This window comes from Enterococcus lactis (assembly GCF_015751045.1).
GTDB classification, from domain to species: Bacteria; Bacillota; Bacilli; order Lactobacillales; family Enterococcaceae; genus Enterococcus_B; species Enterococcus_B lactis.
Genome location: NZ_BNJW01000004.1, coordinates 1 through 115343, shown reverse-complemented (window position 1 = coordinate 115343; position 115343 = coordinate 1). Strand labels below are relative to the sequence as shown.

Annotated in this window: 120 protein-coding genes and 3 pseudogenes (1 of these 123 running past the window's edge); 108 read left to right on the top strand and 15 right to left on the bottom strand. The window is 39.4% G+C overall.

Annotated features, from left to right (window positions below):
- Positions 1-67, top strand: the final stretch of a protein-coding gene (locus tag KFO35_RS14110; protein ID WP_002315497.1) for a site-specific integrase. Its footprint begins 458 nt before the window's first position; the window shows 67 of its 525 coding nt (coding positions 459-525); the start codon falls outside the window, past its left edge; its stop codon occupies positions 65-67.
- Between the two features lie 251 nt (positions 68-318).
- Here the strand turns inward: KFO35_RS14110 and guaA are convergent, their stop codons facing one another.
- Both guaA and coaA read right to left on the bottom strand, forming a co-directional pair.
- Complete coding sequence (gene guaA / locus KFO35_RS03460; RefSeq protein ID WP_002298578.1) at positions 319-1884, bottom strand: glutamine-hydrolyzing GMP synthase; 1566 nt, start codon at positions 1882-1884, stop codon at positions 319-321.
- Between the two features lie 58 nt (positions 1885-1942).
- On the bottom strand, positions 1943-2866 hold the full coding sequence (coaA, locus tag KFO35_RS03455; RefSeq protein ID WP_002288627.1) for a type I pantothenate kinase: 924 nt from the start codon (positions 2864-2866) through the stop codon (positions 1943-1945).
- Positions 2867-3061: 195 nt separating this feature from the next.
- Here coaA and KFO35_RS03450 point away from each other — a divergent pair, with 195 nt between their 5' ends.
- From KFO35_RS03450 to deoD, 12 genes are all read left to right on the top strand, one after another.
- Positions 3062-3667, top strand: coding sequence for a class I SAM-dependent methyltransferase (locus KFO35_RS03450; protein ID WP_002309852.1), 606 nt, complete (start codon positions 3062-3064; stop codon positions 3665-3667).
- 308 nt (positions 3668-3975) lie between these two features.
- Positions 3976-4992 carry a LacI family DNA-binding transcriptional regulator gene (locus tag KFO35_RS03445; protein ID WP_002291103.1) on the top strand — a complete coding sequence of 339 codons (1017 nt, stop codon included), beginning with the start codon at positions 3976-3978 and terminating at the stop codon, positions 4990-4992.
- A 140-nt stretch (positions 4993-5132) separates the two neighbouring features.
- Positions 5133-6434: a pyrimidine-nucleoside phosphorylase gene (locus tag KFO35_RS03440; protein WP_002315498.1), complete on the top strand. Its 1302-nt coding sequence runs from the start codon at positions 5133-5135 to the stop codon at positions 6432-6434.
- A 46-nt stretch (positions 6435-6480) separates the two neighbouring features.
- Positions 6481-7143, top strand: coding sequence for a deoxyribose-phosphate aldolase (deoC, locus tag KFO35_RS03435; RefSeq protein WP_002291107.1), 663 nt, complete (start codon positions 6481-6483; stop codon positions 7141-7143).
- An 18-nt stretch (positions 7144-7161) separates the two neighbouring features.
- Positions 7162-7560, top strand: a complete 399-nt coding sequence (locus tag KFO35_RS03430; RefSeq protein ID WP_002291109.1) for a cytidine deaminase — start codon at positions 7162-7164, stop codon at positions 7558-7560.
- A 65-nt stretch (positions 7561-7625) separates the two neighbouring features.
- Complete coding sequence (locus tag KFO35_RS03425; RefSeq protein WP_002315500.1) at positions 7626-8708, top strand: BMP family lipoprotein; 1083 nt, start codon at positions 7626-7628, stop codon at positions 8706-8708.
- A gap of 211 nt (positions 8709-8919) precedes the next feature.
- A complete protein-coding gene (locus tag KFO35_RS03420) occupies positions 8920-10482 on the top strand; it encodes an ABC transporter ATP-binding protein (protein WP_002291113.1) in 1563 nt (520 codons plus the stop codon).
- Positions 10475-11608: an ABC transporter permease gene (locus KFO35_RS03415; protein WP_002291115.1), complete on the top strand. Its 1134-nt coding sequence runs from the start codon at positions 10475-10477 to the stop codon at positions 11606-11608. Before KFO35_RS03420 ends, KFO35_RS03415 begins: the two co-directional genes overlap by 8 nt.
- Complete coding sequence (locus tag KFO35_RS03410) at positions 11608-12564, top strand: ABC transporter permease (protein ID WP_002309847.1); 957 nt, start codon at positions 11608-11610, stop codon at positions 12562-12564. Before KFO35_RS03415 ends, KFO35_RS03410 begins: the two co-directional genes overlap by 1 nt.
- A gap of 98 nt (positions 12565-12662) precedes the next feature.
- Positions 12663-13829, top strand: a complete 1167-nt coding sequence (deoB, locus tag KFO35_RS03405) for a phosphopentomutase (RefSeq protein WP_002291118.1) — start codon at positions 12663-12665, stop codon at positions 13827-13829.
- Between the two features lie 24 nt (positions 13830-13853).
- Complete coding sequence (locus KFO35_RS03400; RefSeq protein WP_002315501.1) at positions 13854-14672, top strand: purine-nucleoside phosphorylase; 819 nt, start codon at positions 13854-13856, stop codon at positions 14670-14672.
- Positions 14673-14688: 16 nt separating this feature from the next.
- Complete coding sequence (gene deoD / locus KFO35_RS03395) at positions 14689-15396, top strand: purine-nucleoside phosphorylase (RefSeq protein ID WP_002291121.1); 708 nt, start codon at positions 14689-14691, stop codon at positions 15394-15396.
- 405 nt (positions 15397-15801) lie between these two features.
- Here deoD and KFO35_RS03390 read toward each other — a convergent pair whose 3' ends face one another.
- The 4 genes from KFO35_RS03390 to rpiA all read right to left on the bottom strand — a co-directional run bounded on the left by KFO35_RS03390 (position 15802) and on the right by rpiA (position 19477).
- A complete protein-coding gene (locus KFO35_RS03390; protein ID WP_025477285.1) occupies positions 15802-16668 on the bottom strand; it encodes a carbohydrate binding domain-containing protein in 867 nt (288 codons plus the stop codon).
- 554 nt (positions 16669-17222) lie between these two features.
- Positions 17223-17909, bottom strand: coding sequence for a 2,3-diphosphoglycerate-dependent phosphoglycerate mutase (gpmA, locus tag KFO35_RS03385; RefSeq protein WP_002294321.1), 687 nt, complete (start codon positions 17907-17909; stop codon positions 17223-17225).
- 170 nt (positions 17910-18079) lie between these two features.
- The gene (locus tag KFO35_RS03380) at positions 18080-18661 is read right to left on the bottom strand and encodes a recombinase family protein (RefSeq protein ID WP_002315503.1); all 582 of its coding nucleotides are present in this window, start codon (positions 18659-18661) and stop codon (positions 18080-18082) included.
- Between the two features lie 132 nt (positions 18662-18793).
- Positions 18794-19477, bottom strand: coding sequence for a ribose-5-phosphate isomerase RpiA (gene rpiA / locus KFO35_RS03375; RefSeq protein WP_002309842.1), 684 nt, complete (start codon positions 19475-19477; stop codon positions 18794-18796).
- 318 nt (positions 19478-19795) lie between these two features.
- Here rpiA and rpsL point away from each other — a divergent pair, with 318 nt between their 5' ends.
- The 37 genes from rpsL (at position 19796) to truA (ending at position 42496) form a co-directional block, all read left to right on the top strand.
- Positions 19796-20209, top strand: coding sequence for a 30S ribosomal protein S12 (rpsL, locus tag KFO35_RS03370; RefSeq protein ID WP_002294318.1), 414 nt, complete (start codon positions 19796-19798; stop codon positions 20207-20209).
- An 83-nt stretch (positions 20210-20292) separates the two neighbouring features.
- On the top strand, positions 20293-20763 hold the full coding sequence (rpsG, locus tag KFO35_RS03365) for a 30S ribosomal protein S7 (protein WP_002290440.1): 471 nt from the start codon (positions 20293-20295) through the stop codon (positions 20761-20763).
- Positions 20764-20856: 93 nt separating this feature from the next.
- Positions 20857-22944 carry an elongation factor G gene (fusA, locus tag KFO35_RS03360; protein WP_002309841.1) on the top strand — a complete coding sequence of 696 codons (2088 nt, stop codon included), beginning with the start codon at positions 20857-20859 and terminating at the stop codon, positions 22942-22944.
- Between the two features lie 171 nt (positions 22945-23115).
- Positions 23116-24303, top strand: coding sequence for an elongation factor Tu (gene tuf, locus KFO35_RS03355; protein WP_002290442.1), 1188 nt, complete (start codon positions 23116-23118; stop codon positions 24301-24303).
- A gap of 403 nt (positions 24304-24706) precedes the next feature.
- A complete protein-coding gene (gene rpsJ / locus KFO35_RS03350) occupies positions 24707-25015 on the top strand; it encodes a 30S ribosomal protein S10 (protein WP_002290443.1) in 309 nt (102 codons plus the stop codon).
- A 30-nt stretch (positions 25016-25045) separates the two neighbouring features.
- Complete coding sequence (gene rplC / locus KFO35_RS03345; RefSeq protein ID WP_002290445.1) at positions 25046-25675, top strand: 50S ribosomal protein L3; 630 nt, start codon at positions 25046-25048, stop codon at positions 25673-25675.
- Between the two features lie 27 nt (positions 25676-25702).
- Positions 25703-26326, top strand: coding sequence for a 50S ribosomal protein L4 (rplD, locus tag KFO35_RS03340; protein ID WP_002290446.1), 624 nt, complete (start codon positions 25703-25705; stop codon positions 26324-26326).
- Positions 26326-26616, top strand: a complete 291-nt coding sequence (gene rplW, locus KFO35_RS03335; RefSeq protein WP_002290449.1) for a 50S ribosomal protein L23 — start codon at positions 26326-26328, stop codon at positions 26614-26616. Before rplD ends, rplW begins: the two co-directional genes overlap by 1 nt.
- A gap of 38 nt (positions 26617-26654) precedes the next feature.
- Positions 26655-27488 carry a 50S ribosomal protein L2 gene (gene rplB, locus KFO35_RS03330; RefSeq protein WP_002290451.1) on the top strand — a complete coding sequence of 278 codons (834 nt, stop codon included), beginning with the start codon at positions 26655-26657 and terminating at the stop codon, positions 27486-27488.
- A gap of 42 nt (positions 27489-27530) precedes the next feature.
- Positions 27531-27809, top strand: coding sequence for a 30S ribosomal protein S19 (gene rpsS, locus KFO35_RS03325; RefSeq protein ID WP_002288655.1), 279 nt, complete (start codon positions 27531-27533; stop codon positions 27807-27809).
- Between the two features lie 22 nt (positions 27810-27831).
- Positions 27832-28179 (top strand): 50S ribosomal protein L22, encoded by a 348-nt coding sequence (gene rplV, locus KFO35_RS03320; RefSeq protein ID WP_002290452.1) that lies wholly within the window; start codon positions 27832-27834, stop codon positions 28177-28179.
- Positions 28180-28192: 13 nt separating this feature from the next.
- Positions 28193-28849: a 30S ribosomal protein S3 gene (gene rpsC / locus KFO35_RS03315; protein ID WP_002288659.1), complete on the top strand. Its 657-nt coding sequence runs from the start codon at positions 28193-28195 to the stop codon at positions 28847-28849.
- A gap of 2 nt (positions 28850-28851) precedes the next feature.
- Positions 28852-29286 (top strand): 50S ribosomal protein L16, encoded by a 435-nt coding sequence (gene rplP, locus KFO35_RS03310; protein ID WP_002288661.1) that lies wholly within the window; start codon positions 28852-28854, stop codon positions 29284-29286.
- A complete protein-coding gene (gene rpmC, locus KFO35_RS03305; protein WP_002288664.1) occupies positions 29276-29464 on the top strand; it encodes a 50S ribosomal protein L29 in 189 nt (62 codons plus the stop codon). The genes rplP and rpmC overlap by 11 nt, the downstream gene beginning before the upstream one ends.
- Positions 29465-29488: 24 nt before the next feature.
- Positions 29489-29755: a 30S ribosomal protein S17 gene (gene rpsQ / locus KFO35_RS03300; RefSeq protein WP_002288668.1), complete on the top strand. Its 267-nt coding sequence runs from the start codon at positions 29489-29491 to the stop codon at positions 29753-29755.
- A gap of 57 nt (positions 29756-29812) precedes the next feature.
- Complete coding sequence (gene rplN, locus KFO35_RS03295) at positions 29813-30181, top strand: 50S ribosomal protein L14 (RefSeq protein ID WP_002288669.1); 369 nt, start codon at positions 29813-29815, stop codon at positions 30179-30181.
- 36 nt (positions 30182-30217) lie between these two features.
- Positions 30218-30526, top strand: a complete 309-nt coding sequence (gene rplX, locus KFO35_RS03290; RefSeq protein WP_002288670.1) for a 50S ribosomal protein L24 — start codon at positions 30218-30220, stop codon at positions 30524-30526.
- Positions 30527-30553: 27 nt separating this feature from the next.
- A complete protein-coding gene (gene rplE / locus KFO35_RS03285) occupies positions 30554-31093 on the top strand; it encodes a 50S ribosomal protein L5 (protein ID WP_002288671.1) in 540 nt (179 codons plus the stop codon).
- A gap of 18 nt (positions 31094-31111) precedes the next feature.
- On the top strand, positions 31112-31297 hold the full coding sequence (locus KFO35_RS03280; RefSeq protein ID WP_002288673.1) for a type Z 30S ribosomal protein S14: 186 nt from the start codon (positions 31112-31114) through the stop codon (positions 31295-31297).
- Positions 31298-31332: 35 nt separating this feature from the next.
- Positions 31333-31731: a 30S ribosomal protein S8 gene (gene rpsH / locus KFO35_RS03275; RefSeq protein WP_002288675.1), complete on the top strand. Its 399-nt coding sequence runs from the start codon at positions 31333-31335 to the stop codon at positions 31729-31731.
- 31 nt (positions 31732-31762) lie between these two features.
- Positions 31763-32299 carry a 50S ribosomal protein L6 gene (rplF, locus tag KFO35_RS03270; RefSeq protein WP_002309839.1) on the top strand — a complete coding sequence of 179 codons (537 nt, stop codon included), beginning with the start codon at positions 31763-31765 and terminating at the stop codon, positions 32297-32299.
- A 160-nt stretch (positions 32300-32459) separates the two neighbouring features.
- Entirely contained in the window at positions 32460-32816 is a 357-nt protein-coding gene (rplR, locus tag KFO35_RS03265; RefSeq protein ID WP_002288679.1) for a 50S ribosomal protein L18, read from the top strand.
- A 20-nt stretch (positions 32817-32836) separates the two neighbouring features.
- Positions 32837-33337, top strand: a complete 501-nt coding sequence (gene rpsE, locus KFO35_RS03260) for a 30S ribosomal protein S5 (RefSeq protein WP_002288681.1) — start codon at positions 32837-32839, stop codon at positions 33335-33337.
- A gap of 14 nt (positions 33338-33351) precedes the next feature.
- The gene (gene rpmD / locus KFO35_RS03255) at positions 33352-33531 is read left to right on the top strand and encodes a 50S ribosomal protein L30 (protein WP_002290455.1); all 180 of its coding nucleotides are present in this window, start codon (positions 33352-33354) and stop codon (positions 33529-33531) included.
- Between the two features lie 43 nt (positions 33532-33574).
- Positions 33575-34015, top strand: a complete 441-nt coding sequence (rplO, locus tag KFO35_RS03250; RefSeq protein ID WP_002288687.1) for a 50S ribosomal protein L15 — start codon at positions 33575-33577, stop codon at positions 34013-34015.
- On the top strand, positions 34015-35310 hold the full coding sequence (gene secY / locus KFO35_RS03245; protein WP_002288688.1) for a preprotein translocase subunit SecY: 1296 nt from the start codon (positions 34015-34017) through the stop codon (positions 35308-35310). Before rplO ends, secY begins: the two co-directional genes overlap by 1 nt.
- A 61-nt stretch (positions 35311-35371) precedes the next feature.
- A complete protein-coding gene (locus KFO35_RS03240) occupies positions 35372-36019 on the top strand; it encodes an adenylate kinase (protein WP_002288690.1) in 648 nt (215 codons plus the stop codon).
- Between the two features lie 190 nt (positions 36020-36209).
- On the top strand, positions 36210-36428 hold the full coding sequence (infA, locus tag KFO35_RS03235; protein ID WP_002288695.1) for a translation initiation factor IF-1: 219 nt from the start codon (positions 36210-36212) through the stop codon (positions 36426-36428).
- A 32-nt stretch (positions 36429-36460) separates the two neighbouring features.
- A complete protein-coding gene (gene rpmJ, locus KFO35_RS03230) occupies positions 36461-36577 on the top strand; it encodes a 50S ribosomal protein L36 (protein ID WP_002288710.1) in 117 nt (38 codons plus the stop codon).
- 17 nt (positions 36578-36594) lie between these two features.
- Positions 36595-36960 carry a 30S ribosomal protein S13 gene (rpsM, locus tag KFO35_RS03225; RefSeq protein WP_002288713.1) on the top strand — a complete coding sequence of 122 codons (366 nt, stop codon included), beginning with the start codon at positions 36595-36597 and terminating at the stop codon, positions 36958-36960.
- Positions 36961-36987: 27 nt separating this feature from the next.
- Positions 36988-37377 carry a 30S ribosomal protein S11 gene (gene rpsK / locus KFO35_RS03220; protein WP_002288714.1) on the top strand — a complete coding sequence of 130 codons (390 nt, stop codon included), beginning with the start codon at positions 36988-36990 and terminating at the stop codon, positions 37375-37377.
- A gap of 79 nt (positions 37378-37456) precedes the next feature.
- Positions 37457-38395: a DNA-directed RNA polymerase subunit alpha gene (locus KFO35_RS03215; RefSeq protein ID WP_002288715.1), complete on the top strand. Its 939-nt coding sequence runs from the start codon at positions 37457-37459 to the stop codon at positions 38393-38395.
- Positions 38396-38422: 27 nt separating this feature from the next.
- On the top strand, positions 38423-38803 hold the full coding sequence (gene rplQ, locus KFO35_RS03210; RefSeq protein WP_002288716.1) for a 50S ribosomal protein L17: 381 nt from the start codon (positions 38423-38425) through the stop codon (positions 38801-38803).
- Between the two features lie 271 nt (positions 38804-39074).
- A complete protein-coding gene (locus KFO35_RS03205; RefSeq protein WP_002290456.1) occupies positions 39075-39914 on the top strand; it encodes an energy-coupling factor ABC transporter ATP-binding protein in 840 nt (279 codons plus the stop codon).
- Positions 39890-40759, top strand: coding sequence for an energy-coupling factor ABC transporter ATP-binding protein (locus KFO35_RS03200; protein WP_002315504.1), 870 nt, complete (start codon positions 39890-39892; stop codon positions 40757-40759). The genes KFO35_RS03205 and KFO35_RS03200 overlap by 25 nt, the downstream gene beginning before the upstream one ends.
- Positions 40749-41546: an energy-coupling factor transporter transmembrane component T family protein gene (locus KFO35_RS03195; RefSeq protein ID WP_002315505.1), complete on the top strand. Its 798-nt coding sequence runs from the start codon at positions 40749-40751 to the stop codon at positions 41544-41546. The genes KFO35_RS03200 and KFO35_RS03195 overlap by 11 nt, the downstream gene beginning before the upstream one ends.
- Before the next feature lie 203 nt (positions 41547-41749).
- Entirely contained in the window at positions 41750-42496 is a 747-nt protein-coding gene (gene truA / locus KFO35_RS03190; protein ID WP_002315506.1) for a tRNA pseudouridine(38-40) synthase TruA, read from the top strand.
- A 454-nt stretch (positions 42497-42950) separates the two neighbouring features.
- Here truA and KFO35_RS03185 read toward each other — a convergent pair whose 3' ends face one another.
- Together KFO35_RS03185 and rpmB are read right to left on the bottom strand one after the other, a co-directional pair.
- Positions 42951-45620, bottom strand: a complete 2670-nt coding sequence (locus tag KFO35_RS03185; RefSeq protein WP_002315507.1) for a YfhO family protein — start codon at positions 45618-45620, stop codon at positions 42951-42953.
- Positions 45621-45858: 238 nt separating this feature from the next.
- Positions 45859-46047 carry a 50S ribosomal protein L28 gene (gene rpmB / locus KFO35_RS03180; protein WP_002290463.1) on the bottom strand — a complete coding sequence of 63 codons (189 nt, stop codon included), beginning with the start codon at positions 46045-46047 and terminating at the stop codon, positions 45859-45861.
- Between the two features lie 269 nt (positions 46048-46316).
- Between rpmB and KFO35_RS03175 the strand changes: the two genes are divergently transcribed.
- The 17 genes from KFO35_RS03175 to gshAB all read left to right on the top strand — a co-directional run bounded on the left by KFO35_RS03175 (position 46317) and on the right by gshAB (position 70126).
- Positions 46317-46679 carry an Asp23/Gls24 family envelope stress response protein gene (locus KFO35_RS03175; protein ID WP_002290464.1) on the top strand — a complete coding sequence of 121 codons (363 nt, stop codon included), beginning with the start codon at positions 46317-46319 and terminating at the stop codon, positions 46677-46679.
- Between the two features lie 51 nt (positions 46680-46730).
- The gene (fakA, locus tag KFO35_RS03170) at positions 46731-48413 is read left to right on the top strand and encodes a DAK2 domain-containing protein (RefSeq protein ID WP_002290465.1); all 1683 of its coding nucleotides are present in this window, start codon (positions 46731-46733) and stop codon (positions 48411-48413) included.
- Between the two features lie 117 nt (positions 48414-48530).
- A complete protein-coding gene (recG, locus tag KFO35_RS03165) occupies positions 48531-50567 on the top strand; it encodes an ATP-dependent DNA helicase RecG (protein ID WP_002315509.1) in 2037 nt (678 codons plus the stop codon).
- A 48-nt stretch (positions 50568-50615) separates the two neighbouring features.
- On the top strand, positions 50616-51617 hold the full coding sequence (plsX, locus tag KFO35_RS03160) for a phosphate acyltransferase PlsX (RefSeq protein ID WP_002315510.1): 1002 nt from the start codon (positions 50616-50618) through the stop codon (positions 51615-51617).
- A gap of 120 nt (positions 51618-51737) precedes the next feature.
- Positions 51738-51980, top strand: a complete 243-nt coding sequence (acpP, locus tag KFO35_RS03155; RefSeq protein WP_002294295.1) for an acyl carrier protein — start codon at positions 51738-51740, stop codon at positions 51978-51980.
- Positions 51981-52247: 267 nt separating this feature from the next.
- On the top strand, positions 52248-53252 hold the full coding sequence (locus KFO35_RS03150; protein WP_002309832.1) for an ABC transporter ATP-binding protein: 1005 nt from the start codon (positions 52248-52250) through the stop codon (positions 53250-53252).
- Positions 53253-54197, top strand: coding sequence for an ABC transporter ATP-binding protein (locus KFO35_RS03145; protein ID WP_002315511.1), 945 nt, complete (start codon positions 53253-53255; stop codon positions 54195-54197).
- Positions 54197-55159, top strand: coding sequence for an oligopeptide ABC transporter permease (gene opp4B, locus KFO35_RS03140; protein WP_002290474.1), 963 nt, complete (start codon positions 54197-54199; stop codon positions 55157-55159). Before KFO35_RS03145 ends, opp4B begins: the two co-directional genes overlap by 1 nt.
- Positions 55160-55185: 26 nt before the next feature.
- Positions 55186-56100, top strand: a complete 915-nt coding sequence (locus tag KFO35_RS03135; protein ID WP_156271936.1) for an ABC transporter permease — start codon at positions 55186-55188, stop codon at positions 56098-56100.
- A 26-nt stretch (positions 56101-56126) separates the two neighbouring features.
- Entirely contained in the window at positions 56127-57908 is a 1782-nt protein-coding gene (locus KFO35_RS03130; RefSeq protein ID WP_002315512.1) for an oligopeptide ABC transporter substrate-binding protein, read from the top strand.
- Positions 57909-58418: 510 nt separating this feature from the next.
- Positions 58419-60401: a DUF1430 domain-containing protein gene (locus KFO35_RS03125; protein WP_156271934.1), complete on the top strand. Its 1983-nt coding sequence runs from the start codon at positions 58419-58421 to the stop codon at positions 60399-60401.
- Positions 60394-61014: an ABC transporter ATP-binding protein gene (locus tag KFO35_RS03120; protein WP_002315514.1), complete on the top strand. Its 621-nt coding sequence runs from the start codon at positions 60394-60396 to the stop codon at positions 61012-61014. Before KFO35_RS03125 ends, KFO35_RS03120 begins: the two co-directional genes overlap by 8 nt.
- Positions 61015-61556: 542 nt before the next feature.
- Positions 61557-62243 (top strand): ribonuclease III, encoded by a 687-nt coding sequence (gene rnc / locus KFO35_RS03115; protein ID WP_002287896.1) that lies wholly within the window; start codon positions 61557-61559, stop codon positions 62241-62243.
- 19 nt (positions 62244-62262) lie between these two features.
- On the top strand, positions 62263-65844 hold the full coding sequence (smc, locus tag KFO35_RS03110) for a chromosome segregation protein SMC (RefSeq protein WP_156271932.1): 3582 nt from the start codon (positions 62263-62265) through the stop codon (positions 65842-65844).
- Between the two features lie 8 nt (positions 65845-65852).
- On the top strand, positions 65853-66662 hold the full coding sequence (locus KFO35_RS03105; protein ID WP_002287898.1) for a Cof-type HAD-IIB family hydrolase: 810 nt from the start codon (positions 65853-65855) through the stop codon (positions 66660-66662).
- 11 nt (positions 66663-66673) lie between these two features.
- Entirely contained in the window at positions 66674-67672 is a 999-nt protein-coding gene (gene ftsY, locus KFO35_RS03100) for a signal recognition particle-docking protein FtsY (protein ID WP_002287900.1), read from the top strand.
- 186 nt (positions 67673-67858) lie between these two features.
- Positions 67859-70126, top strand: a complete 2268-nt coding sequence (gene gshAB / locus KFO35_RS03095) for a bifunctional glutamate--cysteine ligase GshA/glutathione synthetase GshB (RefSeq protein ID WP_002315516.1) — start codon at positions 67859-67861, stop codon at positions 70124-70126.
- Between the two features lie 87 nt (positions 70127-70213).
- Here gshAB and KFO35_RS03090 read toward each other — a convergent pair whose 3' ends face one another.
- Positions 70214-70666, bottom strand: coding sequence for a YueI family protein (locus KFO35_RS03090; protein ID WP_002315517.1), 453 nt, complete (start codon positions 70664-70666; stop codon positions 70214-70216).
- 149 nt (positions 70667-70815) lie between these two features.
- Here KFO35_RS03090 and KFO35_RS03085 point away from each other — a divergent pair, with 149 nt between their 5' ends.
- The 4 genes from KFO35_RS03085 to KFO35_RS03070 are packed head-to-tail and all read left to right on the top strand — an operon-like array spanning position 70816 to position 74440.
- Positions 70816-71766 (top strand): ABC transporter permease, encoded by a 951-nt coding sequence (locus KFO35_RS03085; RefSeq protein ID WP_002315518.1) that lies wholly within the window; start codon positions 70816-70818, stop codon positions 71764-71766.
- Complete coding sequence (locus tag KFO35_RS03080; protein WP_070703935.1) at positions 71759-72715, top strand: iron chelate uptake ABC transporter family permease subunit; 957 nt, start codon at positions 71759-71761, stop codon at positions 72713-72715. Before KFO35_RS03085 ends, KFO35_RS03080 begins: the two co-directional genes overlap by 8 nt.
- Entirely contained in the window at positions 72712-73467 is a 756-nt protein-coding gene (locus KFO35_RS03075; protein WP_156271930.1) for an iron ABC transporter ATP-binding protein, read from the top strand. The genes KFO35_RS03080 and KFO35_RS03075 overlap by 4 nt, the downstream gene beginning before the upstream one ends.
- A 22-nt stretch (positions 73468-73489) precedes the next feature.
- Positions 73490-74440: a siderophore ABC transporter substrate-binding protein gene (locus KFO35_RS03070; RefSeq protein WP_002315521.1), complete on the top strand. Its 951-nt coding sequence runs from the start codon at positions 73490-73492 to the stop codon at positions 74438-74440.
- A 139-nt stretch (positions 74441-74579) separates the two neighbouring features.
- Here the strand turns inward: KFO35_RS03070 and KFO35_RS03065 are convergent, their stop codons facing one another.
- Positions 74580-74876, bottom strand: coding sequence for a hypothetical protein (locus KFO35_RS03065; RefSeq protein ID WP_002315522.1), 297 nt, complete (start codon positions 74874-74876; stop codon positions 74580-74582).
- 229 nt (positions 74877-75105) lie between these two features.
- Here KFO35_RS03065 and KFO35_RS03060 point away from each other — a divergent pair, with 229 nt between their 5' ends.
- The 3 genes from KFO35_RS03060 to KFO35_RS03050 all read left to right on the top strand — a co-directional run bounded on the left by KFO35_RS03060 (position 75106) and on the right by KFO35_RS03050 (position 77016).
- Positions 75106-75687 (top strand): GNAT family N-acetyltransferase, encoded by a 582-nt coding sequence (locus KFO35_RS03060; protein ID WP_002315523.1) that lies wholly within the window; start codon positions 75106-75108, stop codon positions 75685-75687.
- Positions 75688-75750: 63 nt separating this feature from the next.
- The gene (locus KFO35_RS03055) at positions 75751-76107 is read left to right on the top strand and encodes an iron-sulfur cluster biosynthesis family protein (protein WP_002315524.1); all 357 of its coding nucleotides are present in this window, start codon (positions 75751-75753) and stop codon (positions 76105-76107) included.
- Positions 76108-76116: 9 nt separating this feature from the next.
- The gene (locus KFO35_RS03050) at positions 76117-77016 is read left to right on the top strand and encodes a metallophosphoesterase (RefSeq protein ID WP_002315525.1); all 900 of its coding nucleotides are present in this window, start codon (positions 76117-76119) and stop codon (positions 77014-77016) included.
- Between the two features lie 152 nt (positions 77017-77168).
- On the opposite strand, the gene KFO35_RS03045 is transcribed toward KFO35_RS03050, so the two are convergent.
- Positions 77169-77954, bottom strand: a complete 786-nt coding sequence (locus KFO35_RS03045) for a DeoR/GlpR family DNA-binding transcription regulator (protein ID WP_002315526.1) — start codon at positions 77952-77954, stop codon at positions 77169-77171.
- A 172-nt stretch (positions 77955-78126) separates the two neighbouring features.
- On the opposite strand from KFO35_RS03045, the gene KFO35_RS03040 reads away from it, so the two are divergent.
- The 12 genes and pseudogenes from KFO35_RS03040 (at position 78127) to KFO35_RS02990 (ending at position 90771) form a co-directional block, all read left to right on the top strand.
- On the top strand, positions 78127-78438 hold the full coding sequence (locus KFO35_RS03040; protein WP_002315527.1) for a PTS sugar transporter subunit IIA: 312 nt from the start codon (positions 78127-78129) through the stop codon (positions 78436-78438).
- Between the two features lie 15 nt (positions 78439-78453).
- Positions 78454-80115: a lactose-specific PTS transporter subunit EIIC gene (locus KFO35_RS03035; protein ID WP_002315528.1), complete on the top strand. Its 1662-nt coding sequence runs from the start codon at positions 78454-78456 to the stop codon at positions 80113-80115.
- Between the two features lie 11 nt (positions 80116-80126).
- On the top strand, positions 80127-81530 hold the full coding sequence (lacG, locus tag KFO35_RS03030; RefSeq protein ID WP_070703939.1) for a 6-phospho-beta-galactosidase: 1404 nt from the start codon (positions 80127-80129) through the stop codon (positions 81528-81530).
- Positions 81531-81547: 17 nt separating this feature from the next.
- Positions 81548-81976: a galactose-6-phosphate isomerase subunit LacA gene (gene lacA / locus KFO35_RS03025; protein WP_002315530.1), complete on the top strand. Its 429-nt coding sequence runs from the start codon at positions 81548-81550 to the stop codon at positions 81974-81976.
- Positions 81977-81989: 13 nt separating this feature from the next.
- Entirely contained in the window at positions 81990-82520 is a 531-nt protein-coding gene (gene lacB / locus KFO35_RS03020; protein WP_002315531.1) for a galactose-6-phosphate isomerase subunit LacB, read from the top strand.
- Positions 82517-83443 (top strand): tagatose-6-phosphate kinase, encoded by a 927-nt coding sequence (gene lacC / locus KFO35_RS03015; protein ID WP_002315532.1) that lies wholly within the window; start codon positions 82517-82519, stop codon positions 83441-83443. The genes lacB and lacC overlap by 4 nt, the downstream gene beginning before the upstream one ends.
- A gap of 12 nt (positions 83444-83455) precedes the next feature.
- A complete protein-coding gene (lacD, locus tag KFO35_RS03010) occupies positions 83456-84427 on the top strand; it encodes a tagatose-bisphosphate aldolase (RefSeq protein WP_156271928.1) in 972 nt (323 codons plus the stop codon).
- A gap of 540 nt (positions 84428-84967) precedes the next feature.
- Positions 84968-85693, top strand: coding sequence for a WxL domain-containing protein (locus tag KFO35_RS03005; protein WP_025477286.1), 726 nt, complete (start codon positions 84968-84970; stop codon positions 85691-85693).
- A gap of 146 nt (positions 85694-85839) precedes the next feature.
- Positions 85840-87867, top strand: coding sequence for a lectin-like domain-containing protein (locus KFO35_RS03000; RefSeq protein ID WP_025477287.1), 2028 nt, complete (start codon positions 85840-85842; stop codon positions 87865-87867).
- A 120-nt stretch (positions 87868-87987) separates the two neighbouring features.
- A complete protein-coding gene (locus tag KFO35_RS02995) occupies positions 87988-89085 on the top strand; it encodes a WxLIP family cell surface protein (RefSeq protein ID WP_156271926.1) in 1098 nt (365 codons plus the stop codon).
- Between the two features lie 387 nt (positions 89086-89472).
- A pseudogene (locus tag KFO35_RS14375) lies at positions 89473-89733 on the top strand (helix-turn-helix domain-containing protein); the annotation flags it as partial.
- 123 nt (positions 89734-89856) lie between these two features.
- Positions 89857-90771, top strand: a complete 915-nt coding sequence (locus KFO35_RS02990) for a hypothetical protein (protein ID WP_231401907.1) — start codon at positions 89857-89859, stop codon at positions 90769-90771.
- A 91-nt stretch (positions 90772-90862) separates the two neighbouring features.
- Here KFO35_RS02990 and KFO35_RS02985 read toward each other — a convergent pair whose 3' ends face one another.
- Positions 90863-91597, bottom strand: coding sequence for an MIP/aquaporin family protein (locus tag KFO35_RS02985; RefSeq protein WP_002290500.1), 735 nt, complete (start codon positions 91595-91597; stop codon positions 90863-90865).
- A gap of 325 nt (positions 91598-91922) precedes the next feature.
- Between KFO35_RS02985 and KFO35_RS02980 the strand changes: the two genes are divergently transcribed.
- The 6 genes and pseudogenes from KFO35_RS02980 to KFO35_RS02955 all read left to right on the top strand — a co-directional run bounded on the left by KFO35_RS02980 (position 91923) and on the right by KFO35_RS02955 (position 96455).
- Entirely contained in the window at positions 91923-92333 is a 411-nt protein-coding gene (locus KFO35_RS02980) for a CidA/LrgA family protein (protein WP_002315538.1), read from the top strand.
- Positions 92326-93027, top strand: coding sequence for an LrgB family protein (locus KFO35_RS02975; RefSeq protein WP_002315539.1), 702 nt, complete (start codon positions 92326-92328; stop codon positions 93025-93027). Before KFO35_RS02980 ends, KFO35_RS02975 begins: the two co-directional genes overlap by 8 nt.
- A pseudogene (locus KFO35_RS02970) lies at positions 93027-94613 on the top strand (helix-turn-helix domain-containing protein). Before KFO35_RS02975 ends, KFO35_RS02970 begins: the two are co-directional and overlap by 1 nt.
- Positions 94614-94632: 19 nt before the next feature.
- Positions 94633-94854, top strand: coding sequence for a DUF2829 domain-containing protein (locus tag KFO35_RS02965; protein WP_002290506.1), 222 nt, complete (start codon positions 94633-94635; stop codon positions 94852-94854).
- Positions 94851-95612 (top strand): 3-oxoacyl-ACP reductase, encoded by a 762-nt coding sequence (locus tag KFO35_RS02960; RefSeq protein WP_156271922.1) that lies wholly within the window; start codon positions 94851-94853, stop codon positions 95610-95612. Before KFO35_RS02965 ends, KFO35_RS02960 begins: the two co-directional genes overlap by 4 nt.
- A 333-nt stretch (positions 95613-95945) precedes the next feature.
- Positions 95946-96455, top strand: a complete 510-nt coding sequence (locus tag KFO35_RS02955) for a QueT transporter family protein (RefSeq protein ID WP_156271920.1) — start codon at positions 95946-95948, stop codon at positions 96453-96455.
- A 74-nt stretch (positions 96456-96529) separates the two neighbouring features.
- Here KFO35_RS02955 and KFO35_RS02950 read toward each other — a convergent pair whose 3' ends face one another.
- On the bottom strand, positions 96530-97069 hold the full coding sequence (locus KFO35_RS02950) for a biotin transporter BioY (protein ID WP_002315542.1): 540 nt from the start codon (positions 97067-97069) through the stop codon (positions 96530-96532).
- A gap of 138 nt (positions 97070-97207) precedes the next feature.
- Complete coding sequence (gene rpsD, locus KFO35_RS02945; RefSeq protein ID WP_002294265.1) at positions 97208-97819, bottom strand: 30S ribosomal protein S4; 612 nt, start codon at positions 97817-97819, stop codon at positions 97208-97210.
- Positions 97820-98080: 261 nt separating this feature from the next.
- Between rpsD and KFO35_RS02940 the strand changes: the two genes are divergently transcribed.
- From KFO35_RS02940 to KFO35_RS02905, 8 genes are all read left to right on the top strand, one after another.
- Positions 98081-98932, top strand: a complete 852-nt coding sequence (locus KFO35_RS02940) for a formate/nitrite transporter family protein (RefSeq protein ID WP_174128728.1) — start codon at positions 98081-98083, stop codon at positions 98930-98932.
- A gap of 28 nt (positions 98933-98960) precedes the next feature.
- Positions 98961-99596 carry a DNA alkylation repair protein gene (locus tag KFO35_RS02935; protein ID WP_002290514.1) on the top strand — a complete coding sequence of 212 codons (636 nt, stop codon included), beginning with the start codon at positions 98961-98963 and terminating at the stop codon, positions 99594-99596.
- 19 nt (positions 99597-99615) lie between these two features.
- The gene (locus tag KFO35_RS02930) at positions 99616-100389 is read left to right on the top strand and encodes a Cof-type HAD-IIB family hydrolase (protein ID WP_002315544.1); all 774 of its coding nucleotides are present in this window, start codon (positions 99616-99618) and stop codon (positions 100387-100389) included.
- Positions 100390-100799: 410 nt separating this feature from the next.
- A complete protein-coding gene (locus tag KFO35_RS02925; RefSeq protein ID WP_002290518.1) occupies positions 100800-101597 on the top strand; it encodes a TIGR00282 family metallophosphoesterase in 798 nt (265 codons plus the stop codon).
- The gene (locus tag KFO35_RS02920) at positions 101572-101988 is read left to right on the top strand and encodes a YlbF family regulator (RefSeq protein ID WP_016628824.1); all 417 of its coding nucleotides are present in this window, start codon (positions 101572-101574) and stop codon (positions 101986-101988) included. The genes KFO35_RS02925 and KFO35_RS02920 overlap by 26 nt, the downstream gene beginning before the upstream one ends.
- Positions 101972-104617: a DNA mismatch repair protein MutS gene (gene mutS / locus KFO35_RS02915; RefSeq protein WP_002315545.1), complete on the top strand. Its 2646-nt coding sequence runs from the start codon at positions 101972-101974 to the stop codon at positions 104615-104617. The genes KFO35_RS02920 and mutS overlap by 17 nt, the downstream gene beginning before the upstream one ends.
- Before the next feature lie 17 nt (positions 104618-104634).
- A complete protein-coding gene (gene mutL, locus KFO35_RS02910) occupies positions 104635-106743 on the top strand; it encodes a DNA mismatch repair endonuclease MutL (RefSeq protein ID WP_002315546.1) in 2109 nt (702 codons plus the stop codon).
- Positions 106744-106763: 20 nt separating this feature from the next.
- On the top strand, positions 106764-107324 hold the full coding sequence (locus KFO35_RS02905) for a Maf family protein (RefSeq protein ID WP_002290524.1): 561 nt from the start codon (positions 106764-106766) through the stop codon (positions 107322-107324).
- Positions 107325-107407: 83 nt separating this feature from the next.
- Here KFO35_RS02905 and treP read toward each other — a convergent pair whose 3' ends face one another.
- Positions 107408-109396, bottom strand: coding sequence for a PTS system trehalose-specific EIIBC component (gene treP, locus KFO35_RS02900; RefSeq protein WP_002290525.1), 1989 nt, complete (start codon positions 109394-109396; stop codon positions 107408-107410).
- Between the two features lie 222 nt (positions 109397-109618).
- Between treP and treR the strand changes: the two genes are divergently transcribed.
- The 8 genes and pseudogenes from treR to KFO35_RS02860 all read left to right on the top strand — a co-directional run.
- Positions 109619-110332, top strand: a complete 714-nt coding sequence (gene treR / locus KFO35_RS02895; protein WP_002290526.1) for a trehalose operon repressor — start codon at positions 109619-109621, stop codon at positions 110330-110332.
- A 76-nt stretch (positions 110333-110408) separates the two neighbouring features.
- Positions 110409-110855 (top strand): peptide-methionine (R)-S-oxide reductase MsrB, encoded by a 447-nt coding sequence (gene msrB, locus KFO35_RS02890; protein ID WP_002309788.1) that lies wholly within the window; start codon positions 110409-110411, stop codon positions 110853-110855.
- Positions 110856-111023: 168 nt separating this feature from the next.
- Positions 111024-111626, top strand: coding sequence for a Holliday junction branch migration protein RuvA (gene ruvA, locus KFO35_RS02885; protein WP_002290528.1), 603 nt, complete (start codon positions 111024-111026; stop codon positions 111624-111626).
- 12 nt (positions 111627-111638) lie between these two features.
- Complete coding sequence (gene ruvB / locus KFO35_RS02880; protein WP_002290529.1) at positions 111639-112640, top strand: Holliday junction branch migration DNA helicase RuvB; 1002 nt, start codon at positions 111639-111641, stop codon at positions 112638-112640.
- Positions 112641-112668: 28 nt separating this feature from the next.
- Positions 112669-113247 carry a TetR/AcrR family transcriptional regulator gene (locus KFO35_RS02875; protein WP_002290530.1) on the top strand — a complete coding sequence of 193 codons (579 nt, stop codon included), beginning with the start codon at positions 112669-112671 and terminating at the stop codon, positions 113245-113247.
- Between the two features lie 52 nt (positions 113248-113299).
- Positions 113300-113782, top strand: coding sequence for a low molecular weight protein-tyrosine-phosphatase (locus KFO35_RS02870; RefSeq protein WP_002290531.1), 483 nt, complete (start codon positions 113300-113302; stop codon positions 113780-113782).
- Positions 113783-113898: 116 nt separating this feature from the next.
- Positions 113899-114273 (top strand): hypothetical protein, encoded by a 375-nt coding sequence (locus KFO35_RS02865; RefSeq protein WP_002315548.1) that lies wholly within the window; start codon positions 113899-113901, stop codon positions 114271-114273.
- Between the two features lie 697 nt (positions 114274-114970).
- A pseudogene (locus KFO35_RS02860) lies at positions 114971-115343 on the top strand (hypothetical protein); the annotation flags it as partial.

Sequence of the window (115343 nt, the reverse complement as noted above, 5' to 3'; positions counted from 1 at the left end):
AGACATAGTCATGCTTCTTTGCTTATATCACAGCGAAAGGATGCACTTCGAATTAAGGAGAGACTAGGGCATGCTGATGTACAAACGACTTTAGGAACTTATGGTCATTTGTATCCCAATTCATTGAGAGAGATAGCGAATGATTTGACTGGATCTATCCAAATTAATTTTTCTAAAAGCAATCTGACACCTGAAACTAAGAATCAATTTACGACAGATAAAAAAAGGAACAACGAACACAAGTGTGACCAAAATGTGACCACCCCAAAAGAAACACGCTAGAAATCCTATAACATAGGCTTTCTAGCGTGTTGTTTCTTATTCCCACTCCACTGTTGCTGGTGGTTTAGAAGTGATGTCATACACAATACGGTTGACATGGGCTACTTCGTTTACGATACGTACAGAGATTTTTTGCAAGACTTCCCATGGGATACGGGCAAAGTCAGCTGTCATTCCGTCGATTGAAGTCACCGCACGGATACCGACTGTGTAGTCGTAAGTACGTCCGTCACCCATAACACCGACAGAGCGGATTCCTGGAAGAACAGTGAAATATTGCCAGATATCACGGTCAAGTCCAGCAGCTGCGATTTCTTCGCGCAAGATAGCATCAGATTCGCGTACGATTTCTAGCTTGTCTTCAGTGATTTCGCCAAGAACACGAATACCAAGACCAGGGCCAGGGAATGGCTGACGCCAAACGATTGAATCAGGCATGCCTAATTGAGTACCTAATTCACGGACTTCGTCTTTGAATAGTGTGTTTAATGGTTCGATCAATTCAAATTGCATATCTTCTGGCAGTCCACCTACATTATGGTGAGATTTGATCGTTTGTGCTGTTTCTGTACCAGATTCGATAACGTCAGTATACAACGTTCCTTGTGCTAAGAAAGAGACGCCTTCTTCACCAGCAAGTTTTGTTGCTTCGTCATCAAAAACATATACGAATTCATTCCCAATGATTTTACGTTTTTGTTCTGGGTCAGATACACCTTTCAACTTGTCTAAGAAGCGATCTCTTGCATCGACTTTGATGATGTTCAAGCCGAATTTTCCGCCTAGACTTTCCATTACTTGTTCCGCTTCGCCTTTGCGTAGCAGACCATGGTCAACGAAGATAGATGTCAATTGGTCACCAATCGCTTTTTGTAAAAGAACCCCAACGACACTAGAATCAACGCCGCCTGAGAGACCAAGCAAGACTTTTTTGTCACCAACTTGTTCACGGATTTTTTCTACTTGCATATCGATAAAGTTATCCATTGTCCAGTTACCTTCACAGTGGCAAACATCAAAGGCAAAGTGGCGCAACAATTCGATTCCGTATTCGGAATGACGTACTTCTGCATGGAATTGGATACCATAAAAATTACGTGTTGTGTCTTGGATAGAAGCAATCGGACAATCTTTGCTTGTTCCGACTGTTTCAAAGCCTTCAGGAACTTTAGTTACCAAGTCACCATGGCTCATCCATACTGTTTGTTGTTTTGGTGTTTCTTTAAACAAGACAGCTTGATCGCTTGTTACTTCTAACAAGGCTTTCCCATATTCGCGGTTTTTAGCAGGCTCTACGGAACCGCCAAGTTTGTATGTGATCAATTGCATACCATAGCAAATCCCTAATACAGGAATACCTAAATTGAAGATCTCAGGATCGATCCCAAATGCATTCTCATCATATACACTGTTTGGTCCGCCAGAAAGAATGATTCCCTTTGGATTCATCGCTTTTACTTCTTCTGCAGTAATGCGGTGGCTCAATAATTCGGAAAAGACTCCAAGATCACGAATACGTCTTGTGATCAATTGGTTATACTGACTACCGTAGTCTAATACGATAATCTTTTCAACGTTCGTCATATCGGCAACGTTTGTCAAATTTATTACCCCTATCCCTTTAAATTTTATCTCAAAATAGTCAAACTATTTTAAAATGCTAATATTTTCGCATGAAAATCGAATCGATAATATGATTTTCAGTTTTATGGAGAATTATATCGGCTCTTCCTCGTGTAGGCAAGATATATTCCTGTAAATTTTTCAAATTCACATTTTTCCATACATCTTTTGCCATTTTAAAGGCTTCTTCACGATCTCCGATAGCAAAACGATAATAATAATTCTCTGGATTTTGGAAAGCCGTATCCAGTAACGCGCCAAAACGATCCAAATACCATTTTTCGATCAGCACGGGATCGGCATCGACATAGACAGAAAAATCAAAAAAGTCGCTGACGTAGATTTGCTGATTCGCAGGTAATTGAAGCGTATTAATCCCCTCAACGATCAAGATATCAGGTTGCTGGATCAGCTCGTACTTATCCGGAATGATATCATATACATCATGTGAGTAAACAGGTACTTTTATCTCTTCCTGACCAGATTTTACACGATTCAAGAAGTCGATCAGCATCTCCATATCATAACTTTCAGGAAATCCTTTGCGATCCATGATTCCACGCTCTTTTAATATACGATTTGGATAAAGAAATCCATCAGTCGTGATCAGCTGAACATTTCTTCGTTTGAAGGTACGAGACAAAATCGTCTGCAGCAGTCTGGCTGTGGTACTTTTTCCAACGGCTACGCTTCCGGCAATCCCGATGATAAAAGGCGGTACTTCTACATATTTATGAAGAAATAAACCTTTACTCAAGAACAAAGATTCGAATTCTTTCATATATAGATATATCAGATGAGCAAGAGGTACATAGATATCTCGAACATCCTGCATGGAAATGCGGTCATTCAAACTTTTGATATTATCTAGTTCATCTTGTGTCAAAGGTGCTTGCCCATTACGATAAAATTCTCGCCATTCTTCTCTTGCCACACGGTAGTAGTTCATTGGATCATTCATATTAGCCTCCTGCGTTCTCCCATCAATGGAACTATTTTAACACAAAATAAACACAAACCCCACTACTTAAGAGAGATTGCCAATCTTTTTGTACAATCTTTATAATAGAAAGAAAAGGAGTTTTATTCTTGACTTGCGTACGGATACATAAAAGGATAGACTGTTGACATGAAAGAAACGAGAAGGATGGAAGACATGACAAATCATTACTATTCTGAACGCCCAGATACGGCGCACGATTTTGAACAATGGGCTTTTGAGTTAAAAGGCAGAACCTTTCAATTTGTAACTGATTCTGGTGTATTTTCACGTGAAACAGTGGATTATGGTTCACGTGTCCTGATTGATGCTTTTGATTGGGAAGAGTTACCTGATGAAGGAAAGATCTTAGATGTGGGATGCGGGTATGGACCGATTGGGCTAGCTTTGGCATTTGCGACACAACGGTTTGTTGAAATGGTCGACATTAATGAGCGAGCAGTGAGTCTAGCGCAAGGAAACGCAAAGCGTAACCAAATCGAACAAGTGGACATCCATCAATCGAATATCTATGAAGTACTTCATGAAGAAACCTATGCAGCTATCGTCAGCAATCCGCCAATCCGTGCTGGAAAAAAAGTCGTACATGAAATCTTGACAGGCGCATATCCTCGGTTGAAGCAGGGCGGTACACTGACAATTGTGATCCAGAAGAAACAAGGAGCGCCGAGTGCGCAAAAGAAGATGGAAGAAACATTTGGCAATGCAGAAATCGTCACAAAAGATAAAGGATATTATATCATCAAAAGTGTGAAAGAATAACTAGCTGAAAAATAATAGAGCGACGAAAAAGTGGAACTGGGCGTGCATGTAAGGGTACGTATCAGTTCTTTTTTTGTTGAGAAGTTTTTAAAAACAAAGAACTATTTTTTTCTTCAAAAAGAAATAGTAGGAACAGAGTCGTTGTTTTTTACGATAAAATAAATAAGATACAGAACTTGTATAGAACGCTGCTAAGTTGGTAGATAAAGGAGATTTTTATCAAAAAACATACTTTCTTTTTTTCTCTATTCTTTTCTTGGGGGTTTTGGTACACTGATAGGGAATTTAGATAGAAGGGAGCCACTAGGGTGAAGCTGACCATCAGAGATATTGCAGAAATGGCAGGGGTATCAGTAACAACTGTCTCACAGATTTTGAATAACAAAGGAAGCCGATTTAGTGATAAGACAAGAAAAAAAGTGTTGTCGATCGTGAATGAACATCATTATAAACCCGATTATTTCGCTTCAAATGTGATTAATCGACATTCAAAGACCATCGGAATGATCGTCCCTGATGTCACTGATTTCTTCTTCTCCAAACTGATTGAAGGTGTAGAGAGCTATTTGAATCCTTTGGGCTATGTGATCATGTTATGCAATTCTCGTCATAGCCAAGAAAATGAGATTAAGTATTTACAAGAGCTTTCCCACCGCTCAGTAGATGGAATCTTGCTGGCAACACCAAATATTTTACCTGAGAAATACGCATTAGACAGCGGATTTTATCAAAAAATGCCGATTATTTTAATCGATCGCGGATTGAATCGTCGGGATAACGGACGGCTTATCGTAAAGGAATATGAGGGAGCCTATCAAGCCGTTTCACTATTTATTGAAAGCGGCCATACGAAGATCGGCATGCTGAAGGAAACCACTGGATATTATCAATTAGAAGAACGTTTCAACGGATATCGTCATGCGCTGAAAGATCATGGCCTGCCTTTTAATGGGAAATTTGTTGAACATGGAGAGTTGACTGTCCAAGGTGGCTATACTGCATCAAAAAAACTACTCAAACATAAAGATATCACGGCTATTTTTTGCGGGAATGATGCCATGGCGATCGGCTGCTATCAGGCGATAGATGAATTGGGCAAAAAAATCCCAGAAGATATCTCTGTCATAGGATTCGATGGATTAAAACTGTCAGAATACATGATTCCGCAATTGACGACAGTGCAGCAACCAAGTTTTGATATTGGATTTTATGCTGCACGTTTCCTGATCGATACGATCGAATTTCCTCAAAGAAAAGTTCCGAACAAAGTGTTCGAAACAAAATTAATTATTCGTGAGAGCGTAAAAGTATTGACAAAGGGCTAACTCGGCGGTATATTGCTTATGTAAGCATTTACAAAGGCGAGTTGGTGCTTTTTTTATTTTTAGTAAACCAGTTTACTAAAGTGGTTTACCTTTCCTAAAAATAATGTATAATACCGAATGAAGACAAGGAGGATCAGGCAATGCGAATGGTGGATCTGATTGAAAAAAAGAGGGATGGAAACGAGCTGTCGAAAGAGGAAATCGAGTACATCGTCACGAACTATACGAATGGAAAGATTCCAGATTATCAAGTCAGTGCATTATTGATGGCAATTTTTTATCAAGACATGACAAATGAAGAAATCACGAACTTAACATTGGCGATTGCTAATTCTGGTGATGTCATCAATTTGAGTTCTCTTGAAGGAATAAAGGTAGATAAGCATTCGACAGGTGGCGTTGGTGACACGACCACATTGATTTTAGCCCCCCTAGTAGCTAGTGTCGGAGTGACAGTGGCTAAAATGTCTGGACGCGGTCTAGGTTACACAGGTGGCACATTAGACAAGCTAGAAGCAATTCCCGGATTTCAGATCGAGCTTTCGGATGAAGCATTCGTGCGCATTGTTAATGAAAGCAAAGTAGCAGTAATCGGTCAATCAGGAAACTTGGCACCGGCGGACAAAAAATTGTACGCTTTGCGTGACGTCACAGCGACCGTTGATTCTCTTCCGCTGATTGCCAGTTCGATTATGAGTAAAAAGATCGCGGCAGGAGCAGATGCAATCGTTTTGGATGTGACCACTGGAGACGGTGCTTTCATGAAGAATATCGAAGATGCAAGACGTCTGGCAAAAACCATGACAAGCATTGGCAAACTAGCGAACCGAGAAACAGTGGCGGTAATCTCGGATATGTCAGAACCTCTTGGCGAAGCAATCGGAAATAGTCTAGAAGTTGTCGAGGCAATCGAAACATTACAAGGAAATGGTCCAGAAGATCTAGTAGAAATGTGCTACGCCTTAGGAAGCCAAATGGTTGTCCTTGCTGGCAAAGCTAAAACAATCGATGAAGCAAGAACGTTGCTTCAAGAAGCTCTGGAATCAGGTAAAGCGTTAGCAAAATTCAAAGAAATGATCCAAAATCAAGGGGGAGACCCAACGATCGTGGAACAACCAGAACGAATTTTGACTGCACAGTACACAATGGAGCTTCCTGCTAAACAAAGCGGAGTCGTGTCAAAAATCGTGGCAAACGAATTAGGAATTGCTGCAATGATGCTAGGTGCTGGGCGTAAAACCAAAGAAGACGATATTGATCACGCCGTTGGATTGAAACTGCATAAAAAAATCGGGGACACTGTGACAAAGGGCGAGTCATTATTGACAATCTATAGTAATGATAAAGAAATCTCTTCGGTTGTTGAATTATTATATAAAAATATTGAAATTGGCGAGTCAGCAATGAAGCCAACATTGATTCATGACATTATCACAGAATAAAAGGAAAAAAGCGGATTTTACCGTTTGAAAGAAAAGGGGAAAAGAAATGGAACTAAACCGAATGATCGACCATACTATTTTGAAAGCAGACGCATCTAAAGAAGCTGTGATGCAAATTATCGAAGAAGCGAAAAAATATCATTTTTACTCTGTCTGCATCAATCCAGCATGGGTTGCGCTAGCAAAAGAACAATTACAAGGCGAACCAGTAGCCGTATGTACAGTGATCGGGTTTCCTTTAGGAGCAAACACATCCGAGACAAAAGCATTTGAAACGACAGATGCCATCAATAACGGTGCAGATGAAGTCGATATGGTCATCAATATCGGTGCGTTGAAATCAAAAGATGATCAAAAAGTTCAAAAAGATATCGAAGCAGTTGTTGAAGCAGCAAAAGATCGTGCACTTGTCAAAGTGATCATCGAAACATCTTTATTAGATAGAGAAGAAATCATCCGAGCATGCGAATTAGCAAAAGCTGCAGGCGCTGATTTTGTCAAAACATCAACTGGTTTCTCAACGGGTGGTGCAAAGGTAGAGGATGTCCGCTTGATGCGTGAAACGGTAGGACCTGAAATGGGCGTCAAAGCTTCTGGCGGTATCCATAACGAAGAAGAAGCAATGGCAATGATCGAAGCGGGTGCTACAAGAATCGGAACAAGCGCAGGAGTAGCAATCGTATCTGGTTCAACTGGCGAAGGCTATTAATTTTCAAAGGAGAAACTCATGGCAGAACTCAAACAAGAATGGATCAACACAGCTATTGAAGCGTTAGATAAAGCATACGTTCCTTATTCCCATTTTCCGGTAGGTGCTTGTCTCGTAACAGAATCAGGCAAGATTTATCAAGGTATCAACATCGAGAATGCATCATTTGGATTAACGAATTGTGCCGAGCGCACAGCTTTCTTCAAAGCTGTATCAGAAGGAGAAAGATCGTTTACCCATTTAGTCGTAGCAGGGCACACCCCTGATCCTATTTCTCCATGTGGTGCATGTCGGCAAGTAATGGCAGAGTTCTGCGCCCCTGATATGCCGGTTACGCTAGTGGGAGACAATGGTGTGACGAAGGCAACGACCGTTCGAGAACTACTGCCTTATGCATTTACTGAAAAAGATCTATAACTCATGTTCATTCAGTCAGCTGACTGTTGAAAAATAAAACAATTATTTTAGGAGGCTTTACAGAAATGAAAAAAGCAAAATTATTTGGTTTAGGTGCTGTCGCACTAGCAGCAGGGTTATTTTTAGGTGCATGCGGCAACAACGGCTCTACTGATTCATCCGGTGGCAAAAGCTCATCAGACACAACAACTGCAGCATTGATCACAGATACAGGTGGGGTAGACGACCGTTCATTCAACCAGTCAGCTTGGGAAGGATTACAAAAATGGGGGAAAGATCAAGGTCTTTCACGAGGCAATGATGGCTTCCAATACTTCCAATCTTCAAACGAATCAGATTATATCCCAAATATCGACCAAGCATTGAATGCTGGATTCAAAACGATTTTTGGTATTGGTTATAAACTAAAACCAGCGATCCAAGAACAAGCAACAAACAATACAGGTACGAACTTCGTTATCATCGATGATGTGATTGACGGATTAGATAACGTTGTATCTGCAACATTCAAAGACAACGAAGCTTCTTATCTTGCAGGGATTGCAGCAGCTTACACGACTGAAACAAACGTAGTCGGCTTTATCGGCGGCGTAAAAGGTGAAGTAATCGATCGTTTTGATGCTGGATTCAAAGCCGGTGTTGATGCAGGTGCGAAAGAACTAGGAAAAGAAATCAAAGTATTGAACCAATATGCTGGTGACTTCTCTGCTCCAGATAAAGGACGTTCAATTGCTCAAGGTATGTATGCACAAAATGCAGATATCATCTTCCATGCTTCAGGTGGTACAGGTAACGGTGTATTCCAAGAAGCAAAATCATTGAACGAATCAGGCGACAAAAAAGTTTGGGTTATCGGTGTTGACCGCGATCAAGCAGACGAAGGCGAATACACATTGAACGGCGAAAAGAAAAACTTCACATTGACATCTACACTGAAAGCAGTTGGAACAGTAGTAGAAGATTTGGCACAAAAATCAGCTGACGGTAAATTCCCTGGTGGTGAACACACTGTTTATGGATTGAAAGAAGACGGTGTTGGTCTAACAGAAGGACAACTTTCTGATGAAGCGAAAAAAGCAGTGGATGAAGCAAAAGAAAAAATCATTTCAGGTGACGTAAAAGTTCCAGAAACTCCTGAAGAAAACTAAAACCATTTCTATAGCCTTGTTAGACACATGTTTGACAAGGCTATGGTTTGATTAGAACAAGAATTGTTCATTTATCCAAGCTGCCTTGAGACAGTTTGGATAAGGGAACAACTCCCTGAAGTAATGTTTGTTTCAAAAGAAGAACGCTCACTAAGCGTGAATCTTAGTCAATCGTTGCCCTAGATAGAAATCGTTAGGATGTGAAAAAAAGGTGGTTCAAGAAAATATTGTCATAGAAATGCAGAATATTACCAAAGAATTTGGAACATTCAAGGCAAATGACAACATCAATTTACAAGTAAAGGCAGGAGAGATTCATGCGTTGCTTGGAGAAAACGGTGCTGGCAAATCTACATTGATGAACGTGCTTTCCGGATTATTAGAGCCGACATCAGGGAAAATTTTGATGCGTGGGAAAGAAGTACAGATCACAAGCCCGACAAAAGCCAATCAATTAGGGATTGGGATGGTCCATCAGCACTTTATGCTTGTTGATGCCTTTACTGTAACAGAAAACATCGTGTTGGGAAGCGAACCTAGTCGTGCAGGGATGCTTGACCATAAAAAAGCGCGAAAAGAGATCCAAAAAGTTTCTGAACAATATGGATTATCAGTCAACCCGGATGCTTATGTTCGTGATATTTCAGTTGGGATGGAACAACGGGTAGAAATTTTAAAAACACTTTACCGAGGAGCAGATGTACTGATTTTTGATGAGCCGACAGCTGTATTGACCCCTCAGGAAATTGATGAATTAATCGTGATCATGAAGGAATTAGTCAAAGAAGGCAAGTCAATCATTTTGATTACGCATAAGTTAGATGAAATCAAAGCAGTAGCTGACCGTTGTACAGTTATCCGCCGTGGAAAAGGAATCGGTACAGTCAACGTTAAAGACGTTACCTCACAGCAATTAGCTGATATGATGGTCGGAAGAACGGTTTCATTCAAAACGATGAAAAAAGAAGCGAAGCCTCAAGAAGTCGTTTTGTCTATTGAAAATCTAGTGGTGAAAGAAAATCGTGGATTAGAAGCCGTGAAAAACCTGAACTTAGAGGTTCGTGCTGGCGAAGTACTTGGTATCGCTGGAATCGATGGAAACGGGCAGTCGGAGTTGATCCAAGCTTTGACCGGTTTGCGAAAGGCAGAAAGCGGACATATCAAGCTAAAAGGGGAAGACATCACCAATAAAAAACCTCGAAAGATCACTGAACATGGTGTAGGACATGTGCCAGAAGACCGTCATAAATACGGGTTGGTCCTAGATATGACATTGTCTGAAAACATTGCACTGCAAACGTATCATCAAAAACCTTACAGTAAAAACGGTATGCTGAATTATTCAGTGATAAATGAACATGCCAGAGAATTGATCGAAGAATATGATGTTCGAACAACGAATGAACTTGTCCCTGCAAAAGCTTTATCAGGCGGAAATCAGCAAAAAGCAATCATCGCTCGGGAAGTCGACCGAGATCCTGATCTGTTGATCGTTGCAAATCCAACTCGTGGACTGGATGTAGGTGCGATCGAATTTATTCATAAACGTCTGATCGAACAAAGGGACAAATACAAAGCAGTGTTATTGATTAGTTTCGAATTAGAAGAAATTTTAAATGTTTCGGATCGTATTGCTGTTATCCATGAAGGAGAAATCGTCGGGATCGTTGATCCGAAAGAAACATCTGAAAATGAATTAGGTCTATTGATGGCGGGCTATACCTTAGAAGAAGCACGAAAAGAGTTAGAAAAGGGGGCTGGCGCACATGAATGATCGCAGCGAGAAATTCCGTAATTTATTAGTGCCTGTACTTTCAGTTGTTTTAGGATTGATCTTAGGCGCGATATTGATGGCTGCTTTCGGTTTTCAGCCCATCCAAGGTTATTCTTCTATGTTAGATGCAGCTCTTGGTTCGCAAAGAGGAATCGGTGAAACATTAAGGCAAGCAACGCCGTTGATTTTTACAGCATTAGGGTTTTCTGTAGCTAACTCAGCTGGGTTCTTCAATATCGGGCTTTCTGGACAAGCGCTTTGCGGATGGATCGTCAGTGTCTGGGTGGCACTTGCTTTTCCAGATCTTCCAAAAGTTGTTTTGCTTCCATTGTGTGTGATCCTAGGTGCCTTAGCAGGTGCGATGGCAGCGGCTGTTCCTGGGTTGCTACGAGCATTCTTTGGAACAAGTGAAGTGATCGTAACGATCATGATGAACTATATCTTATTATACGTAAGCACATTTGCTTTACATGAAGTGATGCCTGAAAGCTACCGATCAAGTTTGGACTCTTCCAATATGATCAGTCAAAATGCATCGTTGCGGTTACCTTGGTTAACACAAGCTTTTGGCGGCTCTCGCGTAAACTCAGGTTTGTTTTTAGCAATCATCGCGCTTATTTTCGTTTGGCTATTGATGAAGAAAACGACTTTAGGATTTGAGATCCGTTCCGTTGGTTTGAATCCTTTTGCTTCTGAGTATGCAGGGATGAGCAGTAAACGTACGATCGTTTTGTCGATGGTCATTTCTGGCGCTTTGGCAGGGCTTGGCGGTGTGGTTGAAGGATTAGGAACGTATCAAAACTTCTTCGTTCAAACGACCTCGCTATCTATTGGATTTGACGGAATGGCTGTCTCCTTACTTGGATCTGGATCAGCAATCGGTATTCTTTTATCAGCGATTTTGTTCAGTATTTTGAAGATCGGCGGACTTGGCATGCAGACAGGAGCTGGTGTTCCGTTTGAGATCGTCAATGTATCGATTGCTCTGATTATCTTCTTTGTTGGGATCAATTTCTTGATTCGTTTCGTCATGGCTAAGTTCTTCCAAGGAAAAAAACAAGAAGAAATCGTTGCGACAATCGAAGCGAAGCCAACGAATCAAAACCATGAAGGAGGCGAACTATAATGTCGACTATCGAATTAATTGCCTTGATTCTTACTTCAACACTGGTTTATTCAACACCGTTAATTCTAACATCACTAGGCGGAACGTTTTCTGAACGCAGCGGGATCGTAAACGTAGGGTTAGAGGGAATCATGGTCATGGGTGCTTTTAGTTCCATCGTTTTCAACTTGACGATGAGCCCCTCACTTGGTTCCATGACGCCATGGATCGCTATTTTAGTGGGTGGCGTCGTAGGTATCCTATTTTCTTTGATCCACGCAGTAGCAACAGTCAGCTTGCGTGCTGACCATATCATCAGCGGTACAGTGATCAATCTGATGGCACCAGCTTTAGGTGTTTTCTTGATCAAAGCATGGTATGGGAAAGGTCAAACAGATAACATCACGCAGAATCTGGGATATTTCTCTTTCCCAGGTTTAGCAGATATTCCGGTCATTGGACCAATTTTCTTCAAAAATACATTCTTGCCTGCTTATTGTGCAATTTTGATTGCTGTCATTGCTTGGGTGATCATCTTCAAGACGAAATTCGGCTTACGCCTCCGTTCAGTTGGTGAGAACCCTCAAGCTGCCGATACATTAGGTATCAATGTATATGCTATGCGTTATTCAGGCGTGCTGATTTCAGGCTTGTTAGGCGGTATGGGCGGTGCTGTTTTTGCTCAGTCGATTTCCGGTAACTTTTCAGCTGGGACGATCGTCGGACAAGGGTTCATCTCCATGGCTGCTATGATTTTTGGTAAATGGAATCCTTTAGGCGCAATGGGTGCCTCACTGTTCTTTGGTTTTGCACAAAGCTTGAGTATCATCGGTGCGCAATTACCAGTTATTTCTTCGATTCCACCAGTATTGCTGCAAATTGCTCCATATTTGCTGACAATCATTGTGTTGGTTGTTTTCTTAGGGAAAGCTTCTGGACCAAAAGCAAACGGGAAGAACTATATCAAATCAAAATAATCTTTTAGCGAATAAAAAGGGTGGGTTACGGGAAGTGTTTTTCGTCTCGCCCTTTTTGTTTTAAAGGTAATAAAAATAAAAAGAAAGAAGGAATAATCATGTTTAAACGCGTACATCTGATCGTCATGGATTCAGTAGGAATTGGAGAAGCACCAGATGCCGAGAAGTTCGGTGACGTTGGTTCTGATACATTAGGACACATTGCAAAAGAAGCAGGATTGAACATTCCGCATTTAGAGCAGCTTGGTTTGGGAACGATTCGTCCTCTTGAAGGTGTGGAATCAGTGAAAGATCATCAAGGCTATGCGACGAAATTAGAAGAAGTTTCTGTAGGGAAAGATACGATGACAGGCCATTGGGAAATCATGGGATTGAATATCAAGACGCCGTTTCGTGTGTTTCCGAACGGATTCCCTGATGATCTGATCAAACAAATCGAAGAGTTTTCTGGCCGTAAAGTCGTATGCAACAAACCATATAGCGGAACGGCTGTTATTGACGATTACGGTGAACACCAAATGAAAACAGGAGATTTAATCGTATATACTTCTGCTGATCCTGTCCTTCAGATCGCGGCACATGAAGAAATCATTCCTTTAGAAGAACTATACCGGGTTTGCCAATTCGTTCGTGATATAACAAAAGATGACCCGTACATGATTGGTCGAATCATTGCACGTCCATATGTGGGAGAACCAGGAGACTTCACACGAACAAGCAATCGTCATGATTATGCGTTGGATCCATTCGGACACACGGTCCTCGATTCTTTGAAAGAAGCAGGAAAAGACGTGATTGCTGTAGGAAAGATCAACGATATTTTCAATGGACAAGGAATCACTGAATCTGTCCGCACGAAAAGTAATATGGATGGCGTCGACCAGTTGCTGAACGTTATGAAAAAAGAGTTTACAGGTATCAGCTTTACCAATTTAGTAGATTTTGATGCATTATACGGTCATCGCCGGGATGTAGTCGGTTATGCGCATGCGATTGAAGAATTTGACTTGCGGATCCCAGAACTGCTTGAAGCCATGGAAGAAGACGACTTGCTAATGATTACAGCCGATCACGGAAACGATCCGACATTTACTGGTACCGATCATACGCGAGAATATGTACCGTTATTGGTCTACAGTAAAAAAATGAAAGAACAAGGGGCGTTGCCTCAAGGGTATTATTCTGATATCTCCGCAACGATTGCTGAGAACTTTAGTGTTTCTTCGACTGAAAATGGCGAAAGCTTCTTAAAATTATTAAAATAATCTTTTTAAAATAGGAGAAAGCAAATGACCAAGTTAAGCGAGATGTTACAAGAAACGACCCAGTTTATCCTTGATAAAGGAGTAAAAGAAATTGATTTTGGTTTGATCCTAGGTTCAGGATTAGGTGAATTAGCAGATGAAATCGAAGATGCTGTAATGATTTCTTATGATGAGATCCCGTTCTTTCCTGTTTCGACAGTAGTTGGACATGCAGGACGGCTGGTTTACGGATCTCTAGCAGGCAAAAAAGTGTTAGCCATGCAAGGAAGATTCCACTACTATGAAGGTCATTCCATGCAAACAGTGACCTATCCAGTACGTGTGATGGCCGGACTAGGTGCCCATTCAGTCATTGTGACCAACGCATGTGGCGGTGTCAATGAATCCTTCGTACCAGGAGATTTGATGCTGATTACCGATCACATCAATTTTACTGGTGAAAATCCTTTGATTGGCCCGAATGAAGATGAAATGGGTCCTAGATTCCCAGATATGAGTCAAGCTTATACGCCTGACTATCAAGCAACAGCAAAAGCAGCTGCAGAAAAACTAGGTTTGGATCTTAAAGAAGGCGTATATATGGGCTATTCTGGCCCAACTTATGAAACGCCTGCTGAGATTCGGATGTCTCGGACAATAGGAGCCGATGCAGTAGGGATGTCGACTGTTCCAGAAGTCATCGTAGCAGCTCACAGCGGATTAAAAGTGTTAGGAATCTCTTGTATTACCAACTTAGCAGCAGGCATGCAGGCGAATCTGAGCCATGAAGAAGTTGTAGAAACAACTCAGAGAGTCAAACAATCTTTTAAAGCATTGGTTAAAGAAATATTGACATTATTGTAATAGGAGGAGCAATAAAATGAGTGTGCATATCGAAGCGAAAGAAGGCGAGATCGCCGATAAGATTTTACTTCCGGGAGACCCTTTGCGAGCTAAATATATTGCGGAGACTTTTTTAGAAGAACCAGTTTGTTACAATCAGGTCCGCGGTATGCTAGGCTTTACCGGCAAATATAAAGGCGAACGTATTTCTGTTCAAGGAACAGGGATGGGGATGCCATCAGCCACTATCTATGCCCATGAATTGATCCAGTCATATGGCGTAAAGAAATTGATCCGAGTAGGTACATGCGGGGCATTGTCAAAAGATGTCCATGTTCGTGATTTGGTACTAGCGCAAGGCGCAGCAACCAGCTCTTCGATGATCGAAAAAAATTTCCAAGCCTTTCATTTTCCGCCAATCAGTGATTTCAATCTATTACTGAAAGCATATGAGATAGCTAAAGAAAAGGGCTATACGGTTCACGTAGGAAATGTCCTTTCGGAAGATTCTTTCTACAAAGATGATTTGACAGAGACATTCCAATTAGCTGAACTTGGCGTCTTAGGAGTGGAAATGGAAGCAGCGGCTCTTTATTACTTAGGCGCGAAATACCATGTGCAGACATTAAGTTTGATGACCGTTAGCGACCATTTGATTACTGGGGAAGAAACAACAGCTGCAGAACGTCAATCGACATTCAATGAAATGATCGAAGTAGGATTGGAAACGGCGATTCAAGGGTAAAGTAATAGCTAAATAGCAAGAAAGTGTGACTGCCTAAACTTCTATTAATAGAAATTTGGCAGTCACATTTTTTTGCAGAAACTGTCTCACATAACCTGAAATCAATGACAACCGTTGCTTCAGTTACTTCGAGAGTCCTCCTAAAGTCAACCTAAAGTCAACCTAAAGTCAACCATTTGAATCTCTAAAATGTGAATCGACATTCCTTTTAAATTGCAGACGAATGGCACAATCTTAATCAAATAAAAAAGAACAGAAAGAAGCGAGTTACGCTCTTTCTGTTCCGAACTAGGCCACCAACAGGATGTGACAAATGAGTCATCTTCTGTTGGTGGTTTCGTCTAAATGAATACCTTAATCATTCAATTGCTCATGTGATGATGTTTGAAGAATGAAAAATTCAACTTAAATCAAGTCTGCATCAATAATAAGTGTTTCGAATAATACAGCGTGCTCAAGTGAGGAGCTTGATCCAGGACGTCCTGGTAGGCGATATACTTCTACTCGCTGTCCTGCTTTTCCAGGAATTTCGTGACGTACTTGAATATTACCATCAACTATTCTTGGAATGCTATAGTATGCTGTGCCGTCAAATGTTTCAAAACGATATCTTCCATCAATGTAAACGACCCATCTGTCTTGATTATTGTGAAAAAGTTCAGGTGTCAATGTTAAATAAGCAAATGCTCGAGAGCCTTCTCGCCCTACAGACAACATGTTTGTTTCTGTTACGCCTGTTTCCACTTGGATATTGTCATATTTCGCCCAACCATTCCATGTAGAAGCAAATCGTATAAGGTATGTATTTTCATCGTCTGGAGTCGTAAAAGTAAGTTTGCCACGTTCCCAGTTCTCATTATTATGTTCACTGCTCTCTAATACATCAAAACCGACATCATGATTCATGATCCCTAATTCAACACGTCCTGGTGCTGATTCGCTTGCTGCAACATCATAACTAAATGTATACGTGGTACTTGGTTTTAATGTCACGTATTGATGAACATTTTCACCATTTCTTGCTAAAGCAAAGTTATTTCCATTAACGGTTTGAAGTATGGGATTATTTGGCTCTTGGCCACTAGTGATCCAATGATCAAACCCGTCATTAAAGTCACCATTATGGATATACAATTGTTGCTCAATGGCCTGTTTACTTGTACTAACGAAGTCAGTTGTTGATAGATTTGTTGCGAATGTCGAAACGGATCCTCCTAAACTTAAAAATACCATACCTGCTGCCATCACTGTTTTTAAATTACTTTTGATCATCTTGTCTCTCCTCACTCTATATTTTTATTTTTTGATTTTGTTTGTAAGATGCAGCCGTGTAGTCTGTCTGTATCTCACAAATTAATCATAACCGAGAAAATAGCGGTCGTGTAAACACTTTTTTCTATATAACATTCATCATTAGAAAAAAATGATAAAATAAATAGTTTTATGAGGTTGACTTTTATCTAAACTTCATTTATTAGCAACATAAGAAAAGATGGAGAGTTGTGGTGATAGCTCATACAAATGAAAACTTCCTCTTAGAAACAGGATAAAAGAATGAAATTTAAATAAGTTTCTACAAAAAATGTTCGCTCCACATCTGAATGATTGTCAGACATTCTTTTTTCTCTCAATGCTACGCCTTCTCTCTTCATTTTTTGTTTATTCAAACAGTACTTACTATTATAATCATATAGTTATTATGTAAATTGATGTCATTCGCATTAGATAGCCAAGACTACCGTCTTCCAATATCTAAAAAAACAGCCCCTTCATCTCTTACAATAATAGGAGGTGAGAGGGCTGTCTTATTTACAATAGAGTATCTATTATAGGTAGTATTTTTTAGCCACTGTTAAGTCATCATTTAATTCATAAACAAGTGGTTGACCTGTTGGGATTTCAAGATCCATGATGTCTTCGTCAGAGATACCTTCGATATGTTTAGCTAGAGCGCGTAATGAGTTACCGTGTGCAGCTACTAAAACAGTTTTGTTGTCTAGTAATGCTGGAGCAATTTCATCTTGCCAGAATGGCAAAGCACGTTCTAATGTCACTTTCAAGTTTTCGCCACCAGGAATATCGCGTTTGTCTAACATTGCGTAACGACGGTCGTTTGCTGCAGAACCTTCGTCAGTTTCTTCCATTAATGGAGGAAGAGTATCGTAAGAACGACGCCAGATGTGTACTTGTTCGTCGCCGTATTTTTCAGCTGTTTCTTTTTTGTTCAAACCTTGTAATTTACCATAGTGACGTTCGTTCAAGCGCCATGATTTGATTTGTGGTACCCAAAGTTGATCAGAATATTCTAAGATCAAGTTACATGTTTTGATTGCACGAGTTAAAACAGAAGTATAGGCAACATCAAATTCGATTCCAGCTTCTTTGATTTTGCGTCCGCCTTCTTTTGCTTCTTCGATTCCTTCTGGTGCTAGGTTTACATCAGCCCAACCAGTAAATTGGTTCAATGCATTCCATTCACTAAGACCGTGACGAGAAAAAACTAATTTTGGCATGTTTAGCTCTCCTTTAAGATAGGTTTATATTTCTGAAAATTTCAGTTCTGTTTTATTGTACAATTTTTTGGAAGAGATTTCCATCGAAAAATTGGATAAGATTCTATGAGAAAACGAGTAGAGAAGATAAAAAAACGAACAGCTGCGAAAGCACTGTTCGTTTTTAGGCATTAGATGCATAATTGCTCGATTTCTTTTTCAGGCAAATTGATATATTTATAACATGTTCCAACTGAAACACCGCATTTTGAAGAAATAAATTGGATTGTTTCTTTTTTTTCATAATAGAGACGTCGGATTTTTTTGATCGTTTTTGCATCGATTTTTGGTCTTCCGCCGATTTTTCCTTTTTTACGAGCTTCATCTAATCCAACTAATGTACGTTCTTTGATCAATGCGCACTCCATGTTTGCCAGGTTTTCCATCAATTGGAAATAGATTTTCCCCATTTCGCGCGTATCGATTCCCTCATCAATGCTAACCAAGTGCAGCCCGCGGTCTTTGAATAATTGCGTAAGTTCTGTTAATTGCCGTGTAGATTTGCCCAATCGATGAAGTTGGCAGACGACTAGTGCATCGCCTTGCTGCATGTCAGCAATCACTGACTCCAAATGAACAGCAGTAGCATCGTTTTGTTCCACTTCATATGTCTCATGGAAAATTTCTTGACAACCAAAGTCAGATAATTGTTCAACCTGAGTTGTTAAATCAACATCATTTATGGTTGTGCGTGCATAACCAATAATTTTCATGGTGATTCCTTTCTAGCAGTGATTTTCTAACTGGATATAACAGTAAAAATGTAGCATAAAGTACGTCAAAAAGATAGTTTTTTCGCAAATTTTCCGCTGTCTTTTTTTATTGGATGATCAAGCAATTTTTCTTTATTTATGGCGGATGGCATCAAGAATCTCAACACCTTTTTCTGAGCCAACAACAACTTTTGAAACCATATTTAGGAAAAGTCCATGTTCGACTACCCCAACAAGTTCATCTAAATAGGTAGCTAAGCTTTCTGGTTGTTCAATAACTTCTAGATGCAGATCAATGATATAATGACCACCATCTGTAGTTAGGACTTCGCCGTTTTCGTCTGTACGCAAAACAGGTTGGAATCCTTTTTCGTCAAAAATATGAAGTAGCTGTTGGGAGCCATAAGGGATGACTTCAACTGGGAGTGGGAACTTCCCAAGTTTATGGACTAATTTAGAAGAATCAACGATCCAAATCGTTTCTTTTGAGTACGTAGCGACTATTTTCTCGAAAAGCAAAGCAGCACCGCCGCCTTTTATCCCTTGAAAATCAGCACTGATTTCATCAGCACCATCTATCGTCAGATCGACTACTGGGACTTCATCGATACTCTTTAGCGGTATTCCTAATTTTTCCGCTTGTTCTTTTGTCGCATTTGAAGTAGTGACTCCTGTGATACGTAATCCTTCTTCACGCATACGGCGACCAATCTCTTCTACCATATAATAGGCGGTTGAACCGGTCCCGAGACCAACGATCATCCCGTCCTTTACGAATTTCGCGGCTTCAATGCCAGCTAATTGTTTTAAATTCATCTTTGCATCCACCTTTTTTTAGTTTGAGCTTCGTGCTTTCCTCACTATTTTAGCGTGATTTACGGCAAAAAGATACCATTCTTTTTTATTGCAATAAAGCTTTTTCAAAAAAAATTGCATCTCTTGTTGACATGTTTTTTCATTCGTGATATTCTAACAAAGGTGCTTTATCTACAGGTTTCTGTGAAGAAACGTGCTGACTGTTTATCAAAGCATATTTGATAAGGATGCAGACATTGCATTTATTTTTTATCGCAAAAAAAGAACCACCTGGATGTGTGGAACTAGACGCAAATCGTGGGAAGGAGGAAACAAGGAATGCCTACAATTAACCAATTAGTACGTAAACCTCGTAAATCAAAGGTGGAAAAATCTAATTCACCTGCTTTGAACAAAGGATATAACAGCTTTAAGAAAACTCAAACTAACGTAAACTCACCTCAAAAACGTGGGGTAGCAACTCGTGTGGGTACAATGACACCTAAAAAACCGAACTCAGCTTTACGTAAATATGCACGTGTTCGTTTGTCAAACTTAATTGAAGTTACTGCTTATATCCCAGGGATTGGTCATAACTTACAAGAACACAGTGTTGTATTATTACGCGGTGGTCGTGTAAAAGACTTACCAGGGGTACGTTACCATATCGTTCGCGGTGCTTTAGATACTGCTGGTGTTAACGACCGTAAACAAAGCCGTTCTAAATACGGAACTAAAAAACCTAAAGCTTAATTTTAATTATTAAACAAATGAAACTTGCTTCTATTATATAGAAGTAATTACTATGAACAATATTTCGGAAGGAGGAGTTACGGATGCCACGTAAAGGTCCTGTTGCAAAACGTGATGTTTTACCAGATCCTATTTATAACTCAAAATTAGTAACTCGCTTGATCAACCGTGTAATGGTTGACGGAAAACGCGGGATTGCAGCTAACATTATCTATAATGCCTTTGATTTGATCAAAGAATCTACAGGTAACGATCCATTAGAAGTGTTTGAACAAGCAATGAAAAACGTTCAACCTGTTCTTGAAGTTAAAGCACGTCGTGTTGGGGGTTCAAACTACCAAGTACCAGTTGAAGTTCGCCCTGAACGCCGCGTTACTCTAGGTCTTCGTTGGGTAGTAAACTACGCTCGCTTGCGCGGTGAACACACAATGGAAGAACGCTTAGCAAAAGAAATCATGGATGCTGCAAACAACACAGGTGCTTCTGTTAAAAAACGTGAAGACACTCATAAAATGGCTGATGCCAACCGTGCGTTTGCTCACTATCGCTGGTAAGATTCTCTCTGTTTGGTCGGCTTTTATAAGTCGACCTCAGATAGTGTCCTTATTTTTAGCAACTAGATAGTAAAGAGAGGAGAAACAAGGAGAATGACCAGAGAATTTTCTTTACAAAACACTCGTAATATCGGTATCATGGCCCACATCGATGCTGGTAAAACGACTGCTACTGAACGTATCTTGTACTATACTGGTAAAATCCATAAAATTGGTGAAACTCATGAAGGAGCTTCACAAATGGACTGGATGGAACAAGAACAAGAACGTGGTATTACGATCACTTCTGCTGCTACTACAGCACAATGGAAGGGTCATCGAATCAACATCATCGACACACCAGGACACGTAGACTTCACAGTTGAAGTTGAACGTTCATTGCGTGTACTTGATGGTGCTGTAACTGTTCTTGATGCACAATCAGGTGTTGAACCTCAAACTGAAACAGTTTGGCGTCAAGCAACAACTTACGGTGTACCTCGTATCGTATTTGCAAACAAAATGGACAAGATCGGTGCTGACTTCTTATATTCAGTATCAACTTTACATGACCGTTTGCAAGCAAACGCTCACCCAATCCAATTACCAATTGGTGCGGAAGACGACTTCACAGGAATTATCGACCTTGTAACAATGAAGGCTGAAATGTATACAAACGATCTTGGAACAGAGATCGAAGAAACAGAAATTCCTGAAGAATACCGCGAATTAGCTGAAGAATGGCGCGAAAAATTGGTTGAAGCTGTAGCTGAAACTGATGAAGAACTTACTTTGAAATACTTAGAAGGTGAAGAAATCACTGAAGCTGAGTTAAAAGAAGGTATCCGCCGCGCAACAGTTAACGTAGAATTCTACCCAGTACTATGTGGTTCAGCATTTAAGAACAAGGGGGTTCAATTACTATTGGACGCTGTTCTTGATTACTTGCCATCACCGTTAGATATCCCAGCTATCAAAGGGATTGACCCTAAAACTGATGAAGAAGTAGAACGTCCTGCAGACGACAGCGCTCCTTTCTCAGCTTTAGCATTTAAAGTTATGACTGACCCATTCGTAGGTCGTTTAACTTTCTTCCGTGTGTACTCTGGTGTTTTAAAATCAGGTTCATACGTACAAAACGCAACAAAAGGCAAACGCGAACGTGTTGGTCGTATCTTACAGATGCATGCCAACTCTCGTTCAGAAATCTCTGAAGTTTACGCTGGAGATATCGCTGCTGCTGTTGGGTTGAAAGACACAACTACTGGGGACACACTATGTGATGAAAAGAATCTAGTTATTCTTGAATCAATGGAATTCCCAGAACCAGTTATCCAAGTCGCTATTGAACCTAAATCAAAAGCTGACCAAGATAAAATGGGTGTGGCTTTACAAAAACTATCTGAAGAAGACCCTACTTTCCGTGCTGAAACAAACGTGGAAACAGGCGAAACAATCATCGCTGGTATGGGTGAACTTCACTTAGATATCATCGTTGACCGTATGCGTCGTGAATTCAAAGTTGAAGCTAACGTAGGTGCGCCTCAAGTATCTTACCGTGAAACTTTCCGTGCTGGCACTCAAGCCGAAGGTAAGTTTGTACGTCAGTCTGGTGGTAAAGGTCAATACGGTCACGTATGGATCGAATTTACACCAAACGAAGAAGGTGCTGGTTTCGAATTTGAAAATGCGATCGTCGGTGGGGTTGTTCCTCGTGAATACATTCCAGCTGTTGAAACTGGTTTGAAAGATGCTATGGAAAATGGTGTCTTAGCTGGCTATCCATTAGTAGATATCAAAGCTAAACTTTACGATGGTTCATACCATGATGTCGATTCAAATGAAACTGCCTTCCGTGTTGCTGCTTCTATGGCATTACGTGCAGCAGCTAAGAAAGCTAATCCAGTAATCCTTGAACCAATCATGGCTGTAGAAGTTGTTATCCCTGAAGATTACTTAGGTGATGTTATGGGCCACGTAACTGCTCGTCGTGGACGTGTTGAAGGTATGGAAGCTCGCGCTGGCGGCCAACAAGTTGTTCGTGCGATGGTTCCACTTGCTGAAATGTTTGGTTATGCTACAACTCTTCGTTCTGCTACTCAAGGTCGTGGTACATTTACAATGACATTTGACCACTACGAAGATGTACCAAAATCAGTACAAGAAGAAATCATTAAGAAAAACGGCGGAAAAGCTGAATAATTTCTTAAAACCGGATAGTCCTGCAAAGAGATTATCCAAAGAGACTATATTTTTAATATAGTTTCGTGTAAAATAATTATCGATGATATGGGCATGTGGTGTACCTTGTGTACATCATATACCTATCAGACAAATAAAAAATATATTGTATTTTTAGGAGGACATTTTAAAATGGCAAAAGAAAAATTTGACCGTTCTAAACCACACGTTAACATTGGTACTATCGGACACGTTGACCATGGTAAAACTACATTAACAGCTGCAATCACAACTGTACTATCTAAGAAAAACGGCGGCCAAGCTATGGCTTACGATCAAATCGATGGTGCTCCAGAAGAACGCGAACGCGGAATCACAATCTCAACAGCTCACGTTGAGTATGAAACAGATACACGCCACTACGCTCACGTTGACTGCCCAGGACACGCGGACTACGTTAAAAACATGATCACTGGTGCTGCTCAAATGGACGGAGCTATCTTGGTAGTTTCTGCTGCTGATGGCCCAATGCCTCAAACTCGTGAACACATCCTATTGTCTCGTCAAGTTGGTGTTCCTTACATCGTTGTATTCTTGAACAAAGTAGACATGGTTGATGACGAAGAATTACTAGAATTAGTTGAAATGGAAGTTCGTGACCTATTAACAGAATACGAATTCCCTGGTGACGATGTTCCTGTAGTTGCTGGATCAGCTTTGAAAGCTTTAGAAGGCGACGCTTCATACGAAGAAAAAATTCTTGAATTGATGGCTGCAGTTGACGAATACATCCCAACTCCAGAACGTGACAACGACAAACCATTCATGATGCCAGTTGAAGACGTGTTCTCAATCACTGGACGTGGTACTGTTGCTACAGGTCGTGTTGAACGTGGACAAGTTCGCGTTGGTGACGAAGTTGAAGTTGTTGGTATTGCTGAAGAAACTTCAAAAACAACAGTTACTGGTGTTGAAATGTTCCGTAAATTGTTAGACTACGCTGAAGCTGGAGACAACATTGGTGCTTTACTACGTGGTGTTGCACGTGAAGACATCCAACGAGGACAAGTTTTAGCTAAACCAGGTACAATCACACCTCATACAAAATTCTCTGCAGAAGTATATGTGTTGACAAAAGAAGAAGGTGGACGTCATACTCCATTCTTCACTAACTACCGTCCACAATTCTACTTCCGTACAACTGACGTAACAGGTGTTGTTGAATTACCAGAAGGAACTGAAATGGTTATGCCTGGCGACAACGTAACAATGGAAGTTGAATTAATCCACCCAATCGCTATCGAAAACGGTACTAAATTCTCAATCCGTGAAGGCGGACGTACAGTTGGTGCCGGTGTCGTTACAGAAATCAAAGCTTAATTGAATTAAGCAAAACTAAGCAACATTTATTCGGACGTAATCGCTCGGAATGAAGATCTCAGGATCTTTGTTCCGAGCTTTTTTATTTATTGCAGGATCAGGAAAGAAAAGACAGGGCATTATAATAGAAGGAACGCGAAATAAAAGGGTTAGTGTTTTCTAAATGAAACTTTATGAAAACAAAATGTTTTTTACAAGAAAAAGCCTTGCGTTGTGAGTTTATATATATTATAATGACAAAGGTGCGTTTACTTTAGTGAATTGCACAGACGTAATCAGAATGATTTCGTCGGCTAAGAAACGAGAGGTTGCGACACGCCCGGACGCTTTGCCACGAACGAGCGTGACGGAAATTTTCGTGGAGCTATGTCTACTTTTCAAAATAGGCGAAGGAGGGAACAAGATGGCAAAACAAAAAATTCGTATCCGTTTAAAAGCGTATGAACACCGTATTTTAGATCAATCAGCGGATAAAATCGTGGAAACTGCAAAAAGAACTGGAGCTAGCGTGTCTGGTCCAATTCCATTACCAACTGAACGCAGTCTTTACACAATCATTCGTGCGACTCATAAATACAAAGATTCACGCGAACAATTCGAAATGCGTACACACAAACGTCTTATCGACATTGTGAACCCAACACCAAAAACTGTTGATGCTTTGATGAAGCTAGACTTACCATCTGGTGTAAACATCGAAATCAAATTATAAAACTAAAACAAAAATAATGGAGGTGTACTCATGACCAAAGGAATCTTAGGGAAAAAAGTGGGAATGACACAAATCTTCACTGAATCTGGTGAATTAATTCCAGTTACTGTTGTAGAAGCTACGCCAAACGTAGTACTACAAGTGAAAACAATGGAAACGGATGGCTACGAAGCTATTCAAGTTGGTTACCAAGATATGCGTGAAGTTTTATCAAACAAACCTGCGAAAGGTCATGTTGCAAAAGCAAACACGGCTCCTAAGCGCTTCATTCGTGAATTCAAAAATGTTGAGCTAGGAGAATATGAAGTAGGAAAAGAAATTACAGTAGATGTTTTCCAAGCAGGAGACATTATTGATGTAACAGGTACTACGAAAGGTAAAGGATTCCAAGGGGTTATCAAACGCCACGGACAAAGCCGCGGACCAATGGCTCACGGTTCTCGTTACCATCGTCGTCCTGGGTCAATGGGTCCAGTTGCACCTAACCGTGTATTCAAAAACAAACGTCTTGCTGGCCGTATGGGTGGCAACCGCGTAACTATCCAAAACTTGGAAGTTGTACGTGTAGATGCAGAAAGAAATGTTATCTTGATCAAAGGTAATGTTCCTGGAGCGAAAAAATCTTTAATCACTATCAAATCAGCTGTGAAAGCTAAATAATTGTAGGAAGAAAGGAGGAACTAAGGAATGCCGAATGTAGCATTATTCAAACAAGATGGAAGCCAAAACGGTGAAATCACACTTAACGAAGAAATCTTCGGAATTGAACCTAATGAAAGTGTTGTTTACGATGCAATCGTAATGCAACGTGCGTCATTAAGACAAGGAACACACGCGGTTAAAAACCGTAGCGCTGTTCGTGGCGGTGGACGTAAACCATGGCGTCAAAAAGGAACAGGTCGTGCACGTCAAGGATCTATCCGCTCACCACAATGGCGTGGAGGTGGCGTAGTCTTTGGACCAACACCACGTTCTTACAGCTACAAACTTCCTAAAAAAGTTCGTCGTTTAGCAATGAAATCTGTATTGTCAGAAAAAGTTGCTGAAAACAACTTGGTAGCAATCGAAGGCTTGAACTTCGACGCACCAAAAACAAAAGAATTCAAACAAGTTCTTGCTAACTTATCTATCGACTCTAAAGTATTGGTTGTTCTAGAAAAAGGTAACGACTTTGCTGCTTTATCAGCACGTAACTTACCAAACGTTTCTGTAGTAACTTCTGATAATGTGAGTGTGCTAGACGTTGTATCAAATACAAAAGTGTTAGCAACACAAACTGCTCTTACTCAAATTGAGGAGGTGCTTGCATAATGAACTTACTAGACGTAATCAAACGCCCAGTGATCACTGAAAAATCAATGCTTGCCATGGATGACAAGAAATACACTTTTGAAGTGGACACTCGCGCAAACAAAACTTTAGTAAAACAAGCGGTAGAAGCTGCTTTTGACGTTAAAGTCAAAAACGTGAACATCGTGAACGTACGTGCGAAATTCAAACGTATGGGCAAATATGCAGGATATACAAAAAAACGTCGCAAAGCGATCGTTACATTGACTGAAGATTCAAAAGAAATCCAATTATTCGAAGCTGCTGAATAAGCACTAATAGATAACTCATTAAATTAGGAGGGAAAAACGTGGCGATTAAAAAGTACAAACCTACCTCAAATGGTCGTCGTAACATGACAGGTTCTGATTTTGCTGAAATCACAACATCAACACCTGAAAAATCATTGTTACAACCATTGAAAAACCATGCTGGACGTAACAACAACGGCCGCATCACTGTACGTCATCAAGGTGGCGGACACAAACGCCAATATCGCGTGATCGACTTCAAACGTAACAAAGACAACGTTGTTGCAACTGTTCAAACGATCGAATATGATCCAAACCGTTCAGCTAACATCGCGTTAGTACACTATGAAGATGGAGTGAAAGCTTACATCTTAGCACCTAAAGGACTAGAAGTGGGTATGAAACTTGTTTCAGGTCCAGAAGCAGATATCAAAGTCGGAAATGCTCTTCCATTAGAAAACATTCCAGTTGGTACTGTTATCCACAACATTGAAATGAAACCTGGTAAAGGTGGACAATTGATCCGTTCTGCTGGTACAAGTGCTCAAGTACTTGGTAAAGAAGGCAAATACGTATTGATCCGCTTGAACTCTGGTGAAGTTCGTATGATCTTAGCTGCATGCCGCGCAACAATCGGTTCTGTAGGTAACGAACAACACGAATTAATCAACATCGGTAAAGCTGGACGCTCTCGTTGGATGCGTAAACGCCCAACTGTACGTGGTAGCGTAATGAACCCTAATGATCACCCACACGGTGGTGGTGAAGGTAAAGCTCCTATCGGACGTAAAGCACCAGTTTCTCCTTGGGGTCAACCAGCTCTTGGTTACAAAACTCGTAACAAAAAAGCTAAATCAGACAAACTTATTGTTCGTCGTCGCAAAAATAAATAATTACTTTGACCATGTGTCGCACATTTTGAGAGGAGGTTCACCATGGGTCGTAGTTTAAAGAAAGGACCTTTTGTCGATGAGCATTTAATGAAAAAAGTTGAAGCTCAAGCAGGGGTTGAAAAGAAAAAAGTTATCAAAACTTGGTCACGCCGTTCAACAGTTTTCCCAAGTTTTGTTGGATATACCATCGCAGTTTATGATGGACGTAAACATGTACCAGTTTACATCCAAGAAGACATGGTAGGACACAAATTAGGTGAATTTGCACCTACAAGAACTTATCGTGGACATGCTGCTGACGATAAGAAAACGAAACGCTAATTTGAGGGGAGGATAAATCCAAATGGCAGAACAAATCACATCAGCTAAAGCAACTGCAAAAACAGTTCGCACTTCACCTCGAAAAGCCCGTTTAGTAATTGACCTTATCAGAGGTAAAAGTGTCGCAGATGCAATTTCAATCTTGAAATTCACACCAAACAAATCTGCTGGAATCATTGAAAAAGTATTGATGTCAGCAGTTGCGAATGCAGAAAATAACTTTGACTTAGATGTTGAAAACTTGGTAGTAACCGAAGCTTTTGTTAACGAAGGACCTACAATGAAACGTTTCCGTCCTCGTGCAAAAGGATCAGCTTCTCCAATCAACAAACGTACAAGTCATATCACGGTAGTCGTATCAGAAAAATAAGGAGGGATAATCAGTGGGTCAAAAAGTACATCCAATTGGAATGCGTGTAGGCATCATCCGCGACTGGGATGCTAAATGGTATGCTGAAAAAGAGTATGCTGAGTTCTTACACGAAGATTTAAGAATCCGTAAATTTATTTCAACTAAACTTGCTGATGCTGCTGTATCAACAGTTGAAATCGAACGTGCAACAGGTCGCGTAAACATTTCAATTCACACAGCTAAACCAGGTATGGTTATTGGTAAAGGCGGTTCTGAAGTCGAAAGCCTAAGAAAAGAATTAAACAAATTAACTGGTAAAAGAATCCACATCAACATCGTGGAAATCAAAAAACCAGATCTAGATGCAAAATTAGTAGGTGAAGGAATCGCACGTCAATTAGAAAACCGTGTTGCTTTCCGTCGCGCTCAAAAACAAGCGATCCAACGCTCAATGCGTGCTGGCGCTCAAGGGATCAAAACTCAAGTATCTGGTCGTCTAAACGGAGCAGATATCGCTCGTTCAGAAGGATACTCAGAGGGAACTGTTCCTCTTCATACTTTACGTGCGGACATTGATTACGCATGGGAAGAAGCAGATACAACATACGGAAAACTAGGAGTTAAAGTGTGGATCTATCGTGGAGAAATTCTTCCAACTAAAAAAAACACTGAGAAAGGAGGGAAATAATCATGTTAGTACCTAAACGTGTAAAACACCGTCGTGAATTCCGCGGAAAAATGCGCGGGGAAGCTAAAGGCGGAAAAGAAGTAGCATTCGGTGAATACGGTTTGCAAGCTGTTGATTCACATTGGATCACAAACCGCCAAATCGAAGCTGCTCGTATCGCAATGACTCGTTACATGAAACGTGGTGGGAAAGTATGGATTAAAATTTTCCCTCACAAATCTTATACTGCCAAAGCAATTGGGGTACGTATGGGTTCTGGTAAAGGGGCACCTGAAGGATGGGTTGCACCAGTAAAACGTGGTAAAATCATGTTTGAAATCGCAGGCGTTCCTGAAGAAGTAGCTCGTGAAGCGTTACGTCTAGCTTCTCACAAATTACCAATGAAAACTAAGATCGTAAAACGTGAGGAAATGGGTGGTGAATCGAATGAAGGTTAAAGAAATCAGAGAATTAACCACTGCCGAAATGCTTGATCAAGAAAAACAATTAAAAGAAGAATTGTTTAATCTTAGATTCCAATTAGCAACAGGTCAATTAGAAAACACTGCACGTATTAAAGAAGTACGTAAATCGATTGCACGCATCAAAACTGTGTTGCGTGAACAAGCTAAGTAATTATGGAAGGAGGCCATTAAGCGTATGACTGAAGGAAGAAATCAACGCAAAGTTTATCAAGGTCGCGTGGTTTCAGACAAAATGGATAAAACAATTACCGTTGCTGTCGAAACAAAGAAAAACCACCCTATCTATGGCAAACGCATGAACTATTCTAAGAAATACAAAGTGCATGATGAAAACAACACAGCAAAAGTTGGCGACATCGTGAGAATTATGGAAACTCGTCCATTATCAGCTACAAAACGTTTCCGTTTGTTGGAAGTAGTCGAAGAAGCAGTTATTATCTAATAACACGAGATTTTCCTATATAGATTGAATGCAAAATCTGAAAGGAGGATACACAACGTGATCCAAGCAGAAAGTCGTTTAAAAGTCGCTGATAACTCAGGCGCACGTGAAATTTTGACGATCAAAGTCCTTGGTGGATCTGGTCGTAAAACTGCTAACATCGGTGATGTGATCGTTGCTACGGTTAAACAAGCAACGCCAGGTGGGGTTGTCAAAAAAGGTGACGTCGTTAAAGCCGTTATCGTTCGAACAAAATCAGGAGCTCGTCGTACAGACGGTTCATATATTAAATTTGATGAAAATGCTGCAGTGATTATTCGTGATGATAAAAGCCCTCGTGGAACACGTATCTTTGGGCCAGTTGCACGTGAACTACGTGAAAACAACTTCATGAAGATCGTTTCACTAGCACCAGAAGTTTTATAATCTTGAGACACTTATCAAAGGAGGTGCGAAACAGTTATGTTTGTTAAAAAAGGCGATAAAGTTAAAGTTATCACTGGAAAAGACAAAAACAAAGAAGGCGTTGTACTAGCAGCGTTCCCGAAAAAAGATAAAGTTATTGTCGAAGGTGTAAATGTCGTTAAAAAACACCAAAAACCTTCTCAAGCTGCTCCTCAAGGTGGAATTGTTGAGATGGAAGCGCCAATTCATGTTTCTAACGTGATGGTGGTTGACTCTACTGGTGTAGCTGGCCGAGTTGGCTACAAAGAAGTAGACGGCAAAAAAGTCCGTGTTTCTAAAAAAACCGGTGAAGTTTTAGATAAATAAAAGTTTAAGGAAGGAGGGTCTTACTGAATGAACCGCCTAAAAGAAAAATATCTTAAAGAAGTAACTCCATCATTGATGGAAAAATTTAACTATAGCTCTGTTATGCAAACACCTAAAGTTGAAAAAATCGTCATCAACATGGGTGTTGGTGATGCGGTATCAAACGCTAAAAACTTAGATAAAGCAGTTGAAGAATTAACTTTGATCACTGGTCAAAAACCAATGATTACAAAAGCTAAAAAATCAATCGCTGGATTCCGTTTACGTGAAGGAATGCCAATTGGTGCAAAAGTTACATTGCGCGGAGAAAGAATGTACGAATTCTTAGACAAATTGGTTTCAGTTTCACTACCACGTGTACGTGACTTCCATGGTGTAAGTAAAAAAGCCTTTGACGGTCGTGGAAACTATACTTTAGGTATTAAAGAACAATTGATCTTCCCAGAAGTAGATTATGATTTAGTAGATAAAGTACGTGGTATGGACATCGTTATTGTAACAACAGCAAACTCTGATGAAGAATCTCGTGAGTTGTTGACACAATTAGGCATGCCATTCCAAAAATAATTAAAGGAGGCGAACTACGTGGCTAAAAAATCAATGATTGCTAAAAACAAACGTCCTGCAAAATTTTCAACACAAGCTTATACTCGTTGCGAACGTTGCGGACGTCCACATTCAGTTTATCGTAAGTTCCATCTTTGCCGTATTTGCTTCCGCGAACTTGCCTATAAAGGTCAAATTCCCGGCGTGAAGAAAGCTAGCTGGTAAAAAGTAAATTCGCATAAGAAGGAGGTAAAAGATCAATGGTCATGACAGATCCAATTGCAGATTTTCTAACTCGTATCCGTAACGCAAACATGGTTAAACATGAGTCTTTAGAAGTACCTGCATCAAAAATTAAACGTGACATCGCTGAAATCTTGAAACGTGAAGGTTTCGTTCGTGATGTTGAATACATCGAAGATGACAAACAAGGCGTGATCCGTGTTTTCCTAAAATTTGGTAAAAACGGCGAACGTGTTATCACAAACTTAAAACGTATCTCTAAACCAGGTTTGCGTGCTTATGTCAAAGCTGACGAAGTACCAAAAGTATTGAACGGTTTAGGTATCGCAATCATTTCGACTTCTGAAGGTGTTGTCACTGATAAAGAAGCTCGTGAAAAAAATATCGGCGGCGAAGTTATCGCTTACGTATGGTAATCAAGTAGAATCTACAAGGAGGTGTCTTTAAGTGAGCCGTATCGGAAATAAAGTCGTTGTGATCCCTGAAGGAGTAACAGTTACTCAAGAAGGAAACAACGTTACAGTTAAAGGACCAAAAGGTGAATTGACTCGTACTTTCTCAGCAGATATCAAAATGAATATCGAAGGAAACGAAGTGACTTTCACTCGTCCAAACGACAGTAAAGAAATGAAAACAATTCATGGAACAACTCGTGCGAACTTCAACAACATGGTTGTAGGTGTCAGCGAAGGATTCCAAAAAGCGTTAGAACTAATCGGGGTTGGGTACCGTGCACAATTACAAGGATCAAAACTTGTATTGAACGTTGGTTACTCACATCCAGTAGAAATCACACCACCAGCTGGAGTAACTGTTGAAGTACCAGCTAACACACAAGTAATTGTTAAAGGTGCGAACAAAGAAGAAGTTGGCGAATTAGCTGCAAATATTCGCGGAACTCGTCCTCCAGAACCTTATAAAGGTAAAGGTATTCGTTATGTTGGCGAATATGTACGCCGTAAAGAAGGTAAAACTGGTAAATAATCGTTTAGAAAAATTGCATAGAAGCCAGCAGCAGGAAAAAGGTATTTGGCTGAAGTTTACCTTCAAAAAAATAAATTTTTACTTGTGCCGCAGCTTCTATTTTTCGAAACGTATTTACTGCTTGAAATAGTAGTACAATAAAAATAAAGAGGTGACAATTGTGATTACAAAACCAGATAAGAACAAAACACGTCAAAAGAGACATCGTCGTGTACGTAACAATATCTCTGGTACTGCTGAGCGCCCACGCTTGAACGTTTTTCGTTCTAACAAAAACATCTACGCTCAAATTATTGATGACGTAGCGGGTGTAACGCTAGCAAGTGCCTCTACCTTGGATAAAGAAATTTCAGGTGGAACAAAAACAGAAGCAGCACAAGCTGTCGGTAAACTAGTTGCTGAACGTGCAGCTGAAAAAGGCATTAAAGTAGTAGTCTTTGACCGTGGTGGATACCTTTACCATGGCCGTGTGCAAGCTTTAGCTGAAGCTGCTCGCGAAAATGGACTAGAATTTTAGAAGAAGGAGGAATACCATTCATGGTTTATATCGATCCAAAACATTTGGAATTAGAAGACCGCGTTGTTGCAATTAACCGTGTAACAAAAGTTGTTAAAGGTGGACGTCGTCTACGTTTTGCTGCTTTAGTTGTTGTCGGTGACAAAAACGGACACGTAGGATTTGGTACAGGTAAAGCTCAAGAAGTTCCTGAAGCAATCCGTAAAGCAATTGAAGATGCGAAGAAAAACTTAGTTGAAGTACCTATGGTTGGTTCAACAATCCCACACGAAGTAATCGGTGCTTTTAGTGGTGGTAGAATCCTAATGAAACCTGCTGTAGAAGGTTCTGGGGTTGCTGCTGGCGGACCAGTTCGTGCCGTATTAGAATTAGCTGGGGTAGCAGATATCACTTCTAAATCTTTAGGCTCAAATACACCAATCAACGTTGTTCGCGCAACAGTTGAAGGTTTGAAACAATTGAAACGTGCAGAAGAAGTTGCAGAACTTCGCGGCAAATCAGTTGAAGAATTAATCGGATAAGGAGGACAACAATAATGGCTGAATTAAAAGTTACTTTAAAACGCAGTATTATCGGACGTCCTCAAAACCAACGCGATACAGTTAAAGCGTTAGGTCTTACAAAGATTAACAGTTCAGTGGTTAAGCCTTCTAATGAAGCAATTAAAGGCATGATCAATACTGTTTCTCACCTAGTGGACGTTGAAGAAGTTTAATTAAAAAAAATCAGAACTAGAACATTAAGGAGGTGCCAAACCTATGAAACTTCATGAATTAAAACCTGCTGAAGGTTCACGCCAAGTACGTAACCGTGTTGGTCGTGGTACTTCATCTGGTAACGGAAAAACTGCCGGACGCGGACAAAAAGGACAAAAAGCCCGTTCAGGCGGTGGTGTGCGTTTAGGATTTGAAGGGGGACAAACACCATTGTTCCGTCGTTTACCAAAACGAGGATTCACAAACGTGAACCGTAAAGACTATGCAGTCATCAATCTTGATGTATTGAACCGCTTTGAAGACGGAGCTGAAGTAACTCCTGTTGCTTTAGTTGAAGCTGGAATCGTGAAAAACGAAAAAGCTGGAATCAAAGTATTAGCTAACGGGGAACTAAACAAGAAATTAACTGTGAAAGCAGCAAAATTCTCTAAAGCAGCTCAAGAAGCAATTGAAGCGGCTGGTGGATCAATCGAGGTGATCTAATGTTTAGACTATTAAAAGATGCTTTTAAAGTAAAAGACATTAGATCGAAAATCCTATTTACTGTATTTGTGTTGTTTGTATTTCGCCTAGGTGCACATATCACTGTACCAGGCGTAAATGCTGCTTCATTGCAAAACCTTTCTTCTTTGCCATTTTTCAACATGTTGAACTTGGTAAGTGGTAGTGCGATGCAAAACTTCTCCATTTTCTCAATGGGGGTTTCACCATACATTACTGCTTCTATCGTCATTCAGCTTCTTCAAATGGACATCGTGCCTCGATTTGTTGAATGGTCGAAACAAGGGGAAGTGGGTCGTAAAAAATTGAATCAAGCCACTCGATATCTGACATTAGTATTGGCATTTATCCAATCTGTCGGTATCACTGCTGGATTCAACCAATACGCTCAATTAGGTTTCGTGAATAATCCTAACGTAGCAACTTACGTAACGATCGGTTTGATTCTAACAGCCGGTACGATGTTTGTTACTTGGCTAGGAGAACAGATCACAGAAAAAGGTATCGGAAATGGCGTATCAATGATCATTTTTGCAGGTATCATTTCTAGATTGCCTGAAAGTATCAGAGAAATTTATGAAGATTACTTTATAAATATCGATCCTTCAGACATATGGAAATCTGCTATTTTTGTGGCCATTTTATTAGTAGCGGTCTTATTGATCGTGACATTCGTAACATTTTTCCAACAAGCTGAACGCAAGATCCCGATCCAATATACGAAACGTGTCGCTGGCGCGCCTACAAGCAGCTATCTGCCGTTGAAAGTAAATGCAGCTGGAGTTATTCCAGTTATCTTTGCTAGTTCGTTTATTGCTACGCCAAATGCTGTTTTACAAGCATTGAGTGGTAGATTCGGTTCTGAAAACTGGTATAAAGTGATGATGGAGATCTTTAACTATAATACAGCACCTGGTGCTACGATTTATACGATTCTGATCGTTGCCTTCACTTTCTTCTACGCCTTTGTACAAGTAAACCCTGAGAAATTAGCGGAAAACTTGCAAAAGCAAGGAAGTTATATACCAAGCGTACGCCCTGGTAAGGGGACTGAAGAGTATGTCTCAAGATTACTGATGCGTTTAAGTACAGTTGGTGCAGTCTTCCTTGGTTTAGTGGCATTACTTCCAATCATTGCTCAAATGGTTTGGGATCTTCCACAATCAATCGGATTAGGCGGTACAAGCTTACTGATCGTTATCGGTGTAGCTTTAGAAACTGCGAAACAGTTAGAAGGCTTAATGCTGAAACGTAAATATGTTGGATTCATTGAGTAAGAAAGCGTGTTGAGGTTCTTCCTCAACACACGTTCTCACACATTTATTAGGAGGGAAAACAATGAACCTCATTTTAATGGGGCTGCCAGGCGCAGGTAAAGGAACACAAGCTGAAAAAATCATTGACGCTTATGGTATTCCGCACATCTCAACAGGAGATATGTTCCGCGCAGCGATGCAAAACGAAACAGCTCTTGGCCTGGAAGCAAAGTCTTATATGGATAAAGGTGCATTAGTTCCTGATGAAGTAACAAATGGAATCGTGAAAGAGCGACTAGCTGAACCAGATACAGAGAAAGGCTTCTTATTAGACGGCTTTCCACGTACACTAGATCAAGCAAAAGCTCTGGACGCAATGCTAAAAGATTTGAATAAAAAAATTGATGCTGTCATCGATATCCATGTTGGTGAAGAAATCTTGGTCGAACGTCTAGCCGGCCGATTTATCTGCAGCAATTGTGGAGCAACTTACCATAAAATTTTCAACCCTACAAAAGTTGAAGACACATGTGATCGTTGCGGTGGGCATGAATTCTATCAAAGAGAAGATGATAAACCTGAGACGGTTAAAAATCGTCTGGCTATCAACATCAAAAATAGTGAACCAATCTTGGCTTATTATAAAGAACAAGGTTTGCTAAACACTATTGATGGTGCTCGTGAAATCGATGCTGTATTTGCAGATGTACAAAAAATCATTGAAAAATAGCACGATTGCCCGTAGCCGACTTGCATTATGCAGTTACTCTTGTCAAGTTCAATAAATTATGATAGAATATGTCAGTCCGACTTCTAGAGAATCCTCTAGATGATCCATTTTGAGAATTTTGAGGTGGGAACTGCAGTTTCCGCCATTTTATCGTGTGAAAATGCGAAACAAGTACAAGGAGGTACTGTGCGTGGCAAAAGAAGATATGATTGAAGTCGAAGGTACAGTCGTCGAAACTTTGCCGAATGCAATGTTTAAAGTTGAACTAGAAAACGGACACCAAGTTCTTGCTACTGTTTCAGGTAAAATTCGTATGCATTACATCCGTATCTTACCTGGTGACAAAGTAACGGTTGAATTGTCTCCATACGATCTTAACCGTGGCCGTATTACTTATCGCTTTAAATAATTGTACTCCGTAAAACTACAGGAGGTATTATCATGAAAGTAAGACCATCAGTAAAACCAATGTGCGAACATTGTAAAGTAATTCGTCGTAAAGGACGCGTTATGGTGATTTGCCCAGCAAATCCAAAACATAAACAACGTCAAGGATAATTGGAGGTGCTATAAATATGGCTCGTATTGCAGGAGTAGATATTCCTCGTGATAAACGTGTGGTAGTTTCACTTACTTATATCTATGGTATTGGTAACACTACTGCTAAAAAGATCTTAGCTGATGCTGGTGTATCTGAAGATGTTCGCGTTCGTGAATTAACGAATGAACAAACAGATGCTATCCGTGCAGAAGTAGATAAATTAAAAGTTGAAGGGGATCTTCGTCGTGAAGTGAACTTGAACATCAAACGTTTGATGGAAATCGGTTCTTACCGTGGAATCCGTCATCGCCGTGGATTGCCTGTTCGTGGACAAAACACGAAAAACAATGCACGTACTCGTAAAGGCCCAGCTCGCGCTATCGCTGGCAAGAAAAAATAATTCTTAAGTGAAGGAGGTTAAAACTTCATGGCAGCAAAAAAAGTGAATCGTAAACGCCGTGTGAAGAAGAATATAGAAGCAGGTATTGCACATATCCATTCTACATTCAATAACACTATCATCATGATCACTGATACTCACGGAAATGCATTAGCGTGGTCATCAGCTGGTTCATTAGGTTTCAAAGGAAGCAAAAAATCAACTCCTTTTGCCGCTCAAATGGCAGCAGAAACTGCTACAAAAGCAGCAATGGAACACGGATTAAAGACTGTTGAAGTAACAGTTAAAGGACCTGGTTCTGGACGTGAAGCAGCAATTCGTTCATTACAAGCTACAGGTTTAGAAGTGACTGCAATTCGTGACGTGACTCCAGTTCCTCATAATGGTGCCCGCCCTCCAAAACGCCGTCGTGTTTAATGAGTGCCGCTCATTTTGAGTTTTATCAGTAACGTCATTGAACAAGACACTTTTCGTTTTGAAAGGGGTAAAGATAAGAATGATTGAGTTCGAAAAACCAAGAATCGCAAAAATTGATGAAGAAAAAGATTATGGCAAGTTCATCGTTGAACCTCTTGAAAGAGGGTATGGGACTACTTTAGGGAATTCCCTACGTCGTATTTTATTATCTTCTTTGCCAGGTGCTGCCATCACTAATATTCAAATCGATGGTGTACTGCATGAATTCTCTACCATTAAAGGTGTTAGAGAAGACGTCACTCAAATCATCTTGAACATTAAAGGCTTAGCGCTGAAAATGTATGGCCAAGAAGAAAAAACCCTTGAAATCGATATTACCGGACCTGCTACAGTAACTGCTGGCGATATTATCGTTGATAGTGATGTAGAAATTCTTAACAAAGATATGTACATCTGTAGTGTCTCTGAAGGAGCTACGTTCCATGCTCGCTTAACAGTGAAACCTGGACGTGGTTATGTTCAAGCAGATGAAAATAAAAAAGAAGATATGCCAATTGGCGTTCTTCCAGTCGATTCAATCTACACACCTGTTCGTCGTGTGAACTATCAAGTTGAGAACACACGTGTTGGACACCGTGAAGATTTTGATAAATTGACGATGGAGATTTGGACAGATGGTTCAATCGAACCGTTGGAAGCAATGAGTTTATCTGCGAAAATCATGACTGAACATTTGGATATTTTTGTGAACTTAACTGATGAAGCAAAAAATGCTGAAATCATGGTCGAAAAAGAAGAAACACAAAAAGAAAAAATGTTGGAAATGACGATCGAAGAGTTAGACTTGTCTGTTCGCTCTTACAATTGTTTGAAACGTGCAGGAATCAATACTGTACAAGAACTTACAAATAAATCTGAGCCTGAAATGATCAAAGTCCGTAACTTAGGACGTAAATCATTAGAAGAAGTTAAAGCAAAATTGCACGACTTAGGTTTAGGTTTACGTAAAGAAGATTAAAACCTTTTACGAAGGAGGGAAACCAACGTGAGTTATCGTAAACTAGGACGCACATCTAGCCAACGTAAAGCGATGTTGCGTGATTTAACAACTGATTTATTAATCAACGAACGTATTGTGACTACTGAAGCTCGTGCGAAAGAAGTTCGCTCAACTGCAGAAAAAATGATCACTTTAGGTAAACGCGGAGATTTGCATGCACGTCGTCAAGCTGCGGCTTTCGTACGTAATGAAGTTGCCAGCGTGCGTGAAGAAAATGAGGACATCGTCATTGAATCAGCTTTACAAAAACTATTCAACGATATTGCACCTCGTTACGCAGAACGTCAAGGCGGATACACACGCATTTTGAAGACAGAACCAAGACGCGGTGATGGTGCACCAATGGTTGTCTTAGAACTTGTCTAAAATCACACTAATAACATCACTTTATAGATGATTCTTTTAGAGTGTTATGATGTTGGAAGATATTTTTCCGAGTCTAGCTCAGCGCTGCTCCTCAAGCGAATATCGCTTGGGGAGTAAGCACTCATCATAAAGTGTTTTTTTATACCTTCAATTAACTGTCATGACAGCTCTGCTTGAAGGCATAAAAAAACATTTTAAGCGAGAAATAATTGAAAATTTTGTCTTTTTTTGATAGTGTTAGTAGGAACTTTAGGATGAAGAAGGAGTAATCATGGAGCCAATTATTGAATTAGAGAAAATAAATTACAAATACCAGCCAGATGATCTTCGCCCCGCATTGAAAGATGTCTCCTTTACAATTGATAAAGGTGAGTGGATCGCTATTATTGGACACAACGGTTCAGGAAAATCGACACTTGCCAAAACAATCAATGGGCTACTTCTGCCAGAATCAGGGGTCGTGAAAGTCGGAAATCAAGTATTGGATGAAGAAAACATTTGGACGATCCGGCAAATGGTTGGAATGGTTTTTCAAAATCCAGACAATCAGTTCGTTGGTTCGACAGTAGAAGATGACGTTGCGTTTGGTCTTGAAAATCAAGGGATTCCCAGAGAAGAAATGCTGATACGTGTGAAAGATGCACTTGAGAAAGTTAGAATGGCTGAGTTTGCTACACGCGAGCCTGCTCGTTTATCAGGAGGACAAAAACAACGTGTTGCTATTGCCGGCGTGGTTGCCTTACGACCTGATATCATTATTTTAGATGAAGCAACAAGTATGCTAGATCCAGAAGGCCGTGAAGAAGTGATTTCTACGATCAAGAAGATCAAAGAAGAAAGTCAATTGACCGTTATATCTATCACTCATGATATTGATGAGGCAGCTAATGCTAATCGGATACTAGTGATGAGACAAGGAGAACTTGTCCGTGAAGGTACACCAAAAGAAATCTTTTCTGCGGGGCCTGAACTGATCGATTTAGGTCTAGATCTACCATTTCCTGAAAAACTGAAACGTGCACTGAAAGAACGTGGGGTAGATGTGCCAAGTGAATATATGACAGAAGAAAGGATGGTGGATTGGTTATGGACATCCGTTTTGAACAAGTAGACTTCACTTATCAGCCGAATACACCATTTGAACAACGAGCCTTATTTGACATCAATATGACGATCAAAGAAAACAGTTATACTGCATTAGTAGGGCATACCGGAAGCGGGAAATCAACTTTACTCCAACATTTGAATGCGCTTGTTAAGCCAACAAGCGGTACCGTCCATATTGGAGAACGCGACATTCAGCCAGATACGGATAATAAAAATCTAAAGCCTATCCGAAAAAAAGTCGGCATCGTCTTTCAGTTTCCAGAAGCACAGCTATTCGAAGAAACGGTGGCAAAAGATATTGCCTTCGGTCCTAAAAACTTTGGTGTCAGTGAAGAAGAAGCGCTGATACTAGCAAAAGAAACATTAGAACAAGTTGGACTGGATGAAAGCTATTTGGAACGTTCACCATTTGAACTTTCAGGAGGGCAAATGCGTAGAGTAGCAATCGCTGGTGTGCTTGCCATGAAGCCTGAAGTACTTGTATTGGATGAACCAACGGCAGGACTTGATCCTCAGGGAAGAAAAGAAATGATGGAGATGTTTTGGCGTCTTCATAAGGAACAACAGATTACTATTGTTTTAGTGACGCATTTAATGGATGATGTAGCCAATTTTGCAGACTATGTCTATGTACTGGAGAAGGGGCGAATCGTTAATAGCGGGCAGCCTCAAGAGGTTTTTCAAAACATCGAATGGCTAAAAGAAAAACAGTTAGGTGTACCTACTGCCACAGAATTTGCAGAAGAATTAATGGCTAAAGGGATGGACTTCACTACCTTACCTTTGACAGCTGAAGAATTAGCAAACGCCATCATCCATTCTGCTGGAGGAAATGCCCATGATGAATAAATTGATATTTGGTCGTTATATGCCAGGAGATTCCTTGATCCATCGATTGGATCCCCGAGCCAAATTATTAGCCAGTTTTTATTTTATTGGTATCATTTTTTTAGCAAATAATTGGGAAACATATCTTGTATTGGCAGTTTTCACATTATTTTCTGTCTTCTTATCAAAAGTAGACTTGAAATTTTTTATCCGAGGTATTCGCCCATTGATTTGGCTGATCCTCTTTACTGTAGCTTTGCAAGTCTTGTTTACTAGTGGCGGAGAAACTTATTGGAGTTGGGGTGTTTTCCATATCACTGAATTTGGTGTGATGAACGGTCTCTTTATTTTCTGCCGATTCGTGTTGATTATTTTTATGTCGACGCTACTCACGCTTACTACACCGCCTTTGGAATTATCTGATGCGATTGAGTACTTGCTTCGTCCATTGAAAGCCGTACGGTTCCCAGTCCACGAAATTTCTTTGATGCTGTCGATTGCGCTTCGTTTTGTGCCTACATTGATGGATGAAACAGAAAAGATCATGAACGCTCAGCGCGCGCGTGGTGTTGACTTTGGTGAAGGCAATCTAGTTCAGAAAATGAAAGCAGTCATTCCTTTGCTGATTCCTTTATTTGTTAGCAGTTTCAACCGAGCGGAAGATCTTGCGACCGCTATGGAAGCAAGGGGCTACAAGGGCGGGGAAGGAAGAACGAAATATCGTGTCTTGCATTGGCATAATAGAGACACGATGGTTATCATTGCTTTTATATTATTAACCGTGCTGCTGATCTTTTTAAGAGGATAAACGTTCAATGGACCGCTATCTATCCTTTTCTTGCTAATCTATTTGCAAGAAAGGATGCGAACAGTGTATGACAAGAAGCATTAGGGTCTGTGGCAGACTAATGTCACAGGCCTCTTTCTTTTATTTGAAAAAAAGAACAAACAACATTATCTGGAAAAACCACTATTTCTAGACAACTTTTTAGAAACAAAGGAGAGAAAACCATGGTACGTTACAAAGCAATCATTGCATACGACGGAACAAATTTCAATGGGTTCCAGAAACAGCCAAATGGACGTACTGTTCAAGAAGAAGTAGAAAAAACATTACAAAGAATGGCAAACGGGAAAGAAATCACGGTCTTTGGTTCGGGAAGGACAGATGCCGGAGTACATGCAATCGGGCAAGTGATCCATTTTGATTATCCAGAAGAACGCCCATTAGAACGAATGCGTTTTGCGTTAGATACCCAGTCACCAGAGGATATCGCTGTAAGAAAAGTAGAAATCGTTTCAGAAGAATTTCATGCAAGATATTTGGTCAAAGAAAAAACTTATCAATTTCGAGTGGATATAGGCAAGCCACGCAGTCCCTTTCGACGTCATTATGCCAGTTATTATCCTTACCCACTTGATTTGGGAAAAATCCAGCGGGCGCTACCTGATTTATTGGGGACCCACGATTTCACCTCTTTTTGTGCATCAGGAAGCTCGATAGAGGATAAAGTACGTACGATCTATGAGGCTAAGATGGAGGTCAATGAAACAAAAGACGAACTGTTGTTTACTTTTAGAGGAAATGGCTTCTTGTATAAGATGATACGTATCTTAGTAGGAACGCTATTGAAAATTGGTAATGGCCGATTGCCTGAAGATAGTATCCCAGCGATTATTGCGAAAAAAGATCGTAATGCAGCAGGACCTACAGCACATCCTGAAGGACTTTATTTGTATGAAGTGAAATATGAATAAGAGGTTGTAAAAAAGCTGTCTTGCATCAAGCAATAAGAACAGCCAAACCAAAATAGCTCCTCATATTTTTCGTTTGGTTGGGCTTATTGCCGCAGATGCAAGTTTTTGAACACCGTTTAAGGAAGAGGTTGTGAAATCAGCGTTTTGACCTGAGTATTAGAGAAACAAGCGGAAAAATAGTTCCTCATATTTTGCCGTTTGTTGAGCTAATACCGAAGGACAGCTGATTGAACACCGTTTAAGAAAGAGGTCGTGAGCCTGCCGTTTAACTCTGAGTCACAAGGAGCAATTTCAAAAAACAGCTTCTCACGTTTGATGAATATCGCGACTTGTGAACGAAGCATGGATAAGTGAACCTTCTTTTTGCCACACTACTTTTTTGTAACCAAAAAACGATGGAACGTTGTTTTGATTGCCCTTGATGCGGACAGTCTGAACAGGTTCCATCGTTTCTTTATTTTCTTCGTCTTCTTCTGTGTGTATTTCGCGGTTTTTCTTCTATTGTTGGATCAATCGTGCCATAAAAGGGGCGATTGCGGTCAAGGTACCAGACATAAAGAATAAACAATGCAATACATAGTACAAAAAGGATTGCACCTATCATAAATCCTTCAGGCAAGTAGCTGAAAGTAACCGTGTGTTTACCTGCTGGAACTTTTAGCATCAAGAATGCGTTTTTGAAGTTGCTGACTTTGACTGGCTTCCCATCGATCTCGGCTTTCCATCCTTTGTCGTAAGGAATAGTTGTCACCAACATAGAATCTTCTGCGGTATCTACAGTTCCAGAAGCTTTTCTGCCAGAGGCTTCCATTTCGACACCTTTTTCTTTGATCTGATTCATTGCGGCTTGATAGGCTACAACATCTAGACCAACGACTTTCGGCTCCATGAAACTTACTTCTTTCGTCCCATAAAAACTTGCAGTAAATGTCACCGTTGTCTCTTGAGGGTAATAGCCAAGATCATAGTATTGTCCAGAAATATTGATTTGCGTTTTCCTTGATGTACCATTGACAGTGATCGTTGCACTAGAACTTTCTAATTGTGCAAAATTGGTTGGGAATAAGCTTAAGTAAGCTTGTGTATTTGCAGGTACATGGACTTCCCATGTGAGCTCTTTTGGTTGATTATCTGCCGTCTCTGAATAAGTCACACCAGTCGTTGTTTTTGTGATCGTCGTATTTAACTGATTCTTCAAAGTAGGCGTATAGAATGTAAAATACTGTTCATTTAGACCAGATAATGTATTGATCAAATTTGTCTGACTAGTTAAATTATCTGTTACGGGCTGCTCAATATCATTAACGGATAACGGTGCGGTAAATGCCAGTGGCAATGCATTGACATTCTGATACAGTGTATAGTCGCCGCTTTGACCAGCTTGGCGGAAGCCATATTTGCTGAACGTGCTTTCGTTCTTAGAAATGTTGTATTTGATTCCTGTAAAGCCATCCATCAGCAAAGTATTATTATTGTAGCGGATATTCAAATTTGTTCCTCTTGAACGGAACCCTAATGTATCCAGATAAGAGGAAGAATTACGATTTCTTATAGAAGAAAACAAGCTGATGCCGCTGTAACCGTAGTTGATCGAATCATTTGACGATACCGGATCCAGATTTTCCAAGCGGTAAAACGAGTCAGAATCTTCTTTTGTTTCATTTACAAGAGCTTTCAAGTCAGGATAAGGATCCGTATACAAACTGCGGGAAGCATAATTCCAATCATCAAGGATACCATGGATCATGCTGTTCGTATTGACTAATGCCTCAGCGGACATGATCAATAACAACAATATACTTAGATGGTTGAAGGAAAGTTTTTTATGCTGATAAAATCCCACAGCAAAAGCATAGATCCCTAAGAAAACAACTGTCAATACAAAGGAAGTCATCGTCACATAGGTGTAGCTTCCTTCAGGTTTGATGCCCCATGCCACCGCAAAGAGAGCAGCTACGACCAAAATGATTCCTAACAACAGCCCACGATCGTCTTGTTCTATCCTTTCCCATCCTTTTCCTGCAAGCAGGAGAACTAAGAAAGAGAACAGATAGGCATAACGGAATAAAAACATATTCGGTGCATGCATACCATGCCAAAACAAATTCAATGGAACAAGATAAAAACTTGCGATAAGTATGGCGAAAAGACCACCGTACAAAAACTTATTTTTCAACGGTACTTTCCGACTGGCAAAATAAAACAAGCAAAGGACCAGCGGAAGCAGACCTGCGTAAATGAACGGAATCGAACCGTATTTTGTGGTGTCATAAACACCAATCATGTTTTTCATGATCAGATCCAGATAAGAAGTCGCTTCTGTTTTCAACGTAGTGATTTGACTCAATGCTTCGCCATTTGACCGAAGATCCAGTACTGCTGGCAATACAATGATCATTGAAGCGCCGCCTGCCAGTAAAGAAGTGATCCCATAAGGAACAATCGATTTTTTGTATTCTGACCAGTTTGTCAATAGACGGGCAATAAAATATAAGAAAGAAAAGACACCAATCATGAAGCCCATATAAAAACTGGATAGAAACAAGAGCAAATAGCTGATGAATAAAAGTTTCGGCCGTTTCAGATCCATGACACGATGAATCCCCAAAATCACTAATGGAAGATAAACAAAAGCATCCAGCCACATGATGATCTCCGAATGTGCAGTAATGAATGAGATCAATGCGTAACTGACGCTAAGTGCAACATGCCCCCAGCGAGGAATCTTGAACGTGCGTGCAAGAAACCAAAAAGCTAATCCGGCGCAGCCGACTTTAAGCAAAGTCAGAACATAAAGTGCATCTGGCATCATCTGGTTTGGAAAGAAGAAAACCAGTGGCGTGAAGATCCCGCCGAGATAATAAGAAATCAAAGACAGATAATTCAAGCCCAGAGAAGCATTCCATGTATAGAAAATACTTTGCTTTCCAAGAAGGACATTTCGGAAGCTTGCATGAAAATTAGAAAATTGTGAAAAGGCATCACTTGCCAAAATACTTCTGCTGCTCCCGGGATAGATCCCGATACTTAGATAAACAAGTGCTAAAATCAAAAACGGAATCAGGAAACTAGCTGCTGCGTAGCGTCCGTTTTCTCTAAAAAATGACTTTAATTTTTTTTTCATATTTATTTTCCACCAAATTTCTATGAAGTTGTATTTAGTTTATCATATCCTTGTTTTTCTCTGCTTAAAAAGAGTCTAGTTTTCATAAAAAAATAAAATTTGGGAATAAATAACTTCATAATTTGTTCGTATAACAAAAATAAACACAAAAAAAGGGGAGGAATCAAAAATTCCACCCGCCAAAATTTTTATTAAATAAAAAACCGTTCACTATCTGAACGGTCCAAGTATCATTCAATTAAACGCGTTCAACTTTTCCTGATTTCAAAGCACGAGTTGACACCCAAACTTTTTTAGGTTTTCCGTCGACCATAACGCGAACTTTTTGTAAGTTAGGTTTAACAGTACGTTTTGTTGAGTTCATAGCGTGTGAACGGTTGTTTCCACTTTTTGTCTTGCGACCTGTAAAGTAACAAACTTTTGCCATGGTAATTTCCTCCTTTGCCTTGATTTGGAGCAATAGAATAATTCAGCTCATACCAGACTAACATATCATATAGATTGGAAATTTGCAAGTACATTTTCATGGATACAATTGACATTTGTGAAGAATAATTGTAAATTAAACAGGGTTATACCTGAAATTTTGCAAGGTTTTTGAGTACTTTGGGTAACTGCCTTTTATTTCAAGTTGCGCTATGATAAAATATGATAGAAGAAAAATGGGAGTATTTTACCCGTTAAGGAGGCTCATTCATGGCTGTAAAAATTCAAACGTCAGCTGGAACCATTGAAATTACCAATGATGTAATTGCAACAGTTGTTGGTGGCGCCGCGACAGATGTGTTCGGTGTTGTAGGAATGGCCAGCAAAAATCAAATTAAAGATAATATTACTGAGATTTTGCGTAAAGAAAATTACTCAAGAGGAGTAGTTGTCCGCCAAGAAGATAATGGTATTGCTGTAGATGTTTATACGATTATCAGCTATGGTACGAAAATCTCTGAAGTTTCTCGCAACGTCCAAGAAAAAGTGAAATACAATCTAGAGGCATTATTAGGCGTAGCTGCCAATTCAGTTAATGTCTTTGTACAAGGTGTTCGTGTACTGCCAGACTAGGCAGGAGACTGGCTGATAACTCAGCAGTCGATCTGAAGGAGGATTATCTAGGTGAGTGTAACAGAAATAAGTGCAAGCCAGTTCCAGGAAATGGTGCAGGCTGGTGCGAATCGTCTGCAAGTAAATGCAGAATACGTCAATTCATTAAATGTATTCCCTGTGCCAGATGGCGATACGGGAACAAATATGAATCTATCTATGACTAGTGGAGCGAAGGCAGTAGTAGATTCAACCTCAGAAAAAGTAGGAGAATTAGCAGCAATGCTTTCAAAAGGATTGCTGATGGGTGCGCGCGGAAATTCCGGCGTTATTTTGTCTCAATTGTTCCGAGGATTTTCTAAGCAAATTCCAGATGTTGTCTCATTAAATGCTTCTGATCTTGCTGCAGCATTCACTCATGGTGTTGAAACTGCGTATAAAGCAGTAATGAAACCAGTAGAAGGAACGATTTTGACAGTAGCTAGAGAAGCAGCAAAAGCTGGAGAAAAGAAAGCGAAGAGTACAGACGATGTCGTTGAAGTGATGACAGCTGTTGTAAAAGGAGCAAAACGTGCTTTAGCTAAAACCCCAGACTTGCTTCCAGTCCTAAAAGAAGTCGGTGTTGTAGACAGTGGAGGACAAGGATTACTGTTTGTTTATGAGGGCTTTTTAAGCGCATTGAATGGAGAATTCCAAGCGGATGAAACATATGAACCTTCTCCAGCAGAAATGGATGATATGGTCAATGCAGAGCACCATCGCAGTGTCCAAGGACAAATGGCGACAGAAGATATCCATTTTGGTTATTGTACAGAGATCATGGTGAAAATCGGTGAAGGGCCTACTGTTGATAGCACGTTCGACTACGAAGAATTCCGTAACTATTTAGATGGTATTGGAGATTCTTTACTTGTGGTCAATGATGACGAGATCATCAAAGTCCACGTGCATACAGAAAACCCAGGAGAAGTCTTGAACTATGGACAAAAATTCGGTTCATTAGTCAAAATCAAAGTCGACAACATGCGCTTGCAGCATGAGACGATTTTGGAACACGATGAAGAAGTGAACGAGTTTGCGAAAAAAGAAACACCACGTATCCCGTATGGTATCGTAGCAATCGCTGCTGGTAAAGGCGTCCAAGAGCTGTTTGAAAGTTTAGGCGCTAATTATGTTATCAGTGGTGGGCAAACAATGAACCCAAGTACGGAAGACATCGTTAAAGCGATCCAAGAAGTGAACGCAGATAAAGTGATTGTCTTACCGAACAACAAAAACATCTTCATGGCAGCTGATCAAGCGGCAGAAGTAGCAGATATCCCAGTAGCAGTTGTTCCTTCAAGAACGATTTCTCAAGGATTGACGGCTATGCTTTCATTCAATGATCAAGCTTCTTTAGAAGAAAACAAAGAAACGATGACAGAAATGTTGTCTAGCGTCGTAAGTGGTCAAGTCACTCACGCAATCAGAGATACCTCAATCGACGGTGTAGAGATCAAAGAAGGCGACTTTTTAGGCATGATCGATGGAAAAATCATGATCTCTAACCCAGATATCACAGCAACAGCGTTAAGCACACTAGAACAAATGATCAATGAGGACACAGAGATCGTAACGATCTTAGCAGGTGATGAAGGAACAGTTGAACAAGCAAATGAATTTGCTGAGAAACTAACAGAAAAACATCCTGATTTGGAAATCGAGATCCACCAAGGAGATCAGCCTGTCTATCCTTATCTATTTTCTGCTGAATAATTCCTGTGACAGAATATCTTTCTAACACAGTATTCATTCATAAAAGGCCTTCGGTTAGTGATCAGGTATGATCACTGACCAAGTCCTTTTTTTGTTAAAGGAGGGAGGAAAAAATATATGCGTTCTTTAGATGATCCAATCACTATGCTGGCAGGAGTCGGAGAAAAAAGAGCGGCTAGTCTTGCCAGCTTGGGCATCCAAACGATTGAAGACTTACTGACTTATTATCCTTTTCGCTACGAAGATATTCAGGAAAGAAATCTAAACGAGATCCAAGATCAAGAAAAGGTTACTTTGAAAGGAATCGTAGTCTCTCCTCCTGTGATGAATCGATTTGGTTATAAAAAAAGCCGATTGCAATTTCGAATGATGCAAGAACATGATGTGTTCAACGTTTCTTTTTTTAATCAACCTTATCTAAAAGAAAAAGTCATTTTATCGGAGGAAATCGCTGTATACGGTAAATGGGATGCAAAGCGTAAAGCCTTGAACGGGATGAAGATATTAGGTTCTCAAACAATGGATGACTTTTCGCCGATATATCACGTCAACAAATCGATTCGTCAAACGACATTAGTTGATCTAATCAAAAAAGGGTTTCAAGAATACGGCACATTGATCGAAGAAAACCTGCCGAACAACCTTGTGGAGAAATATCGACTACTTGACCGAGCTTCTGCTGTAAGAAGTATGCACTTTCCGAAAAACCACGAAGAAAATCACCAAGCCAAACGACGTGTCGTTTTTGAAGAATTCTTTTTATTTCAAATGCGTCTTCAAGGATTGAAAAAAGCAGAAAAAGCAGAAACGAATGGCTTGGAGATCCTTTATGATGTCCAAAAATTAAAAGAATTTACTCAAAAGTTGCCTTTTGAACTGACAAATGCCCAAAAACGGGTAACGAATGAAATCTGTCGGGATCTTCGCAGTCCTCAACATATGCAGCGACTTTTGCAGGGAGATGTAGGTAGCGGAAAAACAGTGGTTGCCGCAATCGCATTATATGCCACCGTTATAGCGGGTTTCCAAGGTGCGTTGATGGTGCCTACCGAAATCTTGGCACAACAGCACATGGAAAGTTTGCAACAGCTGTTTGATCCCAATGAAGTAACGGTCGCATTGCTTACAGGGTCAACGAAAACAAAAGAACGACGGGAACTCCTTGAAAAACTAGAACGAGGAGAAATCAACGTCGTGATCGGTACACATGCATTGATCCAAGATGGAGTTGAATTTCAGAATTTAGGTCTAGTTATTACGGATGAACAGCACCGTTTTGGTGTGAATCAGCGGAAAGTCCTTCGTGAAAAAGGCTGGCGACCTGATGTCTTGTTTATGACAGCCACTCCGATCCCTAGAACGCTAGCTATCACAGCGTACGGTGAAATGGATGTATCGATCATTGATGAACTTCCAGCTGGACGTATCCCGATTGAAACACGCTGGGTAAGAACACCTCAATTAGACAGTGTACTGGATTGGACAAGGAAAGAACTGGCAAGAGGACATCAAATGTATGTCATCTGTCCACTGATCGAAGAATCAGAAGCATTAGACGTAAAAAACGCAGTGGAAATCTATGAAAAACTTCGTGAATTATTTGCACCAAAATATGAAGTTGGCTTGTTACATGGTAAAATGAAGAATCAGGAAAAAGAAGTGATCATGGAAGCTTTCAAAGATAACCAGATGCAGATATTAGTTTCTACTACGGTAATAGAAGTAGGGGTAAACGTGCCAAACGCAACCGTCATGCTGATTATGGATGCGGATCGATTTGGTTTGGCACAGCTGCATCAGCTTCGTGGACGTGTTGGACGCGGAAGTGATGCTTCCTACTGTATCTTAGTTGCTAATCCCAAAAATGAACTAGGCGTGGAGCGGATGAAAATCATGACAGAGACCACCAATGGTTTTGTACTAAGTGAAAAAGATCTGGAATTACGCGGTCCCGGTGAAGTATTCGGCTTCCGACAATCTGGTTTACCTCAATTTGCGATTGCTGACTTGGTGACAGATGGAAATGTTTTGGAGGTAGCCAGAGAAGAGGCTGCAGCTCTTTGGCAGATAAAGAATTGGCAGATGCTGCCTGAGTATCAGCCTCTAGCACAAAGCCTCCAGATAGAAAATCAGGATAATCGTTATTTCGATTAGCAGACTATGCTATACTTTATAATGATGATGGAAAAAGGAGTGGGAACAATGAAAATTGCCGTAGATGCAATGGGCGGAGATCACGCACCTCAAGCAATTGTAGAAGGCGTGGCTTTAGCGCAGCAAGATTTTCCAGAAGTAGAATTCTTACTTTACGGAAAAGAAGCAGAAATCAAGAAATACTTAATAAATGAAAAAAACATCACGATTATCCATACAGACGAAAAAATCAATAGTGATGATGAGCCAGTAAAAGCGATCCGACGGAAAAAGACTGCTTCAATGGTCCTTGCTGCACAAGCAGTGAAAAACGGCGAAGCGGATGCTATATTTTCAGCAGGGAATACAGGTGCGCTGCTAGCAGCGGGTTTGTTCATCGTAGGACGTATCAAAAATATCGAACGCCCTGGCTTGATGTCTACTTTGCCAGTAGTAGGAAAAGAAGGTGCCGGTTTCGATATGCTGGATCTTGGCGCTAACGCAGAAAACAAACCAGAACATTTGTTGCAATACGGTATTTTAGGTTCTTTCTATGCACGTAAAGTCCGAGGGATCGGACGTCCCCGCGTTGCTCTTTTAAACAACGGAACAGAAGCCACAAAAGGTAGTGAAGTGACGAAAAAAGCCTATGAACTTCTTCAGAATGAAACAAGTTTGAATTTCATTGGAAATGTAGAAGCGCGCGAGTTGCTCAATGGTGTGGCTGACGTAGTAGTCACAGATGGATTTACAGGCAATGCTGTTTTGAAATCCATTGAAGGAACGGCAATGAATATGATGGATCTATTAAAATCCGCTATTCTAAACGAAGGGATCAAAGGGAAAATGGGCGCCATGCTTTTAAAAGACGGCTTGCGTTCTTTGAAATCTGAAATGGATTATTCCAAACATGGCGGAGCTGTTTTGTTTGGCTTGAAAGCACCAGTCATTAAAACCCACGGAGCAACAGGTCCTGATGCTGTCCGCTATACGATCCGCCAAATCCACACGATGCTTGAAACAAATGTAGTAGGACAGTTAGTCGAACAATTTGAAAAAAGCGAAGAATAATATTCAGATAGCTGAGGCAATCCGATTCGTTAAAAAAAGGTGGACATTCCTGAAAAATGTCAGTAAAATTAGCCATGGTGTAGGTAATTGACAAGTGTATGATTCTTGGAGGTGAAAAAGTTGACTCGCGAAGAAGTATTTAACAAAGTAGCGAAAATTATTTCAAATCATTTTGAGATAGATACCGATAAAGTGACGGATGAATTGAACATCAAAGATGATTTAAAAGCTGATTCAATTAGTATTATGGAGTTCGTTTTAGAACTTGAAGATGAATTCGGTACAGAAATTTCAGATGAAGACGCTGAACAAATTGAAACAGTTGGCGGCGCAGTAGATTATATCAGCAGCCATCTCAAATAATTTCAATAAAAGCAAAGAAGGATAAAAAGTTGTATGCAACTTTTTATCCTTCTTTTTTTAATCTTTTTGACACGGAAAAGACATTTTTCTGATAATTCTGGCGATAATTAGAAATTATGTTGCAAAGTAAAGTGGTTTTCTATATAATTATTAATAATTCATTACACAAAGATAAGAATAACCTTTGTTATAAAACGCTTTATTCTGTGTAATGTTCTTTTTTTACTAAGAAAAACTTCCGTTTAGGAAGCAGAGAGGGGTATTCGATTGTCAGATAATCAATTATTAGAAGTTCAGAACCTACATACAGGCTTCCGACTCAAAGATGACTATTACGATGCAGTAGATGATGTTTCATTTACTTTAGACAAAAACGAGATCTTAGCAATCGTTGGGGAATCTGGGTGCGGGAAAAGTACATTAGCTACTACGATTATGGGATTACTTGATCCTAATAACACAAAAATTACAGGTGAAATTTTATATAACGATCTGAATTTAATCGAACTGAACGAAACGCTTTATAATAAAATCCGCGGAAATGATATCGGAATGATTTTCCAAGATCCGTTGTCTGCATTAAATCCTCTCATGAGAATCGAAGACCAGATCAAAGAAGGACTTTCCTATCACACAAAGATGAATGCAGAACAGCGTCAAGCTCGCGCACTGGAATTACTAGAACAAGTAGGGATTCCTAATCCAGCAAGAGTTGGACGTCAATATCCCCATGAATTATCAGGCGGTATGAGACAACGTGTCATCATCGCAATCGCAATCGCCTGCAAACCTCCAATCGTCATTGCAGATGAACCGACGACAGCCCTAGATGTAACCATCCAAGCCCAGATTCTTGATTTACTGAAAGATCTTCAGGAAGAAACAAAAACAGGGATCATCCTGATCACTCATGACTTAGGAGTCGTAGCAGAAATGGCTGATCGAGTGGCAGTGATGTACGGCGGACAGTTTGTTGAAGTAGCGGGTGTAAAAGAACTGTTTGATCATCCGAAACATCCTTATACGCGCTCTTTATTGAACTCTATACCTCAAGAAGGAAATCATGATGCAGAACTCCATGTGATCGAAGGTGTCGTTCCTTCTCTGAAAAACATGCCTCGTAAAGGGTGCCGATTTGCTCCACGTATTCCGTGGATACCAGCAAGTGATCACGAAGAAGATCCTATCCTTCATGAAGTCGCTCCGAACCATTTGGTACGTTGCTCTTGCTACAAGCATTTCCACTTTAGAGACGAAAAAGGAGAGGTGTAGATGACAGAATTAATCACAATCAAAGACCTGAAAGTTCATTACCCTATTCGCAGTGGATTCTTCAATCGAGTAACGGATCATGTATATGCTGTAGATGGTGTGGATTTTATCATCGAAAAAGGAAAGACATATGGTTTGGTGGGAGAGTCCGGTTCCGGAAAATCCACTACAGGAAAAGCAGTCGTTGGTTTAGAAAAGACGACAGCTGGACAAATCATGTATGAAGGAAAAGATGTAACGAAGCGAAGCAACCGAAAAAAAATGGGTTATAACAAAGACGTACAAATGATCTTCCAAGATTCAATGTCTAGTTTGAATCCTAAAAAACGAGTATTGGACATCATTGCAGAACCTATCCGAAATTTTGAACGGTTAAGCGATCAAGAAGAAAAGAAGAAGGTAAAAGGATTGCTAGATATCGTTGGGATGCCGGAAGATACACTTTACAAATATCCTCATGAATTTTCAGGGGGACAACGCCAACGTCTAGGAGTAGCCCGCGCTGTTGCTACTAATCCAAAATTAATCGTGGCCGATGAACCGGTATCTGCTCTGGATCTATCTGTTCAAGCGCAAGTATTGAATTTCATGAAACGGATCCAGCAAGAATACGGTCTCAGCTATTTATTTATTTCTCATGATTTAGGTGTAGTAAAACATATGTGCGACAACATCGCAATTATGTACAAAGGTCGATTTGTAGAAATCGGTACAAGAGAGGACATTTATAATGACCCGCGCCACATCTATACGAAACGTCTGCTTTCAGCAATTCCGAAAATCGATGTAGAAAATCGGGAAAGCCACAAAGAAAATCGCCGAAAAGTAGAACAAGAGTATATCCAAAACCAAAGAGAATACTATGATGCGACTGGCCGAGTCTACGATTTGCGTACGATCACAACTACACATAAAGTGGCGTTGAAAGATGGAGGTGCGAGCTAATGTGGAAAACGATTCTGCGACGTGTTTTATTGATGATCCCGCAAGTTATTATTTTAAGTGTTCTGATCTTCTTATTAGCCCAAGCGATGCCAGGGGATCCATTTACTGGTTTGATCAACCCAAACCAAGATCCGGCAGTGATCGAACAAATGCGACAATCAGCTGGATTGAATGACCCATGGTATGTCCAGTACTTCCGTTGGATCGGAAATGCTTTGCAAGGCGATTTTGGTCAAAGTTTCTTATACAAACGCTCTGTTGCTGACCTAATCGGTGAACGGATCATCAACACGTTATATCTATCGATCTTGACAGTTGTCCTTACTTATTTGATTGCTGTGCCTCTAGGGATGCTAGCAGGCCGGTATCAAAATTCGATCTTGGATAAGATCGTCGTGATTTATAACTTCTTTAGTTTTGCTGTTCCGTTATTTATCTTCGGCTTGATCATGCTGTTTGTTTTTGGTTATCGTTTAGGCTGGTTCCCAACCAGCGGTTCTCAAACACTAGGTTTGCAAGGGGGATTTATCACTCAGTGGATAGATCGCTTGAAATATATTCTGCTACCATCGATTACCCAAGCATTTCTGGCGACTGCCGTTACGATCCAATATCTGCGAAGCGAAGTAATCGATTCGAAGTCGCTTGATTTTGTCAGAACAGCCCGTTCCAAAGGGGTACCGACGAATAAAGTATTCAGTAGACATATCTTCCGGAATGCAGCGTTGCCGATGGCTTCGCAAATGGGGTATGAAATCACTTCGTTGATTGCTGGTTCTGTAGTTATCGAAAAGATTTTTGGCTATCCAGGAGTCGGGAAACTATTTATTGACTCTATTGGTCAACGAGACTACACCGTGATCACATCCTTAGTATTGATTTTAGGAATCGCGACGCTAGTGGGGACATTACTGTCAGATATCATTATGAGTATCGTTGACCCGCGTATTCGGATTCAATAAAACCAATCAGAAAGGAGAATGGATCGATGAGTGAAAAAAACAATACAGCAGTTCAAGAAAGTATCCCTCCTATGGGGATACGAATGATTGCTCGAGAATTTAAAAAAGATAAAATCGCTATTTTTTCATTAGGTTTGCTAGTGGTTTTATTATTAGTGATTTTTATCGGTGCGATGCTGACCGATCAAGATAAAGTGATGTATGTTAGTATTTTTGACAAATATGCTGCCCCAGGAGCAGTTTCGACACAAGGACAAAAGTTCATTCTGGGAGCAGATGAAGGCGGACGTGATGTATTAGGTCAATTGATCATAGGTGCTAGAAACTCTATTACGATCGGATTTGCGATCACGATCCTTACTTCGATCATCGGGGTTGGATTAGGGATCATCTCTGGCTACTACGGAGGGATCATTGACAACATCTTGATGCGAATCGTTGATTTTATCATGATTCTACCGATCATGTTGATCATCATCGTCTTCGTATCGATTATTTCCAGATACAATGTCTGGTCCTTTATTTTCATCATGAGTGCATTTTATTGGGTAGCTAAAGCCCGATTATTCCGAAGCAAGACATTATCTGAAGCAAGAAGAGATTATGTCAGTGCCTCAAAAACAATGGGAACAAGTGATTTTAAAATCATGTTCCGCGAAATCATGCCGAATCTAAGTTCATTGATCATTACGAACTTGACAATGAACTTTGCGGCAAACATCGGTATCGAGACAACTTTGACTTTCTTAGGTTTCGGTTTGCCGGCAAATGTACCTAGTTTAGGTACACTGATCGGTTATGCAAGTAATGGAGAAGTCTTAGTGAATCGGCAATGGATCTGGTTACCCGCATCAATCCTCATTTTAGTTTTGATGTTGAGTATCAATTATGTTGGACAGGCATTCAAGCGTTCTGCAGATGCACGCCAACGGTTAGGCTAGTTATAGAAGCGAAGGGGGAAATAGGAATGAAGAAAACGATTTTTGGATTTGCAACGCTGATGTCTGCAGTCGTTCTTGCAGCATGCGGGGGCGGAGGTACAGATACTTCTGGAAATAACTCTGGAGGCAACAGCAATAACAAAGAGGAATTAACTTTTCCAATCGCAACAAAAAACAATGATGATGCAATCGAAGACGGTGAATTAGAAGCTGCGGTCGCAACGGACAGTCAGTTCAAAGGATTGTTCCAGTGGGAGTTTTATCAAGATTCATATGATGCAGCGTTTATGGCACCCTCTCACGAACCATTGTTTGCAAACGATGATGATTTTAGAATCACAGATGACGGAGCTGCAACACTTGATCTAGACGAAGATACGAAAAAAGCGACAATCAAAGTAAAAGACAATGTTAAATGGTCAGATGGTGAAGATGTAACGGCGGACGATGTGATTTTCCCTTACGAAATCATTGGGAATAAAGATTACACTGGTATTCGTTATGACGATACTTTCCGTAACATCGTAGGTATGGAAGAATATCATGATGGAAGTGCCGATACGATCTCTGGAATCAAAAAGATAGACGACAAAACAGTTGAAATCGAATATAAAGAAGTAAATCCAAGCATGCTTCAATCGGGTGGCGGTATCTGGACATATGCAGCACCGAAACATACGTTAGAAGGTGTAGCAATCAAAGACATGGAATCAAGCGATCAAGTACGTAAAAATCCAGTGACTTTCGGCCCTTATTACATGAGTAATATTGTTGCAGGAGAATCAGTAGAGTACTTACCAAACGAGCACTACTGGAACGGTACACCTAAATTGAAAAAGATCACGATGAAATCTGTACCGATGGCTAGTGCAACTGAAGCATTGAACTCTAAGCTATATGACATGATTTTCCAAATGCCAACAGATACTTATGATACGTATAAAGAAATTGCTGGCTATACAAACTTAGGACGTGAACAAACTTCTTATACTTATCTAGGATTCAAGTTAGGTAAATGGAATTCAGATACAAAGAGTGTGGAATACAATCCAGATTCAAAAATGGCTGATAAATCATTACGTCAAGCCATGGGCTATGCATTAGATAACAATGCAGTAGGTGAACGTTTCTACGCAGGTTTGAGAAGCAATGCGACTTCATTGATCCCACCAGTATTCCAGTCATATCACGATGATGAAATGAAAGGATTCACACAAGATTTAGACAAAGCGAAAAAACTATTGGATGATGCTGGCTACAAAGATGTGGACGACGATGGTTTAAGAGAAGACAAAGATGGAAACAAATTAACCATCAACTTTGCTTCGATGTCCGGTGGAGAAACAGCGCAACCATTGGCAGATTACTATATCCAACAATGGAAAGAAATCGGTTTGGATGTCCAATACACAACAGGTCGTCTGATTGAATTCAACTCTTTCTACGATAAATTAGAAAACGATGATCCTGAAATCGATGTTTACCAAGCTGCTTGGAATACAGGAACTGATCCAAATCCAAGTGGACTATGGGGACCAAATGCAGCATTCAACTACACTCGTTATGAATCAGAAGAAAATACAAAATTGATCAACGATATCAGTTCAAGCAAAGCATTTGATGAAGACTATTTGAAAGAAGCCTATCAAAAATGGCAACAATATGCGTTTGAAGAAGCATTTGCGATTCCAACGTTGTTCCGTAACGAAGTATTGCCAGTCAACGACCGTGTCAAAGACTGGGATTGGTCCTATGATGTACCAAACCCATGGGCAAATGTTTCTGTTACAGCAGATTCACGTTCATAATCAAAAAAATGACCGAAAAAGGACGATGTCCTTTTTCGGTTTTTTATTTACTGTTATTTTTGTATAGCGAATAAAAATAAAGTAGTTTTTTAAAATTTTATTTTAAAAACGCGTTGAACATAAATGTGTTATTATATATAATTTAAATAGATTTTAAAAAAGAAGATTGAATGAAATATATGTTATTTAATTTAAGTCAAATAAAAATAATTGTTATTTTAAACTGATGAAAATCTTTCGCGTAGTTAATAAAAGAGAAGGTTCACACTTATCTCTTTTTAAAATAAAAAAAGGGGGACCGAACGACTGTCGCCTTGTTGCTTGTTCAAGTATGTTTCAATAGTCACTCGTGAGACACTTTAGGCACTCAAAAAAGGGAGCGGATACAAAATGAAGAGAAATGTGAAAAAGATGATAGCAAGTTCATGTACACTTATTGCCTTGAGCAACTGGATCGCACCAATCAATGCCGTTAGTGCGGCTGATCCAGCCGCTTCTTTCTTCTAAACGATGAAAAAAATCTATCGCTTCTTTTTTCTATTCACAGTCACCAGTTTTTTATATGCTATTTCTTTTGCTGGAACCGAAATGATCAAATCAGCGATTCCAGAAATCCATTCATCGATCATCATCGAAGCAGCGAGTGGTGAAGAAAATCAGCAGGAAATGTACCAGACGATTGCGAAATATGCTAGAGAAAAGCAATTGGATCTCCATAAGATCCTCTTTCGAATCGGCAAAGATGGGGAAACGTATAAAGATATCTATACGTTTGGTAAAGAAGGGTATTCGACCTATAGCTTTTCCCCTATAGCATCCGATTATCCTATCAATTTTTATGATTCTTCGAAACTATCTACTGAAGAAGTACTTGGCGGTTATATGATCACAGAGGAACCGCCTGCCAATATGATCGAAGAATTTTATGATATGGGGATGGAAATAACGATTGAAAGGGCACAATGGCCGCTTTATCTAGCTTCAGGTTTGCTATTAAGTATCGGTCAATTGTTCTGTATGCTTTTCTTGTGCTTATTCTTAGCTCTATTATTCTATAAGTCCTCTATGAGAAAGAAAGTCGGGATTCTCGAAACACTTGGACGAAGCAAAGCAAAACTAGTGTGTAAAGATAGTTTGATAGATGCGGCCATCTTCACGGTTATTTTAGCTGGCTTTGCATGGTTTTATCCCTATCTGCACTTTCTTTATCCCCAGATTCTGTTATGGGGGATCGTTGGAATCATCATCATGCACATATCAAGCAGCTGGGTGATTTATTCATGGGGATCGATTGCTGATAAAATAAAGGGACAGAAACCGTATAGATGGCTGTCCTACACGAATCACCTTATCAAGGCCGCCTTGCTTATATTTATCGTAGTAAGCGGGAATATGATCTTGTCTAGTATGGATGAGAACAAACAACTAGAACAGCAATTAGCTTATTGGAATGACATTCCTGATTATTATCACTTGAGATTTAGTAATATCACGACCAAATTACCAGATAATTCTAGAAATTTTACGAGAGAAGAAAGAAAAAAAGAAGCGAAAAGGATCAATCAGGACATGCTTCCTTTATTAGAACGAGCAGAACAATCAGGTGGGATCCTTTTGAGGGATAATGAATTTGGCCATACGAGTGACGTTCTTACCTACATTCAAAATGATGCTTATTGGTTAGTCAACCATAATGCCGTACACGAATTGAAAGTCAAAGATATACACGGAAAACCAATCTATCCATTAGAAGATGCCTTCTTCTATGTGTTGATCCCAGAAAATAAAAAGCAATACACGGATCTGATCGTTAAAATGGCAGAAGATGAAATCACTTTTTACCAAAATTCCTTCGAGTATGAACAAGACGAGTATCAGGGGGAATTAAAGGTGATCTATACCCAATCGAATCAAATCATCTTTAATTATAATTTTGATTTACTTGAGAATATCTTTTCTTTCAATCCGATCATTGTGTCCATTTCTTTGCCTTTGATCCAACCTAATATAGAGATATGGATAAGTGAGGTATCGAACGGCTCCTATTTGTTTCGAAATGGTCGAGAAGTTCAAGTGTTTATTGAAGAGAATGGCATTGAAGATGATTTTTACGGCCTAACATCTGTGAAAGACAGAATCAGCGAAGTAATTGCAAAAGCGCGTTCAGAATTTTACACAGCGCTAGTCGTCTTCTTACTGATTCTTATCAGTTTTGTTGCTATTGAACTATATGCGAGCATGATTTATGCAGAAGTAAATAAGAAAAAATCATTTTTAGCGTACATTACTGGTAAACCGCTGTTCCAGCGTCACAAAACTTACTATTTCATGACGGCGGGGATATCTTCAGGTGTTTTAGGGATCTTACTCATATGGCAGAAGGACTTATGGCCGATTGCACTGGCTGTATTCAGCTTTGAGCTGTTTTTGCTACTCCCAACGACTTATCTATCTGAGAAAAAGCAACGGCTGGAGGTGATCAAAAATGATTGATGTTAGAAAAATCACAAAAAAATACAAAGAGAAAACGATTTTTGAACACCTTTCTTTTTCTGTGCCCGCGGGTTCTATGCTTGCCATCACAGGAGAAAGTGGGATAGGTAAAACGACTTTATTGAATTGTTTAGGCCAGTTGGAAACGATAAATGAAGGGGAAATCTTGATCAATGGCCAAAAAATCAGCCGAAAAAACAGAAAAACATTTTTTCGGGAACAAGCTGGTTTTTTATTTCAAAACTATGCACTGATCGACAACGAAACAGTGAAGCAAAACTTGACCTTGGTCTCAAAAGAGGAGCAGAAAATCAAAGAATCCCTCGAAAAATTTCAGGTAGACCATTTGATAGACAAAAAAATATTTCTCTTAAGCGGAGGCGAACAGCAGCGAGTAGCTCTTGCTCGTTTATTTTTGAAAGAACCAAAGATCATCTTTGCAGATGAGCCAACAGCCTCTCTTGATCAAAAGAACAAAGAAATCGTTCTTCATGCACTACAAGAACTGAATGCAAAAGGAGCTACGGTCCTTGTGGTCACCCATGATCCAACATTGGCAGCAGAATTCGATCATGTGTTGGACATGAATGAATGGAAGAAATCAATCCAATAAACCTTATTTATGTGTTTATTCTGTTGGTTTTGTCTGATAGTTTACCAGTGATTGGAAGTGATTGGACTGTTTTTTTCAATCGTTTTATTGAAAAGTCATCAGCCAAAGATTCACCCACGATGGATAAAATGGTGTGTTCATTTTGCTCCTTTTTCAAGTGTTACTAACGGTGATTCTTCTATTGAGCATTCATGTTTCAGAGGTTCAGCTAGTACCCGCCCAAGAAGTCATTGAAAACATACGAGAATAAGGGATTGTACAAAAAAAGGAATGTGACAATAGTCGTGTCACATCCTTTTTTTGTATGAACAGTATTCAATCAGCTATTCCACGGTATTCGTTCAAGAAACGGCAAAATATGAGAAGCTGTCTTTCTGTTTATTTCTCTAATACTCCAAACTAAACGGCTTTTTCACAACCTCTCGTCAATCACTAGGATTATTAAAGCTTTACTTACCTTTTACCCGAACCATTTCAAATTTAACAAAAAACCAGTATAATAAGGAAGTATCGAAAAAATATCCATAAAAGGAATGTGGAAAATGGACAACCAGCTGACAAAAGAACTAAAAGAAAATTATAACATCGTTTTTCACGATCTAAATTTGCTTGAACAAGCTTTTACCCATTCATCCTATGTGAATGAGCATCGCAATCTGCAATTATCGGATAATGAACGACTTGAATTTTTAGGAGATGCCGTTTTAGAATTGATGGTTTCTCAGTATTTATTCCGTTTATATCCTCATTTGCCAGAAGGAAAATTGACAAAAACACGAGCAGCGATCGTTCGCGAAGACAGCTTATCGAAATTTGCCAAAGAATGTCACTTTGATCAATATGTTCTGTTGGGCAAGGGAGAAGAGAATTCAGGAGGACGTACGCGACCAGCATTGCTTTGCGACCTATTCGAAGCTTTTTTAGGCGCGTTATATCTTGACCAAGGATTCGACACGACCCATGCGTTCATCGAAAAAGTGATTTTTCCTAAAGTCAAAGCAGGTGCTTTTTCACATGAGATGGATCATAAAACAAAATTGCAAGAAGTCTTGCAAAAATCAGGTGATGTATCGATCGAATACCGATTGATCAATGAAGAAGGTCCAGCTCATGAACGAGTATTTTGGATCGAAGTTTACGTAGATGATCAATTGATTGGCACTGGACAAGGAAAATCGAAAAAATTAGCAGAACAAGCTGCGGCGGAAAATGCATTGGCAGCACTGTAAAAGTAAGTGAGGGAAAGCTTTGTATTTGAAACGAATTGAAATAGCCGGTTTTAAATCATTTGCAGACAAGACAGTCATTGATTTTGAAAACAGCGTCACAGCAGTGGTTGGACCAAATGGCAGCGGAAAAAGCAATATTACAGAAGCTATCCGCTGGGTATTAGGAGAACAATCTGCTAAAAGTTTGCGAGGCGGAAAAATGCCGGATATCATCTTTGCCGGTTCCGATACCCGTAAGCAGCTGAATATTGCAGAAGTCACAGTGATTTTAGACAATAGTGATCATTATCTGCCATTGGAGTACAATGAGATCAGTGTAACCCGCCGTTATCGACGGACTGGGGAAAGCGAGTTTTTCATCAATAAACAAAGCTGCAGATTAAAAGATATCCAAGAATTGTTCTTAGATTCTGGATTAGGAAAAGAATCGTTCTCAATCATTTCTCAAGGAAAAGTAGAAGCGATTTTCAGTAGTAAACCGGAAGACCGTCGTGGGATCTTTGAAGAAGCAGCTGGTGTGTTGAAATACAAGCAGCGGAAAAAGAAAGCAGAACAAAAGCTTTTTGAAACAGAAGACAACCTCACCCGCGTCCAAGACATCATCCATGAATTGGAAGAACAGTTAACTCCTTTGGCCGCCCAGAGTGAGGCAGCAAAGGAGTTTTTACGGCTAAAAGAAACACTGACTCAAACCGATGTTTCTTTGATGGTTGCTGAAATCAAGACAGCAAAAAAAGATTGGGACAACAAACAAGCACAGCTTGCGAAATTCAATCTAGAATTAGGCAAACTATCTGAGTCGATCCAAGAACAAGAATCCATTTTGGCGAAGCAGCGTAAAGAAAATGCGCAAGCCGACCGTCTGATCGAAAAAAATCAGCAAGTATTATTAGATCTTTCGGAAAAACTGAAGCAGACAGAAGGACAAAAAGATGTTTTGCAGGAGCGGACAAAGCATACACAAAAAAGCTCGCAAGAATATCAAACTTCATTAGCAGAAGCACAAAAAAAGGTTAAACATTTTGAAAAGCTTCAAGAAAGCTTGATGAAAGAAGCAGCAGAAAAAGAAACAGAGATCCAAAAAGCTGAAGCAAATCTCATAAAAACACAGCAAGAATTAGAAAAATACCAAAAATCAACGAAAGAATTATTGGCAGAACTAAGAGATCAATATGTTGATTTGATGCAAGAACAAGCAGCTGTAGGAAACGAACTGAAGTATCTGGAACGTCAATATGTACAAGAAACAGCAAAAAGCAAGCAGACGTTAGCCAAGCAATCGGAAGTAGAAGCATCAGTAGATCGATTGATCTTACAAAAAGAAGAATTGACACAAAAGCAGGCGCAGCTAAAATCATCTTTAACTGAAACAAAAGAGAAGTTAGAACTGATCCAACGAAACGGGAAAAAGTTCCAAGAAGCATTAGCAAAAGAACAGCCTAAAATGTATCAATTGATGAATCAAGTCCAGCAGCTGCGTGCTCGTCAGAAAAGCCTTCAAGAGATCCAAGAAAACTATTTTGGTTTTTACCAAGGCGTTCGATTGGTCTTGCAGCATAAACAGCAGCTTTCCGGTATTGTCGGAGCAGTGGCTGAACTGATCGACGTCCCTGCAGATTTCACGTTAGCCATTGAAACAGCTTTAGGTGGAGCAGCTCAACATGTCATCGTTGAAAATGAAAAAGATGCTCGGCAAGCCATCACGTATTTGAAACAGCAAAGAGGAGGAAGAGCAACATTCCTTCCGCTGACGACAATCAAACCAAGACAGTTACCAGCTCATATATTGACACAAGCAGCAGCTATAGAAGGGTTTATAGGGATTGCCAGTGAACAAGTTGCTTATCCTGATCAAATCCAAACAGTGGTTCAAAACCTGTTAGGAACGATTCTTTTAGCAAAAGACTTAACTAGTGCCAATGCGATCGCGCAAACGATCCGCTATCAATACCGAGTGGTTTCCTTAGAAGGTGACGTGATGAATGCCGGAGGATCCATGACAGGTGGAGCGAACAAACGAGGAAACCAAGGCAGTTTGTTTGTACAAAACCAAGAATTGAAACAGTTGACTAGTGAATTCGAAGAAGCAGATAAACAACTTCAAGTGCAAGAAAAGAAAGTTCAGGAGCTGCAACAAGAAACAGCTCGTTTAGCCGAAGAACAAGAAATTTTGCGTACACGAGGCGAACAATTACGTTTCGAAGAACAAGAAGCGACAAATCAGTTGCAAAACATCATAAACGAACTTGAACGTTTTGAAAAAGAAAAGCAAATCTCAACTTTTGAGACACGTGAGCTACAGCAGTTTATCGAAGATTACGAAAAACAAACGAACGAGTTGAAAGACAAACAAACAGATCTTGAAACGCAACGTCAACAAATCGACGAAGAGATCAAATCTTTAAGTCAAGAAAGTGACCAGATGGAAGCCAGAAGAGCACAAGTGCAAAGTCAAAAAGCACAAGAACAAGCAGATCTTGCTGTCTTGAAAGAGCAGTTTAATCATCTGCAGATCCAGCTCCGCGGTGCCCGGGTCCAAAAAGCAGAGGCAATCGAACGTCAAGAAGCGATAGAAAAACAGTTGGCGACATTGACAGCAGACTTTTCTGATCATGAAGTCACAGAAGAAAGTTTGGAAAAACAAATTAACGAATTATCTGCTCAGCGAGAAACATTGAAAGCTGAGTTGGCAAAAGCCAAAGAGCAGCGAGATAGAAGGCAGAGGGAAATCGATGAGCTTGAAGCAGTCTTGGCAGAGCGTAATCGTGAGCAAAAAGCACGACTGTCGGAACAATCCAAATTAGAAGTCCAAAAAGACCGAGCTGAAATGATTTTAGATAATCATTTGACCTATCTGCAGTCAGAATATCAGCTGACATTTGAGAAAGCTTCCCATGACTATCAAGAAACAACCGATATCGAAGACAGCAGAATAAAGGTTGCCTCCTTAAAAGAACAAATTGAAAAGCTAGGACCAGTAAACTTAAATTCAATCGAACAATACGAACAAGTCAGTGAAAGACATACCTTCTTAGCAACACAGCGAGATGATCTGTTAGCAGCGAAAAACCAGTTGTTTGAAACGATGGATGAGATGGATGATGAAGTGCGGACAAGATTCAAAGAAGTATTTGAAGCTATCCGTCAAGAATTCAAAATTGTCTTTCCTAATATGTTTGGCGGCGGTAAAGCTGAATTAGTATTGACAGAACCAACGGATCTGCTGAAAACAGGTATTGAGATTGAAGTACAACCTCCTGGCAAGAAACTGCAAAGTTTAAGTTTGCTTTCCGGAGGAGAACGAGCACTTACAGCCATTGCGCTGCTCTTTTCTATTATCCGTGTCTGTCCTGTTCCGTTTTGTATCTTAGATGAGGTAGAAGCAGCGTTAGATGAAGCAAATGTGAAACGTTTTGGTCGTTACTTAAGCGACTTCCAAGATGACACACAATTTATCGTAGTCACACACCGCAAAGGAACGATGGTCGCAGCAGATGTACTGTACGGAGTGACGATGCAGGAATCCGGTGTATCAAAAATCGTTTCTGTACGGATGGAAGATATCAATGAAGAGGCGAAAATCAACGAAACGAAAGTGTAGGAACGAAAATGATCAAATTAGTAGCAATCGATTTGGATGGTACATTATTAAATGAACAAAAGCTGATTTCAGATGAGAATAAACAAGCATTAGCACAAGCAAAACAGCAAGGGGTCAAGATCGTTCTATGTACAGGACGCCCCTTAGCTGCAATGGCGCATTATCTGCAAGAATTAGGGCTGGTAGATGAGGGTGATTACAGCATCACTTTCAACGGCGGTTTGGTACAAAAAAACGATACTGGTGAAATCATGGAAAAGAAAGTGATGGAAGTATCAGATATCCAACGCTTATACAAATTGGCTCAGCAATTGGATCTGCCACTAGATGTTTTGTCTGACAATGTGGTTTTACAGCTGCCTAGTGCCCCAAGAAAGCAATCCTTGTACAATGTGTTGAATAAGCTGCTGCAATTCCAACCAGCGGATATAAGCGATATTACAGATGAATTTGTGCTTAATAAGGCAGTAATCGCTTATGACCAAGAAGAATTAGATCCTAAAATCAAAGAAATACCAGCAGAATTCCATGAAATGTATGAGATCATCAAAACGAGAAGTATGCTTTTGGAATTTATGCCAAAAGGTGTCACAAAAGCTTATGGTATTTCTTTATTGGCAAAAGATCTTGGTTTGAAACAAGAAGAAATCATGGCAATCGGTGATGAAGAAAATGATTTACCGATGATCCAATACGCTGGTCTAGGCGTAGCGATGGAGAATGCTGTGCCTTTCGTCAAAGAAGCAGCAGATTTTGTGACAGCCAGCAATGAAGAAAATGGCGTAGCCAAAGTGATCCAAAAATTTGTATTAGAGTAGGGGGGAGTCAAATGGGATTTTTTGATAAAATCAAGCGTGCTTTTACTGGCGAAGAGAAAACGGAAGAAGTTGAAGTACAGGAGAAGTACGACAAGGGTTTAGAAAAGACGCGTAAAACATTTGGTGAACGGATGAATGAGCTGTTTGCCAATTTTCGAACAGTCGATGAAGACTTTTTTGAAGAATTAGAAGAAACACTTATCGGGGCAGATGTAGGTTTTGAAACAGCGATACGAATCACCGAAGCGTTACGTCAGGAAGTGAAACTCAGAAATGCGAAAAAATCGGCAGAAGTTCAAAATGCGATCATCGAGAAACTTGTGGATCTCTATGAAGCGGAAGGAATCAATGAAGTAAATGAACTAAATATCCAAGAAGACGGACTAACAGTTATTTTGTTTGTCGGCGTCAATGGTGTAGGGAAAACAACAAGTATTGGTAAACTTGCCCATCAGTTCAAAAACGAAGGTAAAAAAGTGTTGATGGCAGCAGCAGATACCTTCCGTGCTGGAGCAATCGACCAATTAGTTGTCTGGGGCGAACGCGCTGGTGTTGAAGTTGTTCGTGGCAATGCAGGCGGCGATCCAGCAGCTGTCGTATTCGATGCTTTGGAAAGAGCAAAGACAGAACAGGCAGATGTTTTACTAGTTGATACTGCAGGCCGACTGCAAAATAAAGTGAACTTGATGAACGAATTGGAAAAAATAAAACGAGTAATCCAGCGGGAATTACCAGAAGCACCCCAAGAAACACTACTTGTATTAGATGCAACAACTGGTCAAAACGCGATGGTTCAAGCAAAACAATTCAAAGAAACAACAGATGTGACCGGTCTTGTTTTGACAAAATTAGATGGTACAGCAAAAGGCGGTATCGTACTTGCTATCCGTAATGAATTGCATTTACCAGTGAAATTGGTTGGGTTGGGTGAAGGAATCGATGACTTGGAGCCGTTTGATCCAAACGATTTTGTCGTTGGATTATTCAAAGGATTGCTAAAAGAAGAATAACCCATGTCTAAAAAGCAGGAGCTGTGACAAAAGTTGCAGCTCCTTGTTTGAATGATTATTTTTAACATAGCTGTGTTTTTGATGCCTTCATTTTTATACTTATTTGTAAGCGGTTCTCAAACAATTTCGTTCTTTTTCTTAGACTTTTTGATTATAATTAGATTCATATGAATTGGAGGTCACTTAATGATGAATTTTAAGCAATTATTATTGCATGACAATGCGCGCCCTTTTATCGACCAAGCTCGATTTGGTATAGAACGGGAAGGACAGCGGGTTGATCTTGCAGGAAATCTAGCAAAAACCGATCATCCAGCAATCTTTGGCGATCGATCTTATCACCCCTATATCCAAACAGATTTTAGCGAAACACAAACAGAGATGATCACCCCTGTTACCGATTCTATTCCCGAATTATTTCAGTATCTGGCTGCTGTTTATGATGTGACTGCTCGTTCTATACCGAAAGAAGAGATGATCTGGCCATTAAGTTTGCCACCTGCCTTACCGGAAAAAGACGAAGAAATCATTATTGCAAAATTAAAAAATTTCGAAGATGTTTTGTATCGACGTTATTTAGCAAAAGAATACGGGAAGCGAAAACAAATGGTAAGCGGCATCCATTTCAATTTTGAATTTGGTGACGAATTGTTAAGAACATTGTTCAGCCATCAGGAAGAATTTCAGGATTTTTCTGAATTCAAAACAGAACTTTATTTGAAAACAGCGAGAAATTTTTTACGCTATCGCTGGATGATCACTTATTTATTTGGTGCTTCACCGATGAGTGAGAAAAACTATTTTATAAATGAATCGCATCCGCAAGAACCTGTTCGCAGTATTCGAAACAGTGCGCTAGGCTACACGAATCATCCAAATGTGAAAGTTTCCTATGCTTCCATGAAACAGTATTTAGCAGATATTGAGCGAATGATCGAAGAAGGGAAACTTTCGGAGGAGAAAGAATTTTATACACCGCTTCGTTTCCGAGGCGGAAAGAAAGTCGCAGATCTGGCAAAAACAGGCGTTCGTTATATTGAATTGCGGAATATCGATCTGAACCCTTACGCAAGGCTGGGAATCAATCCGGAACAAGTTCGTTTCTTACAATTATTCCTGATGTATATGCTATGGACAGAAGAAAAAGAAGACAGTGACCAATGGGTGGCAGAAGGTACGACTCGAAATAACAAAGTAGCACTAGAACAACCATCACATCAGACTGAATTTCATCAAGAAGGTAAAGAAATCCTTGAAGGGATGAAGCAAATGCTGGTTGAATTGGATTGGTTGGATTCTCTTTATTTAGTGGAGGAAGCATTGACTCAAATGGATCATCCCGAACAAACGTTAGCAGCGAAACTCTATCAAGAAGCACAGCTATCGAGCCAGCAAGAAGTTGCTGTGGCATTGGGGCATCAATATTATAAAGAAAGTCATGAACGTCCCTATCAGTTGGCCGGTTTTCGCGAAATGGAACTTTCTACTCAGATATTTATGTTCGATGCCATCCAAAAAGGTGTCCAAGTCAAAGTATTAGATGAGTCGGATCAATTTTTGCGTCTGCAATACCAAGACCATGTAGAATATGTGAAAAATGCAAACATGACAAGTAAGGACAGCTATATCGTTCCACTTATCATGGAAAACAAAACAGTAACGAAAAAAGTTTTAAAAGAAACTGGGTTCCGAGTACCAGGAGGCGCAGAATTTTCATCCATGGAAGAAGCCGTAAAAGCTTATCCAAGATTTGCCGATCAGGCCTTTGTGATCAAACCTAAGTCCACAAATTACGGGTTAGGTATCACGATTTTCAAGGAAGGGGCTGATCTGGAGGATTATCAAGCAGGATTGGCGATTGCTTTTCGTGAAGACAGCTCGGTTTTAGTAGAAGAATTTATGCCGGGAACGGAATATCGTTTCTTTGTAATTGATGGAGAAGTCCAAGCCATCATGTTGCGAGTCCCTGCTAATGTTATTGGTGACGGTATCCGAACAGTGAAAGAACTTGTTGAAGAAAAAAATAGTGACCCTTTGCGTGGAACGAATCATCGTGCACCGTTGGAATTGATCCAATTAGGCGAATTAGAACAATTGATGTTGAAAGAACAAGGGTTAACGATCGAATCAGTTCCTCAAGCCAATCAAATTGTTTATCTAAGGGAGAACTCAAATATCAGTACGGGCGGTGATTCGATCGATATGACGGATGAATTTTCTGAAGCTTACAAAAAAATCGCCGTTTCTGCGGTAGAAGCACTAGGAGCTAAAATCAGTGGTATTGATTTGATCATACCAGATAAAGAAATCGATCCTACAACCGATAAAAAAGCATACGGGATCATCGAAGCAAATTTCAATCCAGCGATGCATATGCATGTTTATCCTTTTGCAGGAAAAGGCAGAAGATTGACGATGAATGTATTGAAATTGTTATATCCTGAAATATTTTAAACGAAAAAGCTTTTGACAGATTGTCCTATTTGTTGTCAATCTGTTCAAAAGCTTTTTTGCATGTAAAAATTTATGTGTTTTTTCGTTTTAAAATAAACGATCCCAGAAGCTTTTTTTCTTTTTTGGTTTTTCTTTTTCAGCTGGCGAAGAGTTTTCTTCTGGGTATTTTTTTTCGATATCGATCACAGGTTCATTTACTGCTTCTTTTGCTGTTAAGAGCAATCCGAATTCCTCAGGATTTGCAGTGACGTGATCGTTGACTACAGTGAAACGGCTATTGTTTTTCGTTGCTAGCTGGATATATTGGTTTTGGACAGAAAGGGGTAGAGCCCCATTCAAGAGTATGGAAGCATCTGGATGTTTTTTGAGTTCTTTTAAAAAGTTTTCTTTGTTTTTCGGTTGGATCATTTCAGCAACAGTCATACTAAGATAGCAACGTTCCCTGAATGTCCCTAAATATTTATGCTGTTCTTCAGGGTTCACTAAAGGTGTACCATAAAGTCCCTTATCCAAATGGCTTTTTACATCATCTTGTGCCATAAAAAATACCCTCCTTCTTCTCTTTGTCTTTCTTACGATTATAGCATATTCCCAATAATACCTAAAACATATGAAAAAGCGGTTGCTTTTGTTCAACGATTCACTTAAAATAAGAATGAAAATCATTCTCAATTAGAAAGGTGGATTGGATGCGCTACGGACGACTAGTAGCATTATTAGTTATTTTAAGTAGTATTTCATTGTTCATTGGAGTATCGAATGTACAATTGTCAGAATTGCTCCAGTTAAATGGGCAAAGTTTACAAATCTTGCTAGCGACTCGTTTGCCGCGAACGATTTGTTTGATCCTTGTGGGAGCGACTAGTAGCATTTGTGGGTTGATCATGCAACATTTGACCCAAAATAAATTTGTTTCACCGACGACTGCGGGCACGATGGATAGTGCGCGTTTAGGTATTTTAGTGGCCATGATTTTCCTACCTGGGGCATCCTTGATTGTCCGATCCTTGACTGCATTTTGCTTTGCTTTCGCAGGAACATTGCTTTTTTTATCCCTTACGCGATTGTTCCCCCAGAAAAATCAATTGATGCTTCCGTTGATTGGGGTCATGTTAGGGAATATCATTGGTTCAGTTGCTACTTTTTTTGCTTATCAATTCCAGTTGGTACAAAATATGACTTCGTGGCTTCAAGGGAATTTTGCGACTGTGATACGTGGAAATTATGAGTTACTGTATGCTGTTGTTCCATTGCTGCTCTTGGTTTGGCTATTTGCTTACCGATTTATGATCATTGGTCTGGGCGAATCATTTGCAGTAAATTTGGGAATAGATTACCAGAAGATGCAGCTTTTAGGTATTGGCTTGGTTTCATTGGCTAGTGCAGTCATGTTGATCATGGTAGGAAGCATTCCTTTTATCGGAGTGATCATTCCGAATCTTGTCTCTAAAATATATGGAGATCAAGTGCACAAAACCATTGGCGTAACTGCTTTAGCAGGTAGTTTGTTCTTAGTATTTTGCGATCTTGTCGCTCGCGTGTTGATTTTTCCTTATGAAATACCAGTCAGTGTGATCGTTGGAATCATCGGTGGGGCTATCTTCCTTTATCTTCTGATAAGGGGGCGACGATATGCTTAAAAAGCCGTCTATTTTTATTGGTATGCTTGTTCTAGTTCTATTTGTTACAGGAGTGTACTTGACGATCCATACATATGGAAACTGGCATTTTGCGTGGGCATTGAGGAGTAAGAAAATTTTTGCATTTATCCTTGTCTCGCTAGCTGTCAGTAGTGCTACGATCAGCTTTCAGACAATTACGCATAACCAGTTTTTGACTCCTTCCGTATTGGGACTTGAGTCGTTATATGTCCTTGTCCAAACGGTCCTTTTCTTCTTTATCGGAGGAGTGACGATGCTTCAGCAGACAGGTACAGGTTTTTTCTTATTGAACGTTGGGCTGATGGTCGGGTTGAGTCTGTTGTTATTTTTCTTTCTTTTGAAAAAAATGAAAGCAAATCTTTTTTTGTTACTGATGTCAGGGATGATTTTAGGCACGCTTTTTGGTAGTGTCAGTACCTTTTTACAAGTCATCATGGATCCGAATGAATATGATTTGCTTCAAGGGAGATTATTTGCAAGTTTTGGCAATATCCAAAGCCAGTATCTTTTGCCTGCTTCTTTGATCATTATCGGCTGCTGGTTCCTGTTATTTCGATATCGACATGTGCTAGACGTTTTCCATCTTGGGAATGAACAAGCTGTAAACCTTGGGATAGACACAGATCGATTTGAATTTTTGATTTTGTGTTGTGTCAGTCTTTTGACAGGAACATCAACGGCTCTTGTGGGTCCAGTTACTTTTTTAGGGTTTATTGTCGCAAATGTCAGTTACCGTGTATTTTCTACTTATCGTCATGGTCAGCTATTTATCGGAAGTTTTCTGGTAGCTATGCTGTTTCTGACAGGCGGACAGCTCGCAGTAGAGCAGGTTTTCGGCTGGAATACAACAGTGAGTGTCGTCGTTGAATTTGTCGGAGGAATTTATTTTGTCACAAAATTGATTCGCGAAAGGAAGAGTATCCTATGATCGATTTACAAAAGGTCCATAAACTGTACCATGGAAAATCAGTGGTCAAAGATGTACAGTTAACGATTCCTGAAAAGAAGTTGACTGCTTTTATCGGTCCAAATGGTGCTGGAAAGTCAACGGTGTTGTCGATGATCAGTCGTTTGATACCAAAAGATACAGGTGAAATCTATTTAGACCATAACGAAGTAAAGGCTTGGAAATCCAATGAATTAGCCAAAAAATTATCGATCCTACGACAATCGAATGAAATAAATGTCCAAATCACCGTGAAAGAATTAGTAGAATTTGGACGATTTCCTTATACGAAAGGAAAATTGACGACAAGAGATCAAAAAATCGTTCAGGAATCACTGGAACACCTCGGGTTAGAAGAAATAGCAGATCAATCGATTGACACTCTTTCAGGAGGTCAACTCCAACGTGCGTATATTGCAATGGTACTAGCGCAAGACACGGATTATATTTTACTGGATGAACCTTTGAACAATCTAGATATGAATTTTGCTGTTCAAATCATGCAGATTTTGAAAAAGTTAGTACAAGAAATTGGGAAAACGATTGTTATCGTTCTTCATGATATCAACTTTGCTGCAAGTTATGCAGACGAGATTGTTGCAATGAAAGAGGGGCGGTTATTTACGCAAGGAACGACCCAAGAAATGATAAAAAAAGATGTATTGGATGAATTGTACGAAATGGACATACGGATTTGTGAGATTGAAGGCCGCAGATTCTGTCTTTATTTCTAAAACTAACATTAGGAGAGAAGAGATGAAAAAATTAGTAGTAGGTATCTTGATTCTAGCATCATTTGGTTTAGCAGCATGTGGAAATAGTAACAACACCAGTCAGGCAGATACAAAGAAAAGTACGCAAGCTGAAACAGCATTAACGATAAAAGACAGTAATGGCGATCAAATCGAGGTGCCAAAGAATCCTGAAAAAGTCGTCGTATTCGACAATGGTTCTTTAGATACGATGGATGCTCTTGGTGTTGGAGATAAGGTAGTTGGAGCAGCTACGAGCAGCCTTCCTGAGTATCTTTCCTCCTATAAAAAAGTAGAATCAGCAGGTGGGATCAAAGAACCAGACTTAGAAAAAATCAATCAGCTTCAGCCAGATCTGATCATCATTTCTGGCCGGCAAAGAGAGTTTCAAAAAGATCTAAGTCAAATCGCTCCGACTATTTTCCTTTCTTTAGATGCGAAAAAGCCATGGGAATCTTTCCAGCAAAATGTCACTACTTTAGGGGAAATCTTTGGGAAGCAAGAAGAAGCCAAAACTCAATTAGAGGAATTATCCAATGCAATCGATCAGACGAAAAAGAAAGCAGAAGCGTCTGATAAAAAAGCACTAGTCACACTTGTGAATGAAGGGCAATTGTCAGCCTACGGATCAGGTTCTAGATTTGGTTTCATCCATGATTTATTTGGCTTTGAACAAACGGATGATCAAATCGAAGCATCCACTCACGGTCAAAGTGTTTCTTATGAATATGTGCTAGAAAAAAATCCGGATATCTTATTTGTGGTAGACCGAACAAAAGCTATTGGTGGAGACGACAGCAAAGATGATATTTCTGCCAATGAACTGGTAGCACAAACGAATGCTGGTAAAAATCAGCAGATCATCTCTCTTGAACCAGATGTCTGGTATTTAAGCGGGGGCGGTTTAGAGTCAATGAAACTGATGATCGAAGATGTGGATCAAGCATTTAAGTAGAATCAAAAATAATCGAAAAAATTGAACCTACCTCTAAAAGTTAGATTTTCCAGCTAACTTTTAGCGGTAGGTTTTTATGTGTTTGGGAAATCTTTTTTCTTTAATACACAGGTTAAAGTGCTGATTTCACAACCTTTATTCACGCATGTGTCTCAGCAAGCGGTTGATAGTTGATGATCTGCATTTTTCGATAAAAATCGGCAGGAAGCTTACTCCAACGTTTTAATAATTGATAGAAATAACTTTCTTCTGCTTTGATCTTATACTCGCTTAATATCAATCCGAAACTATTCGTTTGTTTTGCAGCTAATTTTTTATAGATATCCAATGCTTTTGTTTTATCTTCATTGACAAAAAGTGTTTTTACTTCAATATAAGAACCCTCGATGTTTTGTGTTTCTTTGATAAAATAGATACTTTTTATATATTCTTTCATAGTGATTCCTCCAAAGAAGTCTTTTTATTTGATAAGTTTACTTTACCGAAGAGTTGTTAATAATCCGTGAACAAAAAGTTATTCTTTTTCCAATAGTTATTAAGGGATGTTTATTTTTTAGAATATACTTTGTTATTTAAGGAATGGATAAGGTTGGACAAATAACAGGTTGCTTTTTGGAGCCTGCTTCGCTATAGTAGAGAAAAAATAACGAAAGAAGCGGATTTAGATGGGAGAAGAAATTAAAACAGACCTTGTACTGGCAGAAAATCAATGGATAGAAACAGAACGACTTATTTTACGACCCGTCACTTTAGCAGATACAGAGGATGTATATGAATATGCAAGTGATGAGGTAACGACACGGTTCCTCTTTCCCGCAAACCAATCATTAGCAGAAACAAGAGCAACTATTGCTACATCCTTTATAAAGGACCCTTTAGGAAAATATGGTATAGAACTAAAAAAATCAGGTAAACTGATCGGAACGACAGATATTCGTGTGAATGACCATAACGGGACTGCCGAAATCGGATATGCGCTCAATTCTGCCTATTGGGGAAATGGCTATATGCCTGAAGCTACTGCTGCTTTGCTGAAACTAGGTTTCGAAAAATTAGATCTTGTAAGGATCTTTGCTACCCATGACGTGAGAAATTCCAATTCGGGACGGGTAATGGAGAAGTTACATATGAAAAAAGAAGGATTGATCCCAGATGCTGAGCGAAGAAATGGCGAAGTGGTTTCTTTAGTGATAAGAGGAATCACAAAATCCGAATGGTTGGCTCTCCAACAAACAAGAAACAGCTAAAACCAGACAAATTAGTTGCATCTGATGAATAAAGTGATTATTCTATGACGTGAGGTGATACAGATGAAATTAGAAGTGACAAAAGAAGCGCAAGAAGTATTGAAAAATAAATTAGAAGCAGATGATCAACTTTTATTAGATATCGAAAACGGCGACGGTCCATTTGCAGAAAGCCAAGTCAGTTGCCAATTAGACACGGCATTTCGATTGATCATTGTTAAAAAAGATACACAAAAAGATCTAAGTCTTTATTCTGTAGTGGCTGATACACCAGTTGGACCAATCAAAATCAAAGACAGTGCAATACTTTACATGGATGATCCATCAACACTTGCTTTAGAACCAACTTACAATAGTTTACAATTAAAAGGACCAAGCGGTTTGAGAAAAGGCAACTTGCAAGTTGTTCGAAAAGACTAGAGGGATAAAATGGGAAAATTGGCGATCATCAGCGACTTACATGTGGACATCAATAAATTCGGCGAATCAGAGCTGATGCAGCTTTGGCAAGTTTTGCAAAAGCACAAGATCACTCGGCTTCATCTAGCCGGAGATACGGCCAATAAAGTAGATCGATGCCTAGCTGTTGTCGAATTTTTCGTCAATAAAGGATTATCTACGACCTTTCATTTCGGCAATCACGAGTTGGCAGATGTGCCCAATGAACAGATGATGGACCATTTTCCAGACCCACATTTTTTAAATGAACGGTATATTGCTTTAAATGAGCAGACCGTTCTTTTAGGGATGAATGGCTGGTACGACTATCAGTTTTCCGAATTGAAAGATTACGATGCAATCGTACGAATGAAACGTTTGTATTGGTATGATCGGTTCATCCAGCGTGGGAAAACAGATCTCGAGGTCAATGCAGAAATGCTTGCAGCTGCAAAAAATTTGCTAGACCAGTTGGAAGCAAAAAAGCTTGAGGTCATTCTATCCACTCATTTCGTTCCTAAACGAGCATTTATCGTGTATCAATCTGCTCCTTATGAGCGTTGGAACAAATTAAATGCGTTTTTAGGATCAGAATCATTCGGGAAATTATTAGACCATTACTCAAATATCAAGCAAGTAGTTTTTGGTCATACGCATCGGCGGTTCGAAGATCAGTTGATCCATGGAGCAATTTATAGTTGTCGACCATTCGGTTATTATTATGAATGGCAACTGACTCGTGATTTTGTTTTGAAAGAACAGTTGTTAGACAGCTATGATCCTATGAAATTACGTGTACTCTTGCGTGCCCATCATCCAGCTTTCCAGCACTATCAAACACAACATTTGCAAGAGGAATTTGAACAAGCGATGACGATCATTTCGTATTGAAAGAAACAGTTATACCTATGTATGTTTAATTGATTAATAAACACATTCCATAAAAACAAAAAAACTTGGTACAACATTCGTGTACCAAGTTTTTTTGTTTTTCTATATCTGTGGCATCATGAGAGAAAGCAATAACGGAAAATTCATTCTATTCAAGATAAATCAAGTCGTCCCTTAGAAGATAATATAGGGATTTTCTTTCCAAATATTTCTTGATCTTCCGCAGTAATCATTGAGTCAGTGATTAGGTAGTCAGCGTCTTTTATAGAATAAAAACTGTAAAAATCTTTTTTATTTATTTTGTGGTGATCAGCAACAATAAATCTCTGTTCAGCAATATTCAACGCACATTTTTGAGTTAATCCTTCGTCTTCATTTGAAGTATAGATAGCAGTTGTATCTAATCCATTTACTCCGATAAAGCTTTTCATCACATGGATTCCTGAAATAAAATCATTTGCAATCGTCCCCACAAATGCACCTGTTTTACTCCGATAAGAACCGCCAATCAAAATCAATTCAAATCTTGGATCATGTTTGAATTTGTCAAATACATGTATGGAATTCGTGATGATCTTGGCATGGTTCACGGTTAAAAACTCATAGACTAGTTCGATGGTTGTACCTGCACCCAAAAAAACAGTCTCGTCTTCGAATATATTCTCAGCAATGATCCTTGCAATCTCCAATTTTTCATTGAGATGGATATGTTGTTTTTCTCGATGGCTTAGCTCAGTAAGTATATCGTTCTTATTGTCTTCAATGATTCTTGCACCGCCATGTACACGAATGATCAGTCCTTTATCTTCTAATTCTTGAAAGTCTCTACGAACAGTCATGTCAGTTATATTAAGTTCATTGACGATGTCTCTTACTTTTAAGAATTTATATTGGCTCAATAAATCCATCAAATACTTTTGACGTTCTTCTTTTATCATTTTTTTCTTGCCCCTCGTTCAAGTCCTTCTTTTATGTCCGAATTAAACATATTATATTTTGAAAATAAAGTCAATTTTAAACAGTAACTCTGCTTTGACAGGAATGGCTTCTTCTTTTATGATATGTTTGGAAGAAACAAAAGCAAACAAAAACAAACAAAGGGAGAAGTCGATGAATAAAGAAGAAGCAGCAATGATTGGATTTGAAGTAGTTGCATTTGCAGGAGAAGCACGATCCAAATTAATGAAAGCGATTGAAGAAGCAGAAAAGAAAAATTTTGAGCAAGCAGAGCGGCTAGTAGAAGAAGCTCATACCAGTTTGATGGAGGCACATAAATCTCAAACACAAATGTTAGCAGCTGAGGCAAACGGTGAATCAATCGAAATCGGTTTTATCATGGTCCATGCACAAGATCACTTGATGACGACGATGTTGTTGAAAGATACGATCAGACATTTATTCAATATCTACAAAAAAGCGTAAGGGGGCAGAAGCAGTATGAAACAGCTGATACAAACAATCGAAAAGATGAAACCTCATTTTGAAAAGATTTCGAATAATCCTTACTTGAGAGCGATTAGAGATGGCTTTATCAGCCTTATACCAGTGATTCTTTTTTCAAGTTTCTTTTTGTTAGCTGCCTATGTTCCAAACGCCTTCGGTTTCCATTGGGATACATCAATCGAAACGATTCTAATGAAGGCTTACAACGGATCAATGGGTATTCTAGGTTTGCTTATGGCCGCTACCGTGACAAAAAGTTTGACGGAGACTTTTAATAATAAACTACCCAAAACCAATCAAATCAATCCAACTTCAACGATGATTGCAGCATTTATCGGATTTGTGATTATTGGCGTGGATGCGATTGAAGGCGGTTTCTCTTCTGATTTTATGGGAACAAAAGGATTGTTGACAGCTTTTGTAGTCGGATTTATTGTCCCAAACATCTATCGTTTCTGTGTCAAAAACAATATCACTGTAAAAATGCCTGAAGAAGTTCCAGGGAATATTTCGCAGACATTCAAAGATCTTATCCCAATCACGTTAGCAACTGTCTTTTTTTGGTTATTCGACTTAGGGTTCAGGCATTTAGCAGGAACAGGATTCTCAGAAAAGATTATTGAATTGTTCCAGCCAATTTTTAGTGCTGCAGATGGATATTTAGGACTGGCATTGATTTTTGGTGCAATGGCTTTTTTCTGGTTTGTCGGTATCCACGGACCTTCTATCGTAGAACCTGCAGTTGCGGCAATCTATATTACAAATGTTGAAGCGAATCTTCAGCTCTATCAAAGTGGTGAACATGCACCACGGATTCTTTCTCAAGGGATCCAATATTTTGTCGCTACTTTAGGTGGTACAGGAGCTACGCTTATCCTAACATTCATGTTTGCTTTTTTGGCAAAGTCGAAGCAAATGAAAACGATTGGCCGTGCTTCTGCTATCCCTGTGTTATTTGGTGTGAATGAACCGATCCTGTTTGGTGCACCAGTTGTTTTGAACCCGATTTTCTTTATTCCTTTTGTGACTGCGCCAATCTTAAATGTGTGGATTTTTAAGTTTTTCGTCGATACTTTAGGGATGGATGGATTTATTTATAATTTGCCATGGACAACGCCTGGACCAATTGGTTTGATTTTAGGAACAGGATTTGCTGGATTAGCAGTTTTATTAGTCATACTATTACTGATCGTTGATTTTTTAATATATTTTCCATTTTTCAAAGCATATGACAATGAATTAGTGGCAAAAGAAAACCTTGAGGAAGTAAAGACTGAACCAATCTTTACAGAAGAACCTCCTATAGCTGAACAAATGATTACAGGGTTAATGGAAGAAGGTGGTCAAAAAAATGTATTGGTTCTATGTGCAAATGGTGCAACAAGTTCTATGTTGGCTAATGCAATCAAAAAAGGTGCTAAAGCTCGAGCTATCGATATTGAATCTACAGCAATGGCTTATGGGCAACACAAAGATTTAATCAATGAATTTGATTTGATCGTTTTAGCTCCACAAATGGCTTCAATGTTTAAAGAATTGGAAGAAGATGTAAAAAATTACAAAACAAAAGCTGTTTCTACTAGTGGAGCGGAGTATGTGGCTTTAGCGAAAGCGCCGAATCAAGCAGTAGATTTTGTTTTTAAAAATTTAATTTAAGGAGGTAGAGAATGAATAAGTTTCCGGAACATTTTGTTTTTGGTGCTGCGACAGCTGCTTTTCAAGCAGAAGGTGCACTATTAGAAGGAAATCGAGGGAAGAATTATTGGGATGATTATTTAAAAGAGCAAGGTATGTTTGATCCAAGTCTAGCAAGTGATTTTTATCATAAATACCCAGAAGATCTAGAATTCTGCCGTGCATTCGGTATCAATGGTCTTCGTATTTCTATTGCTTGGTCACGGATATTTCCTTCAGGTGTCGGAAAATTTGATCCATCCGGTGTTCAGTTTTATCACAAATTGATTGATGAATGTATAGCTAATGGAGTGGAACCCTTTGTCACCTTGCATCACTTTGACACCCCTTTATCTTTGTTCGAAAAGGGCGATTGGCTTTCTCAAGAAACGATTATTGCTTATGTTGATTTTGCGGAGTTTTGTTTCAAAGAATATGGGAACAAAGTAAATTATTGGATCACGTTCAATGAGCCTTGGTCTGTAGTAGCTGGTCAATACATTATTGGTCATTTTCCACCGAATATAAAATACGATCTTCCAAAAGCCATCCAAGCCATGCACAACATGATGGTTGCCCATGCAAAAGTAGTTGAAAAGTATAAAAAGGCGGAGTGCCTAGGGGAAATCGGTATTGTCCACATCTTGGAATCAAAATATGGTATTACCAATCATCTTGAAGATACACGTTCTGCAAGAAAAGAACATATTTTAGCAAATCAATTTTTATTAGACGCTACTTATAGGGGACATTACGCTGAAGATACTTTGGAAAGCATCGAAGAGATTCTTCACGAAAACGAAGGAGTGTTGAAAACTACACGTGAAGAATTTGAGATATTAGCTTATGCAGCTGATCAAATTGATTTTATTGGAGTCAATTATTATGCTAGCCATTTCGTAAAAGCTTATATTGGTGAATCTGCTATCCATCACAACGGTACGGGAGAAAAAGGAAGTAGTCGTTTTGCATTGAAAGGGGTCGGAGAAAGAGTCAATAACCCTGAAGTTCCAACAACAGACTGGGATTGGCCAATTTATCCGCAAGGGCTAGAGGATATGTTGGTCTTTATCAAGGAACGGTATCCAAACTATAAAAAAATCTATGTAACAGAAAATGGAATGGGCGAAAAAGATGTGTTATGTGACAAGCAAGTGCAAGATGATTCTCGAATCGCTTATATTTTCGTACACTTGAAAGCCATTTTAAAAGCTATTGAGCGCGGGGTAAATGTAGAAGGTTACTTTGTATGGTCATTGATGGACGTGTTTTCATGGACAAATGGCTATAAGAAACGCTATGGCTTATTTTATGTCGATTTTAAAAATCAAAATCGATATGCGAAAAAAAGTGCCTATTGGTATAAGAAAATCAGCAACAGCAAATTGCTTGAATAAGGAAGAGAGGTAAGAAGATGCGTATAGTAATCGGTTCGGATAAAGATGGAATGCAACTGAAAGAAGTGATCAAGAAAGATCTAATCGAAAAAGGATTTATGATAGCAGATAAAAGTGAGATACCTTCGGAAGATTTTGTAGCATCTGCTTTAGCCGTCGCGAATGATCTAATGAAGAATGAAGGAAGTTTAGGTATTACAGTAGACAGCTACGGAGTAGGGAGCTTCATCACAGCAACAAAAGTCAAAGGAATGATTGCAGCAGTAGTTTCAGACGAACGTAGCGCTTATATGACTAGAGAGCACAATAATTCTCGCATGATTGCTCTTGGATCGAAGATCATAGGAGAAGAGTTAGCGTTATCGATCGTAAAGGAATTTTTACAAGCAACTTATGTAGGTGGTCGACATCAAGTTCGTGTAGATATGTTGAATAAAATGGCATAAAAAAGGAGAAAGTATGAAAATCGCAATTGGTTGTGACCACATCGTCACAGATACTAAAATGGCTCTATCAGATTTTTTGAAAGCAAAAGGACATGAAGTATTAGACATGGGAACCTATGATTTCACACGGACTCATTATCCCATTTATGGAAAAAAAGTAGGAGAAGCAGTAGTGATGGGAAAAGCAGATCTAGGGGTCTGTTTATGTGGGACCGGGGTAGGAATCAATAATGCAGTAAACAAAGTTCCAGGTATTCGGAGCGCATTAGTGCGTGATATGACAACAGCTATCTATGCAAAAGAACAATTGGATGCAAATGTGATCGGGTTTGGCGCTCGAATTACTGGAGAATTTTTGATTTGTGATATTCTTGATGCTTTCATTCAGGCAAAATATCAAGAAACGGATGAGAACAAGCAATTGATTGCTAAAATCAAACAAATCGAAAAAGCTAGTGAGTATCAAATTGATCCGAATTTTTTTGATGAATTTATCGAAAAATGGAATCGCGATGAATACCAAGATTGTGAGGCTAATCAATGATTCTAACGATTACGATGAATCCTTCAATCGATGTTTCTTATCCATTAACAGAATTTAGTTTAGATGCAGTCAATCGTGTGAAAAATGTGAAAAAAACAGTCGGTGGGAAAGGATTGAATGTCACACGCATCTTGAAGCAATTAGATGCAGAAGTGATGGCGAGTGGATTAATTGGTGGGGTTTTAGGGAAAGAAATCAAAGAGAGGTTAACGCAAGATAATATCCTTCATGAATTTTTGTCTATCAAAGGCGAAACACGAAATTGCATCGCTATTTTACATGAAGGTCAGCAGACGGAAATCTTAGAAAGTGGACCAATTGTTTCTACACAAGAGGCTTCTGACTTTCTCAATCATTTAGGAAAATTGGCAGTAAAAGCTGATGTTATTTGTTTTTCTGGTAGTTTGCCTCAAGGACTTCCGATAGATTTTTACCAGCAAATGATACAAGTCTGCAGACCCAAGCCGGTCATGTTAGATTGTTCTGGTGAAGCATTGATGACAGTACTTAAAGGAGAGTCTAAACCGTATTTGATTAAGCCAAACATACAAGAATTAGCGGAGTTATTAGATCAGCCTATCACTACGGATGTGAAGAAACTGAAAGTAGCTTTATCGGATCCGTTGTTTGCTGGTATTGACTGGGTTGTAGTCTCGATGGGTAGAAAAGGTGCATTTGCTAAACATTCGAATCGATTCTATCATGTGATGATCCCTTCAATCAAAGCCTTAAACCCTGTAGGTTCTGGTGATGCAATGTTAGCTGGTTTAGCGATTGCTATTGAAAAAGAGAAATCAGTTGATGTGGTGCTGAAGCAAGGAAATGCTCTGGGAATACTAAATGCACAAGAAGAAACCACGGGTTATATTGAGTTAGTAAATTATCATACATTAATTAAGCAGATACAAATAAAAGAAGTCTAGGAGGATATCGATTTGAATGAAGAAAAACGACGATTTATCAATCGCTTATGTAGTAGCGAGGGGATAATTGGTGCTTTAGCAATCGACCAACGTGGTGCATGGAAGAAAATGATTGCTCAATTCAGTGAAGCAGAAGACACAGAGATTGTAGAATTTAAGAAAATCGTTGCCTCTGAATTAACGGAATATGCATCATCTATTTTATTAGATCCAGACTACGGGCTACCTGCTGCTGATGTAAAGAACGAAAATTCAGGATTGTTGTTAGCTTATGAGAAAACCGGCTATGATCTCTCCACTCCTGGACGCCTTCCAGATTTGTTAACTGCTTGGTCAGTCAAGCGCTTGAAAGAAGCTGGTGCGGATGCATGCAAAACACTGCTATATTATGATATTGATGAATCTGAAGAAATCAATCATCAAAAGCACGCCTTTATTGAACGAATTGGTTTGGAGTGTCAAGCAGAGAAGTTACCATTCTTTCTAGAATTGCTGTCTTATGATGCAACCATTCCTGATTCAACATCGAAAAAATATGCACGCGAAAAACCCCATAAAGTGATTGGAATGATGAAAGAATTCTCTAAAACACGTTACGGGGTGGATGCACTAAAAGTAGAAGTGCCAGTCAATATGAAATATGTCGAAGGGTATGGGATAGATGAAGCCATTTATACAAAATCAGAAGCAGCAGCTTTTTTCAAAGAACAAGCTGAATCTACTCCTCTGCCTTACGTTTTTTTGAGTGCTGGTGTAACCTCTGAATTATTCCAAGAAACCTTACATTTTGCAAAACATGCCGGTTCTACTTTCAACGGTGTTCTTTGTGGTCGTGCCACTTGGGCTGATGGAATCAAACATTATGTCCTTGATGGAAAAGAGGCAGCAATTGAATGGATGAATACACAAGGACGAGCAAATATCGAAAGCTTAAATACCGTATTGAAGGAAACCGCGACACCTATTGATTTTAATAAGTTCTAATATTTTTTCTATTATTACTACGGCAGTGATGGAATATCATCAACGACAAAGAAAATCCCTGTTAAATATAAGGATAAGTAAGAGCAGTAGATCCATTTATCGTGGATCTGCTGCTTTTTTGCTGTGGAGAATAGTTAGCGAATGTTTATTTGATCAATTGGTTCATAACATAGGGAGTACTAGATGCAAGCGTTTATTCTTTTTTTATCTGATACTGTCAAAAAATAATATAATATGTATTTTTTATTTACTTATAATAACTATTGATTGCAGTCTTGACAGTCAAGTCATATTTTGATGGATGGGGGTGTGAGACGTACAAATGATTTTAAAGACTATGACAGCTATAGTTCTAATTTTAATTGCATCAAGCGGCAATAGAAAAATAAGAATCAAAACGGACTGATGATCACCTAACAACTAATCGACATATATGAGCAGACACGGGACGATATTCTTCTCTCTCATAAGTTCCGTAAAGCAAACATGTGCTATGGATCGATTGTATATTTATTAAAAAAAGAAAGAGGAATGGCAATGATGAAAAAAGAAACTATATTAGTAGCAACGATGTTATTCAGTATGGCAGTAAGTGCGACTTTTGTCTCTGCAGCTGAAGTATACCCAAAGGAATATAACACAGACGGAACGATCACATTTGAAGCAGGAGATGAGGGAATAACTCCTCCAGTTGATCCGGAAGATCCTGATCCCAACGTCCCTGTCGATCCAGTAGACCCTCCAAGTCCTGGAACAGGAGGAGCATTATCGATTGATTATGGATCAAAATTCAAATTTGGGACTAAAAAAATTTCTACTGCAGATAAAACGTATTATGCATCTGCTGATGAAATGACTGATGGTTCTAAAAAACCGACATATGTCCAAGTGACAGATAAAAGAGGAACACTATCTGGGTGGAAATTAAGTGTAGCACAACCAGAACAATTTAAAACTGCCAGTGGGGACGAACTAGTTGGAGCACAGCTGAAGTTTACGAAAGGACAGGCTGTTTCTTTGGTTGATCCAACATATACACCTGAAACGGTTAATTCTGAATTAACGCTGACACCAGGAGGAAATAATACGTTAGCAATCAATGCTAAATCAGGAACAGGTGTGGGGACTTGGGTCTATCGATTTGGTGCGAATGAAAATGAAAATAAAGATGCGGTACAGCTTTCGGTACCTGGTACATCTGTCAAGTTAGCGCAACAATATTCTACTAAATTAGTTTGGACATTAGAAGATACACCCAATAACTAGTTTACTTGCAAGAACAATTGAAAATAAGCATGCAGTCAAACGGTTTTGTGAAGACAATCTAAACAAAGGTTGGTAAAGGCCAAGCTATATTAGTTTGGACAGGAACAGTTCATCTGGGAATTCAACGATCAGGAGGAAAAGATATAGTGAAAAAGAGAAGGATCGCGCTCATTTTAAGCAGTCTATTAGCGACTAATATCTTTCCGATTATAGGGTATTCTTTGGAATCGAATCAGTTGGTGAATGATAATAGAAGAGTCGAAGAAAGCAAAGAGGCTTCGACATTCGATCGTTTAACAGAATCCAGCCAGATCCAAGAAAGCAGTGAGAATTCAAGTACTACTGACAGTAAAGAGACCACTGACAAAGAAGAATCTGAAGAGTTAATCAAACAGCCATTGGAGAATGCCCCGACTTATCGAGTGGGGCTGCCTAATGATCCCAATATTATTTCTATTGATAAGATTTTTCAACAACCTATCGGTACCAGCACGTCCATATTGGAAAACGGGAAGCTATTGCAATTGAATCCAGCAGAGAGGTCTCAAAGAGGAGCTATTTGGTCAAACAATAAAATCGATTTACGCTCAGATTTTACATTTAAATGTTATTTATATTTAGGAAATCAACGAGATAAAGCAGGAGATGGTATGACTTTTACATTGACTGGTGATTCTAGAATGGCTAATGATCCCAGTCAAGTTATCGGTTCCCCAGGTATGGGAATTGGTTCTTATTCGACTCGATCAGGACAGCCTTATGTCGCAAATGCACTCTCGATTGAGTTCGACACATATAAAAATAGTGGCTCTTCTGATCGAATGGATCGTGAAATAACTGCCGATAATAAGGGACATGGACATGTCGCCTTTGTCACTCCTAAACCAAATAACAACAATTATTCCGGAGAGCATACTGGCGTAACAGTAGCACCTACTTTTCTCTCTGATGGTACATGGCGTACATTAATCATTCAATGGGACGCGTCTCAAAGAAGTCTCACCTATGATCTGGAAGGTGTCGGTCGCTCTTCTCACATTGTACCTGATCTCATCAGTCAATTCGGTTCTACAGAAGTAAATTGGGGATTTACTTCTTCAACAGGTACATTTTTTCAAGAAAACGCTATCGCGATGACGCAACTTCCATCTAATGTGTCATCATCAGCTGATGTAAAAGTCAATGATAGTGATTATGGGGCCATCGCTGAAGTTGAAAGAAACGATAAGATAACTATCAGAAATACATTGAAAGTTACTGGGAATTTTCTTGAAGATAAGAAATTGGAGACTAGTATAGACCTACCACAAGAATTAAATATTCCTGAGCGTATCTTGATCAACGGAAATCAAGTTGATGCCAAAGATATCCTGATAACAGGAAACCGAGTCACACTCAATCTAGGAGATTATTTTGTTCTTGGAGATACATTGATTATTGAGTTGGAAACAGACTTGCAAGAAGTCATTCCCGAAAAGGTACTGACTATGCACTTTGAATATCTTGAGAATGCAAAGTTAATTGAGCAGTCAAATGATATAAGTCTGACGATTGCGAAGCTGAAGGAAATAGATGTCCATGTTTATTATAAAGAGAAAGAGAGTCAAAATGAACTCGCAGAAATGAAAACAATCACTGGAAAAATCGGAGAGAGTTATAAAGAAGTTCCTATTGATATTGAGGGATATGTTTTTGACTCTGATTCAGCGAATACAGAAGGTGTCTTTTCCGAAAATACAGCGGATATCTATTTTTATTACAGAAAAGGAAAGCTTTATCTTTCAGCGGCTCCTCAGTATGTAGATTTTGGGCAACATAAAATATCCAATAAACCATTAAGTGTATTTGGGCAGTTCTCAGGTGGATTGAAAATCATGGATGAACGGGCTTCTGGAGGTTGGATATTACAATTGAAACAAGAAAAAGTTCTTACAAATGGAACGTTTGAACTCCCGGAAGCTCTTTCGTTTGTTACTTCTGAAGAGACAACGGTTATAGGGTCATCTGCTGTTACGATTTTTGAAAGTGACCAAAAAGGCGAAAGTGATTTGTCTGCTATTTTAGATTCTACATCTCAACATGGAATCAGAATAGATATTCCTGTAGAAAATCAAAGGATTGGAACATTTGAGGGGAAACTATCCTGGATTCTTGCAGATGTTCCAGAAAATTAATAAAAAGAGAAGATGAGGACAAAAGCATGGATCACCAAGGACAACAGGAACCATAAATACTTATTTCCTGCACAGCTTAAAATGGCAGAGACACGCTTTTGTTCCCATCTTTTCTTACATATGATGAAAGGAGCGATTTTCTTGAAACCAAAACAGCAATTATTTATAACACTCCTAGTTATTATAGGGACACTTTTTAACCAGTTACCAGTGACAGCTAGTGCATTCAATTTTTCGGTGACGCCAATAACTTCAGAGAATCAGATCGATAAAAGAAAAACTTATTTCGATCTCCAACTTGTTCCAGATCAGGAAGTAGAATTAAAAGCAGAATTGATAAATGATACGGAAAAAGAAGTGAAAATCGACATTTCTGTGAATAGCGCAACGACTAATTCAAACGTAATGGTTGAATATGGAAAAAATGAGATTGAAAAAGACGAAAGTCTAATCTTTGATCTGATCGACTATGTGAGTTACCCAGAGACAGTGACACTGGAACCTAAAAGCGTTCAAACCGTGGTTTTTCATGCCAAGATGCCAAAAGATCGATTCGATGGCGTATTGGCTGGTGGAATCACATTCAAAGAAATTGTGACGGAAAAGGATCAAACAGAAAACAAGGATCAAAGCTTATCGATTGAGAATGAATACGCCTATACTGTTGCCTTGTTAATGCGACAGACACTGAATGAAGTTGCTCCTAACCTAGTACTCCATGAAGTTAAACCTGATCAAATCAATGCAAGAAATGTCATTTTAGCAAACGTCCAAAATGATCAAAAAACCTATATCAATCAAGTAGTTATTGAAACAAAAATTACAAAAAAAGGACATTCTGAAGTTTTATATCAGGAGGAAAAAGAAGGATTGCAGATTGCGCCGAATACAAACTTTTCTTTTCCAACAGCTTTGAATGGTCAGCCACTAACTCCAGGCGAATATCATCTCACAATGACCATTCTAGGAAATGAAAATGAAAACGGAAAATTCTCAAGAAAAAAAGAAAATACCACCATCAACTATACCGACCAATGGATATTTGAAAAAGTGTTTATGATAGACGGGAAAGAAGCCAAGGAATTGAATACGAAAGATGTGACGATTAAAAAGGCCAATAATTGGATCTACATCTTGGAAGCGCTAATTTTCTTGTTGTTCGTTTTAATACTTATCCTTTGGTTTATTTTGAGAAAGAAAGAAGAGAAAGAAAAGTAAAATCAAAATAACAAATAATAGTTTTTCCTTATTGCGTGATATTTAAGTCCTTTTTCGATAGTATAAAATGCTTTTGTATTAGCGTAGATGCCTATAAGTAAATGATATAATCATTATAACAGGTATAACAGCAAGAACGGCCGAATAAACGAATAAGAAGGGATAGTAGCAGTGAAGGAATGGAAACAGCAATATACGTAGAAAGAGCTGATGGCTAATGAATTATGAGTTTTTTTAAGCAAGGAAGATTATAGAAGTTATTCATTACTTAAATATTTAGAAGCAAGCTCAAATTTATCAGAATCAATCTCGGATATTCAAGAGAAACTATCGTTATCGACATTTCTCTTGAAAAAAACTATCGATAAGCTAAAACATGATTTACAAATGTTCGATTTAGAGAAAAATTTTCGTCTAACTGTTAGTGAATTGATGATATGTTTGGAAATCAATGGTAAAAGTTCTAGTAAAGCCCTATTATCTCGCTATATAACAGATTCTTTATCCATGAAAATGGTATTGGCTTTCTTTCAGGAAAAATATATCTCAATAGAAAATTTTGCTGAACAGCACCATGTGAGTTATTCTGTGGCGTATAAAGTATTGCAAGGGCTGAAAAGAAATCTAAAAAAGTATCAAATTTTTTTTGAGAAAAGAAAGTTGACAGGAAATCCTAAAAACATCCGCCTTTTTTTATATAATCTTTTTAACTCAACAGAAATAAGTGTTGAAAAGTTGTATGCGCTACCTATAATTATAAAAACAGAAAAAATGGTAAAAAATTTAAATCGGTATTATCCTCTTTCCGCTTATGAAAAAAAGAAATTATTCCACTTTTTAGCAATCAATCTATTGTCTGAACAAGAAGATTCTTTAGATATTGTCAACAATCAGCCGCTATTTTTCTCAGATATAGGATTTTTCTATCTAAAAGGAGTACTGGAGACAGAATCAGTTGTTTTTATCTGTAAGATCTTCTCGTGGCTTTATCTCCATGATAAGTTAGATCAAAAGTATTTGAGGAAAAAAGAAGATGAAACAATCGAATGGTTGAATGAGCGGTTCATTGAAAGTTTTGAAAAACGGTTCAAACGGTTACCGAAAGAAACGAGAAAATCGATCCAAAATGAGTTAACCAAAATACATTTTAAACTTTTGCATTATACCCTTAATAAATCGGATGAATTTCCACTAGATATTTCTTTTTTTAATCAAAACTATCCTACATTTTATTGCTATCTATTAGAGTATATGAATGATCTAATGTCAAAACACAAAGAGTTGCTTCAAGATAAATTTTTTCTTTTTTTCAGTTATTTATTGTTATTGATCAATCACATACCCGTTCAACTAGTTTCTGAGCCAGTAAAGATCATCATCGATTTTTCCTATGGTGCTGCCTATAATCGATTTATCAAGAAAAATTTAAGTTTGTACATTAATCTGAATACGGAAGTGATAGAGGCTGGAAAAACTGATTTTCCGGATGTTATAATCACGAATAGAAACAATTTATATGAAGAAAGTGTGTCTCAAGTAGTGGTTTGGCTTGATCCGCCAAGAGCAGTAGACTGGGGGAACCTTACAAAGATTTTGTTGACTATCCAAGAAGAGAAATACAAAGACAGCAAAATTGACAAGCAAATAGACGATTTTCCTGAAGAAATCATCGACAGGATCGAATAGTGAACTTCTTTTAGAAAGTCCACCTGCTTTTTCTAAAATAAAAAAACTTGGTACGCAATCGCTGTACCAAGTTTTTTTATTTAGCTTTTAATTAAGCCATAAATAATAATTTATATAAGAATACTGCTACGACACCAGCACAGATAGGTGCAACAACGGGTACCCATGCATATCCCCATTGAGAAGAACCTTTATGTTTCAATGGAAGTAGTGCGTGTACAAGACGTGGTGCAAAGTCACGAGCTGGGTTCAGACCAGGACCTGTAGGACCACCAAGTGAAGCAACTAATGTCCATACAAGGAAACCAAGTGCTAAGTGAGCTGTACCAAGGTTATCTTGGAAGAATGGTGCTTTTGTAATACCTAAAGCTCCAAAGAATAAAACGAATGAACCAAAGAATTCATTGACGAAACCATTGAATTTAGAACCAACACTGTTGATTGTTGAGAATGTACCTAACACATGGTTTACATCTTCTGTTTGGTCGTAGTAAGGTTTGTAACAAGCCACTACGATCAATTGTCCGATCGCTGCACCAATCAATTGTGCAATGATATAAGGAACAACTTCAGCCCAAGGGAACAATCCGTTAGACGCTAAGGCAATCGTAAATGCTGGGTTGATGTGGTTACCGCTGATTCCGCCAAAGATCATTGCCGGCATCATAACCCCAAATCCATATCCGACAGCAATCAGCATCCAGTCGCTGCCATATCCTTTTGTACCTTTTAAATCTACGTTTGCTACAGCACCGTTACCTAGCACGATTAGTAATGCTGTACCAATCATTTCCGCCGCAAGACGGGTCATTAGTGAGTAATCCATAAATACCTCCAAATGTTATAAAAATGCAAAAAAAAAGAAACATCAACACGAAAAGCATCGGTGCAGTGTTTCGTGTCGGAAGGATTTCTGCAGTCTTAACAAATGTGAATAAAAAAATGATTTCCATTACGTATAAGAAACCAGACCAACAGTAAAACTCCAACTCTTTTTAAAAGTTCTCCACAAATCACCAAGCTTAACTATAAATATACCAAAAAAAAAACGTTTTTTTTCTCAAAAATTGTATCTTAGAAACAGCATGTTTTGAAACTTTCAGAAAAGGTTTGTTAGTAAAATGAAAGCTATACGTAAGGAGTGTTGTTTGATGAAATTTTTTCAAGAGTTTTTCATTATTATTTTCTTTTCTGTATTAGGAGAAGGTATCCGAATTTTTGCTCATTTACCTATTCCTGGGAGTATCTTAGGTATTCTTTTTTTATTTTTAGCATTTGAAATGCATCTTGTTGATCCTGAAAAAATCGGAGCAACTGGTGACTTTTTATTGAATAATCTAGCTATTTTATTTGTTCCAGCTGGTGTAGGTTTATTGGAATATTTTGATGACATTGCTTCGATATGGCCTATTTTACTGGGGGCAGTCGTCGTGTGCTCCATCGTCACGATGGTCACAGCGGGAAAAACGGCAGAAGGGGTAGAAGCTTTGCTAGGCTATATCCGTAAGAAAAAAGCAAGCAGGGTATCTGTAAACGAAATGGAGGAGAATCAAATTGACTGAGTTTTTTGTGAATCCATTATTTGGCTTAAGTTTGACTTTAGGAGTGTACGTATTATCTGACAAATTTTTGCGGAAATATAAACTGCCTGTTTTGAATCCTCTCGTATTATCGATTGTTGTTATTATCTTATTTCTGCATTTTTCTGGCGTCAGCTATAAAGAGTATAATATCGGCGGCAATTTTTTGACTATGCTGATTACTCCTGCGACAGTGGCACTTGCCATCCCGCTTTATAAAAACTTCCGTTTGTTGAAAGAAAATTTTTATCCTGTAATAGCTGCGATTTTGGCAGGGATAGTCGCAAATTGCTTGGTTAGTGTAGGGATCGGTTATTTCTTCTCTCTTCATAAAGAGATGGTCATCTCATTACTACCGAAATCTGTAACGACGGCTATTTCTGTCGATTTGTCTCATACGATGGGTGGGGTGAATGCCGTGACTCTTGCTATTGTTGTCTCTACAGGTATTTTTGGCTCGCTGATCGCTACTCATATTTTCCGCTTATTCAAGATCGAAAGTCCCGTTGCTCGCGGTGTGGCGTTAGGAAGTACTTCTCATGCTATCGGTACAGCAAAAGCAATCGAGATTGGCGAAGTAGAAGGGATCATTTCAGGGCTTGCGATATGCGTAAATGGGATATTGACCGTTTTGTTGCTGCCGTTATTCTTTCAGCCTTTTGCTGGCTTGTTTTGATGCGAAAACCACTATTTTATGCTACAATAACCAAAACGTTCTAGCATAAAAAAGGAGGGAAAGACGTGTATTTGTCTTCCGAGTATCTTAAACAATTTGATAAAGATCTATATTATAAGATTCTCCTCCTAGAAAGTTTTGAGGATCAAGCTTGGCATACTGCTGCACAATTAGCGCAAGTTGTTCAGCTGGATGCCCGCAGTGTGTCGAAATACCTAAACGAGCTGTCTAAAAACTATCAGCAGTTTAGCGGTAAGACGCACCCTTTGTTTACAAAAAATCACCGTTCTGGTTATAACTTTTATGATACGCTCGATTCAATCGAACATGAGCGTTTTTTGATCTATCTCGTGCAAAGTACGCTGAAATTCCAGCTGCTGCACGACATTTTTTTTGAAGAATTCCACACAATTTACCAATTTGCGCAAAAGCATTACATTAGTGAATCCACTGCTCATCGAAAAATCAATGAATGGAAACAGCAACTGCAAACTTATGGCATTCGTCTGCAACGAGGTACATATATCGCGCAAGGCGAAGAAGAAATCATTCGACTTTACTTGCATATGACATTCTGGCAGTTGTTTCGAGGGAAAATCTGGCCGTTTGAAACGATTTCTCAAATGGACGTAAAAAATATGGCAGAACATATCATGGCTTTTTTCAACGTTCGTTTGAATGAAATCAAAAAAAGACGATTGGAATACATGCTAGGTGCCTTTTTTTTAAGAAAATCACAGAAGCATTATGTGGTATTGAATGAGAAAAAAAGAGGGCTGATCGCAGACAATCTGTTGTTCCAGCGATTCTGCCAAGTCATGGAGCCGGTATTTCCTAATTATTTTCAAGTAGAAGACGAATTAGGCGCATTGTTTCTTGTTCTGATGACGCGTGAAGAATATTATAGTGATCCTAAGATACGGAAGAAAATTTTTGATTTTCATCAACAAGCAGAAACACCGCCTTTTGCAGCTCTTTCTGAAGCAAAAGCAGCTCTTTCTCTTTATCAAGAAGAGCAGGAGCTACCAGCGGAAGATCTGACCTTTGAGGCAGAAAACTATTTGTTCAGTAGTCATTTTTTCGCCTATCTTTTTCCTAACGCAAAAGAAACGATTGATGGAAACAGTAGTGACTTCATTAATCATTTAGTCATTGAAAACAAAGAATTAAAACAATGGTTAGTACGCTTTTTTGAAAGCAGACACAAACAGCCTAATCATCTAGCGTTTAAAAATCATGCGTTTTTGATGGGACGGTATCTGACTGTGTTTAAAACATTAGGAGCCTTTACTCCACAGCTTCCAAAGATCACGATCCTTTTGATGACAGATTTCCCATTATTTGAAGAGCAACTGTTAGAGGAGGGGTTACGGACGTTTTTCCGTAATGATTATCAGCTGATTTTTCTACCAACGGATTATCGGGGAAGAGAAGTGGATCTTCTGATTTCCACAAGTAAAGTTCATCGAAAACCGTGGGCGGATCTTGACTATTTTATTGTGACCGAAGAATTAAAATTGATAGATTACATTCAGCTATCTCAAAAATTTGAAATGATTCAAAAACAAAAACAATCAAAAAAATAATAAAAAAAGGAGAATAAAGATGACATTTGAAGAAATTTTACCAGAATTGAAAAAAGGTGCAAAGATTATTCGTAAAGGATGGAGTGGATTTGAGCTTTATGTTGTTCTCGTATCCGATGATGAATTTGATGGCTGTCCGGTGACGCCTTACTTATTGATCAAAACAAGTGATGAAGGTTTTTCTAGCTTTGCTCCTACAGTTTGCGATATTTTAGCAGATGATTGGGCGATCGTAGAATGAAAAACCGTTATCCAGATTTAGCTAAACAGGTCGTATTTATTACAGGAGCTTCTTCTGGTATTGGTGCCGCACAAGCCCAAGCTTTTCTGGAACAGGATGCCTTTGTATTTGGATTAGATCAAAAATTTGGAAAAATGGAAGAACTTTCTTTTCGATTTCCTGAAACTTTTGCCTACGCACTAGGGGATGTCCGACAGAGGAAAGAACTCCAACAAGCGGTATCGAAATGCCAAAATCATTTTGGTGAAGTTACGATTTTATTGAATACTGCGGGGGTATTAGATGCATACAAATCCTTGATGGAAACTGACGAATCGCTGTGGGATCTGATTTATGAAACGAATGTGAAAAGCATGTATCATCTAACAAGCATCATCCTTCCTGATATGATCCGTCGAAAAAGCGGAACAATCATTAACATGGCTTCGATTGCGGGTTTGGTTGCTGGCGGAGGTGGGATCGCTTATACAAGTGCGAAACATGCAATCGTCGGTTTTACTAAACAACTCGCTCTGGATTACGCGGAGCAGGGGATCCGAGTAAAAGGAATTGCTCCAGGAGCCATCCAAACGCCGATGAATGCGGCTGATTTTGAAGGAAAAGGTGAGATGGCAGAGTGGGTGGCAAATGAAACACCAGTCAAGCGATGGGCACAGCCGGAAGAAGTAGCGGAGCTGACATTATTTCTTGCCTCTCCTCAAGCAAGCTATATACAAGGAACGATTATTCCAATCGACGGTGGCTGGTTGCTAAAATAACCTTGTGTTTTTTTCAAGCTTCTGTATGATAAGAAATAAAGAGAGAACCAAATGGTTGATGATAAAAGAAAGTCGATGATTGTTCCCGGCATTTGATGTCAGACAGCTTTTTCACAACCTTCTGATATAAACGGTGTTCAAAAGCTTGCAACTGCGGTAATAAGTCCAGCCAAATGAAAAATAGGAGGAGCTATTTTTATTTGACTATTCTTATTACTTGTTGCAGGGTAGCTTTTTCACAACCTTCTGCGGCACTTCAGTTGGAATTTTCTTCCCATCCTTTGGTCGCAGTCATTACCAAGATAAAATTATCTTGCAAAGGAGAAATAGAACATGGAAAAAAATAATACCCGTTCAGCCAAACGCTGGACAACGACAGATGTGACTCGGATGGCGCTAGTCACTGGTTTATATGTGGCAGTGACGCTGGTTTTGTCTGTTTTTAGCTTTGGAGTGATTCAGATTCGTCTCTCGGAGATGTTCAACTATCTGTCCTTATATAACAAAAGATACATCGCCGCGGTAACAGTGGGAGTAGCTTTGGCTAATATTGCTTCTCCTCTTGGACTGATAGATGTTGTAGTAGGAAGCGTCAGCACGCTGATTGTATTGCTTATCAACTATAAAATCACTAGTCGCATCAAAAACATGAAAATCAAAATGGCTGTGACAGCATGCGTATTTGCTTTTTCCATGTTTACAGTAGCTGGTCAGCTAACGATTTTATATCAACTACCTTTTTTCTTGAATTGGTGGGTGATTGCTTTAGGAGAACTGGCATCAATGATTGTCGGTGGGATAATTATTTATTGGATCGGTAAAAAAGTAGATTTGACAAAATAAAGATCTGTTTAAATTAAAATAAGGCAGCGTGGAAGAGACCGGATGTTGAGTCTTCTTCCATGCTGCTTTTTTGCTCAATTCGTTCGAAGAAATCGATTTAGCCGTTTTTTCATCAAGACACCGATATAGGCTGCTCCAATTGCTTTGATTGCTTCCGGCAGTAAAAAAGGCAGCAGCCCACTGGCAAATGCAGTTGTAAAAGTAAGATCGCCACTTATCTTCAGCCAGATCGTCCCACAGACTAAGGCGGCAAGAGAGCCCATTAGATTGGCAAAGATTGCGTACAAGTAATGAGCGTCTGTTTTTTCGATCATCCAGCCAGTTAGCCATGTTTGAAAGAGAAATCCAATCAAATATCCGCCAGTTGGACCAAATAAAACAGCTATGCCTCCAGTCATCCCTGAAAATACAGGAAGACCGATCAAACCCAGTAAAAGATAAACTGTAACCGATATCAATCCCAGTTTTCTTCCGAGAAAAGTGGCTGTCAGTCCAATAGCAAATGTTTGCCCTGTCAAAGGAACCAAACCAAAAGGAATGGTCATCTGAGAAAGGACAGAAATAATCGCGGCAAATTCCGCAGCCAGTATCAATTCTTTCAATGTTCGGTTCATAATGACCTCTTTTCGTTAACTTAATATTTTTATTTGGTTAACGAAATTGTAAAACAAAGTGATTGCTTTGTAAATAGAAAATAAAAAAAAGACCAACTATCCAATAGATAGCGGTCTTTTTCAAGAAAGCTTTTGAAATTATAAGCTTTGGTTGTAGTATTCAACGACAAGAGCTTCGTCGATTTCTGGATATAGTTCGTCACGTTCTGGTAAACGAGTCAATGAACCTTCCAATTTTTCAGCGTCAAAGCTTACGAATGCTGGACGTCCAACAGTTGCTTCTACAGCTTCTTTTACTGTTACGATGTTTTGTGATTTTTCACGAACTGAGATCACTTGACCCACTTCTACGTGGTATGAAGGGATATCAACGCGTTTGCCATCAACTAAAATGTGACCATGGTTAACTAATTGACGTGCTTGACGACGAGTCGTTGCAAGTCCTAAACGGTAAACAACATTGTCTAAACGTTGTTCTAGTAAGATCATGAAGTTAACACCATGTTTACCTTCTTTGATTTTGCTAGCTTTTACGAACAAGTTACGGAATTGACGTTCGTTCATTCCGTACATGTGACGAAGTTTTTGTTTTTCAGTTAATTGCATGCCGTATTCTGATTGTTTGCCACGGCTGTTAGGTCCGTGTTGACCTGGTGCGTAAGGGCGACGTGCTAATTCTTTTCCTGTGCCTGACAATGAGATGCCTAAGCGACGAGAAATTTTCCATGATGGTCCTGTATAACGAGACATTAAAATTTCCTCCAATGAATATAAGTTTTTGGAGTAAAATAATCCGTTGAAAAATTCATAATCATATAGTTTGTTCTTCAATCTTCACCTTTGCAGCCGCGGTTACACAATCGAACCCGAGACGGGGCAACAAACTAGGGATGAGTTATTATTTTTCTGCTGCATTATTTTACACAAACTACAGTATATGATAGATCATCCATGAATGTCAAGATAATTAGTACGTAAAAACGCTTTACAAACCTAGGCTCTCTTTATAAAATGAGAAGGTATGTGCAAATGGAAAAAAGTGAAGGAAGTTTAAGGAGAAAATCAATGAATCCGGTATCACCATTATTTGAGAAAATCGATGCTTCAATTGAAAAGAAGGCGAACCTTTTTGAAAACAGCTTTTCACGTTACGCTGTTCGAGCGGTTCTTGCCTGTTTGTTTTTGACTTTAGGAACGGCTGTGGCATTTGCGATCGCGATGAAGGGGGAAGATATCGCGCACGGTCTAGGAAAGATTTTATACGCATTTATGTTCAGCTGGGGTCTAGTCATGATTCTATACATGAACGCCGAATTAGGAACATCGAATATGCTTTATATGACCGTGGGTGTTTTTCGGCAGAGACTTGCTTTAAGTAAGGCAGCCAAGATTCTATTTGCCTGTATTTTTTTCAATATGATTGGCGGTATGTTATGTGGATTTCTTATTTCTATGACTACGCCATTTCAAGATTTAACGTTGGACAACTTTATGTTAGAATCAATGGCAGTAAAACTAGCAAAACCTGCAACAACGATTTTGGTGGAAGGGATGTTTGCGAATATCGTTGTCAATACCGCTGTACTGATCAGCATGCGGATGAAAGAGGATGCTGGGAAAGTGATCACAGTCGTATTCATTATTTTCATTTTTGCTTTTTTAGGATATGAACACGTGATAGCGAATTTTCCTGCCTTTACGCTTGCTTACTTTGCTTCCCATGGCCAGATGGATGGAATGACAGCCAGCAATGTGTTACATAATTTGTTTTTTGCTTTGGCAGGGAATTATATTGGTGGCGGTTTAGTGATGGGACTGGGTTATGCTTGGCTGAATCAATCAAAATCATCCTATGTGGACTAAAAAGTCGTTCATTAAGGGAGGAAATACCATGGAAGTGTTAGTTTTTCCAAAAAATGAAGAAAAAGCGCTGCAAATGGAAAAGTACATGAAAAATCTCTTTCCTTTTGCTGGGGTACCTAAGCCGGAACGCGCTCTTTTGCAACAGCCGTTATTAGATGAAAGCAAACATTTATCTGTTTCTGAAGTTTTAGCTTTTGTTCATTATTATTATGAACAAATCGAAAGAGAATATCAGTATGTGGCGATCGATTTAGTCCAAAAAAACATCAAACGGCTTACCTTTGAAGAGATAGTTGCATTGTTACCACTAGTCCAGAAAAAAGAATGGTGGGACAGCATCGATTCTTGGAGAAAAGTATACAGTACATGGTGTAAAGCCCATCCAGAGCAACGTAAAGAAGTCTTTCAGTTGTTCGAAAAAAAGGAAGATTTCTGGTTGCGTCGAATAGCAATCACGTTGCAATTAGGTTATAAACAGCAAACAGACACAGCACTATTGATCCGAGCAATAGACGAAGACCGTCAAACAAAGGAATTCTTTATCCAAAAAGCAATCGGTTGGGCATTGCGTGATTATAGTAAGACCGATGCCGCTTGGGTAAAAAGTCAGCTGACAACAGATTTGAGCAAGTTAGCTGTTCGCGAGGCAAGCAAGTATTTATAAGAAAGCGAGACGACAAGAGATGAGACGCAAATTATTTGCTTTTGATATTGATGGAACGTTGTTAGATTCAAATAAACAAGCTTTAGATAGCACGAGAGAAGCATTGGAAAAATTACGCAAAGCCGGTCATCTGGTCACGATTGCTACAGGGCGGAGCCGGTTCCATGCGCAAGAAGTCATTCGAGATCTGGATTTTACGAACTACATTTTATGTAATGGAGCGGCCGGTTTTTTAGACCATGAACAAGTATATAAGAACTTACTAGATCGCGAACAGTTGGATGCATTCGTCGAGGAAGCGCATCATGAACAGATCGACACAGCTTTTGTCAGCTTAGACAATATCAAACGTTCTTCTTCCAATGATGTAACGGTGATGGAAGAGGCGATGCATTCTTTCGGTGCTGTCTTGCCTGAACTAGATCAGTTTTTTGCAGAGGAACAAGAAATCTATCAAGCGTTAGCATTTTTCGATCAAACATATGATGGAAAATTCTCCTCATATGATAAGATTCGATTTGTCCGCTGGCATGAGAACAGTGTAGATGTCGTTCCCCAAAACGGTTCTAAAGCGGCGACGATCCTACACTTAGCAGAACAAGTAGGCATCCCGCATGAAGATATTATCAGCTTTGGTGACGGACAAAACGACCGTGAAATGTTGCGTATGTCAGGAATCGGAATAGCTATGGGGAATGCTGTGCCAGAAGTACAAGCAGAAGCCAAGATGGTCACTGATACAAATGATCAAGATGGTATCTGGAAGGCATTGAAAGAGTTAAGTGTGATTTAAAAGAGGTTGTGAAAAAGCTGTTCTGCATCAAGTAATAAGAACAGCCAAACAAAAATAGCTCCTCCTATTTTTCGTTTGGCTGGGCTTATTACCGCAGATGAAAGCTTTTGAACACCGTTTAAGGAAGATGGCGTGACAGAAGTGATCAGTTTCAAGTAATAAGAAGGGATTTATGAAAATTGCTTCTCAAATTTTTGAAAAATTTCGGCTTATTTCTGAAGAAGCAGCAGATGGAACAACGTTTATTCGGGAAATGGGACTGTGACAAGATTTTTGCCACAGCCCCATTTCTTTATTTTATTTTTCAAATCTAAGAAATATCAAGAAAGAGTTCCTTTTGTTTGACCTTTTCTTTCTTATTGAAAACAACTATAATATAGAGTGATGTTAAAAGAGAAGAGGAATTTAGTGTGCGGGTATTGTTTATTGGTGATGTAGTAGGTTCAATGGGACGAGAGATGATTACTGAATATCTTCCTAGGTTGAAGAAGAAGTATCGTCCGCAAGTAACGATCGTAAATGGTGAGAATGCCGCTTCTGGACGTGGAATCACAGAAAAAATCTATAAAAAATTTTTGCAAGACGGTGTAGACGTCGTGACGATGGGAAATCATACGTGGGACAACCGCGGGATCTTTGAGTTTGTAAATGAAGCCAAAAAGATGGTTCGGCCGGCAAATTTTCCGGAAGGGACGCCTGGACAAGGGATGGTCTTTGTCAAAGTGAATCAGATCGAATTGGCAGTAATCAACATGCAAGCTCGTTCTTTCATGGTGGACTTGGATGATCCTTTTCGTAAAATGAAGGAACTAGTAGAAGAAGCTAGAAAACGTACGCCAATCATTTTTGTAGATTTTCATGGAGAAACAACAAGTGAAAAACAAGCGATGGGCTGGTTTTTAGATGGGAAAGTTTCAGCAGTGGTCGGTACACATACACATGTCCAGACAAATGATGCGCGAATTTTGCCAAAAGGCACAGCGTATCTGACAGACGTTGGGATGACAGGACCCTATGATGGTATTTTGGGTATGCGCAGAGAACCTGTGATCGAAAAGTTTCTGACCGCATTACCAAAACGTTTTGAAGTTGTCGAACAAGGCCGATCGATTTTAAGCGGCTGTATCTTAGAATTGGATGATACGACAGGTCATGCAAAAGAAATCCAGCTGATTCAAATCAATGAGGATCGACCGTTCATGGAGTAGAAAGAGAGGCAGTTTTTTGCAGCAGGAGCCGGAAATTCAAAAAGAAGTAAGGAAACTGACAAAACTTTTAAGAGAAAATGAAACGATCATTCGCTACAAAGAACTTGAAGAAAAGATCCATCAAAACCAGTATTTAACTGAGTTGAGAGAGAAAATCAAACAAGCGCAAAAAGAAGCTGTTCATTTTGCCCACTATGACAAACCAGCAGCAGAACAAGAAGCAATCAAGCGAGCGGATCAATTCATGAAAGAATTTGATCAGCATCCGCTTGTTATAGCTTATAGAAAACAGCTGTTGGAAGCAGATGATCTGCTTCATCATTTAACAACGATGATACAAGAAGAAATTAATGGACAAATAGAGGAGGAAAAACATGCCTCAAAAAACTAAAAACACTCCTATGATGGAACAATATCTAAGCATCAAGGCACAATACCAAGATGCTTTTTTGTTCTATCGTTTAGGAGACTTTTATGAATTATTTTATGAAGATGCGATCAAGGCATCACAGCTTTTGGAATTAACGTTGACGAGCAGAAATCGAAATGCAGAAGAACCTATTCCTATGTGCGGTGTCCCTCACCATGCAGCACAAGGATATATCGATGCCTTGATTGAAAAAGGCTATAAAGTAGCGATTTGCGAGCAGGTAGAAGATCCAAAGACGACTAAAGGGATGGTCAAGCGCGAAGTGATCCAGCTAGTCACTCCTGGTACAGTCATGGACAGCAAAGGATTGTCGGCAAAAGACAACAATTTTTTAACAGCTGTAGTTAGTCAAGGAAATGAATTTGGCTTTGCTTATGCCGATCTAAGTACGGGAGAATTGAAGACGGCTCGGTTGCATGATGAAGAAGCTGTTTTAAATGAAGCCTCTGCATTGCAGACAAAAGAACTCGTATTAGGCAGTGAGATCACTGATACCCTTCGTGAACAGCTAAGCGGGCGTTTAGGGCTAGTCTTTTCTCAACAAAATGAGATGGAAGAAAACGCGGAATTTAGCTTTTTGACAAGCGAACTAGTCGATCCGCTGGAAAAAGAAGCAACCGGCAAACTATTGACTTATTTAGCGGTAACACAAAAGCGGAGTTTAGCGCATATCCAAAAAGCAGTAGAATACCAGCCAGATCATTTTTTAAAAATGGATTATTATTCAAAATTCAACCTAGAATTAAGCCAATCTATTCGGACTGGGAAAAAGCACGGCACTCTTCTATGGTTATTAGATGAAACAAAAACAGCAATGGGCGGCCGCTTATTAAAACAATGGCTAGACCGTCCGCTTATCCAGGCAAAACAAATTAAAGCAAGACAAGAAATGGTCGCTTCTTTGCTAGACAGTTATTTTGAACGTATCGATTTGCAGTCAGCATTAACGAAAGTCTATGATCTGGAACGCCTAGCAGGTCGAGTAGCTTTCGGTAATGTCAATGGGCGAGACTTGATCCAGTTGAAAACTTCTTTAGAACAAGTGCCAATGATCAGAGGGTTGATTGAAGGAATCGATCAAGGTCAATGGCAAAGTCTGCTTTCAGAAATGCAACCGATGGACCATCTCGTCCAATTGATTGACCAAGCTATCCAAGATGATCCGCCGTTACAAATAACGGAAGGAAACATCATCAAAGATGGATTCAATGAGCAGCTCGATACGTACCGTTCTGCTATGAGAAACGGAAAGAAGTGGCTAGCAGAACTTGAAGCAAAAGAGCGTCAAGAAACAGGAATCAAGAACTTAAAAATCGGATTTAACCGCGTTTTCGGTTATTATATAGAAATCACAAAAGCAAATCTTGGAAATGCAGAGCTGGAGAAGTATGAACGAAAACAAACCTTAGCAAATGCAGAGCGTTTCATCACACCAGAACTAAAAGAATTGGAGACACAAATCCTCGAAGCAGAAGAAAAATCTGTTGATTTAGAATATCAGTTGTTTTTAGCTGTGAGAGAAGAAGTCAAAAAGGCTATCCAGCCGCTACAAGTACTTGCAAAAGCAATCAGCGCAGCAGATGTGCTACAAAGTTTTGCAACGATCAGCGAACGCTATCAGTATGTTCGTCCAGAACTCGTCAGTGACAAGCATCAGCTTCTGATCAAAGACGGGCGACATCCTGTAGTAGAAAAAGTATTAGGACATCAGGAATATATCCCTAACAGCGTAGAAATGGCAGAAGACGAAATGATCTTGCTGATCACAGGACCGAATATGTCTGGTAAAAGTACGTATATGCGCCAGTTGGCATTAACTGTTCTGATGGCGCAAATGGGCTGTTTCGTTCCGGCAAAACAAGCAGTTTTACCTATTTTTGATCGGATTTTTACCCGAATTGGTGCAAGTGACGACTTAATTGCTGGACAAAGTACTTTTATGGTAGAGATGATGGAAGCCAATCAAGCCTTGCGTTATGCTACGCCAAATAGTTTGATTTTGTTTGACGAACTCGGGCGAGGAACAGCAACCTATGACGGAATGGCGTTGGCCCAAGCAATCATCGAATATATCCATCGTCATGTACAAGCAAAAACACTCTTTTCTACCCATTATCATGAACTGACGGTACTTGAAAAAGAACTTCCGCAGCTTAAAAATGTCCATGTTGGAGCTGTTGAAAAAGACGGAGAAGTTGTCTTCTTGCATAAAATGATGGATGGACCTGCGGATAAAAGCTATGGTATACATGTGGCAAAAATCGCAGGATTGCCTGCCAATCTACTAGAGCGAGCAGCAGATATCCTGCATACGCTAGAAAATGGCGATAACGGACACCATACTGTTCCAGCTGAAATAGAAGAGAAGACTAAAACAGCCAAACAGGAGCAAATAAAACCACCTGAAGAAAAAGTAAACCAAGACCCTATACAAGACAGTGTCAAAGAAGAAAACCAACAACTTTCTTTATTCGGTGAATTATCCGAAAATGAAACAGAAGTCATTGAATCACTGAAGCAAATAAATTTACTAGAAATGACGCCAATGGATGCACTAAACACATTATATGAATTACAAAAACAACTGTAGGAAGAAGGCGGATATCGATGGCCAAAATCCAAGAATTATCTGAACGTTTAGCTAATCAGATCGCTGCGGGAGAAGTAGTGGAACGACCAGCTTCCGTCGTGAAAGAATTAGTGGAAAATGCAATTGACGCCGGTAGTACTCAGATCGATATCTTAGTTGAAGAAGCGGGACTGCGGACGATCCAAGTGATTGATAACGGAGAAGGCATTTTGGCAGACGACGTAGAGAATGCCTTCAAGCGGCATGCGACAAGTAAGATCCATAATCGCGATGATCTTTTTCGCATACGAACGCTGGGCTTTCGAGGGGAAGCTTTGCCAAGTATTGCCTCTGTTTCTGAAATGACTCTGGAAACGGCGAATCAGGAAGAAAAACAAGGTACTTATCTTTCGCTCAAAGGCGGTGAGGTCTTGGAGCATCGGCCAGCGCCTCTGCGTCAAGGAACGAAGATTACCGTCAGCAACCTGTTCTTCAATACGCCAGCCCGCTTGAAATACGTGAAAACACTGCACACAGAATTAGCGAACATCGGGGACATCGTCAATCGTCTGGCATTAAGTCACCCATCAATCGCTTTTCGTTTAGTACATGATGGAAACAAAATGTTGGCAACTGCTGGAAATGGCGATCTGAAACAAACGATTGCGGGAATCTACGGATTATCTACCGCTAAAAAAATGTTGAAAATCGAAGGAAAAGATCTAGATTTTGAGTTATTTGGTTATGTTTCATTGCCAGAGGTGACTCGTGCCAGTCGGAATTACTTATCGACGATCATCAATGGACGTTTTATCAAGAATTTTTCCTTAAATAAAGCAATCGTTGCAGGTTATGGATCAAAATTAATGGTCGGCCGTTTTCCTATTGCTATATTGGAAATCAAGATGGACCCGCTTTTAGTCGATGTAAATGTCCATCCGACGAAGCAGGAAGTCCGGTTGTCGAAGGAAAAAGAACTAACAGAGCTAATTAGTAACGCCATTCAAAAAGCATTGTCCCAAGAAAACCTGATCCCAAGTGCCGCGGATAATCTACGGTTCAAGAAAAAAGTACCAGATCAGCCTAAAACGGAACAAATCGAAATCGATTTGTCCTACGCTTTTGAAGAAGAAAAACCTAAAAAGCCAAGTAGTTTGAATTTTGACCGAGAGACAGGAACCTTTTTTGTAGAAGAACCAAAGAGCACATTTGTTGACAGATCTGTTGATAAGTCTGTGGAAAATGTTGAAAACTTTTCTGGTTTTTCCGAAGAAAACACCAGTTATCCAGAAAAAACAGCGAAAACGGTGGATAAGTTTGGTGAAAATGTTGATAACTTTGTAGAAAAAACAGTGGAAAAATCTGAAAAGAAAGAAATTCCTACTGTGGATAACACGGAAGAAACAAATAAAGAACAAATAGATATATCCTTGGAAGAGGATGAACAGAGTTACGAGGAAGAATTGACACTCCATCCTGAATTTGATTTCACTCAAGGAAACGACAAAACATTAGAACAAGCGATCAAGAAACTAGAAACGGAAAAACCAGTTCAACGTTTTCCTCAATTGGAATATTTTGGACAGATGCACGGAACGTATCTTTTTGCCCAAAGTAGCGACGGATTGTACATCATCGATCAGCATGCTGCTCAAGAGCGTATCAAATATGAATATTTTCGGGAAAAAATTGGGGAAGTATCTGATGATCTGCAAGAATTGCTTGTTCCATTTGTGTTGGACTATCCAAACAGTGATGCTTTGAAACTAAAAGAGCAAAAGCATTTGCTAGAAGACGCAGGGATTTATTTAGAAGAATTTGGTCAAAACAGCTTTATTGTACGGGCTCATCCTACTTGGTATCCCAATGGTGAAGAAGAATCGATTATTCGCGAGATGATCGACATGCTACTGACGACAGGAAGTGTGAGCGTAAAAAAATTCCGTGAAGCAACAGCAATCATGATGAGCTGTAAACGATCGATCAAAGCCAACCATTATTTGAATGAAGCACAAGCACGTGTGCTGCTGAAAGATTTAGCACAATGCGAAAATCCGTTCAATTGTCCCCATGGCCGCCCAGTATTGATTCACTTTACCAACTCGGATATGGAAAGAATGTTCAAACGGATCCAAGACCCGCATTAAGTCAGAGAGAAGAGGGAAACATGAAGATTATACTAGCATCCCAATCACCAAGAAGAAAAGAGTTATTGGCTCACATCGTTTCAGAATTCGAGATCGAACCTGCTGATATTGATGAAACGCCATTTCCAGACGAACTGCCAGTCGATTATGTACGCAGAATGGCTGAAGAAAAAGCACGAACTGTTTGGGAACAAAAAGAAAAGAAAGACAGCTTAGTGATTGCTAGTGACACGACTGTTGTTCTCAACCAGGAGATCATGGGTAAACCAGAAGATATGGCTGAGGCTGAAGTCATGTTGAAAAAATTAAGCGGGGAAACACATACTGTATACACAGCAGTTGTTTTAAAAACAAAGGAGCGAGAAGAACGAATACTAGCAGAAGCACATGTCACTTTTTACCCACTGACAGATGAAGAAATCAATCGTTACTTGGAGACGGGAGACTATGCGGATAAAGCAGGGGCATACGGCATCCAAAATGCTGCAAGTGTATTCGTCAAAGAAATTTCTGGAGATTACTACAGTATCGTAGGGTTTCCGATTGGTGCTGTCAATCAGGCACTGAAAACATTCAATTAAACAAAAAAGCGGACTATCTGATTTTCGATTGAAAATCCATGATAGCCCGCTTTTTTATTGAAAAGATTACTTATCTACTCTGATTAAGATTTTACTTCAGCGTTACCGACTGCTTCGCCTGGGCGAACAAGTCCTGATTGGTCAAGGGATAGACCAGCAACTTTTTCGTTATTAGTTAAAGCAACAATAATGTCAGTTTTCTTACCAGCTTGTTCTATTTCTGGCAAATCCATTTCAGCAATCAGAGTTTCTGGTGTGACAAGATCTCCTTCTTTCACGAATACAGTGAAAGGAACGCCTTTTAGTTCAACGGTATCTAATCCCATGTGAACAAGTACTTCCAGCCCCTCATCAGAAAGAATACCAATGGCATGTTTTGTTTCAAAGACGCTCGTCACTTTACCATTTACTGGTGCATAGACTTTGCCGTTTGACGGTTCGACAGCATAACCGTCACCCATCATTTTTTGTGAGAAAACTGGGTCATTTACTTCAGTAATTTCCTTGATGTTCCCAGCAGCCACTGCGAATAATGTTTCTTTTGTTGCAACTGCCGTACCAGTTGCTGAAACAGGTTCGAAAGACTGTGGTGTTGCTGTTGCGCCATTCGCTGTTTGAAGCTGTACATCAGCAGCATTTTCAGGAACAGCAGGATCAATCTTATTCAAGATTCCCTGACGTCTAAAGACGATCGTCAAGCCAAATGGAATGATGATAGCGATGATCATTGCGATGATGAAAGGTACCCATGTTTCTGCTTGGATGGCTAGTATTCCTGGTAAACCACCTACTCCGATCGCGTTTGCTCGAACATCCATCAAGTTGGCAAACATGCCAGCTAATCCAGAACCGACCATTGCTGCGACGAAAGGATAGACGTATTTCAAATTGATTCCGAACATAGCAGGTTCAGTTACACCTAAGTAACAAGAAATCATTGCTGGAATCGAGATTTGTTCTTCTTTTTTGTTCCCACGATGCAAGAAGACGATGGCTAAGACTGCAGAGCCTTGGGCGATATTTGATAAAGCAATCATCGGCCATAAATTCGTTGATCCGAAATCTGCAATCAGCTGCATATCAATCGCATTGGTCATATGGTGGAGACCAGTAATTACTAAAGGTGCATACAGGAACCCGAATACAGCACTAAACAACCAGCTGATAGAAGACGTCAACCCGGTATTTACGATAGTTGAAATCCAGCTTCCGACTGTCCAGCCGATAGGACCTAAAATAACGTGAGCAGCTAAAACAGTTGGTAACAATGAAAACAATGGAACAAAGATCATTGAGATCGACTGAGGGATATATTTGCGGAAGAAAATCTCTAGATACGCTAACATAAACCCTGCCAGCATAGCTGGAATAACTTGTGCTTGATAACCAATCATTTGGACTTGAGCAAAACCAAAATCCCAAAATGGAATATCTGCTGCGGCTGTGGAAGCTACACTATAAGCATTTAATAATTGCGGAGAAACTAATGTAATTCCTAAAACGATTCCTAATATTTGTGTAGTACCCATCTTTTTCGCAATACTCCAAGTGATACCTACTGGAAGAAAATGGAAAATTGCTTCACCTGGCAGCCATAAAAAGGCATTGACGCCATTCCAAAATTGCGAGTGTTCAACGATCGTTCCACCAAGACTTTCAAACTGGATACCTTCAAGTACATTTCTGAACCCAAGGATCAATCCGCCGACGATAATTGCAGGAATCAGTGGTGTAAAGATTTCTGCCAAGACGGCAATGGCGCGTTGTACGGGATGAAGGTTTTGTTTTGCTGCTGCTTTTCCTTGTTCTTTGGAAACCCCTTCAACACCGGATACTGCAACGAAGTCGTTATAAAAAGTAGAAACATCATTTCCTATGATGACTTGGAACTGCCCAGCATTCGTGAACATCCCTTTCACGCTAGGAATATCTTCGATTGCTTTTTGATCTGCTTTTCCAGGATCATTTAGGACGAAACGCATACGAGTTGCACAATGACTAACTGCAGCAATATTTTCTTTTCCGCCGATATCATGTAGCAGTTTCTCGGCATCTGCTTGATACTTTGCCATATCAATAAACCCCTTTCTTTTAACTTGTCTATGCAAGTTACTTCTTCGTTTACTATACTTTTTTTTAGGAAGAATTGCAAGCGTTTTATTCAAAAACATCCAGAAAAATGATATCGTTTTAAAAAGCATAAAATAAGCTTTTCTTAAAAAGAGGAACATTGAAATACAAAAAGAGCTGTAGTATAGTGAAGAAATGATGGAAGAACGAGTGAGGGAAAAAACATGAACAAGTTCAATGAAATTTTTTTAGATTTGGAACAGAAAATTTTAGCGAAAGAATATCCTCCGCATTCGCTTTTGCCTAGTGAGAACCAATTGATCAAAATCTACGGTGTTTCACGAGAAACAATTAGAAAAGCACTGAATCTTTTGACGACGGAAGGATATATTCAAAAAAAACAAGGAAAAGGGTCGATCGTACTAGATCGAAACCGCTTTGATTTTCCTATTTCTGGACTGACAAGCTATAAAGAGCTACAGGAAACCCAACGTATTCCAAGTGAAACGATCGTTCATACGTTAGAAGAAACAGAAGTAACAAAAGCACTGAATGAGATTACTGGCTGGGAGATTGGTGCACCTGTCTGGCATTTGATACGCGAAAGAAAAATCGATGGTGAAGTGGTTATATTAGATACTGATTATCTATTAAAGGAGATCGTTCCTCATTTAACCCCAGTACAAGCACAAGGATCGATCTATGAATATTTTGAAAATGAGCTTTCTTTAACGATTGCTTACGCACAAAAGGAAATCACAGTAGAAGAAGTAACAGATATCATGAAAACAACGATGGATCTTCACGATGACACTTACGCAGTGGTCGTCAGAAGTCTTGTTCATTTGGAAGATACCCGCTGTTTTGAGTATTCTGAGTCGGTACACCGATTAGATAAATTCCGTTTCGTTGAGTTTGCCCGGCGCCGAAAAGTGTAAATGTTTCGAAAGAAAGCAAATTGTTGGCATCTGTCTGCTTTGGCGCTATGATAGGATCACAAAGGGGGCATTTTTAATGGATAAACCAACAAGACCAGAAAAAGAAGAACTGAAAGAAAAATTATCACCGATGGCTTATGCAGTCACACAAGAAAATGCAACAGAACGTCCATTTACCGGAAAATACGATGATTTTTACGAAAAAGGGATCTACGTCGATATCGTCAGCGGCGAACCGTTATTTAGCTCTGCGGAAAAATATGACGCTGGTTGTGGCTGGCCATCATTCAGCAAACCAATAGCGAAAAGACAAGTACGCGAAAAAGCCGATTTTTCTCATGGCATGCATCGAATAGAAGTTCGAAGCAAAGAAGCAAACTCTCATCTCGGGCATGTATTTACCGATGGCCCAGTAGATAAAGGCGGTCTGCGTTACTGCATCAATTCTGCCTCACTAAAATTCATTCCCTATGAAAAGATGGATGAACTCGGTTATGGCGAATACAAATCACTGGTAGAATAATGAAAATACAAAAAGAGCGGTACAATACGGGGCTTCACTCGATCGTCCGCTCTTTTTTATTCAAGCGATTGCTATTTGAAAGAAACGCTCCCCAGACTCCTTTTTTCACAAGGTGAAATGTGCTACAATAAAGGGAACGTATGTGTGCAAAAGAAAGAGGACTAGAATATGTATGAATATCTGACAGGTGTGGTTACCTTTATCAACCCCTATTACATAGTAGTAGAAACCAATGGTATCGGCTACCAGATCGCACTAGGAAATCCTTACCGCTACAGCAGCAAACTAAATCAAAAAATAAAAATTTATGTCCATCAGGTGATCCGCGAAGATGCGCATCTTTTGTATGGATTTGATTCTTTAGAAGAAAAACAACTGTTTTTGCGATTAGTCAGTGTTTCAGGAATCGGTCCAAAAAGTGCTCTTGCGATCATGGCAAGTGAAGACCACTCCGGTTTGATCCAAGCAGTGGAATCCAGTGATGTCACTTATTTGACAAAATTTCCAGGGGTAGGGAAGAAGACGGCGCAACAAATGATCTTGGATCTAAAAGGAAAATTTGGTGAGCTGAGTATCGATACGCCCTTCAGTCTATTCGATGAAGCAAATACAAAAGACGCTACCGCTCTATCTGAAGCAATGGAGGCTCTCTCAGCTCTTGGTTACAGTGATAGAGAAATCAAACGTGTAGAAAAACAATTAAAAGAAGTCGACAATCAGACAACAGATGAGTATTTACGCCAAGCACTCAAGCTGATGATGAAAAAATAAGGAGGAGACCAAATGACAGATGAATACTTGTTATCACCAGAAACTGGCGAAAATGAACTGAGTTTGGAAAAATCTCTTCGTCCGCAGTTGCTTTCTCAGTATATCGGGCAGAGAAAAGTCAAACAAGAACTTCAGATCTACATCGAAGCTGCCAGAAATCGGGAAGAACCATTAGATCATGTTCTGTTGTATGGGCCTCCTGGATTAGGGAAAACGACGATGGCTATGGTCATTGCTAATGAGATGACTGTGAACATTCGTACGACAAGCGGCCCCGCTATCGAACGTCCGGGTGATTTAGTAGCGATCTTGAATGAACTGGAAGCAGGGGATGTCCTATTTATCGATGAGATCCATCGATTGCCTAGAGTAGTAGAAGAGATGCTTTATTCGGCCATGGAAGATTTTTATGTAGACATCATGGTAGGACAAGGACCAACCGCACATCCGGTCCATTTCCCTCTTCCTCCCTTTACTTTGATTGGGGCGACGACGCGAGCAGGTATGCTTTCTGCACCTTTACGCGATCGATTTGGCATCATTTCACATATGGAATATTATGACGAACAGGAACTGCAGGAGATCGTTTTACGTTCTTCGGATATTTTTCAAACAGAGATCATTGAAGAAGGGGCATTGGAAATTGCTCGCCGATCGCGAGGAACGCCTAGAATCGCGAATCGCTTACTCAAACGGGTTCGTGATTTTGCGCAAGTTCAAGGAGACGGGAAAATCGATCGTCCTATAGCAGATCAGGCGCTTACTTTGCTACAAGTCGATCAAGCTGGTTTGGATTATGTTGACCAGAAATTGTTACGGACGATGATCGAATTATATGGCGGCGGACCCGTAGGATTAAGCACGCTTTCCGTAAATATAGGAGAAGAACGAGAAACAGTCGAAGATATGTATGAACCGTACTTGATCCAAAAAGGATTTTTAAAGCGTACACCTAGAGGGCGAATGGCTACGGCTTATGCTTATGAACATTTCGGCTACGACTATCATATGTGATTTTTGCTTTTAGATTGGAGGAAAATGAATGAGTGATACAACACGTACGAAACAATTGATCAAAAACGTATTGATTGATTTGTGCCAAACACAATCTTTTCGAAAAATCAGCGTCCAAAAAATCGCAAATGAAGCAAAAATCAATCGTCAAACATTTTATTATCATTTTACAGATAAATACGATTTGCTTCGTTGGGTCTATTGTGAGGATGCCTTGCATTATTTAGACCCGCAATGTCTTACTCTTGATAATTGGGAAGAGCAAGCATTGAAAATGCTGAAAGCAATTGCTGAAAAGAAAGAGTTTTACGCAAATACTGTGCTTTCTGACCAAGAAATTTTACAAAAAGAATTTTCTCAACTAATCCAAAAATCTTTTATCAAGATTTTTGAGCAAATGGATGAAGAAAGACAGCTTTCTGCAAAAGATAAACTATTTTATGCTCGTTTTTTTTCTTACGGTTGCAGCGGCGTGTTAGTCAATTGGATCACGAATGAATATGAAGAAACACCGATGGAAATCGCTATGCAGCTTTTCCGTTTAGCCAAGGATACGGAATTATACTCTTATCGTCTTTATGCAAAAGAAGAGTTGGAAGAACAGTAATAGAAATAATCTTTCGTTGAAAAAGCCATGATCGTTAAAAGGAGATGGGAAAATGACAAAAATTTTATTTGTTTGTTTGGGAAATATTTGCCGTTCACCAATGGCAGAAGGCTTGTTGAAGAAACGAATAGCATCAGAAGGAAAGGAAGCAGAATTTTTTGTGGATTCTGCTGCTACAAGTACGTATGAAGTTGGAAAGACACCGCACCCTGGAACGAAAAAAATATTGAACCAAGAAAATGTGGATATGACGAATATGGTTGCTCGTCAAATCACACCCCACGATTTTGAAACTTTTGATTGGATCATTGGCATGGATCAAGAAAATGTAGAAGAACTGAAAAGAAGAGCACCACGCTCAGCACAGGAAAAAATCCATTTGTTTTTAAGTAGCATCCCTGGAAAAGAAAAAGAAAATGTTCCCGATCCATACTATACCAATAACTTTGATGAGACATATCAATTGATCACAGAAGGGTTAGATCATTGGTGGAACATTTGGATGGATGAAAATAAAATAACAAACAGTTTCTAAAATCAGCGCTTTCTTTTTTTAGAGACGTTAGAGCATTTCCTTGTTTTTTTGTAAAATGTTAGGTAAAATAAGATTAATTAAGTAACACTTTCTTAGCTAAAGGAGGAGTGCATTCGATGAACGAAGAGACAGTATCACCAATGAAGAAGCTTACGAAGTTAGTTACTCATACCTCGTATCAACTTTTTGATTCTTTTGTAAATGACACTGAAGAACATGCTAAGAATGTACGATTGCAAGGAAAGTTTATTCTTGAGCTGCAAACAGCTGCGACTGAACATAGTCTAGTTATCTTACAAGTAAGAGCGAATCGTTTGAGTAGCAAGTATGAAACGATCTCAGGTTGGGTGGCGACAAAAACGGTCGAAAAAGACCGAGTAATGATCCGCCTACAAAACGAAGAGCAGCAGATCCGCATGGTTCCCGTAGAACAAATTGAAAAAATAACAATCCTTTCGCCAGCAGGAGAACAGGAACGGTTATCAAAATAATTTATACCAGATAGAAAAGCACGTATGAGCTTGTACCATCAATCATTACTAATCAAAAATAACCGAATGCTTTAAGCGGATACCGATAAAACGAAACGTTTTACGATGAGTATCACAGCATGACAGCATTCGGTTGATTAGTTGAATCGATTGTATGGGACAAGTTTTTTTGATAAAAAAAGGTCCTGCTAGCCGGGGAGCTAGCAGGATAAGGAGTTAAAAATGAAAAAGTGTTGTTAGGGTTGTTTGTTGGTATGCTTATATAATAGTCATTAGTTGTGAATATTTTGTGACGAAAGTTTTCGAAAGTTGTTAAGTTTTTTTGCGAAATTTATTTTTACATCATGTATTTGTCTAAAATTTTATACTATAAAAAGACACGTTGTGCAATCAGCTACCCTTTGGTATTAGTTCAAAAAACGGTAAAATAGCTCCTTATATTTTGCTGTTTTGCTTTTCTAATACTTAAGCCAAGGCGCTGATTTCACAACCTTTTTTTACAAATCCAGCGATTCCCATGAGTCAAGAACTATCTTTTCTTCAAAAAGAAATAATAGGAATAGAAGCCTTGATAGTTGCGATAAAATAAAAATGGATAAATAAAATTCGAGAGAAACATGTATTGACGTAGCAGATGAAAGGGTCAGATTTGTTGGTGTATCAGGAGTGCCGTTAGAAGAACACAAGGAGAGAAAAGATGGAACTATTAGAAAAAGAAAGTATTGATTTTTATTTGGAGCGTGATTGGACCGTTTTACGCTATGCTTTTTTCAAGGAAGAAGAGTATGACGGGCTAACTAGTCATCAGGAGGCAGTTTTAGAATTTCTCAATTACTCAAATAGATTGTGTGTTGCCAGGTCATGGCGGATTAGCGAAAGGCTTCTCGTAGTTTCTAAAAAAATATATGCACAAAAACTTTACGAATTCAGAGAAGAAAAAATCAACTATACGGATATCCGATTTTTTGACAAGATGAAAGATTATCCTATTTATGTGAATAAAGAAATGATGAAGGCGAAAAGAGTCACCCCTAAAGCATTATGGGCTGAGGATGGTATCTATCGGACTT

Bases quoted from the DNA above. Each gene is read 5' to 3' on its own strand.
- KFO35_RS03120 (WP_002315514.1), top strand. From the start codon at position 60,394: ATGATTGATGTTAGAAAAATCACAAAAAAATACAAAGAGAAAACGATT.
- lacA (WP_002315530.1), top strand. From the start codon at position 81,548: ATGCGTATAGTAATCGGTTCGGATAAAGATGGAATGCAACTGAAAGAA.
- rpsK (WP_002288714.1), top strand. From the start codon at position 36,988: ATGGCAGCAAAAAAAGTGAATCGTAAACGCCGTGTGAAGAAGAATATA.
- rpsQ (WP_002288668.1), top strand. From the start codon at position 29,489: ATGACTGAAGGAAGAAATCAACGCAAAGTTTATCAAGGTCGCGTGGTT.
- KFO35_RS03035 (WP_002315528.1), top strand. From the start codon at position 78,454: ATGAAACAGCTGATACAAACAATCGAAAAGATGAAACCTCATTTTGAA.
- KFO35_RS03075 (WP_156271930.1), top strand. From the start codon at position 72,712: ATGATCGATTTACAAAAGGTCCATAAACTGTACCATGGAAAATCAGTG.
- rpsM (WP_002288713.1), top strand. From the start codon at position 36,595: ATGGCTCGTATTGCAGGAGTAGATATTCCTCGTGATAAACGTGTGGTA.
- KFO35_RS03215 (WP_002288715.1), top strand. From the start codon at position 37,457: ATGATTGAGTTCGAAAAACCAAGAATCGCAAAAATTGATGAAGAAAAA.
- KFO35_RS02990 (WP_231401907.1), top strand. From the start codon at position 89,857: ATGGTAAAAAATTTAAATCGGTATTATCCTCTTTCCGCTTATGAAAAA.
- rpsE (WP_002288681.1), top strand. From the start codon at position 32,837: ATGGTTTATATCGATCCAAAACATTTGGAATTAGAAGACCGCGTTGTT.
- rpmJ (WP_002288710.1), top strand. From the start codon at position 36,461: ATGAAAGTAAGACCATCAGTAAAACCAATGTGCGAACATTGTAAAGTA.
- KFO35_RS03430 (WP_002291109.1), top strand. From the start codon at position 7,162: ATGGCAGAACTCAAACAAGAATGGATCAACACAGCTATTGAAGCGTTA.
- KFO35_RS02985 (WP_002290500.1), bottom strand. From the start codon at position 91,597: ATGGATTACTCACTAATGACCCGTCTTGCGGCGGAAATGATTGGTACA.
- deoC (WP_002291107.1), top strand. From the start codon at position 6,481: ATGGAACTAAACCGAATGATCGACCATACTATTTTGAAAGCAGACGCA.
- rplC (WP_002290445.1), top strand. From the start codon at position 25,046: ATGACCAAAGGAATCTTAGGGAAAAAAGTGGGAATGACACAAATCTTC.
- truA (WP_002315506.1), top strand. From the start codon at position 41,750: ATGGTACGTTACAAAGCAATCATTGCATACGACGGAACAAATTTCAAT.
- lacG (WP_070703939.1), top strand. From the start codon at position 80,127: ATGAATAAGTTTCCGGAACATTTTGTTTTTGGTGCTGCGACAGCTGCT.
- rpmD (WP_002290455.1), top strand. From the start codon at position 33,352: ATGGCTGAATTAAAAGTTACTTTAAAACGCAGTATTATCGGACGTCCT.
- KFO35_RS03080 (WP_070703935.1), top strand. From the start codon at position 71,759: ATGCTTAAAAAGCCGTCTATTTTTATTGGTATGCTTGTTCTAGTTCTA.
- KFO35_RS03065 (WP_002315522.1), bottom strand. From the start codon at position 74,876: ATGAAAGAATATATAAAAAGTATCTATTTTATCAAAGAAACACAAAAC.
- ruvB (WP_002290529.1), top strand. From the start codon at position 111,639: ATGACAGATGAATACTTGTTATCACCAGAAACTGGCGAAAATGAACTG.
- KFO35_RS03040 (WP_002315527.1), top strand. From the start codon at position 78,127: ATGAATAAAGAAGAAGCAGCAATGATTGGATTTGAAGTAGTTGCATTT.
- KFO35_RS03390 (WP_025477285.1), bottom strand. From the start codon at position 16,668: ATGATCAAAAGTAATTTAAAAACAGTGATGGCAGCAGGTATGGTATTT.
- deoB (WP_002291118.1), top strand. From the start codon at position 12,663: ATGTTTAAACGCGTACATCTGATCGTCATGGATTCAGTAGGAATTGGA.
- KFO35_RS03450 (WP_002309852.1), top strand. From the start codon at position 3,062: ATGACAAATCATTACTATTCTGAACGCCCAGATACGGCGCACGATTTT.
- KFO35_RS02870 (WP_002290531.1), top strand. From the start codon at position 113,300: ATGACAAAAATTTTATTTGTTTGTTTGGGAAATATTTGCCGTTCACCA.
- KFO35_RS02920 (WP_016628824.1), top strand. From the start codon at position 101,572: ATGAGGATCGACCGTTCATGGAGTAGAAAGAGAGGCAGTTTTTTGCAG.
- rpmC (WP_002288664.1), top strand. From the start codon at position 29,276: ATGAAGGTTAAAGAAATCAGAGAATTAACCACTGCCGAAATGCTTGAT.
- rpsL (WP_002294318.1), top strand. From the start codon at position 19,796: ATGCCTACAATTAACCAATTAGTACGTAAACCTCGTAAATCAAAGGTG.
- KFO35_RS02935 (WP_002290514.1), top strand. From the start codon at position 98,961: ATGGAAGTGTTAGTTTTTCCAAAAAATGAAGAAAAAGCGCTGCAAATG.
- gpmA (WP_002294321.1), bottom strand. From the start codon at position 17,909: ATGCCAAAATTAGTTTTTTCTCGTCACGGTCTTAGTGAATGGAATGCA.
- lacB (WP_002315531.1), top strand. From the start codon at position 81,990: ATGAAAATCGCAATTGGTTGTGACCACATCGTCACAGATACTAAAATG.
- rnc (WP_002287896.1), top strand. From the start codon at position 61,557: ATGGACAACCAGCTGACAAAAGAACTAAAAGAAAATTATAACATCGTT.
- KFO35_RS02865 (WP_002315548.1), top strand. From the start codon at position 113,899: ATGAACGAAGAGACAGTATCACCAATGAAGAAGCTTACGAAGTTAGTT.
- KFO35_RS03045 (WP_002315526.1), bottom strand. From the start codon at position 77,954: ATGATAAAAGAAGAACGTCAAAAGTATTTGATGGATTTATTGAGCCAA.
- rplD (WP_002290446.1), top strand. From the start codon at position 25,703: ATGCCGAATGTAGCATTATTCAAACAAGATGGAAGCCAAAACGGTGAA.
- rplO (WP_002288687.1), top strand. From the start codon at position 33,575: ATGAAACTTCATGAATTAAAACCTGCTGAAGGTTCACGCCAAGTACGT.
- KFO35_RS03240 (WP_002288690.1), top strand. From the start codon at position 35,372: ATGAACCTCATTTTAATGGGGCTGCCAGGCGCAGGTAAAGGAACACAA.
- KFO35_RS03070 (WP_002315521.1), top strand. From the start codon at position 73,490: ATGAAAAAATTAGTAGTAGGTATCTTGATTCTAGCATCATTTGGTTTA.
- msrB (WP_002309788.1), top strand. From the start codon at position 110,409: ATGGATAAACCAACAAGACCAGAAAAAGAAGAACTGAAAGAAAAATTA.
- KFO35_RS03175 (WP_002290464.1), top strand. From the start codon at position 46,317: ATGGCTGTAAAAATTCAAACGTCAGCTGGAACCATTGAAATTACCAAT.
- rpiA (WP_002309842.1), bottom strand. From the start codon at position 19,477: ATGAATTTAAAACAATTAGCTGGCATTGAAGCCGCGAAATTCGTAAAG.
- coaA (WP_002288627.1), bottom strand. From the start codon at position 2,866: ATGAATGATCCAATGAACTACTACCGTGTGGCAAGAGAAGAATGGCGA.
- rplW (WP_002290449.1), top strand. From the start codon at position 26,326: ATGAACTTACTAGACGTAATCAAACGCCCAGTGATCACTGAAAAATCA.
- KFO35_RS03380 (WP_002315503.1), bottom strand. From the start codon at position 18,661: ATGAAAATTATTGGTTATGCACGCACAACCATAAATGATGTTGATTTA.
- rplP (WP_002288661.1), top strand. From the start codon at position 28,852: ATGTTAGTACCTAAACGTGTAAAACACCGTCGTGAATTCCGCGGAAAA.
- KFO35_RS03085 (WP_002315518.1), top strand. From the start codon at position 70,816: ATGCGCTACGGACGACTAGTAGCATTATTAGTTATTTTAAGTAGTATT.
- KFO35_RS03400 (WP_002315501.1), top strand. From the start codon at position 13,854: ATGACCAAGTTAAGCGAGATGTTACAAGAAACGACCCAGTTTATCCTT.
- rpsJ (WP_002290443.1), top strand. From the start codon at position 24,707: ATGGCAAAACAAAAAATTCGTATCCGTTTAAAAGCGTATGAACACCGT.
- KFO35_RS02955 (WP_156271920.1), top strand. From the start codon at position 95,946: ATGGAAAAAAATAATACCCGTTCAGCCAAACGCTGGACAACGACAGAT.
- ruvA (WP_002290528.1), top strand. From the start codon at position 111,024: ATGTATGAATATCTGACAGGTGTGGTTACCTTTATCAACCCCTATTAC.
- rpsD (WP_002294265.1), bottom strand. From the start codon at position 97,819: ATGTCTCGTTATACAGGACCATCATGGAAAATTTCTCGTCGCTTAGGC.
- KFO35_RS02960 (WP_156271922.1), top strand. From the start codon at position 94,851: ATGAAAAACCGTTATCCAGATTTAGCTAAACAGGTCGTATTTATTACA.
- gshAB (WP_002315516.1), top strand. From the start codon at position 67,859: ATGATGAATTTTAAGCAATTATTATTGCATGACAATGCGCGCCCTTTT.
- KFO35_RS03105 (WP_002287898.1), top strand. From the start codon at position 65,853: ATGATCAAATTAGTAGCAATCGATTTGGATGGTACATTATTAAATGAA.
- KFO35_RS03050 (WP_002315525.1), top strand. From the start codon at position 76,117: ATGGGAAAATTGGCGATCATCAGCGACTTACATGTGGACATCAATAAA.
- KFO35_RS03205 (WP_002290456.1), top strand. From the start codon at position 39,075: ATGGAGCCAATTATTGAATTAGAGAAAATAAATTACAAATACCAGCCA.
- mutL (WP_002315546.1), top strand. From the start codon at position 104,635: ATGGCCAAAATCCAAGAATTATCTGAACGTTTAGCTAATCAGATCGCT.
- KFO35_RS03125 (WP_156271934.1), top strand. From the start codon at position 58,419: ATGAAAAAAATCTATCGCTTCTTTTTTCTATTCACAGTCACCAGTTTT.
- KFO35_RS02980 (WP_002315538.1), top strand. From the start codon at position 91,923: ATGAAATTTTTTCAAGAGTTTTTCATTATTATTTTCTTTTCTGTATTA.
- secY (WP_002288688.1), top strand. From the start codon at position 34,015: ATGTTTAGACTATTAAAAGATGCTTTTAAAGTAAAAGACATTAGATCG.
- tuf (WP_002290442.1), top strand. From the start codon at position 23,116: ATGGCAAAAGAAAAATTTGACCGTTCTAAACCACACGTTAACATTGGT.
- ftsY (WP_002287900.1), top strand. From the start codon at position 66,674: ATGGGATTTTTTGATAAAATCAAGCGTGCTTTTACTGGCGAAGAGAAA.
- KFO35_RS03145 (WP_002315511.1), top strand. From the start codon at position 53,253: ATGACAGAATTAATCACAATCAAAGACCTGAAAGTTCATTACCCTATT.
- KFO35_RS02995 (WP_156271926.1), top strand. From the start codon at position 87,988: ATGATGAAAGGAGCGATTTTCTTGAAACCAAAACAGCAATTATTTATA.
- KFO35_RS03440 (WP_002315498.1), top strand. From the start codon at position 5,133: ATGCGAATGGTGGATCTGATTGAAAAAAAGAGGGATGGAAACGAGCTG.
- KFO35_RS03005 (WP_025477286.1), top strand. From the start codon at position 84,968: ATGAAAAAAGAAACTATATTAGTAGCAACGATGTTATTCAGTATGGCA.
- mutS (WP_002315545.1), top strand. From the start codon at position 101,972: ATGCCTCAAAAAACTAAAAACACTCCTATGATGGAACAATATCTAAGC.
- recG (WP_002315509.1), top strand. From the start codon at position 48,531: ATGCGTTCTTTAGATGATCCAATCACTATGCTGGCAGGAGTCGGAGAA.
- KFO35_RS03185 (WP_002315507.1), bottom strand. From the start codon at position 45,620: ATGAAAAAAAAATTAAAGTCATTTTTTAGAGAAAACGGACGCTACGCA.
- rpsG (WP_002290440.1), top strand. From the start codon at position 20,293: ATGCCACGTAAAGGTCCTGTTGCAAAACGTGATGTTTTACCAGATCCT.
- KFO35_RS02875 (WP_002290530.1), top strand. From the start codon at position 112,669: ATGAGTGATACAACACGTACGAAACAATTGATCAAAAACGTATTGATT.
- fusA (WP_002309841.1), top strand. From the start codon at position 20,857: ATGACCAGAGAATTTTCTTTACAAAACACTCGTAATATCGGTATCATG.
- KFO35_RS02930 (WP_002315544.1), top strand. From the start codon at position 99,616: ATGAGACGCAAATTATTTGCTTTTGATATTGATGGAACGTTGTTAGAT.
- KFO35_RS03200 (WP_002315504.1), top strand. From the start codon at position 39,890: ATGGACATCCGTTTTGAACAAGTAGACTTCACTTATCAGCCGAATACA.
- KFO35_RS03195 (WP_002315505.1), top strand. From the start codon at position 40,749: ATGATGAATAAATTGATATTTGGTCGTTATATGCCAGGAGATTCCTTG.
- rpsS (WP_002288655.1), top strand. From the start codon at position 27,531: ATGGGTCGTAGTTTAAAGAAAGGACCTTTTGTCGATGAGCATTTAATG.
- rplE (WP_002288671.1), top strand. From the start codon at position 30,554: ATGAACCGCCTAAAAGAAAAATATCTTAAAGAAGTAACTCCATCATTG.
- KFO35_RS03130 (WP_002315512.1), top strand. From the start codon at position 56,127: ATGAAGAAAACGATTTTTGGATTTGCAACGCTGATGTCTGCAGTCGTT.
- lacC (WP_002315532.1), top strand. From the start codon at position 82,517: ATGATTCTAACGATTACGATGAATCCTTCAATCGATGTTTCTTATCCA.
- KFO35_RS03425 (WP_002315500.1), top strand. From the start codon at position 7,626: ATGAAAAAAGCAAAATTATTTGGTTTAGGTGCTGTCGCACTAGCAGCA.
- treP (WP_002290525.1), bottom strand. From the start codon at position 109,396: ATGGCAAAGTATCAAGCAGATGCCGAGAAACTGCTACATGATATCGGC.
- KFO35_RS03055 (WP_002315524.1), top strand. From the start codon at position 75,751: ATGAAATTAGAAGTGACAAAAGAAGCGCAAGAAGTATTGAAAAATAAA.
- rplX (WP_002288670.1), top strand. From the start codon at position 30,218: ATGTTTGTTAAAAAAGGCGATAAAGTTAAAGTTATCACTGGAAAAGAC.
- rpsH (WP_002288675.1), top strand. From the start codon at position 31,333: ATGGTCATGACAGATCCAATTGCAGATTTTCTAACTCGTATCCGTAAC.
- treR (WP_002290526.1), top strand. From the start codon at position 109,619: ATGAACAAGTTCAATGAAATTTTTTTAGATTTGGAACAGAAAATTTTA.
- opp4B (WP_002290474.1), top strand. From the start codon at position 54,197: ATGTGGAAAACGATTCTGCGACGTGTTTTATTGATGATCCCGCAAGTT.
- KFO35_RS02940 (WP_174128728.1), top strand. From the start codon at position 98,081: ATGAGAAGGTATGTGCAAATGGAAAAAAGTGAAGGAAGTTTAAGGAGA.
- rplV (WP_002290452.1), top strand. From the start codon at position 27,832: ATGGCAGAACAAATCACATCAGCTAAAGCAACTGCAAAAACAGTTCGC.
- KFO35_RS03060 (WP_002315523.1), top strand. From the start codon at position 75,106: ATGGGAGAAGAAATTAAAACAGACCTTGTACTGGCAGAAAATCAATGG.
- rpmB (WP_002290463.1), bottom strand. From the start codon at position 46,047: ATGGCAAAAGTTTGTTACTTTACAGGTCGCAAGACAAAAAGTGGAAAC.
- KFO35_RS03415 (WP_002291115.1), top strand. From the start codon at position 10,475: ATGAATGATCGCAGCGAGAAATTCCGTAATTTATTAGTGCCTGTACTT.
- plsX (WP_002315510.1), top strand. From the start codon at position 50,616: ATGAAAATTGCCGTAGATGCAATGGGCGGAGATCACGCACCTCAAGCA.
- KFO35_RS03410 (WP_002309847.1), top strand. From the start codon at position 11,608: ATGTCGACTATCGAATTAATTGCCTTGATTCTTACTTCAACACTGGTT.
- KFO35_RS02905 (WP_002290524.1), top strand. From the start codon at position 106,764: ATGAAGATTATACTAGCATCCCAATCACCAAGAAGAAAAGAGTTATTG.
- KFO35_RS03090 (WP_002315517.1), bottom strand. From the start codon at position 70,666: ATGGCACAAGATGATGTAAAAAGCCATTTGGATAAGGGACTTTATGGT.
- KFO35_RS03135 (WP_156271936.1), top strand. From the start codon at position 55,186: ATGAGTGAAAAAAACAATACAGCAGTTCAAGAAAGTATCCCTCCTATG.
- KFO35_RS02950 (WP_002315542.1), bottom strand. From the start codon at position 97,069: ATGAACCGAACATTGAAAGAATTGATACTGGCTGCGGAATTTGCCGCG.
- deoD (WP_002291121.1), top strand. From the start codon at position 14,689: ATGAGTGTGCATATCGAAGCGAAAGAAGGCGAGATCGCCGATAAGATT.
- KFO35_RS02965 (WP_002290506.1), top strand. From the start codon at position 94,633: ATGACATTTGAAGAAATTTTACCAGAATTGAAAAAAGGTGCAAAGATT.